Annotated in this window: 97 protein-coding genes and 1 CRISPR repeat array (1 of these 98 only partly in view); of the genes, 44 read left to right on the top strand and 53 right to left on the bottom strand. The window is 52.6% G+C overall.

Features of this window, described 5'->3' with window-relative positions; genetic code table 11:
- Together AC27K1_RS01940 and AC27K1_RS01935 are read left to right on the top strand one after the other, a co-directional pair.
- Nucleotides 1-671: the end of an RING finger protein gene (locus AC27K1_RS01940; RefSeq protein ID WP_487147890.1), read on the top strand. 757 nt of this gene lie to the left of the window's left edge; 671 of the gene's 1428 nt are visible here — the last part of the coding sequence; its start codon lies beyond the left edge, outside the window; the stop codon is at nt 669-671.
- A 254-nt stretch (nt 672-925) separates the two neighbouring features.
- Complete coding sequence (locus AC27K1_RS01935) at nt 926-2692, top strand: GGDEF domain-containing protein (RefSeq protein WP_487147889.1); 1767 nt, start codon at nt 926-928, stop codon at nt 2690-2692.
- Nucleotides 2693-2755: 63 nt separating this feature from the next.
- On the opposite strand, the gene AC27K1_RS01930 is transcribed toward AC27K1_RS01935, so the two are convergent.
- Together AC27K1_RS01930 and AC27K1_RS01925 are read right to left on the bottom strand one after the other, a co-directional pair.
- The gene (locus AC27K1_RS01930; RefSeq protein WP_487147887.1) at nt 2756-3352 is read right to left on the bottom strand and encodes a pyridoxamine 5'-phosphate oxidase family protein; all 597 of its coding nucleotides are present in this window, start codon (nt 3350-3352) and stop codon (nt 2756-2758) included.
- A gap of 99 nt (nt 3353-3451) precedes the next feature.
- Nucleotides 3452-4741, bottom strand: coding sequence for an amidohydrolase (locus AC27K1_RS01925; protein ID WP_487147885.1), 1290 nt, complete (start codon nt 4739-4741; stop codon nt 3452-3454).
- Between the two features lie 142 nt (nt 4742-4883).
- Between AC27K1_RS01925 and AC27K1_RS01920 the strand changes: the two genes are divergently transcribed.
- The 3 genes from AC27K1_RS01920 to AC27K1_RS01910 all read left to right on the top strand — a co-directional run bounded on the left by AC27K1_RS01920 (nt 4884) and on the right by AC27K1_RS01910 (nt 8581).
- Nucleotides 4884-5540: a pseudouridine synthase gene (locus AC27K1_RS01920; protein ID WP_487147883.1), complete on the top strand. Its 657-nt coding sequence runs from the start codon at nt 4884-4886 to the stop codon at nt 5538-5540.
- Nucleotides 5541-5896: 356 nt separating this feature from the next.
- Nucleotides 5897-7219: a branched-chain amino acid transport system II carrier protein gene (gene brnQ / locus AC27K1_RS01915; protein WP_487147882.1), complete on the top strand. Its 1323-nt coding sequence runs from the start codon at nt 5897-5899 to the stop codon at nt 7217-7219.
- A gap of 126 nt (nt 7220-7345) precedes the next feature.
- Nucleotides 7346-8581 (top strand): sterol desaturase family protein, encoded by a 1236-nt coding sequence (locus tag AC27K1_RS01910; RefSeq protein ID WP_487147881.1) that lies wholly within the window; start codon nt 7346-7348, stop codon nt 8579-8581.
- Nucleotides 8582-8650: 69 nt separating this feature from the next.
- On the opposite strand, the gene AC27K1_RS01905 is transcribed toward AC27K1_RS01910, so the two are convergent.
- On the bottom strand, nt 8651-9442 hold the full coding sequence (locus AC27K1_RS01905; protein ID WP_487147880.1) for a class I SAM-dependent methyltransferase: 792 nt from the start codon (nt 9440-9442) through the stop codon (nt 8651-8653).
- A gap of 339 nt (nt 9443-9781) precedes the next feature.
- On the opposite strand from AC27K1_RS01905, the gene AC27K1_RS01900 reads away from it, so the two are divergent.
- The 4 genes from AC27K1_RS01900 to AC27K1_RS01885 all read left to right on the top strand — a co-directional run bounded on the left by AC27K1_RS01900 (nt 9782) and on the right by AC27K1_RS01885 (nt 14690).
- Nucleotides 9782-10834 (top strand): saccharopine dehydrogenase family protein, encoded by a 1053-nt coding sequence (locus AC27K1_RS01900; protein WP_487147878.1) that lies wholly within the window; start codon nt 9782-9784, stop codon nt 10832-10834.
- Nucleotides 10835-11233: 399 nt separating this feature from the next.
- A complete protein-coding gene (locus AC27K1_RS01895; protein ID WP_487147876.1) occupies nt 11234-13009 on the top strand; it encodes an RING finger protein in 1776 nt (591 codons plus the stop codon).
- A 199-nt stretch (nt 13010-13208) separates the two neighbouring features.
- The gene (locus tag AC27K1_RS01890; RefSeq protein WP_487147874.1) at nt 13209-13721 is read left to right on the top strand and encodes a hypothetical protein; all 513 of its coding nucleotides are present in this window, start codon (nt 13209-13211) and stop codon (nt 13719-13721) included.
- A 138-nt stretch (nt 13722-13859) separates the two neighbouring features.
- The gene (locus AC27K1_RS01885; RefSeq protein WP_487147873.1) at nt 13860-14690 is read left to right on the top strand and encodes an adenylyltransferase/cytidyltransferase family protein; all 831 of its coding nucleotides are present in this window, start codon (nt 13860-13862) and stop codon (nt 14688-14690) included.
- Here the strand turns inward: AC27K1_RS01885 and pfkA are convergent.
- The 6 genes from pfkA to eno all read right to left on the bottom strand — a co-directional run bounded on the left by pfkA (nt 14683) and on the right by eno (nt 22016).
- The gene (gene pfkA / locus AC27K1_RS01880; protein WP_487147872.1) at nt 14683-15666 is read right to left on the bottom strand and encodes a 6-phosphofructokinase; all 984 of its coding nucleotides are present in this window, start codon (nt 15664-15666) and stop codon (nt 14683-14685) included. The two genes, AC27K1_RS01885 and pfkA, sit on opposite strands and share 8 nt — an antisense overlap.
- 39 nt (nt 15667-15705) lie before the next feature.
- Nucleotides 15706-17127, bottom strand: coding sequence for a pyruvate kinase (pyk, locus tag AC27K1_RS01875; protein ID WP_487147871.1), 1422 nt, complete (start codon nt 17125-17127; stop codon nt 15706-15708).
- Nucleotides 17128-17344: 217 nt separating this feature from the next.
- Nucleotides 17345-18349, bottom strand: coding sequence for a type I glyceraldehyde-3-phosphate dehydrogenase (gene gap, locus AC27K1_RS01870; protein ID WP_487147870.1), 1005 nt, complete (start codon nt 18347-18349; stop codon nt 17345-17347).
- Between the two features lie 599 nt (nt 18350-18948).
- Nucleotides 18949-19353, bottom strand: a complete 405-nt coding sequence (locus tag AC27K1_RS01865; RefSeq protein WP_487147869.1) for a hypothetical protein — start codon at nt 19351-19353, stop codon at nt 18949-18951.
- A complete protein-coding gene (locus AC27K1_RS01860; RefSeq protein ID WP_487147868.1) occupies nt 19328-20479 on the bottom strand; it encodes an inositol-3-phosphate synthase in 1152 nt (383 codons plus the stop codon). The genes AC27K1_RS01865 and AC27K1_RS01860 overlap by 26 nt, the downstream gene beginning before the upstream one ends.
- A 250-nt stretch (nt 20480-20729) precedes the next feature.
- Nucleotides 20730-22016, bottom strand: coding sequence for a phosphopyruvate hydratase (eno, locus tag AC27K1_RS01855; protein ID WP_487147989.1), 1287 nt, complete (start codon nt 22014-22016; stop codon nt 20730-20732).
- 421 nt (nt 22017-22437) lie between these two features.
- Here eno and AC27K1_RS01850 point away from each other — a divergent pair, with 421 nt between their 5' ends.
- The gene (locus AC27K1_RS01850) at nt 22438-23202 is read left to right on the top strand and encodes a GntR family transcriptional regulator (protein WP_487147866.1); all 765 of its coding nucleotides are present in this window, start codon (nt 22438-22440) and stop codon (nt 23200-23202) included.
- A 191-nt stretch (nt 23203-23393) separates the two neighbouring features.
- Entirely contained in the window at nt 23394-23519 is a 126-nt protein-coding gene (locus tag AC27K1_RS01845) for a hypothetical protein (protein ID WP_487147864.1), read from the top strand.
- 98 nt (nt 23520-23617) lie between these two features.
- Here AC27K1_RS01845 and AC27K1_RS01840 read toward each other — a convergent pair whose 3' ends face one another.
- From AC27K1_RS01840 to AC27K1_RS01800, 9 genes are all read right to left on the bottom strand, one after another.
- The gene (locus tag AC27K1_RS01840) at nt 23618-24079 is read right to left on the bottom strand and encodes a hypothetical protein (RefSeq protein ID WP_487147862.1); all 462 of its coding nucleotides are present in this window, start codon (nt 24077-24079) and stop codon (nt 23618-23620) included.
- Nucleotides 24080-24184: 105 nt separating this feature from the next.
- A CRISPR array of direct repeats spans nt 24185-26186; the repeat unit is 32 nt; unit sequence GTTTCAATTCACGCGCCTGCATGAGGCGCGAC.
- Nucleotides 26187-26377: 191 nt separating this feature from the next.
- Entirely contained in the window at nt 26378-26671 is a 294-nt protein-coding gene (gene cas2, locus AC27K1_RS01835; RefSeq protein ID WP_487147861.1) for a CRISPR-associated endonuclease Cas2, read from the bottom strand.
- A 13-nt stretch (nt 26672-26684) separates the two neighbouring features.
- The gene (gene cas1c, locus AC27K1_RS01830; protein WP_487147859.1) at nt 26685-27704 is read right to left on the bottom strand and encodes a type I-C CRISPR-associated endonuclease Cas1c; all 1020 of its coding nucleotides are present in this window, start codon (nt 27702-27704) and stop codon (nt 26685-26687) included.
- Nucleotides 27701-28339: a CRISPR-associated protein Cas4 gene (gene cas4 / locus AC27K1_RS01825; RefSeq protein ID WP_487147857.1), complete on the bottom strand. Its 639-nt coding sequence runs from the start codon at nt 28337-28339 to the stop codon at nt 27701-27703. The genes cas1c and cas4 overlap by 4 nt, the downstream gene beginning before the upstream one ends.
- 5 nt (nt 28340-28344) lie before the next feature.
- Nucleotides 28345-29205, bottom strand: a complete 861-nt coding sequence (cas7c, locus tag AC27K1_RS01820; RefSeq protein ID WP_487147856.1) for a type I-C CRISPR-associated protein Cas7/Csd2 — start codon at nt 29203-29205, stop codon at nt 28345-28347.
- A complete protein-coding gene (cas8c, locus tag AC27K1_RS01815; RefSeq protein WP_487147854.1) occupies nt 29202-31049 on the bottom strand; it encodes a type I-C CRISPR-associated protein Cas8c/Csd1 in 1848 nt (615 codons plus the stop codon). Before cas8c ends, cas7c begins: the two co-directional genes overlap by 4 nt.
- The gene (cas5c, locus tag AC27K1_RS01810; RefSeq protein WP_487147852.1) at nt 31046-31708 is read right to left on the bottom strand and encodes a type I-C CRISPR-associated protein Cas5c; all 663 of its coding nucleotides are present in this window, start codon (nt 31706-31708) and stop codon (nt 31046-31048) included. The genes cas8c and cas5c overlap by 4 nt, the downstream gene beginning before the upstream one ends.
- Before the next feature lie 411 nt (nt 31709-32119).
- Entirely contained in the window at nt 32120-34393 is a 2274-nt protein-coding gene (cas3, locus tag AC27K1_RS01805; RefSeq protein WP_487147851.1) for a CRISPR-associated helicase Cas3', read from the bottom strand.
- A gap of 245 nt (nt 34394-34638) precedes the next feature.
- A complete protein-coding gene (locus AC27K1_RS01800; RefSeq protein ID WP_487147849.1) occupies nt 34639-35565 on the bottom strand; it encodes a protein kinase family protein in 927 nt (308 codons plus the stop codon).
- A gap of 535 nt (nt 35566-36100) precedes the next feature.
- On the opposite strand from AC27K1_RS01800, the gene AC27K1_RS01795 reads away from it, so the two are divergent.
- The 9 genes from AC27K1_RS01795 (at nt 36101) to AC27K1_RS01755 (ending at nt 46349) form a co-directional block, all read left to right on the top strand.
- Nucleotides 36101-37465, top strand: coding sequence for a hypothetical protein (locus AC27K1_RS01795; RefSeq protein WP_487147848.1), 1365 nt, complete (start codon nt 36101-36103; stop codon nt 37463-37465).
- 541 nt (nt 37466-38006) lie between these two features.
- Nucleotides 38007-39008 (top strand): OmpA family protein, encoded by a 1002-nt coding sequence (locus AC27K1_RS01790; RefSeq protein ID WP_487147846.1) that lies wholly within the window; start codon nt 38007-38009, stop codon nt 39006-39008.
- 284 nt (nt 39009-39292) lie between these two features.
- The gene (locus AC27K1_RS01785) at nt 39293-40636 is read left to right on the top strand and encodes a sigma 54-interacting transcriptional regulator (RefSeq protein ID WP_487147844.1); all 1344 of its coding nucleotides are present in this window, start codon (nt 39293-39295) and stop codon (nt 40634-40636) included.
- A 16-nt stretch (nt 40637-40652) separates the two neighbouring features.
- On the top strand, nt 40653-40982 hold the full coding sequence (gene fliE, locus AC27K1_RS01780; RefSeq protein WP_487147843.1) for a flagellar hook-basal body complex protein FliE: 330 nt from the start codon (nt 40653-40655) through the stop codon (nt 40980-40982).
- Nucleotides 40983-41005: 23 nt separating this feature from the next.
- Nucleotides 41006-42628 (top strand): flagellar basal-body MS-ring/collar protein FliF, encoded by a 1623-nt coding sequence (fliF, locus tag AC27K1_RS01775; RefSeq protein WP_487147841.1) that lies wholly within the window; start codon nt 41006-41008, stop codon nt 42626-42628.
- Complete coding sequence (fliG, locus tag AC27K1_RS01770) at nt 42625-43641, top strand: flagellar motor switch protein FliG (protein WP_487147840.1); 1017 nt, start codon at nt 42625-42627, stop codon at nt 43639-43641. The genes fliF and fliG overlap by 4 nt, the downstream gene beginning before the upstream one ends.
- Nucleotides 43642-43666: 25 nt before the next feature.
- A complete protein-coding gene (locus tag AC27K1_RS01765) occupies nt 43667-44536 on the top strand; it encodes a FliH/SctL family protein (protein WP_487147839.1) in 870 nt (289 codons plus the stop codon).
- Nucleotides 44533-45912 carry a flagellar protein export ATPase FliI gene (gene fliI, locus AC27K1_RS01760; RefSeq protein ID WP_487147838.1) on the top strand — a complete coding sequence of 460 codons (1380 nt, stop codon included), beginning with the start codon at nt 44533-44535 and terminating at the stop codon, nt 45910-45912. Before AC27K1_RS01765 ends, fliI begins: the two co-directional genes overlap by 4 nt.
- Nucleotides 45909-46349, top strand: coding sequence for a flagellar export protein FliJ (locus AC27K1_RS01755; RefSeq protein ID WP_487147836.1), 441 nt, complete (start codon nt 45909-45911; stop codon nt 46347-46349). The genes fliI and AC27K1_RS01755 overlap by 4 nt, the downstream gene beginning before the upstream one ends.
- Here the strand turns inward: AC27K1_RS01755 and AC27K1_RS01750 are convergent, their stop codons facing one another.
- The 13 genes from AC27K1_RS01750 to flgB form a co-directional block, all read right to left on the bottom strand.
- On the bottom strand, nt 46350-46835 hold the full coding sequence (locus AC27K1_RS01750) for a flagella synthesis protein FlgN (RefSeq protein WP_487147834.1): 486 nt from the start codon (nt 46833-46835) through the stop codon (nt 46350-46352).
- Nucleotides 46832-47131 (bottom strand): flagellar biosynthesis anti-sigma factor FlgM, encoded by a 300-nt coding sequence (flgM, locus tag AC27K1_RS01745; RefSeq protein ID WP_487147832.1) that lies wholly within the window; start codon nt 47129-47131, stop codon nt 46832-46834. Before flgM ends, AC27K1_RS01750 begins: the two co-directional genes overlap by 4 nt.
- Before the next feature lie 131 nt (nt 47132-47262).
- Nucleotides 47263-48429, bottom strand: coding sequence for a flagellar hook-associated protein FlgL (gene flgL, locus AC27K1_RS01740; RefSeq protein WP_487147831.1), 1167 nt, complete (start codon nt 48427-48429; stop codon nt 47263-47265).
- Between the two features lie 35 nt (nt 48430-48464).
- Nucleotides 48465-50423, bottom strand: a complete 1959-nt coding sequence (flgK, locus tag AC27K1_RS01735; RefSeq protein ID WP_487147829.1) for a flagellar hook-associated protein FlgK — start codon at nt 50421-50423, stop codon at nt 48465-48467.
- A 27-nt stretch (nt 50424-50450) separates the two neighbouring features.
- Complete coding sequence (locus AC27K1_RS01730) at nt 50451-50783, bottom strand: rod-binding protein (RefSeq protein WP_487147828.1); 333 nt, start codon at nt 50781-50783, stop codon at nt 50451-50453.
- A gap of 14 nt (nt 50784-50797) precedes the next feature.
- Nucleotides 50798-51910, bottom strand: coding sequence for a flagellar basal body P-ring protein FlgI (locus tag AC27K1_RS01725; protein ID WP_487147827.1), 1113 nt, complete (start codon nt 51908-51910; stop codon nt 50798-50800).
- A gap of 14 nt (nt 51911-51924) precedes the next feature.
- Nucleotides 51925-52650 (bottom strand): flagellar basal body L-ring protein FlgH, encoded by a 726-nt coding sequence (locus AC27K1_RS01720; RefSeq protein ID WP_487147826.1) that lies wholly within the window; start codon nt 52648-52650, stop codon nt 51925-51927.
- Nucleotides 52647-53435 (bottom strand): flagellar basal-body rod protein FlgG, encoded by a 789-nt coding sequence (flgG, locus tag AC27K1_RS01715; protein WP_487147824.1) that lies wholly within the window; start codon nt 53433-53435, stop codon nt 52647-52649. Before flgG ends, AC27K1_RS01720 begins: the two co-directional genes overlap by 4 nt.
- 27 nt (nt 53436-53462) lie before the next feature.
- Nucleotides 53463-54203 (bottom strand): flagellar basal body rod protein FlgF, encoded by a 741-nt coding sequence (locus tag AC27K1_RS01710; RefSeq protein ID WP_487147822.1) that lies wholly within the window; start codon nt 54201-54203, stop codon nt 53463-53465.
- 27 nt (nt 54204-54230) lie between these two features.
- Nucleotides 54231-55457 (bottom strand): flagellar hook protein FlgE, encoded by a 1227-nt coding sequence (gene flgE, locus AC27K1_RS01705; protein ID WP_487147820.1) that lies wholly within the window; start codon nt 55455-55457, stop codon nt 54231-54233.
- A gap of 61 nt (nt 55458-55518) precedes the next feature.
- Complete coding sequence (locus tag AC27K1_RS01700; protein WP_487147819.1) at nt 55519-56178, bottom strand: flagellar hook assembly protein FlgD; 660 nt, start codon at nt 56176-56178, stop codon at nt 55519-55521.
- Between the two features lie 10 nt (nt 56179-56188).
- Nucleotides 56189-56620 carry a flagellar basal body rod protein FlgC gene (flgC, locus tag AC27K1_RS01695; RefSeq protein WP_395177069.1) on the bottom strand — a complete coding sequence of 144 codons (432 nt, stop codon included), beginning with the start codon at nt 56618-56620 and terminating at the stop codon, nt 56189-56191.
- A gap of 14 nt (nt 56621-56634) precedes the next feature.
- Nucleotides 56635-57021 (bottom strand): flagellar basal body rod protein FlgB, encoded by a 387-nt coding sequence (gene flgB, locus AC27K1_RS01690; RefSeq protein WP_487147817.1) that lies wholly within the window; start codon nt 57019-57021, stop codon nt 56635-56637.
- 279 nt (nt 57022-57300) lie between these two features.
- Here flgB and flgA point away from each other — a divergent pair, with 279 nt between their 5' ends.
- Nucleotides 57301-58035 carry a flagellar basal body P-ring formation chaperone FlgA gene (gene flgA / locus AC27K1_RS01685; protein ID WP_487147816.1) on the top strand — a complete coding sequence of 245 codons (735 nt, stop codon included), beginning with the start codon at nt 57301-57303 and terminating at the stop codon, nt 58033-58035.
- Here flgA and AC27K1_RS01680 read toward each other — a convergent pair whose 3' ends face one another.
- The 9 genes from AC27K1_RS01680 to AC27K1_RS01640 all read right to left on the bottom strand — a co-directional run bounded on the left by AC27K1_RS01680 (nt 58036) and on the right by AC27K1_RS01640 (nt 65901).
- Complete coding sequence (locus AC27K1_RS01680; protein WP_487147815.1) at nt 58036-59016, bottom strand: flagellar motor protein MotB; 981 nt, start codon at nt 59014-59016, stop codon at nt 58036-58038. It lies immediately after the preceding gene.
- A gap of 19 nt (nt 59017-59035) precedes the next feature.
- Nucleotides 59036-59890, bottom strand: coding sequence for a flagellar motor stator protein MotA (gene motA, locus AC27K1_RS01675; protein ID WP_487147813.1), 855 nt, complete (start codon nt 59888-59890; stop codon nt 59036-59038).
- 4 nt (nt 59891-59894) lie between these two features.
- A complete protein-coding gene (locus AC27K1_RS01670) occupies nt 59895-60653 on the bottom strand; it encodes a sigma-70 family RNA polymerase sigma factor (RefSeq protein WP_487147811.1) in 759 nt (252 codons plus the stop codon).
- A 19-nt stretch (nt 60654-60672) separates the two neighbouring features.
- Nucleotides 60673-61176, bottom strand: a complete 504-nt coding sequence (locus AC27K1_RS01665; protein ID WP_487147809.1) for a flagellar basal body-associated FliL family protein — start codon at nt 61174-61176, stop codon at nt 60673-60675.
- A gap of 46 nt (nt 61177-61222) precedes the next feature.
- Complete coding sequence (locus tag AC27K1_RS01660) at nt 61223-62500, bottom strand: flagellar hook-length control protein FliK (protein WP_487147808.1); 1278 nt, start codon at nt 62498-62500, stop codon at nt 61223-61225.
- 23 nt (nt 62501-62523) lie between these two features.
- Nucleotides 62524-62841 carry a hypothetical protein gene (locus AC27K1_RS01655; protein WP_487147806.1) on the bottom strand — a complete coding sequence of 106 codons (318 nt, stop codon included), beginning with the start codon at nt 62839-62841 and terminating at the stop codon, nt 62524-62526.
- Nucleotides 62822-63238 (bottom strand): flagellar export chaperone FliS, encoded by a 417-nt coding sequence (gene fliS / locus AC27K1_RS01650; RefSeq protein WP_487147805.1) that lies wholly within the window; start codon nt 63236-63238, stop codon nt 62822-62824. Before fliS ends, AC27K1_RS01655 begins: the two co-directional genes overlap by 20 nt.
- Before the next feature lie 40 nt (nt 63239-63278).
- Complete coding sequence (fliD, locus tag AC27K1_RS01645; protein ID WP_487147803.1) at nt 63279-64655, bottom strand: flagellar filament capping protein FliD; 1377 nt, start codon at nt 64653-64655, stop codon at nt 63279-63281.
- Between the two features lie 100 nt (nt 64656-64755).
- On the bottom strand, nt 64756-65901 hold the full coding sequence (locus tag AC27K1_RS01640; protein WP_487147802.1) for a flagellin: 1146 nt from the start codon (nt 65899-65901) through the stop codon (nt 64756-64758).
- Nucleotides 65902-66258: 357 nt separating this feature from the next.
- Between AC27K1_RS01640 and fliQ the strand changes: the two genes are divergently transcribed.
- From fliQ to AC27K1_RS01560, 16 genes are all read left to right on the top strand, one after another.
- On the top strand, nt 66259-66528 hold the full coding sequence (gene fliQ / locus AC27K1_RS01635) for a flagellar biosynthesis protein FliQ (RefSeq protein WP_487147801.1): 270 nt from the start codon (nt 66259-66261) through the stop codon (nt 66526-66528).
- A 1-nt stretch (nt 66529) separates the two neighbouring features.
- Nucleotides 66530-67306: a flagellar biosynthetic protein FliR gene (gene fliR, locus AC27K1_RS01630; RefSeq protein WP_487147800.1), complete on the top strand. Its 777-nt coding sequence runs from the start codon at nt 66530-66532 to the stop codon at nt 67304-67306.
- The gene (gene flhB, locus AC27K1_RS01625) at nt 67306-68478 is read left to right on the top strand and encodes a flagellar biosynthesis protein FlhB (RefSeq protein WP_487147798.1); all 1173 of its coding nucleotides are present in this window, start codon (nt 67306-67308) and stop codon (nt 68476-68478) included. Before fliR ends, flhB begins: the two co-directional genes overlap by 1 nt.
- 17 nt (nt 68479-68495) lie before the next feature.
- Nucleotides 68496-70610, top strand: coding sequence for a flagellar biosynthesis protein FlhA (flhA, locus tag AC27K1_RS01620; RefSeq protein WP_487147796.1), 2115 nt, complete (start codon nt 68496-68498; stop codon nt 70608-70610).
- A gap of 94 nt (nt 70611-70704) precedes the next feature.
- Nucleotides 70705-71673: a flagellar motor switch protein FliM gene (locus AC27K1_RS01615; protein ID WP_487147795.1), complete on the top strand. Its 969-nt coding sequence runs from the start codon at nt 70705-70707 to the stop codon at nt 71671-71673.
- A gap of 47 nt (nt 71674-71720) precedes the next feature.
- Complete coding sequence (fliN, locus tag AC27K1_RS01610) at nt 71721-72131, top strand: flagellar motor switch protein FliN (protein WP_487147794.1); 411 nt, start codon at nt 71721-71723, stop codon at nt 72129-72131.
- A gap of 5 nt (nt 72132-72136) precedes the next feature.
- Nucleotides 72137-72568 carry a FliO/MopB family protein gene (locus AC27K1_RS01605; protein WP_487147792.1) on the top strand — a complete coding sequence of 144 codons (432 nt, stop codon included), beginning with the start codon at nt 72137-72139 and terminating at the stop codon, nt 72566-72568.
- Between the two features lie 41 nt (nt 72569-72609).
- Nucleotides 72610-73317: a flagellar type III secretion system pore protein FliP gene (gene fliP / locus AC27K1_RS01600; protein WP_487147987.1), complete on the top strand. Its 708-nt coding sequence runs from the start codon at nt 72610-72612 to the stop codon at nt 73315-73317.
- Between the two features lie 669 nt (nt 73318-73986).
- Nucleotides 73987-75768: a type I restriction-modification system subunit M/S gene (locus AC27K1_RS01595; protein ID WP_487147790.1), complete on the top strand. Its 1782-nt coding sequence runs from the start codon at nt 73987-73989 to the stop codon at nt 75766-75768.
- A gap of 720 nt (nt 75769-76488) precedes the next feature.
- Nucleotides 76489-77010, top strand: a complete 522-nt coding sequence (locus AC27K1_RS01590; protein WP_487147788.1) for a GspH/FimT family pseudopilin — start codon at nt 76489-76491, stop codon at nt 77008-77010.
- Nucleotides 77011-77014: 4 nt separating this feature from the next.
- Nucleotides 77015-77584 (top strand): type IV pilus modification protein PilV, encoded by a 570-nt coding sequence (pilV, locus tag AC27K1_RS01585; RefSeq protein WP_487147787.1) that lies wholly within the window; start codon nt 77015-77017, stop codon nt 77582-77584.
- Nucleotides 77585-77586: 2 nt separating this feature from the next.
- Nucleotides 77587-78393, top strand: a complete 807-nt coding sequence (locus AC27K1_RS01580) for a PilW family protein (protein WP_487147786.1) — start codon at nt 77587-77589, stop codon at nt 78391-78393.
- 5 nt (nt 78394-78398) lie between these two features.
- Nucleotides 78399-78908, top strand: a complete 510-nt coding sequence (locus AC27K1_RS01575; RefSeq protein WP_487147785.1) for a pilus assembly PilX family protein — start codon at nt 78399-78401, stop codon at nt 78906-78908.
- 19 nt (nt 78909-78927) lie between these two features.
- Nucleotides 78928-79281 carry a hypothetical protein gene (locus tag AC27K1_RS01570; protein WP_487147784.1) on the top strand — a complete coding sequence of 118 codons (354 nt, stop codon included), beginning with the start codon at nt 78928-78930 and terminating at the stop codon, nt 79279-79281.
- 5 nt (nt 79282-79286) lie between these two features.
- Nucleotides 79287-85322 carry a hypothetical protein gene (locus AC27K1_RS01565; RefSeq protein WP_487147782.1) on the top strand — a complete coding sequence of 2012 codons (6036 nt, stop codon included), beginning with the start codon at nt 79287-79289 and terminating at the stop codon, nt 85320-85322.
- Entirely contained in the window at nt 85319-85702 is a 384-nt protein-coding gene (locus AC27K1_RS01560; RefSeq protein WP_487147781.1) for a type IV pilin protein, read from the top strand. The genes AC27K1_RS01565 and AC27K1_RS01560 overlap by 4 nt, the downstream gene beginning before the upstream one ends.
- Before the next feature lie 7 nt (nt 85703-85709).
- Here AC27K1_RS01560 and brnQ (AC27K1_RS01555) read toward each other — a convergent pair whose 3' ends face one another.
- The 7 genes from brnQ (AC27K1_RS01555) to AC27K1_RS01525 all read right to left on the bottom strand — a co-directional run bounded on the left by brnQ (AC27K1_RS01555) (nt 85710) and on the right by AC27K1_RS01525 (nt 94042).
- Nucleotides 85710-86981 (bottom strand): branched-chain amino acid transport system II carrier protein, encoded by a 1272-nt coding sequence (gene brnQ, locus AC27K1_RS01555; RefSeq protein ID WP_487147779.1) that lies wholly within the window; start codon nt 86979-86981, stop codon nt 85710-85712.
- 357 nt (nt 86982-87338) lie between these two features.
- Nucleotides 87339-88805: a succinylglutamate-semialdehyde dehydrogenase gene (astD, locus tag AC27K1_RS01550; protein ID WP_487147777.1), complete on the bottom strand. Its 1467-nt coding sequence runs from the start codon at nt 88803-88805 to the stop codon at nt 87339-87341.
- A gap of 25 nt (nt 88806-88830) precedes the next feature.
- Nucleotides 88831-89862 carry an arginine N-succinyltransferase gene (gene astA, locus AC27K1_RS01545; RefSeq protein WP_487147775.1) on the bottom strand — a complete coding sequence of 344 codons (1032 nt, stop codon included), beginning with the start codon at nt 89860-89862 and terminating at the stop codon, nt 88831-88833.
- Between the two features lie 225 nt (nt 89863-90087).
- Entirely contained in the window at nt 90088-90900 is an 813-nt protein-coding gene (locus AC27K1_RS01540) for a 2-oxoadipate dioxygenase/decarboxylase family protein (RefSeq protein WP_487147773.1), read from the bottom strand.
- A complete protein-coding gene (locus AC27K1_RS01535; RefSeq protein WP_487147771.1) occupies nt 90893-91954 on the bottom strand; it encodes an arginine N-succinyltransferase in 1062 nt (353 codons plus the stop codon). The genes AC27K1_RS01540 and AC27K1_RS01535 overlap by 8 nt, the downstream gene beginning before the upstream one ends.
- A gap of 5 nt (nt 91955-91959) precedes the next feature.
- Nucleotides 91960-93207 carry a hydrolase gene (locus tag AC27K1_RS01530; protein WP_487147769.1) on the bottom strand — a complete coding sequence of 416 codons (1248 nt, stop codon included), beginning with the start codon at nt 93205-93207 and terminating at the stop codon, nt 91960-91962.
- 244 nt (nt 93208-93451) lie between these two features.
- Nucleotides 93452-94042, bottom strand: coding sequence for a DUF502 domain-containing protein (locus tag AC27K1_RS01525; RefSeq protein ID WP_487147768.1), 591 nt, complete (start codon nt 94040-94042; stop codon nt 93452-93454).
- Nucleotides 94043-94305: 263 nt separating this feature from the next.
- Between AC27K1_RS01525 and AC27K1_RS01520 the strand changes: the two genes are divergently transcribed.
- Both AC27K1_RS01520 and AC27K1_RS01515 read left to right on the top strand, forming a co-directional pair.
- On the top strand, nt 94306-95997 hold the full coding sequence (locus tag AC27K1_RS01520) for a phytoene desaturase family protein (protein ID WP_487147766.1): 1692 nt from the start codon (nt 94306-94308) through the stop codon (nt 95995-95997).
- 157 nt (nt 95998-96154) lie between these two features.
- Complete coding sequence (locus AC27K1_RS01515) at nt 96155-98446, top strand: hypothetical protein (RefSeq protein ID WP_487147764.1); 2292 nt, start codon at nt 96155-96157, stop codon at nt 98444-98446.
- Nucleotides 98447-98673: 227 nt separating this feature from the next.
- On the opposite strand, the gene AC27K1_RS01510 is transcribed toward AC27K1_RS01515, so the two are convergent.
- On the bottom strand, nt 98674-100008 hold the full coding sequence (locus AC27K1_RS01510; protein ID WP_487147763.1) for a glutamine synthetase family protein: 1335 nt from the start codon (nt 100006-100008) through the stop codon (nt 98674-98676).
- Between the two features lie 349 nt (nt 100009-100357).
- Between AC27K1_RS01510 and AC27K1_RS01505 the strand changes: the two genes are divergently transcribed.
- Nucleotides 100358-100921 (top strand): hypothetical protein, encoded by a 564-nt coding sequence (locus AC27K1_RS01505; protein ID WP_487147761.1) that lies wholly within the window; start codon nt 100358-100360, stop codon nt 100919-100921.
- Nucleotides 100922-101020: 99 nt separating this feature from the next.
- Nucleotides 101021-101659: a LysE family translocator gene (locus tag AC27K1_RS01500; RefSeq protein ID WP_487147760.1), complete on the top strand. Its 639-nt coding sequence runs from the start codon at nt 101021-101023 to the stop codon at nt 101657-101659.
- An 85-nt stretch (nt 101660-101744) separates the two neighbouring features.
- On the opposite strand, the gene AC27K1_RS01495 is transcribed toward AC27K1_RS01500, so the two are convergent.
- Together AC27K1_RS01495 and AC27K1_RS01490 are read right to left on the bottom strand one after the other, a co-directional pair.
- Nucleotides 101745-102971, bottom strand: coding sequence for an aspartate aminotransferase family protein (locus AC27K1_RS01495; protein WP_487147758.1), 1227 nt, complete (start codon nt 102969-102971; stop codon nt 101745-101747).
- A gap of 119 nt (nt 102972-103090) precedes the next feature.
- Nucleotides 103091-107911, bottom strand: a complete 4821-nt coding sequence (locus AC27K1_RS01490; protein WP_487147756.1) for an NAD-glutamate dehydrogenase — start codon at nt 107909-107911, stop codon at nt 103091-103093.
- A gap of 404 nt (nt 107912-108315) precedes the next feature.
- Here AC27K1_RS01490 and AC27K1_RS01485 point away from each other — a divergent pair, with 404 nt between their 5' ends.
- Nucleotides 108316-109581 (top strand): hypothetical protein, encoded by a 1266-nt coding sequence (locus AC27K1_RS01485; RefSeq protein ID WP_487147755.1) that lies wholly within the window; start codon nt 108316-108318, stop codon nt 109579-109581.
- Nucleotides 109582-109699: 118 nt separating this feature from the next.
- On the opposite strand, the gene AC27K1_RS01480 is transcribed toward AC27K1_RS01485, so the two are convergent.
- Both AC27K1_RS01480 and AC27K1_RS01475 read right to left on the bottom strand, forming a co-directional pair.
- Nucleotides 109700-111436 carry a hypothetical protein gene (locus tag AC27K1_RS01480; RefSeq protein WP_487147754.1) on the bottom strand — a complete coding sequence of 579 codons (1737 nt, stop codon included), beginning with the start codon at nt 111434-111436 and terminating at the stop codon, nt 109700-109702.
- Nucleotides 111437-111450: 14 nt separating this feature from the next.
- The gene (locus AC27K1_RS01475) at nt 111451-111687 is read right to left on the bottom strand and encodes a hypothetical protein (RefSeq protein ID WP_487147752.1); all 237 of its coding nucleotides are present in this window, start codon (nt 111685-111687) and stop codon (nt 111451-111453) included.
- A gap of 656 nt (nt 111688-112343) precedes the next feature.
- Between AC27K1_RS01475 and AC27K1_RS01470 the strand changes: the two genes are divergently transcribed.
- Both AC27K1_RS01470 and AC27K1_RS01465 read left to right on the top strand, forming a co-directional pair.
- A complete protein-coding gene (locus tag AC27K1_RS01470; protein ID WP_487147751.1) occupies nt 112344-113387 on the top strand; it encodes a GlxA family transcriptional regulator in 1044 nt (347 codons plus the stop codon).
- 21 nt (nt 113388-113408) lie between these two features.
- Nucleotides 113409-114125: an SIMPL domain-containing protein gene (locus AC27K1_RS01465; protein WP_487147749.1), complete on the top strand. Its 717-nt coding sequence runs from the start codon at nt 113409-113411 to the stop codon at nt 114123-114125.
- An 81-nt stretch (nt 114126-114206) separates the two neighbouring features.
- On the opposite strand, the gene AC27K1_RS01460 is transcribed toward AC27K1_RS01465, so the two are convergent.
- Nucleotides 114207-115088, bottom strand: a complete 882-nt coding sequence (locus tag AC27K1_RS01460) for a LysR substrate-binding domain-containing protein (protein WP_487147748.1) — start codon at nt 115086-115088, stop codon at nt 114207-114209.
- Nucleotides 115089-115343: the final 255 nt, after the last annotated feature.

Below are 115343 nucleotides of genomic sequence, written 5' to 3'. Positions count from 1 at the left end.
TTGATACTATCGAAAATATTCTGAACTTCCTGAAGACAGGACTCAGTGCTCTCTCTACCGATGAAATGGCCCGCTTGAACCGTATATTGGCATCACAGACCTATAGCCACTTATCCACACTGTACACAGAAGCCTCAGATTTTATCTGCACAAACACTGACCAGTCGCAGACACTTAACGAATCCAGGGATATTCATGAAATGATCGATTGTGTGTACCAACTTCGCCAATGCATGGTGCTAAATCGCCTGACGACAGGTTTTCAGCCACCTCACCAAAAACGTGTAGCAAAGGATTTGCACAAAAGAGCTAACGTATTGTTCAAACAACTCAAAACACCGCTGCTCAACTATTGTCAAAACCATGACATTCAATGGGCAAAAATCCCCCTGGCGAAAGCAATTAATCAGACCTTGCCTCTCGAGACTGGACATACATTTACTCAACGACACCTGCAATGTCCGATTACCTGCGATGATATTGAAAATGTTCAAAATCCCGTCATTAATCTTGTTGACCAGTCTTTCTATGAGCGTGAAGCGCTTGAGGAATGGCTTTTAACACACTCAACCTCCCCAATAAGCCGAAAAACCTGCACACAAGCCGATCTTGTCGATCTGAAAGACCTGGTCAATCTAACCGGGTTTAAAATCAAAACAGTATTCAAATGATCAGTAATTAAGTCTTTAAAATAAAAAAACAATTTTTTATACAAGCGTCATATTTACTGAGAACGGCAGGATTCGTAACAATGCCTGAAAACGCAACAAAAACCAGCATTATTATAAAGAGATCATATTAGCCCCATAACCTTCATGTAAATCAACACACAGGTTTCTCTGCAATACTTAATAAATAGATTTCACCTGTCAGGGACGACATGATGTATAGGCGTCTAACTCTATTTTCCATGCCGGCGGTCGTAATGACCTTTGTGCTGCTGGGCAGCCTTACCCTGCTTTCCTTTTACTACGAAAAACTGCTGGTAGACTCCACCAATGACCGCCTCAAGCAGGTCGCCGATGTGGCCGCCATGATATTTCGAAAGGAAGTTCACCACGATAAAGGCACTCACGGGCATGAAGATGAATTGAGCAGCGATGACGCTTACCTGGACGCCCTGATAGCCGAGGAGGATGGGGCAACCTCGGACGACCTTGCCCATGAAGATGGGCAGCATTACCAGGATAACGTCAACTTCGATGCACTGATTGACCAGATCGCTATCACCACCGGCAGCCGGATAACCCTGATTGACCAGAACGGCGCCGTGCTGGGGGACTCGTCCATGGCAGAACTCGACCTGTTATCCATGCATAATCACGGGAACCGCCCGGAGGTCATCCAGGCCATGGACACCGGTCTTGGCCAACATGAACATTTCAGTGAAACCCTGGGCAAGGAAATGCTCTACGTGGCGGTCAAAGCCTATATCACCGACCACTACGGCATTACCCATCCCTATATCATCCGGGCCGCCCTGCCCCGCACCATGATCGCCAACCAGATGCTGCAAATCTGGATGTGGGTTGCGTTGATCAGTTTCATTGGCATTGCCTGTGTGATTGCCATCACGATCTTCTTCAACCACCTGATGGACAAGCAGTCAGCCCGGGAACAGGCCGGCCTGAAATCCGAGGTCAAAGAGAGAACCCGTGAACTGAGCCTGATGCAGCAGCTGGGCAGCCTGATGTCTGCCTGTACCACCATGGAGAGCGCTGCCAAGGTTGTGCATCCGGTAGCGGCCAAACTCCTGTCCGGCTGCAATGCGGGGGCGATATCCCTGATTAAATCATCCCGCAACCGACTGGATATGCTGACCACCTGGGGAGAAGAATGGCAGGGTGCGGACCGCTTCGAACCCAGCGAGTGCTGGGCATTGCTGAAAGGCCATGCGCATTGCAGCGACGATGACGGCCTGGAGATCCGTTGCGGCCACAGCCACGACGGCCATGATTTACAGGTCTGTATCCCCCTGGTCGCCCAGGGCGAAACCCTGGGCATCCTGCACCTGAGCTATTCCGACAAGTCGTACCTGGAAGCCAACAACGCCATGGCGGAGTCCATGGCCGAGCAGATCGGGCTGGCGCTGGCCAACATGCGCCTGCGTGAAGACCTGCGCCAGCAGGCCATCCGCGACCCGATGACCGGCCTGTTCAACCGCCGCCACATGATGGATTTCCTGGAACAGCAGGTCTACCAGGCCGAAAACCATTACAAGCCACTGTCGCTGATGATGATCGACCTCGACCACTTCAAGCGTTTCAATGACACCTTCGGCCATGACGCCGGTGACTACGTGATCAAGCAGGTAGCCATAGAGCTGCGCCAGACAGCCGGCAAAAGTGACCTGGTCTGCCGCTACGGGGGTGAGGAAATCTGCATTATCTGCCCCGGCAAAGACCTTGACGCCGCACGGGAACTGGCAACGAGCCTGGTGCAGCGGATTGCCGGTCAGGCGATGCAGTTCAATGGCCATTCGCTGGGCAATATCACGCTGTCTGTCGGTGTGACCACCCGCCGCGACTGCGAAACATCCGTTGAAACCATGATCAAGGAAGCCGATGACGCGCTCTACGAGGCCAAGGAAGAGGGCCGGAACCGTGCGGTAGTCAACAGCAACAACCTGCCACCGGTCAGCAACATCACATCCATCGATGATGTGAAGCCCTCAGATCAGGACGCCGGGTAACATTTCCCAGCCCAGCATTCTGTCATCCACCGTTACAATCTGAATCCTGCTGGAGCCCAATATCTAAGGCATCAGCAGGGTTTTCTGCCAAACCCCATCCATCAATTCATACAACTCACGGCGATGCAGCCGGTCGTCATCAGAGCCTGTCCAGATTTCGATCATCTTCGGTAATAACTGCAAAACCCAGACTGTCTTTGGAAAGGGCAGCGAACCATTTTCGCCATATTGATGCCGAAGCACTGCGGCCCCCTCTGCAACGACCTGGTGGGAGGGAATCACACTGCTCTGCGGCGCAACGGTTTCGTGGAGCACATCGGCAATCTGGCTGTAGACCGGCTTGCCCGCCCAACCATGCCGGAACGCTTCATCCTGTCGATAACAGTAACCGCCGCGTATCCGGAACTGGATAAAGTCCTGCGGCCAGAATATATGCAGTTCATACCGGCCGTTTTCCTGCAACTGCTGCGCCTTCGGGCTCTCCCGGTTCACGTAGATATCAATGCCCGCTTCAGAGACCTCTCTCAAGGTGATCATCCGGGTTCGGGGAAAACCCGCTTCATCGACGGTGACCAGGTTAGCAGAGCGTGCCAGCGGATCACGGCCCCGGATCGCGCGTTGAGCATAGTGAACCAGTTGGTCGATCGGGTTGTCTGACATAAGGATTCCACACCGGCTGCCGGTCAATAGTAACTACATTATCTGGAGTTTATCTCCATCCATGCAGGTTGTAGTCAGAAACGCACACCCGGTGAAGGGTTAACGCCCTGGCCTGTTATTTCCGAGGGACTCCACCATGGCCGCCACCAGGGCGACGGCTGAGCCCAGAACGGCCTCGTCAATATCAAAACCGCTTTTGTGGTGCCCTTCCGGCAAGTCACTGCCCATGATGAAATACACGCCCTGTCCGCCCTGTGCCTGAACAGCCCTGACCATCCAGGTGGCATCCTCACTGGCGCCAAAGGGGCGCTGTTCAATCACATCATGGATGCCTGGCAACTGCTCCGCCTGCTGCCGGAGACGGGCGACAAGTTCAGGACTGTTGGTGCAATCCGGTGCTTCCCCCTGAACCGACAGTTCGACTTCCACGCCATGCATAGCGCCAGTCGCCTGACTGATGCGTTGGACGGCCTCCATCATGTAGGCATCCAGCGCCAGGGTCTCTCCCCGGGTTTCACCACAAAGATGGGCGCTGGCCGGAATCACATTCCGCCCCCCTTCAGATACCAGATTGCCGATGTTGATGCGGGTCATGCCATCACGGTGGGAGGGGATCGCCAGCATCTGGTTGATGGCTGTACAGGCGCAGGCCAGCGCATTGGCGCCTGCATTGGGTTCAATGCCGGCATGGGCTGGTCGTCCGGTGAAGGTCATATCAAACTTGGTGGTTGCCAGAAAACCGGTAGGATTCACCACCACCGCCCCGCTGGGCACATTGATGCCCAGATGCATGGCCAGAAAATAATCCACGCCTGTGAGTACCGGCCCCTTTGCCACCGCCTTGCCGCCACAGCAGCCTTCTTCGCCGGGCTGGAAAATCAGGCGGATCTCACCGGCCAAGTGCTCACGATTCTCGACCACCCAGCGCGCGACCGATAAACCAATGGCAGTATGGCCATCATGACCACAGGCATGCATTTTTCCATCTATTTCAGACACAAACCCTCCACAGCAGGGAACATGTGCTGAAGACCGTGACTCGGTGACGGGCAATGCATCAATATCAAAACGGAGCGCAATAACAGGCCCTGGCCTGGACATGCTCATTGTTGCCGCCAGGCCGGTATAATCGCCCATACGCTCCAACCAGACGGGGTCCGCCCCTTGCTCAGCCGCCCGTTGTTTTTCTGCAGCAACATCGATATTGCGCCCCATGACCGAGGGAAGATCCAGGTAATCCTCGCCAAAATGCAGCTGATACCCCAAAGCATCAAGGGTGGCAGCCACTTTCGCGGTTGTTCGGAACTCCGTCCAACTCAGTTCAGGGTAACGGTGCAGGTCTCGGCGACAACAGACAGTGGCGTCGATCAGGTCCGGGGATAGGTTCATGCGGCAGGGTTCCATTACAACAACAAATGGCTGAAGCATAGCGGATCGATAGTACTGATAGTGTAACAAGCCCGTCCAGTGTTAATCCCGCGCACGTGAAATCACGACTTGCGTCCGACAGGTTATCCCTGACAATACCCGCATGACAGAATGCTACATCGCTCCCCCCTGCCTGGAAGTTCTCCGGGAACTGTACCGTGACAATGACATCGTGGTTGTCGACAAACCGGCTGGCCTGCTCAGCGTGCCCGGCCGCCACCCTGACAACTACGACAGTGCACTGACGCGCCTTCAGGCCATTGAACCGGAAACCCGCGTCGTCCACCGGCTCGATATGGCGACATCCGGCATCATGGTCTTTGGCCTGCATGCTGACAGTCACCGGGCGCTGAGCCGCCAGTTTCAGGATCGCCTGGTCAGCAAAGCGTATGTGGCCGACGTCTGGGGTGAAATGGAACAGGAAAGCGGTGAAGTTGACCTGCCATTGCGCTGCGACTGGCCGAACAGGCCCCGGCAAATGGTCGATCACGAACAGGGAAAAAGTGCATTCACCCGTTTTCAGAAGATGCCTGGTCTTAATCGTCACGGTCGGGTCTGGCTCGAACCGGTGACCGGACGATCCCATCAACTGCGGGTGCATATGGCAGCTATCGGGCATCCGATTCTCGGCTGCAGTTTCTATGCGCATGAAGCAGCTCGTTCTGCAGCAACGCGTCTGCATCTGCATGCGACCAGGTTGTCATTCAGTCACCCTGGCAACCTGTCGTCCATGACATTTGAAAGCCCACCGCCTTTTTAATGAAAACCGGGCACAACCACGCGACGCGTAGTTTTACCTATATACGCAATACGGCGAACTGCCATAGTCTCAACCGAGACGAATTTCACTAGACGAGCTTGGCTGATTACAGAACGCATGAACCCGGTTACTTCTCATTCAGACCTCAAAAATGCTGTAACCGGCATGCTGTCCTGTGCTGCCCTGCTACTATCTGCTGCCCTGCTACTGAGACGCGGGCTGGCAGTCTAGTATTTACGAAAACTGTCGGCCCTTACGGAAAGGGCCGATGGTTGTCGCACTGCCTTCATACACACAACCAGAATCCCCACCCGTAACGCTGACAGTCTCCATCCATCTGATGACACGAGGCTGCTGTGAAGACATCGAACATCGCCGCATTGGGACTCATGACCTTCTCCCTGTTTTTAGGAGCGGGCAATCTCATTTTCCCCCCCATTATCGGTTACCTGGCCGGAGACCAGACCTGGCAGGCCGGCGCCGGCTTTATCCTTGGCGATGTGGGACTGACCCTGCTGGCGTTGATCGCCGTTGCCTTGAGTGGCGGTCCTGACAAGGTGGTCAGGGATTTCTCTCCCGCTATCCAAAAGTTATTCTGGGTCGTCTTGTTCATTGTTATTGGTCCGGCGTTCGTTATCCCCCGTGCAGTGATGGTCGCCTATGAAACCGGCTTTATGCCCTTTTTCCCCAACACGGGCGATACGGTGTTTCATGGCTATGTTGTAGTTTATCTGGGGATCACCCTGGCACTGACTTTGAGACCGGGTCAGTTAGTCTCCACTATCGGCAAATGGATGACGCCGTTACTCGCGTTGATGTTGACCACCATCGCGGTGGGCACTTTGATCAACCCGCAAAGTGCCATTCAGCCTGCCCGTGGTGTTTATGAAAGCCAGCCTGTCGCTGAAGGTCTGATCCAGGGATATCTGACCATGGACGTATTGGGCGCACTTGGTTTTGGCTGGATCATCACCCATGCTATCAAAAGCCTTGGCGTCAGCAGTGGTCGCGATATTGCCCGTTTTACCACCATGGCCGGCCTTATTGCCGCTATCGGCATGATCCTCATTTACAGCGCCCTGTTCTATCTCGGTGCCACCAGTCACAGCCTGGTGCCTGATGCCAGTAACGGCGCCCGTATCCTGTCCACCTATGTCGCCGCCTTGTTTGGCCCTGCTGGCAATATGGTGTTGACCATTGTCATTACGCTTGCCTGTTTGACGACCTGTATTGGTGTAACGGGTGCCAGTGCAGAGTATTTCAGCAAAACCTTTACATCGTTCAGCTATCGTCAGTATGTGGCTGCAATCGCAATAGCCTCCGCTCTGGTTGCAACAGTCGGTCTTGACCAGTTGATCATGCTGACGGTGCCAGTGATTGTAACGATCTACCCGGTAGCCATCGCCGTCATCATCATGCCCTTTATCCGCCGGTTTCTGTTTTACCCGACCATGGTCACCCGTGTCGTCAGTGCAACCGCCTTACTGTTTGCCATTCCTGACGGCATCAAGGCCGCTGGATTTATGCCTGAATCGATGAATGCCTTTTTGGGCCAGCACCTCCCCCTGTTCGAACAGGGCATGGGATGGGTTGTTCCCGGCATGATCATGCTGATATTGAGCATCGCTGCCAGCCAGTGCTTTGGCTGGAACCGGCAGTCGGAAGAAGCGGCCTGCTAACAGGCCATGCCCCTCTGGACCATTGACGGTCTGGAGGGGCAGTCACAGGAAGGATTTGGCAGCAGGGATCAATAAGTGTTACAAGTGTCGGAATAACAAAAACAACAAACGACAGGGGCATGTGCCGTGAACTATATCCTTTACGCCATCCCGGTTTTCTTGCTGCTGATTGCGATTGAAATTCTCGCAACAGTGATTCGCAAAAAAGACTATTACCGCACGAATGATGCCATTAACAGCATCAGCACCGGCATGATCAGTACGGCCTCCAACCTGACGACCAAGGTTGTCACTTTCACGATTTATGTCGCAGTCTTCGAATACCTTGCCCCGGTTCATCTCGACGCCAGTCACCTGTGGGTTTGGGTGGTGGGCTTTTTCCTGAAAGATTTTTTCTATTACTGGTATCACCGCGCCGGTCACGAGATCAATATCCTCTGGGCGTCACACGCCGTGCATCACCAGAGTGAAGAATACAACTTGACCACGGCCCTGCGACAAACGTCTACCGGCTTCCTCTTTAACTGGATTTTTTATGTGCCGGTCGCATTAGCGGGCATACCGCCAGTGGTCTTTTTTGCTGTCAGCTCCATCAACCTGCTCTACCAGTATTGGGTGCATACCCGGCATATACCGAAGCTTGGCTGGTTCGAATGGTTCTTTATCACACCCTCCAATCATCGGGTTCATCATGCCAAGAATCGCCGTTATCTGGATAAGAACTACGGTGGGGTATTTATTATCTGGGATCGGTTATTCGGTACCTATGCCGAAGAAGACGACAACTATGAGCCGATTCGTTACGGCACCCTGAAACCCCTGCGCAGCTGGAATCCCTTATGGGCCAACCTGCAACTCTATGTGCATCTGTGGCAGGATGCAGTCAGAACCCGTCGCTGGAAAGACAAGTTAACGCTATGGTTCCGCCGAACCGGTTATCGGCCAGCAGATGTATCCACACCAATGAAAATGCCGGATATCCATGCGTATGAGAATTACAATCCCACGATTTATCCCGGCTTAACACGCTATGCCAGTGTTCAGTTTGTGTTCATGATTGCTGCCACCGTCCTGCTGATTGCCATGAGCAATACATTACCCGTCTGGATCACCATCCTGTGTACAGCAGTACTAGGCTATAACCTGCTTATTATTGGCTGGTTAATGGAAAAGCAGTCCAGCCTGATGCTAATGGAGCTATCACGTGTGGTGGTTACCCTTGTAGCGATGGCCAGTGTCCAGCCCGTGATGTCACTGAACGAAACGGTATGGCTATGTGTAATGGCATGGTCACTGCTCTCCATCACGGCATTTTCTGTTATCAACAGTAAAAGATGGGTATCAGGCAAGACACCCGCCTGACCCTCGCGGGTTACGATTTGCACATAAAAAGACAATGAGCCGATTAAGAGAACCGCCAGATGATGTTGGTTAGCCGTTCTCTTGATCGCAGTCTTGAATCGCCGAAACCTGACCACAGGCCCAATACAACCCCGGCCAAAACCAGGATGCAGGCAGAATGCCTGCCAGCGTATTCCAGCAACGGGATACCAGGGAGTACAACCGATAGCGCTCAGGCCCATCCATATCGGGTGACGGTAACAGCGGGCCAATGGCATAACCGGTTTCAATCTTGTCAAACCCGGCGTCACGAAACGCCTGTTGTAACGCCTGCTCACTCATTATGCCCAGGTTATGGGTTTCCAGATCCTTCGGCCTGTAACGCTGCAAAGCCCGGTGAACCAGTCGGTGTGAAAAATTGGGAACCGTCACAGCAACCCATCCACCGGGCCGGGCAAATTTACGGTGTTGACGAAGCATGTCTGCCGGGTCAGAAAAATGTTCAATCAAACCAAAGGAAACGACAAGATCGCTTTTTTGCTCGGGGTTTAACGTGTAGATATCCCCTTCCAACAACTCCGCGGCAATCCCTGAATGTTGCAGGCGCTGTTTTGTCTGCAGCAATCCTTCCGGTGAATAATCAACGCCCCTCAGAACGGCCTGGGGCAAGGCGCGATTCACCAGGTTCAACATGACGCCTGGTGCACAACCCAGCTCTATCACCCCGGGCTGGCTGGATTCACACTTTAGCGCCCATCCCTGCAGCAACGACAAAAAATCACGCAGCACCCAGTTTTTTACCCGGTCCTTTACCGCGCCACCCAGTGCCCTTGCCTTCCACACAGCACTCCATTGATCGGATGACATCAAGTCGTCGGCCATTCCCTTTCGCTCCTTTCTGGTGGATGCTGGCGGCTAATCAGAAACCAGAACCATCCATGGCATCTATTCCGAAAGCATAGACAGGAAGTCTGCGATTAGAAAAACAGGGGCTTTTTGGACAGGCAGAAATAAAGCAATGTCCCGTCACAGGGCACTTAATGATCAGCCTTTAGATGCCATCAGAAATGTTTTACAAACAGCGTGCACCAAATGGCACAGCAATAATCTTTTGCGTAAGATATTCAGCCATTCAACAGGGTGAGAGAATAACAACCCGTTATCCATTGCCAGAAAACACTCACCTTTGCTTCGGCTATTGAAAAAAGGAAATCACGCATAATGTCTACAAAATGGATGATATACGGCGCCAACGGTTATAGCGCCAGGCTCGCCGTTCAGGCGGCAAAAGAACGGGGTTTTCAGCCGGTTGTGGCGGGACGCAACCGAGAAAAAGTCGAGGCCATCGCCCGGCAGACAGGGCTTGAAGCCCGTGTGTTTAGCCTGGACAACACCGCAGATATCATCACCAACCTGCGCGATATCAAGGCGGTCATTCACTGTGCTGGCCCATTTTCCGCAACTGCCGCCCCTATGATGGAAGCCTGCCTGCAAACTGGCACCCACTACGCGGATATCACCGGTGAGGTTCCCGTCTTTGAACATGGACAGACCTTGCATGAGCGTGCCCGTGAAAACAATGTGGTGCTCTGCCCCGGTGTCGGCTTTGATGTCATACCGACTGACTGTATCGCTGCCTGTCTGAAAGAAGCCCTGCCGGATGCCACGGAACTGAACCTGGCGTTTAATGCCGGTGGCAATCTCAGCCCCGGTACTGCCAAAACCTCCGTTGAAATTCTGGCTGGCGGTATCAAGGTCCGTCGCAATGGCGAGCTGGTGACTGTGCCGCGCACCTGGAATATACGGGACATTGATTATGGGCGTGGACCGCGCACCTCCGCCGTGATTCCCTGGGGCGATGTTTCTACCGCGGCATGGACGACAGGTATCAAAAACATTGCGGTGTATATTCCCGCACCGGGCAGTCGGTTGGCATTGAAGGCCACCAGCCTGGCGACTCCACTGCTGAAGCTGAAGCCGGTGCAGCAATTCCTGAAAAAGCGCATCGAGAAATCCATCCCCGGCCCAACGGCCGAGCAACGATCCGCACGGAAAACCCTGCTATGGGGCGAAGTCATCAACGCCAGCGGTAAGCGGGTAGAAGCTCGTCTGCAGACTGCGAATGGCTATGATGTCACTGTCGCCGGTATCCTCGCCGCCGGTGAGATGCTGGCAACTTACCAGGGCGAAGGCGGCTACTATACCCCTTCACAGTTGTTTGGTCCGAAGATCATTGAATCACTGCCCGGTTCGGGCAAAATCGAAATCCGCTAGGACCAGAATCGGCATATCAGTCAACTCTGCTGGTATGCCCTGGCATCTTCAGGCTTCTTCCATGCGTCAGCGCCGACGACCGGCGTATAAACCCTGTCGTCAATGGTCAGACAAGTACCGAAGGAATCACGCGCCGTATTGACGCTATTGGACACAACCTGAAGCAGGCAAGGTTGCCAGTGACATACGGAAAACTGCAGTTTTTAACAGTATTACCAACCCTATTGCCTGTCTGGATAACAATCAGAAAACTATTCATATACTTGTGAATCCTAATAGGGAAGCAAGTAATAGCGGCGTCGCCAGGTCTCAGTGACAAACTTGTCTTATACATTCTGTTAAAACGGCAAATGAATACACGCTGCACAGTCTGATAGTAATGAACGCCAGGAGAAAACCATGAGCCTACAAGCAGTAACGAGTAAAGTCGCATCAGTAGCATTCGATAATCAAGGTAGCGAAGCTAGCGCCAGGCTCTCCGTTCCCCAGTCGTGCTTCGGCCACAAGATAACGGCGGCTGATGACAGCATCTCAAATATCATCCAGGATTGCTGCGCTATATGTTTTACTGACTTTCATATACCTGACTACGATCATAAAGAAATACTAAAAAGAGAGAGAGAAGTATTTGAACAAGAGAAAGAACTAATCTGCAATAAACAACATATCATCACAGAAGAATACTTGAGCGAAAAAGAAACATATCTTTCTGAAAAAAGTCGAACCTTACAAAACATAGAAGAATGTATTTATAGGATAAGAGAAGCAGAGCCAGTCGCTAACATCAGAGAAGAAAAAGAAATAGAAAGAGAAAAACACTTTTCCCATACAAAAGAAATTCTTGAACAGAAAGAAAAATACATAGAAAAAAAAGGAGACAAACCAACCCAAAAAGAAGACTCACCTGAAAAAAAAGTCCTCTTGGAAAAAGCAAAAACATTATTTGAAAGAGAAGAAAAACTATTAAAAGAGGAAGACGAAATCCTCATAGAAGATTGCTTGCAAGTACTTACAGGAACTTTAAATTGCGGTCATTTTTTTTGCGGCGTATGCTTTGAAACATTAATGGATAAAGGAAGAAAAATCCGTGACAAAATAAGGATCAACTGCCCTAAATGCAGAAAAAATGACTTGGTGAAAAAATCAGAGCAAGCAACTTCCATTTTAAACATTTTAATGACTAAACATTGCCGATGCGAGACTGATTACTGCAGCATCATAAGTTCACCGATTCCCCACATTTTTGAAATCCAACAAACAGGTACAGAACTGACGTTTGTCGGCATTATCAGTGACATTATAGTTTGTTATAATAAAAATCTCGCAGAGGCAATGAGAACAAATCCAGACCAAGTAATAACCACACACAAAAAAACACCTCAAGAAATAATAGAAGGCCTAAAACAAGGGACGCCTTTCTTAGCACCTGAAGAAGTATTAGGCAACATTCAATTATCAGGTAACGATAGAGCAGATATAGAACTCATCGGCAAACTTCTTTCACCATGCCCTTATCCATCAAAATTATTCGTAACACAACAAGTCAGGGACTTCATAAAAAACAACCAGACTTTCATATGCAAATGGTTAGAGAAAATTTATCAAAACGCATTATTTTCAATAACAGAAAGAGCGATCTACTCCCCCGAAAAAGGAGAAGCATCAGCATCAAATAGAAAAATAGCAGCTGACGCAATAGGACTCACGGTTGCATTTCCAGCCCGTCCAGACGCAAAAATGGAAGATTACAGAAAACAGGTTCTTGAATACCGACAGTGTGATATTAGTCATGCACAGAATGGAGAGGAATGTTTTAACCTTCTATTAAAAGATATAAGAAGCGACCTTGCCATGCTTAAACTACGCAAAGACAAACCTGCAATGTTTGATAATAAAACCAAAGTTTACATAGCAGGATGGAATGTTAGTCAAGATCAGTGCTTTATAGTCTCTTTTAACAGCCACGGAAAGAAGATCAGGCATACCTTGCTATTTACAGCATTCTGGAAACCTGAAGCCAACGACCTGAGTCTGGCTCGGCTGCAGGTAGCGGTGGATAGCTATGAAAAGGAAAACCCTCAATCTGGCATCACTTTCGCATCATTAAAAGATCATACGCCACGTACAACACCGGACTTACAAAGACCTCCGCAAGTAAAAGCCAGGCCCAGATAAAAACAACAACACGCAAAGCTGTTATAGCGTGAGACATTTTTTCAATGCCATAACCGTAACCCATGCGGCAGCAGGCGTCTGAACCATAAAATCCTGCTGTCCGATAACAAATGTGCGTTGTACTTGTCGTCAATTAACACCATGTAACAGGCATTCAGATGATTCAATAGGGCAATACGGTCATGAATGACACCTGGCAATGAAACCTGGATTGTGGCGATTGAAATGGCATATTCCATTAAAAGCGATTGTCGAAACATCAAACCGGTTTGTCATAAACAACCGATGTGGAGAAAGAATAAACTACCCTGACCACTGGATTGTTCAGGAACCAACAACAATCACTCCGGCAAAACGTCTCCCCGGTAACGGATCCCAACAAGCATCATCGTCTTCCTCAGCCCCAAACCCGGCAGCGCGATTTTCTGCATCAACCGTGGGTCAGATCGATGACCGTGCAAGCACAACGGGGCTTCGGCCTCCCATACAATCGAACGAAACATCCTCTGCCAAACGCAAAATAGCTGTTGATGATTTAGCGGACAACTCAGCCTCCAAAAGGCCTGCTATTGCTCAAGGTGACAACCCTCTCGCGGTATTCAACATAATCACAACGGGCTCTATTAAGGATTTGCAAGCCTTAATGGCCACGAAGACCTGGATTGATACCCGAAATAATGTTGGCGACACACCACGGATATACGCAACGTAACGTGAAGTGGTTATCGTTTTCAGGACACAGACCCGGGTAGTCAAACCTGTTTGTTAGGTAATCCGTCCTGTTGAGTGACGTAAATTCGGCTTAACCAGAGTCCAACATCTGGCAATTAATCGTTTGCGAGGTATATCAATGGCATCTGCAAGTACACCTGTTAGTAGCAGCAACAGCAATGTTTCAAATGTAAAAGATGAAAAATCAACATTCTCTGTAGGTCATCGTAGTATCAGTCCACATGCTTCTACGCCAACAATAGCCTCCTCTACAGATACCACACCGACATCAGGTTCATTATCAGATAAAAGCATCCAGGTTTTATATGACTCCATCATTTATATAGGCCGCTTTCAGCCTTTCCATTCCGGCCATTGCCATGTTGCTGAGCATGCTTTCGAGAACACAAACTTCCTGATTATGGTTATTGGTTCAAAAAACAAGTCAAGAACAAGAAAAAACCCATTCAATTACGAAGAACGAAGAAAAATTGTGTCACTGACTTTAGATCAGCGTTTCCCGGGAACGTCTGGTAAACAATATGCAATTATTGGTCAGGATGACTGTGACAATAATCAACAATGGATCAGTGAAATACGTGAGCAGGTTGAAACGCAACAGCGAAGTTTTGGTCTTGATCCTGAATCAGGAAAGCACAGACTCATAGGTTATAGTAAAGATGATTCGAGCTATTACCTGGAAGCATTTCCTTACTGGAAATGCATTCATGTTGAAGGGTATCGCCACCAAAACACAATAATTAATGCAACTGACATTAGAAATATTTTGTTTAGATCTACAAAGAAAACACTTTCCGGGGAAGAACAACAGCAACTTGAAATATTACTATCCGAGCCCGCAATGCAATGGATTGATGCGCATAAAGCAATTCTTCGTGAAAGTTGTGAAGGTTCTGCAGCTCAACCAGACACAGCAGAACCTGAACAGCTTTCATCTGCCGTTAAATAGAAACGATGTCGGCGACTTCTAAAAGTTCTTCGTCAATTGCGTTGTGCTTGCTGATAGCTTCAGCAAAAGGCGTCAGTGCCACTGCATTGTTACGCACACCCACCATCACACTGCTGTTTCCTTCCAACAGTGTTTTGACAGCAGCAACGCCCAGACGGCTTGCCAGCACCCGGTCAAAACATGACGGACGACCACCGCGCTGTATATGACCCAGTACTGTCACTCTGGCCTCGTAATCAGGCAGGCGGGCTTCCAGGGTTTTCGCGAGTTCAAATGCACCACCGCCCTTGCCGCCTTCCGCCACCAGAACAATGCTGGAGGTTTTACCGGCACGGTCACTGCGCTCCAGCGATTTGATCAAGTGGTCAATGCCCCGGTCAGCTTCAGGAATCAGGATTTCTTCCGCACCACAACCGATACCGGAGTTCAGCGCAATAAAGCCGGCATCACGACCCATGACTTCAACGAAGAACAACCGGTTATGGGAGGTTGCCGTATCACGGATCTTGTCCACCGCTTCAACCACGGTATTCAGCGCGGTGTCATAGCCAATGGTGTAATCCGTACCGAAGATATCATTATCAATGGTGCCGGGAACGCCAACGACAGGTATTCCGAACTCCTTTTCAAAGAGCGTTGCCCCCGTAAAGGAGCCATCGCCGCCAATCACTACCAAGGCATCCAGATCAGCACTGCGGAAATTCTCAAACGCTGTCTGTCGTCCTTCCGGCGTACGGAATGCCTGGGAACGGGCAGACTTAAGCAACGTCCCACCCTGGTTGACGATATTCGCCACCGAACGGGCATTCATGGGTTCAATCTGGCCGTCAATCAGCCCCTTGTACCCTTCACGAATCCCGTAAGGCTTGATGCCATGGTGGACACAGGCCCTGACAACGGCCCGGATAGCAGCATTCATGCCCGGCGCATCACCACCGGATGTCAGTACGCCTAACCTGCGAATCTCTCTGGTCATGTTGTAACACCCTGTTAAACGTTCATCACCGGAAATGGTTCAAACCGTAATAATTTTCACGGTATTGGTAGACCCGCTGCTTTCACCCCGGGTCAGGATTACCCTGTCGCCTTTTTCAACATGCCCGCCCTTGACTAGTTCTTCAATGGCATGGGCTTCAACTTCCGGGTTATCACTGCGCATGGAGAACGGCAAACAGTGTACGCCCCGGTACAGCGCCAGACGACGGCGGGTTTCTTCCAGACGGCTGAGTGCAAAAATCGGCAGGCCTGAGTTAATCCGTGACATCCACAAGGCTGTTCTGCCACTGCGGGTCAGGCAGACAATCGCACGTACGCCATCCATATGATTGGCCGCGTACATCGCGGCCATCGCGATGGCTTCATCATTTTCCTGGAAGGAAAATTCCATACGATGCTGAGATACAGTCGCTGCCGGTTGCTTCTCCGCACCACAACAGATACGGGCCATGGCTTCAACAACACCGTGCGGGCATTTACCCGTAGCGGTTTCTGCAGACAACATCACGGCGTCAGTGCCATCCAGTACGGCATTGGCTACATCAAACACTTCCGCGCGGGTCGGCAGAGAATTTTGAATCATCGACTCCATCATCTGGGTCGCCGTAATCACCGGACGGTTCAGCAGACGAGCCGTGGCAATCATGTTTTTCTGCACACCGACCAGTTCAGCGTCGCCAATTTCAACCCCCAGGTCACCACGGGCGACCATGACAGCATCCGACGCACGGATAACTTCTTCCAGCCGTTCCTGACTGCGAACAACCTCAGCCCGCTCGATTTTAGAGAGAATCGCGGCATTGCCACCAGCGGCCTTCATCAGACGACGGGCTTCTTCCAGATCTTCACCATTACGGACAAAAGAAACCGCCAGGTAGTCAACACCGATATCTGCCGCCACCTGGATATCATGCTTATCCTTGTCAGTCAGGGCGGGTGCTGAAAGTCCGCCGCCCTGAAGGTTAATGCCTTTGTTATTGGACAGTACGCCACCGTTGATCACACGGCAGTGGATTTTCATCCCCTCAATACCCGTCACTTCAAGGCTGATACGACCATCATCCAGCAGCAGAACATCGCCTGTCTTACAGTCATTGGGCAATTGTTTGTAGGCAATACCGACAGCCTCACGGGTTCCCTGGTCAGTCGCTAGTTCACCGTCCAGCGTAAAGCTGTCACCGTCAGCCAGGGTAACCTGTCCGTCACGAAAACGGGCGATCCGGATTTTTGGGCCCTGCAAATCACCAAGAATCGCCACCGTACGTCCCTGCCTTGCCGCAATGGAGCGTACCCGCTCTGCCCGCAACCGGTGTTCTTCCGGCTCCCCGTGGGAGAAGTTCAGGCGTACCACATCCACACCGGCGATAATCAATTTCTCCAGCGCATCTTCGCTTTCTGTGGCAGGTCCCAGGGTGGCAACTATCTTGGTTCTTCTCAGCATATTCATTTCTGACCGAAAATTAGCAGGGCTATAGCAGGCAGCATAGGGCAGGAAAAACATTGTCGTTAGTCAGACCAACAATTTCTTCCCTGCCATCAACAGCCCGCAGCATACATAGACGGCTTTTCGCCACCAGAGTGAGGAAAAGCCGTCTATGTATGACTCAAAAAACGAGAGACCGTTCAATGAACGGTCTCTTTTTTCTATCGTGCAATCATTACGCGTTGATAAACGCTTTGGCGGTATCCAACATGCGGTTGGAGAAGCCCCACTCGTTGTCGTACCAGCTCATGACTTTCACCAGACGACCCTGAACGCGGGTCTGGGTGGCATCAAAGTTGGAGGAGAACGGGCTGTGGTTGAAGTCGATAGACACCAGCGGCTGGGTGTTGATATCCAACACAGTGTTCATCGGCGCCTTGACCGCTGCAGCGGCAACAATCTCATTCACCTCTTCCACGCTGGTATCGCGAGCAGCGATGAAGTTCAGGTCAACCACGGATACGTTGGCTGTGGGAACCCGTACCGCCATGCCCGAGAAACGGCCCTGCAGCTCAGGCACAACCAGGCCAACCGCTTCAGCCGCACCGGTCTTGGTGGGAATCATGTTCAGCGCCGCTGCACGGGCACGGTACAGGTCAGTGTGATAGACGTCACTCAGACGCTGGTCATTGGTGTAGGCATGGATGGTGGTCATCATGCCGCTTTCGATACCAATGGCGTCGTTCAGGGGCTTGGCCACCGGCGCCAGGCAGTTGGTGGTGCAGGAGGCGTTGGAGATAACGGTCATGTCTGCCGTCAGAATGTCGTGGTTTACGCCATAAACGACGGTCGCATCCACGTCCTTACCGGGGGCGGAAATAATGACTTTCTTCGCGCCGGCATCAATGTGCGCCTGGCACTCAGACTTGGAACGGAAAATACCGGTGCATTCGAACACCACATCCACACCCAGGTCAGCCCAGGGCAGGTTTGCCGGGTTACGCTCGGCGAATGTGCGAATTTCATCGCCATTGACGTACAGGGCATTCTCGCCGGCTTCAACCAGGGCGTTGAAGCGACCGTGAACGGTGTCGTACTTGGTCAGGTGTGCGTTGGTCTTGGCGTCGCCCAGATCATTGATCGCAACAATGCGGAATTCATCGGTACGGCCTGCTTCGTACAACGCGCGCAGTACGTTGCGTCCGATACGTCCGTAACCATTGATGGCGATGTTGATCATGCCTGTTCTCCCGGTTGCAACCGCACTCGCGGTCGACATTGTTATGCTGAAAAAAAGATGACTGTTCCGGATACATCGGCAGAGGGCATCAAGTGATAACCCTGTCACTCACGGACGGCAATGCACTATCAGATCGACATCATCTGGCAATATCGAAATGGTATTTCAAAGGTATTTAATATCGCAATAGATCTTTGCCGAAACAAAACCATTTTTTGACACACAACAATACCTTACAGAAAAACAAACACTTTCAACCAGCAACACCAAAAAAGTAAAAGAATACGAACATGCCGCAAAGAAAGTCCTTTACGAGCATTAAAAAACAGTCCTACTCACTTTCTTCGAGCGGTCGGTACCGCCACAGGCATTAATACCAATTGATTCTGGTTGTTAAAGATTGTTTCTGGCAAAAGACAGTCTCAGGGAAAGGCAAGAGAAACCAACCGCGCAGAAGGGAAGGAGGTGAGAAATCAAAAATACCGGATCGGGGGCCTTGAGAGGCCCCGTACCAGCAAGGCGAGTCCTTTAGTAGTGAATCCTGAGAAATGAAAAGGCATTAGCTATCAAAAGAAGTTGGGGGAGGGGGAGTGACAAAATCAACTCAGCATATTCGACACAAAACAACGCCGGACATTTTCCTTGTCTGACAAGTCATGCCGGAAATGGACGACCTTTAATGGCAATTCGGCCTGCTCAATGATCTGTTTCTGAATTTCATCATCCTCAAAATGCACCCCCACCTGAAAACCGCTTGCGATCAGCATGCTTAACACCTGCACCTTGTGATAGCCGGAACTTTCCCGGGTTTTTTCCGCAAAAGGCCGGTTATTAAAGAAAACCGGGTTGGTGATCCGCCGGGAGGCCAGCATCGCCAAGGTGTCACGGGCTTCCTCAATACTGCGACCGGTCACAATCAGATCATCAGGTCCGGGATAAACACCCTCGTATCCGTCCAGAAAAATGACACCATCAATATCATACGAATTGACGTTTTTTCTCACTGGCAAATACCTGCTGACTGGTGATATCGGTATATTCCCGTTTGGCCAGAGCCTCGCATTCCCGCTTGGCATCGGCATTCATCATTTGTTCTGGAGGTGTTTTCTGGGTCCAGGCACTGGGGCCACGAAGCGCACCAACGATATCCATTTCACGGGCAACCTGCAGATAGCGAATGGCATCAATGACGACACCTGCCGAATTTTCACTGTCCTGAACGCTCAGTTTTGCGTCAATAGTCAATTTGGCACCACCAAACCCAAGCGCTTCAACCCGGAGGTTAGCCACCTTATTGTCCTTCAGGTATGGGATAAAGCTGCTGGGACCGGCATAAATACCATCTTTGGGCACAGGAATTCCGCGAATATCGTTCTGGGCACGAATCACATTTTCTTTGCTGATCTTTTTACTCGCCAGGCGACTTTGATCCACCATGTTGGCAAAATCGGTATTACCGCCCACATTGGTCTGGCAGTGGAACTCCACCCTGTGACCACGATCAAACAACCCTTCCTGAATCAGCTGGGAAAAATAGCTGGCACCGAACTGGGAGCGCATGTCATCACCAATCAGGGGGAGACCCGCCTCAATAAACCGGTTTTCCCAGTCAGGATCAGAGGCGATAAATACCGGTATGCAATTCAGAAAGGCAACATCTGCATTAAGCGCCGCTTCCGCATAAAACGCTGTCGCCTGTTCAGAACCCACAGGCATGTAATTGATCAGGATATCAACGTCACGATCAATCAACGTTTGCGTGACATCAACCGGCAAACCGGCACAGGGCTTGAAATTGATGGTCTCGTGACAGGTCTCCATATGCGGCGCTACGCCGTCAAGCAATGGACCAAGCTGCACCTGACAGGCTTCCCGGATGTCTCGATGAAAGATACGGGCACAGTTAGGCGGCGCAAAAACAGCTTCGGATAACGGCTTACCAACCTTCCGCTCATCCACATCAAAGGCAGCCACAAACGTGATATCTGCCGGACGATAGCCGCCTATGTCAGTAAACATAATACCGGGGATAGCATCATCATGATTGTCCCGATAGAAATTGATACCTTGAACAAGAGCACTGGCACAATTCCCAACACCGGCGATCGCTATCTTGATTTCTTTACTCATGGGATAAAACACTGCTACAGATAATAGAAAACACCTACACAAATAGCGTAGACACCTATATATCTAGCTGATCCCCAGAAGTTCAGAACATATTTTTAAGACCGTTTTTATATTGCGGTATAGCCAGTGACGTACTTCAGGAATAAATGCCTTGAAATGGTAAATGACAAACAAAAAAACCTCCGGCGAATAACCGGAGGTTTTTTGTTCAAACTTAAGGATTGGCTAGTGCCAGCCCTGTTAGCAGCAATTACTTGAATTCTGCACGACCACGATAAGTCGCCTTGCTACCCAGCTCTTCTTCAATACGCAGCAGCTGGTTGTACTTGGCCACACGGTCAGAGCGGCACAGGGAACCGGTCTTGATCTGGCCGGCAGCGGTACCTACCGCCAAGTCTGCGATGGTCGCATCTTCAGTCTCACCAGAACGGTGAGAAATCACCGCGGTGTAACCGGCTTCACGGGCCATCCGGATAGCATCCAGCGTTTCACTGAGACTGCCGATCTGGTTGAACTTGATCAGGATGGAGTTGGCAATGCTCTTGTCGATGCCTTCCTTCAGGATGCGGGTATTGGTCACGAACAGGTCATCACCCACCAGCTGCAGCTTGTTGCCGAGCTTTTCAGTGAGCACTTTCCAACCGTCCCAGTCAGACTCATCCAGTCCGTCTTCAATGGAAATAATCGGATACTGGTTTGCCAGATCGGCCAGGTAATCCGCGAAGCCTTCGGAATCGAAGGCCTTGCCTTCACCCTTGAGGTCATACTTGCCATCGCGGTAGAACTCGGACGCTGCGCAGTCCAGGGCCAGAGTGACATCGTCACCCAGCTTGTAACCGGCATTCTCAACCGCTTCCTTGATAACGGCCAGTGCATCCGCATTGGACGCCAGGTTCGGAGCAAAGCCACCTTCATCACCGACAGACGTGCTCAGTCCCTTGGCAGACAGGACTTTCTTCAGGTTGTGGAAGATTTCCGCGCCCATGCGCAACGCTTCAGCAAACGAGCTGGCGCCGACCGGCTGCACCATGAATTCCTGGATATCCACATTGTTGTCGGCGTGCTCGCCGCCGTTGAGGATATTCATCATCGGCACCGGCATGGAGTACTGGCCGGAGGTGCCGTTCAGATCCGCAATATGCTGGTACAGGGGGATACCCTTTTCCGCGGCAGCAGCCTTGGCGGCAGCCAGGGAAACCGCCAGGATCGCGTTGGCGCCGAGCTTGTTCTTGTTCTCGGTGCCGTCCAGCTCAATCATCAGGTTGTCGATGCCGCGCTGGTTCGCCGCATCCCTGCCCAGCAGGGCCTCACGGATCGGGCCGTTGACATTGCCGACCGCGGTCAGAACGCCCTTGCCCAGGTAGCGGCTCTTGTCGCCATCGCGCAGCTCCAGGGCTTCGCGGGAACCGGTGGACGCACCGGACGGCGCACAGGCCCGCCCCATCGCGCCAGACTCGAGGATAACGTCTGCCTCAATGGTGGGATTGCCGCGGGAATCCATGATCTCCCGGGCTTTGATCTCTTTGATGATGGCCATTACGTTCAACTCCACACAGAAGAAACCTGTCGGCTGGCTGGCTGAGCTAACTGACAAGCGGGCTGAAAAAGTGCGCCAATGGTATACGACAAGGATCGCTCTTTAAATACCACTGTTTGATTCAAATCACGAAAGAGCAATACCTCTGACAACAAAAAGGCAAAAAATGGTATTGATAGCTCAGAAAAACCGGATACACTGACACGCAATCACGCATGATGCCGATCCATCAGTAACGACACACTATAGCCCTCGCCCTGTGAATAGCGACGGGATTTTTCACACAGGGAAATGAATAATGAGGCAGTCGCCGTACATGTTACTGGCTGATTCCCAGTGGATTGGACACATAACCATCAAAAAAATGGTATGGCATTACGCGTTGTCATATACCGTGTGCCAAAGCTGACGTTGCCCGACGATGACTGATACCCAACTGACAAGCCGCCTGGTCGAACAGATTTTTGGCCAACCCGAAGCACTCAGAAACAGCGCGACGCCGCTCTACATCCAGCTGCAGAGCCTGATTCAGGAGGCCATCAGCCAGGGTATCCTGCAGTGCAATGACGCCCTGCCGGCAGAGCGGGAGATCGCCAGCACCATGAAAGTCTCGCGGGTAACGGTCAAACGCGCTATCGATGATCTGGTCAATGACGGCATCCTGACCCAGCGCCAGGGCGCCGGCACCTTTGTCAACGAACGTGTCGTCCATGAACTGAACCGGTTGAACAGTTTCTCGGAAGTGATCCTGGCGGTGGACAAGCATCCGGATTCCCGCTGGATTGAGCGCGGGGTCGGCCTGGCCACATCCGATGAAATTCAGAAACTGCGTCTTCAGCCCGGTGACGAGGTTGTGCGGATGTTCCGGGTCAGGATGGCGGACGACAAACCGGTCGCCCTGGAACACGCCACTGTCCCCCGTAAATTCCTGGACAACCCTTTTGGCATCACCGGCTCACTCTATGAAGCGCTGGACGATGCAGGCATCAGACCCGTCAAGGCCATTCAGCGTCTGCGCGCCGTTGCCGTCGATGCCACCTACGCGGATTACCTGGAGATTCCCGCGGGCAGCCCTGTCATATTCCTTGAACGCCACGGCTTGCTGGAAGACGATACGCCGGTGGAGCACACCCGCTCCCATTTCCTGGGGGATACCTTTGATTTTGTGACAGAGATCAAGGTATAGCATTTAATGCCGTTAAACCTTGATGGTCCATGCTCACCCGCGTAATGCACAGGATCATGCAGCCCAATGTTAGCGATTGACATACAGATTATACCCATCGTTTTTTTCTAACTACGGTATAAATCCCGGATACAATTTGCCCGTTCGTTAAAAGCATGCAGCCGATTTTGAAAATTCAGAGGGGATGATGGATGGCGAATCACTGCACGAAATTTTCCATCGGCGACCGGTTACGCTGGACGGAGCAGTGGTATGGTCCGCGTGGTGAAACTGAAGGGAAGGTAGCGGATTATCAACCGACCTTTTTTGTTGAATAAGTGCGGTGTCGCTGATATCCGGTGAAGAACTGGTAGCGGTAAAGCAGTGTGCACTGGCGTTATTTGAGGATGATGCCTAGCATCCCTGCTTGAATCCGTTAGGATTTGGCGGCCACCAGCAATTCCAGCATCCCTTTGATCGTTGCAATATCTTCTTTCACAACAACCATGTCGGTTTCCATCTTCACCATACGGCTATCCAGATTATCCATACGGTTATCCAGATTACCCATACGGCTATCCAGATTACCCATACAGCTATCCAGATTATCCATACGGTTATCCAGCTTATCCATACGGCTATCCAGATTATCCATACGGCTATCCAGATTATCCATACGGCTATCCAGCTTATCCATCCTGTTAACCACTTGGCTGACATCAAACTTCAGGTCAGTCATGGACACATCCAGTGCATGCATCCGCACATTAATCTGGTGATCCAGCCGGTTCAGGTAATTCCGTTGATCTTCAAGCAGGGTGTTCAATGATTCAGCCTCCAGAATGGGTTTCAGTTTTTCCAGTTGTGTGACACGTTGTTCCAGCGTGACTTCAGCCATCAGTGCTCCGTAGCATGTTGTAGGTGAATTGTTTCGCGCCGGTGAGTATAGACCGTCCATGCTGGTTGTGGTCGTATTCGACCAGCAGTGTGAGCAGTATGTCGGGGTTCAATTCATGCGCCTGCATGAGGCGCGACGTCGCTGCTTATCACCCTCGAATACTTCATAAGGATTCAATTCATGCGCCTGCATGAGGCGCGACAAGGTAGTGAGATACCAACTACTGGAGGCCAGAGTTTCAATTCACGCGCCTGCATGAGGCGCGACTTGAAATGCGGCGAGGGATGAACCTATGAACTTGGTTTCAATTCACGCGCCTGCATGAGGCGCGACATCATAGATGTTTTAAAAGATCAGGGCATGGATGTTTCAATTCACGCGCCTGCATGAGGCGCGACCCTGTGGTGTCCACGGAATTACCTTTTTATTTTTGTTTCAATTCACGCGCCTGCATGAGGCGCGACGTGTTTGCATCGTTTCGACCGGCAGGTAACGTAGTTTCAATTCACGCGCCTGCATGAGGCGCGACATTCGCGTTTATCTGGGTTGTAATGCGGACCAGGTTTCAATTCACGCGCCTGCATGAGGCGCGACTCCATTGATTCGCAAAGATGCCAATCATTACCCCGTTTCAATTCACGCGCCTGCATGAGGCGCGACCTATGCGGTATGGTCGTGCATTAAAGATGGCTGGTTTCAATTCACGCGCCTGCATGAGGCGCGACTAAATCAACTGCCATACATCACCTGTCTTTATATGTTTCAATTCACGCGCCTGCATGAGGCGCGACTGGTGACGGTGACTGTCTCGCAATGGATACAACCGTTTCAATTCACGCGCCTGCATGAGGCGCGACGTTACGCTTTTCCAGATCAGCCAGGATTGTGTGGTTTCAATTCACGCGCCTGCATGAGGCGCGACACGGCATCAAGCCCAACGATAAACCACCATCAATAGTTTCAATTCACGCGCCTGCATGAGGCGCAACTTTCATGGAGTAAACGACAATGTTCTATTATGTTGTTTCAATTCACGCGCCTGCATGAGGCGCGACGAAACCACCACTGCACCTCAAAACACACCGAATGTTTCAATTCACGCGCCTGCATGAGGCGCGACCTTGTAGCGGTCGTTATTTGCACCATCATTAACAGTTTCAATTCACGCGCCTGCATGAGGCGCGACTCAGACAAGATATAAACATCTTCCCATTCTTGCGTTTCAATTCACGCGCCTGCATGAGGCGCGACGATGCGTTTTAATGATCTTGTCACGTTTGCAAAGGTTTCAATTCACGCGCCTGCATGAGGCGCGACGAAGCTACGTTGAAGATTATTCGTCTTGCTTATAGTTTCAATTCACGCGCCTGCATGAGGCGCGACTTTCATCCCAACACTAAGAAGCCGTCCTAATGGCTGTTTCAATTCACGCGCCTGCATGAGGCGCGACCGTTTTTGTTAATGATGCTTTTATTGATGAATTGTTTCAATTCACGCGCCTGCATGAGGCGCGACGTCAGTGCCGAGCGCCCATCATTCAACAATCACCGTTTCAATTCACGCGCCTGCATGAGGCGCGACCAGCAGGGAGGCTGCATGGGATTCAAACTTTTCAGGTTTCAATTCACGCGCCTGCATGAGGCGCGACAAAAAAACCGGGCCAGCGCCCGGTTAGTGAATTGTTTCAATTCACGCGCCTGCATGAGGCGCGACGCAACAGAAAGTCTGTATAACAATGATATAACCGTTTCAATTCACGCGCCTGCATGAGGCGCGACATAAGGCAGCTTCCAAGTGGTTTGGTTCTTTTTGGTTTCAATTCACGCGCCTGCATGAGGCGCGACTGGAAGTCGATGATCCATTGTTTACAGAAAATGGTTTCAATTCACGCGCCTGCATGAGGCGCGACTTCCCTGGCGTTTGTGACTGACCAGGTTAAAACCGTTTCAATTCACGCGCCTGCATGAGGCGCGACCACCGAGCTCGCCGGCACTGCAGAGCGCGGTGTCGTTTCAATTCACGCGCCTGCATGAGGCGCGACGTGCAGTAGCGGCTGCCAAGGCGAAGGGTAACGCGTTTCAATTCACGCGCCTGCATGAGGCGCGACGCCCTGTCCTGAAAGCCAGTGATCATGCCTGTTGCCACAAGCATTTTCGCTAACCTCCCAGAACTGGCTGGCATCATCTTATCCCAAAATGACGTCAAGGTTTAATCTATTGTTTTACAAGGAAAAAAAGAGTTGCTAATAATCCACGTTTTTAAAGAGCACTCGGGGTTAGCCAATCGCATTGGAACCCGTTAAATGATTAAAGTATCACCAAAAATATCTATGCCGGCTTTGGCTCCATGGTGTTCAACCCGGTTTTGCCAATGCCTGCCCAGTTTATAAAAACGGAGACTGTCTACATCCGGGTTGTACACCTCAAGAAGCTTATTCTTGAGCACAACCCACTGGGCAGGCGTAATGTCACACTCAAACACAGAGTATTGAACCCGTACACCATAATCGAGACAGATGCCGGCCAGCTTTCTTAAACGGCTGACGCCTTCTTCATCCTGAAGGCTGACATCGTAGGTAATCAATACCATCATGGTTTTTCCCCAGCTATCGCATAATAAAAGGCGGATAAGCTTCCAGGTCACCCCGGATGTGCCTTGCCAGCAGCTGCGCCTGCACATAGGGCAGTAGTCCAATAGCCACCGTTTCATTCAGATAGGGGTGGTTCACTGTCTCCTGCTTCTTGCCCTGGTAGGCCTGCAGCAACGTCTTCCGCCCATCGTCACTCAGAACCACCGCGCCAGATGCCTCTGTCTTGAAGTCTTTAGCCGTTATTTGCCGGCGGTTTATCAGGCTCAGGACCAACCGGTCAATCCACCAGCCCCTGAACTCTTCGAGAATATCCTGGGCAAGCGAGTCCCGGCCTGGCCTGTCGGCATGGAGAAAACCTGCCTGTGGATCCAGCCCAACCCCCTGCAGGGCACCGGCAATTTCCTTGCCGAGAATGCTGTACATCAGTGACAGCATTGCATTCACCGCATCCCTGGGCGGTCTCCTGTTGCGACCATTGAAAGGAAATTCCTCCCTTCTGCCCTGCTGAATCAATTGACCGAATACCCCAAAGTAATAAGCGGCGGCTTCTCCTTCCAAACCACGGAGAGTCTCCAGATTTTTACACACCCGAATGCGTTCCAGGGACTGGGCCAGTTGCCCAATGGCCTGCTCAACTGCGGGATTGTTACCATGGTTGCGTACGCAGCGCTGCAGCACCGCACGGCTGTTGATGACTTTGGCGGCTATGATATGTCTGGCAATGTCAGTCGGGTTTTCTGTCACGACACGGTAATGCTGTTTCCTCAGCAAAATGTTCCCGCTCTGCCGACCCTGCAGGCGTCCCAGGTATTTCCCGAATTCACTGTAAAAAGCAATGCCAACGCCTTTCTCACCGCAAAATCCCAGCAGGAAAGGGGAAACCAGCACATTCCCGAAACAGAAGATGGCCTGTACTGAGTGGATGGGAATCTTGAGTAGTTTTTTCCGGTCGGCCTCGACAACCAGTGTCTCCCGTTCTTTGTGCAGGTAACTGCCTTGCCGGGTAATAAACAGGGTATTCTGCAGTTTGATCACTCACTCTCTCCGGAATCAGCCGGATCAAAAATCTGGCGAATGTAACTGGCCGAATGGTCACGCCTGAGCCACTCCGGCTGGCAAATTCCCGCCAGGGAGCAGGCGCGGCAGCGCTTTTGGGGGGCGGGCGTTCCGGGTGTCATTCCACTGGCAAACATTGCTTTTACGGCAGCAATCACGGCCATGGTTTTTTCACGCAGGTTATCGTCCAGGGAAACGGGCTGCCGATGCCGGGTCTGCCAGTACCAGAGCGCCCCTTCATCAATAGTGACCTTCAGCATATCTTCCAGGCAGAGCGCCTGGGCGCAGAGTTGAATGCGGTCCCAGTCCTCGGTCTTGGGCTTGCCTTTCTTGTATTCAACCGGGCAATACCTGCCTGTTGCCGTATCTATTTCCAAAAGATCCAACTTGCCGGTCAGGCCGAGGGTCTCCGAGTTCACCAGAACCCCTCTTTCATAGCGAATTCCCCGACGGGTTTCGGGTTGACCGGAATCCACCCGCTGGTGCAACTGCTGCCCCAGTGCGGTAAACCAGTTTTCCGCCCAGGCCTGCTCCAGGTGGATCAAGGCGCATTGGCGCGGACAATAGGCATAGTGCTGCAGGGCTGCCAGTGGTACCAGTCGGGTATCATCCATGGCCGTTACCAGATGACGCGCTTGATCAGCGTCACACCGGCAGGCAGTTCAGCATCAATGTTCAGACGATAATCCCTGATGCTGCGGGCCGGTTCATCAGAGACGTTCTCAATGGTTATCCGGTCAAACAGGGTGTGCGCCGGTGCATTGCCAAGAGCGCTGTCGTGCTTGAACACCAGCAGGGCGCGGGTCGCCATCTCGCCCCGGCTGGCGGAACGGTCATGGTCAAACATCTGCTCCAGGGCCGCGAGGAACAGCTCCAGGTCGTCTTCGCCAAAACCGGTTTGCTGGGCAAGGTGAGCAGAAATAAAACCGTGGCAGCGGTAGAGGCCATAAGGCACGGTGAACTTGCGACCCATGGTGCGTTCTTTTTCCAGGTCTTTCTCGTTGGTCACCGCCATGCGGGTGATGCTGTGCTCTGTGCTGATCACGGGCTCAACGGAGCGGGAGAAGGTCATCTGCACAGGGCCGCGCACCTGGCCGGTATTGACTTTTGTCGTCATCACCGCGCCAAAGGCCCGGATATCGTAGAAGTTGTCACACATCCACCGGGTCACATTCTTTGCGTCCTCAACCTTTTCGGGGAGTTTCTTCGCTTCAGGCTTGAGATCCAGGGCAAGGTACGCTTTTTCATTATTACGGTTCAGCACGGCCTTCTCTTTGACGTAAATGTCAAAGGATGGCTCTTCACTTTTAACCAGGCTAATAAAATTGCGAACCTTGCGCTTAAGGCAGACATCCGTCACTAGCCCCTGTCCGGTTTCGGCATCAATTCGCGGCAGGTTGCCAGCATCCGGGTCACCATTGGGATTGCCGTCTTTGACATCAAACAAAAGAACAAAATCGTATCGGTTTTGCAGGCTCATGTTTCACTCTCCATTGTCAGATTTCTGGTGTTATCAAGATTCAGTCCGGGATTCAGACTGAGATTCAGACCGGGTTTCGCCTTGTGGTACAGCGCCTGCTTCTGGTGATAATAACCAATGGCAAACAGCCCCTGCCCGTCCAGGTTGAGATGCGCCGGGAAGCCCTTGTCACTTTCTATCAGCCCGATGATTTCCTGTATCTGCTTCTCCGCGCTGGTGCGGTAAGCTGGCTTATCCAGCTTTTTCAGATGATGGGTGGACAGTCTCAGAAGCGTGCCAAACACTGTCTTGGGCGTGCAGCTGGCGCTGCTGTAGTAGCGGTCACGTATGGTGCTGTTCAGGCTCCCTCCGGAGGCATCTTTCTGCAGTTTTTCCAACACGGCAAACAGGCGGCCAAGCAGGTAACCTGGGCGTATTTCATTCTTGTTCAGGGGCACGGTGATATCCTCCCGGGATGATGGGTGAGCGTAACGTTTTTTTCTGTTCAGGCAGGCTTTGAGCAGGCTGGCGCGTTCGTGGGTGACATGTCCCTGTTCTGCCCGGATACGGCGAATGGCGCCTGAAAACAGGGTGGCCGGAAGCGGCAGCCCCTGCAAAATGGCGAGATAGACTTCGGCCGTCAGGTTGGGTGGCAGGTTGGGTGGCAGGTTGTCTGCATTGTGGAGCAGCGCGGTGCTCAGGAGCAGCTGGTAAAGACTGGCAGGCTTGTCACTATGCCCACCGTCGAGTTCAATATCACGGAACCACTGGCCGATGCGCTGGCTGAATTCCGCGACCGTTCCGGTCAGCCAGAACCGGATGGCAATACGTGCCGGCGGGTTGGGAGTCAGGCCAAGGATGAAAAAGGGCTGCTGGTCGTCAACGGGTATTTCCAGGCCAGAGGCAATACTCCGGTAATAGTGAATCACCCTTTCCGTTCCGCCATCGGGGTTATCATCGTTGCCCAGGCTGAACAGCAGTGGCATCTCCTGCTCCAGACGGTGGCTTTTCTGCGCCCAGCACACCATGGTTGTGCCCGCCAGGAACAGCTTCTGTGCTGAGCCGGTACGCAATAAATGATTAAGGGCAGTCGTGTATTCAAAAGCGGCTTTTTCACCTACCGGAAAATTGTAACCCTGCACTTTTCCATAGGACTGTGCGGAATCAATATTGATTGAAGCCAGGGGGGCGGGTTTCCCGACAATCTGCCCAATACCACCATGCAGGCGGGCCACCGGTTCCTGCTCGCCAGTGACAAGACAAATGCCGGGGGTGGCATTGGTAGCATTTATGGTCTCCAGTACATAGCGCTGTACATCCTCAGACTGGCAACAAAGCGCGTTTTCACCCGCCAGCTGGAACGCCAGGTTACAGCCTTTTTGCTTGAGACATTCCTGATACAGGGGATCTAACTTCGCGGCTTCAACCTGACCAGGCTGCGCGAGGAATTGTTTTACGGCCTGAACGCCCGGGTCATCAGGCAGCGTCTCTGCAAGCGTATTAATCACACGCCGGAAGCTGTCATGCTGATTGACCGCCAGTGTTATATCTTTGGCAGACGGCGTGGAATCCGGCTTATCAAGCTTTGGCTGATTCAGAACATAGCCGTAGTGATCCCAAAGCAGATAAGCGGTTTCGTAGGACTTTGCCCCTGATCGGTATTTCCCCTGTGGCACCAAAAAACTGCGGGCTACCGCTTTATTGCCCTGCATCTCCCGGGTGTCGCGCAGTTGCAGGCAACGACCATCCCGGTCAATCACGATAATGAAAGGAATCGGCTTCTGTTCAAACCCTCTTGGCGCCAGGGCGGTATCCGGGTCGTCTTGTTTTCGCTGGTAATATTCAGCCAGTGCCTGAAGAATCATCCCCGCACCTCCTCACTGAAACGATCCGGTACCGTGATAACCCCCTGTGACATGACAGCATTGAAAAACAGCGGAGACGGGTTGGCAGGCTGGGTGAAATCAAGGTCATAAAGCATCCAGCCCAGCGCCTTGTCCACAGGAACAGGCGCTGGCTCATGTTCCGGGTTTTCGACCAGCCGGAAAGAACAGGCAAATTCCCGGGTTCCAAGGTAGGGTTGATTGATGCATTGCCCTTTTTCTGCGCGACGACGAAACATTCCGGCAAACTTGGCGGCGCTGTCACCAGGGCCTGCCTTATCCGTCATCACAAAATCGGCATGCAGGCGGTAGGCAACATCCCGTAGCAGGAGGCCTGCCCGCTGCTGCCGTTCTTCCTCGATGAACGCGCCCAAAGCGCCGACGCCTTTTTTCATGGCTGCGGTTGCGGAACCGGCAGGAATGACACTACCAAGCTCATTGCGGCGCAGGTTGAACCAGCGTACAGGCTTGAGAACTTCTATCTTGTGGATACGCCATTCAATGGCCGGTTTCCATAGAATGGCCTGAAAGATATTACGGGCCGCCGATGGGGTTATGACATCATAACTGACGCGCTCCACTTTCATTTCCGGCCGGGTAAAGCAGGCAAAGTCACCCGCTACCTCTAGGCAGAATCCCATAATCTATCCTTTGGTTTGTCAGCTGTATTTGGGGGCTATCTTGATTTACTTGAATCCAGCGCTTTCCACTGTACTGGGGTCATAATTACTGACCAATCTTTGCGCAATGAGTTCCCAATCTACTTGCAGAAATGTCTGTAACAGTTATTCACGGTGAAAATCCTTCCAGCTATTCGTACATAGGCCGAAAATCAGTCAACACCGACAATCTGGTTGCCTATGGAACCCTTGTTATTGGAAGGTAAAGGCAGACTCGGGCTCAGTGCTTTCCTGCTCCCCTCGCGAGCTTTGATCTAGCGCTCATGGCAGCAAACTGACCTGTAAGCGACTTCACGCAGCCTTCCATCTACTTTGCTCTTTCAGCTGTCGGGGTAAGAGCCTGGCGCGTGAATCGGGCGCCAGGCAGGATTTTCAGCAAATAACGGAGGCCTCTGCGCTTAACAGTTCATCCGGCGGCACGGCACCCAGAACCGGGTCGTAACAGGCTGAATCAAGCAACATCTGGCCCGCCCTGGCTATCAGAATGCCAGCCTGCTGATACTGGATGGCCAGGCGTTTCGGTATGGAAATGGTGTATCGCTGCAGCTTGCGATAAATCCATCGTTCCCCCGGGTCGTTATCCAGCATCCCCAGCCAGCGCTCCACGGGGGATTCTTCTTTGCCTGCCGGGGAATAAGGCACAATCACGGCGATACCGTTGTTATCAATCATACGAAACGCTTTTGCAGCGCTGCGAAACCGGAAAGCGACCGCGCCGGTCTGTCGATCCTGCTCAGGGGTGAGCATGGCGTTAATGCCGTGTTTATCCCGATCCCCCAGGTGGTTTAACTGCTTGAAAAAGGACTGGAACGCAGCCGGGGAAAGGGGTTCTTTCAGTGCGCCGGTTTTCAGCATCAATTCCGTAACCTGGCGGGCTTCGCGCAGGTACCCGGGCGGCGCATTGTCCGGCGGGTTGAACACCACAACCCGGCCCCTTGCCAACCGTCCCTCACGGTTACAGCGACCGGCGCTCTGGGCAATGGAGTCCAGCCCCGCCAGCGCCCGGTAGACCACGGGGAAGTCAACATCGACACCGGCTTCGATCAACTGGGTGCTGATGACCCTGAGTGGTCGCGTATCGCCCTGTCTTCTCGCCGCAAGACGCGCCCTGATCTCCGCCAGTACGGTTGTACGATGTTCTGCACACATCAGGGCGGACAGATGAAAGGTATGACCGTCACCAGGCATGAGCCCGTATAGTTCCCGTGCCTGTCGGCGGGTATTCACAATGGCGAGCACACACTCTTCGGCACTGATACGGTCAGCGATATCCTCCCAGCTCTCCGTTGTATCTGGCCCAGGCATCTCGACATCAACCCGCTTTAGCTGAAGCTCCAGCTCAGCAGGATTGGCAATGATTTCGTGGGTATCCTCGAAACCCTCCAGCAGTGTTTTGCCAAACGAGTCTTTCTGGGGAGAAAAGTCTGGCTGGGTGGCGGTACACAGCACCCAGGTGACGCCGAAATATCGGCTGAGGTTGTTCATGCACCGGACGATGGGCGCGTGAAAATCCCGGGGCAGTTGCTGCGCTTCATCGAGAATAATGACGGCATTGCAGATATTGTGCAGTTTGCGACAACGGCTGGTACGGCTGGCGTGCAGGGATTCAAACAGCTGGACATTGGTGGTCACGATCAGGGGCGAGTCCCAGTTCTCTGTCGCCAGGCGGCTTCGGGACTGCTCATCTTTCGGAGACACATCCAGGTTGGAGTGGTGCTCAAGAACCGCTTCATCCCCCAGGCACGCCCTGAAGACATCCGCATTCTGTTCAATAATGCTGGTGAAGGGAATGCCGTAAATAATACGGCGCTTGTTGTGAATCCGGGCGTGCTCAAGGGCAAAGCCCAGGCTGGCCAGGGTTTTGCCACCGCCGGTGGGGACGGTCAGGCTGAATACGCCGGGCTTGCGCCTTGCCGCCTCCAGGCAGGATTGGAACACCTGTTGCCGAATTCGGTTAACCCGGGTATCCCCGGCCGTCTTCTGCAGCCGGGTCATAAATTCAAAAAAACGATCATGGATTTCTGAAAGGTCAGGCGGACTTTGACGCCTGGCAGAGCGCTGTGCATCCATATACTGCTCGGTATCGAGAAAGTCAGCATCCACCAGGGCGGAAAACATCATCCTGATCCACAGGGCGCAGCATTCCCGGTCCTGCAGGGCTGTGGGCAGTTTCAGAGGGAGCGTTTCAAGAATATCAGCGGGGATCTCGCTGCCCAGGCTGTTTTGGTATTCAGCTTCACTTTCCTTCAGGCGGACATCAAGGCTTGCCTTGCCGCCGAAGTAATCGGGAAGTCCGGCATGGTGGCCGGCGATCAGGTAAGCCATGATATGGCCTGCACCAGGGCCAAGTGTTTTCAGGGCGTGCATCGCGCCTGCCGTCGAGTGGGTAACCCTGCCCGCCGCGCCTGATTCTATATGTGCATTCTCGCGCTCAAAGCCACTCTTGTTGCGAATATAGTCCTGAAATGCAGGCTGGTATTTTCCCAGGTCGTGCCATCTGCCAGCCAGTGTGGCCCACTGCGCCGAATCAGGGTCAGCACATTTCCCGAAGGCCAGTTGAGCGACACTGTGAAGATGATCGTGAAGACTGTGCGGTGGATACCAGCCACCGTCTTCCTTCTGATGTACGTGGGCCACAAAATCCATCTAACGTCCCTTTTTCCTCATTACCAGACCGTTTTGACCAGATGCATCTGCGCGGTTTTATTCAGATTCGAGCGGGGGCTGTTCGCAGGTCGATTTTGTTGAATTTCGTGTTATTGGATTGTGACTTACATCAAGTCAGTCTGACTGCCATTCAGTGAGACGTGAAATAAAACCATTCCCGGTACAGCCATGAAGACTCACTCCCCACAACCTTAACGAATCTGGCAGGACTGTCAGCGGTTATACTAATCCAGTTCCGAATGCTCTGTTTCCAAGGCCGCTATGGTATTCAGCCGGTCAAGCACGGCATCGATTGTCAGTCTTTGCGCAGGAGGGACTACCATCATTTTCTGGGCCGCTAACATCAAGTGCCTTGACAGTGGCTCATCAGCAATCCGACAAAAGGGAATATCCAGCACCGCGGCTCCCTCCGCCATTAACAAGGACTCTTGCGTTGTCCATGAGAGCTGTTCCCGGATCTTCTGGCTGATAAAACCGTTCGGGTCAGAAATAGTGTCATTCAATAATGCTTCAACGAAGTCCTTTACTTTGGTTTCTTCGGTAGCCATACCAAACAGCTGAACAATGAGCATGCCCAGCTGCCATATATCACTGGGGCAATCCAGTTTCAGATTTATGGCAATTTTTACACCTGCCAATGTGGCAACGGAGCCATCGTCACGCCTGTGCCAGAATTCAGAAATTTCCGGCGCACTGTGGAAGTCATTATTGGAGCACCGTTCCTCTCCCACACGACCAGACAGGCCAAAGTCTGTTAATGCTATTCGCTGCTGTTCACCCATTGCCCCACTGACAACAATGTTTTCCAGCTTGATGTCTGCATGCACAATCGCCTTCTTATGAAGATACTGAACCGCTCCGCAGAGTTGATGCAACCAATCCAGAACATGAACATCCTGATATCTATGTGCTTTTGTATGAGTATCGAGGTCAGCCTCAAAACCCTGGAAAACCTGTATCAGCCCCTCTGTATCGCTGGAAAATGCGCCTAACAAGCCAGCAATGTTTTCATGGTCCAGCTCCCGATATAACTGGTTTTCTTTTTCCTGTTCCTCTCTTATAGCCTTATTCCCGGGCTCACGGGCTATACGCAGAGCGACAGGGGGAACGGTCTCAAGGAAACGGATGACACCAAAAGTACCTCCTGTCATTCCTCTACTCCCCCAGGAACCTGACTCGGGCATTGCATTTTGATTTTTGTATTGATGAACCAGTTTTAATAAAAATTTTCTGCTGTCAGCATCGGCAACCTGCAATTTGCGATCAAAACAAAGTACTTTTCCCTGGCAGGGGTTAACAACTTGCATATAAGGAGTACCCGACTGCCTTAGTCTGGCAATCAGATTTGCCCTGGCCTGGCAGCCAGCTCCTTTTGTCATCTGCATTTTATACCCCATTCTCTAAATACCCAATACACAATCAGACAGCACTCAGCGTTGTTGGTTCAGAACATTAACCTGTTGCACTTATTGCTTGAATCCAGCCTTACTTCAGTCCTCGCAACCCCTGGAATGTGTTTATCAGGCACCCCGGATCGGCTAACTAAATTGTAGTCTGTAAGCACCATTGGCATAGGGAGCATTAATTAACAATAAATACCCGGACTATTAACAACTTTTTAAAATCATTGAACCTGCTTTTGAAAAAAGTATCGTAAGGGTATATCTCACATAAGGTCGATATTTCATGGAATCAGTTAGACAACCTCTTAGCACATCAAGCAAGTTACCGGATCAGTATGACAAAAAAGGCAAAGATATAAAACTCAAAGTCAATCCTAATTTGCCACCAACATTCATCCGTGAGGAATGCCTTGAAGAAGCAAAAATGTATAGGCTTTGTGAATCAAGGAAGTTTTCAGATTGCACGTTATCCGTATTTGAACGCAGAGTATTCCAAGTTGCATCAGTCGCTACTGCTTACGCTTTCAACAGAATTATAAGATCATCGAATATATGCGAAGATTTCCCATTCAGAACACTTCCATTTGATTTTGATTGCAAGGGCTGGCAATCGCTAATCGTAGATAATGAGCTTTATGCATCAATAACATTTTTTTTACCCAGTATTTTTATTTTTAACAAAATATTCTCACTTACATTTAGGCTTATACATTATTTAACCTTTAATCGGGGATGGGATAAATACAACTTTAAAAAACACGAAGACAAATTACTTATTACCACGGCATCTACAACAATTAAATTGCCAGCAAAAATCCATGCATATAACCATGTTATAAATGAAGTAATAAAAAGCATAGACGTTCTCTTTTTTAGATATGAATTTGAACATCGATATAATGAAATCCTTAAAGAAAAACCTGACAAATCGAAGGAAGAAATACATGAATTAGTTAATAAACATAAATCCAAATTAAAAAATTTAAATATAGAATTAAGTACTCTTGGTAAATTTAGAGATAATGAAAAGGATATCATCAAGTCTCACGCCATGAATAAAATAGCGAACATTAGCAAGATGGAACTTGATGCGTTTGCATCAAAATTTGATTTAATCACATTGTTTTTTTTTATGAATATTGCTAAAAGAAATAAACTTGATTATTATATTGCAGCCTTTTTCTATTCCATTTTGCTAGATGAATTAGACAATGAATTCGATAATATTTTGAATGATAAAAAAATCATGTCAGAATCAGGAAAAATTCGATCGGAACATATAGACAAAACATTCAAAAATTTAATAACTGATGAAGAAGAGGGCTGGGTTAATACAATAAGTGCAACAGAAAAAACCAAAGATTTACCCACGCCTACTCCCTCAGCCAATCCTGAAACCTCAACACGACAAACTGCTCCTCTTCTCGCCGAACCCGCCGGGGCTAAAGGTACAGTTGGTTCAGGTGATTCTGATGAGCAAGCATTACGAAATTTAATCACCGAGTTGAATGAAAATTTAAATCCACGAGAGAGACGTTCGACAAAATTAAAAATCAGAAAAAAACTATTAATTTTTGATCATCCTACCAAGCTTAAAATCGTGGGCGGCAAAAAGAAATTAGATAAACTATTAAAAGAAATCGAATAATCCATTAACGATTTCAAATGAATAAAGATCCGATATACCATTAAAAAGATCTCGCAACTCCAATCTGCCATGACAGCATAAAAGTCGCCACAGCAAGACTTGCCAGTCAATTTAACAATTATCAACTTGCGCATGAACGAAAAGGCAATAAAAAACTTTGAAATGTTGATGTCGATCTTTCTTGAATGCTCAGATTTGATTATTCCGACCGTGATGCCGTTTGTTCAGACGGGGTATGAATTCTGGCAAATTCTGCTAATTGCGTTGAGGCGGCCATACTGATATCGATACCGCTTGCTTGCATTGCTTCAGACAACAAATCATCACTATGCGGAGTATGGATGTCGGTGCTTAAACCTACAAAATTCCCCGCTGACAAGCTATTGAGGTCTATACAGGGAGGGTCTCTGTTGCACTTATTGCTTGAATCCAGCAGGAGCCCTGAAACAAGCCTTTTATCAGCACCGCATTCACAGAGCAGGCTGTATATCCACTAAACTAAAAGACAGGTGCAGTAGCAGTACGCTGGATTCATAAGGATATGAAGTGCAGTAACGTAGTTTTCCTGACGTTGATCAGTGGTATGGTGGCCATGGGCGCCAAAGCCGGCAATTATTCGACACCAATGGATAACACCATCTGGCAGGTGGAGTCGTCCATATTTGCCTGTAAGCTGATCCAGCCCATCCCGCACTTCGGCTCCGCGACCTTCATTGACGAAGCCGGTCTCCCCCTGATGTTGCAGATTGAATCGCCGGTATTGAAAAAGCAGGCTGACACCATCACGGTGTTTTCTGCCCCTGCCCCCTGGCATCCGTTTGGGGCTAATGTTGAGCACGCCAGCAATCCGGTTCAGGATCAGGCCTATCGCCATGAACCGGGCGCCACTGAATTACTGGACAAAATGAGCAATGGCCTTTGGGCACAGCTGGATATTCTGGCCAATACCCAGCTCAAACACCGGATCACCCTGTCCTCTGTAGGTATTGCCGATGTCATTGAACCGTTCAGTGAATGTCGAAAAACCCTGCTTCCGGTGAATTTTGAGCAGATTAAACACACGATTGTTTATTACGATTCAGGACAGCAGGGTTACCGGAAGGATCAGCACCTGTTCCTGCAGGACATGATCACCTATATCCTGGCCGATCCACGCGTCAACCGCATTGAAATTGACGGCCATACCGACGGGATTGGCGACTCGCTGGCCAACCGGACGCTGTCGATGGAGCGTTCGGATTCCATCCGTGACCTGATGCTCAAGCGCGGTATTGCGGCATCCATGATCACGACCCGCTACCATGGTGATCGCTACCCGGTTCTTTCCAACAACACGACCGAGGGTCGCGCCAGGAACCGGCGGGTTGAAATCCGTCTTTATCGCGATGAAAAGCCCAGGCTGGCGCCTAATGCCACAGACAATACCAACAAAGAGCAGCCCACACTTTCAATGACAAAAGAAGAAAACACGCTTGCCCAAAAAACCGATTATTCAGAAACGCTGGAAGACGCCCCTGCCGCCACATCGTCGGAAGAAGAATAAATATTTGACGTTTTCTTCTTAAAAAAACGCCAAAGAATTTCTCACACCCTCGATTCATAAACTTGTCCAAAAACTTTAATGTTTTTTAGAAATAACCAACCGGACCGGCATCGTGAATTTGTCTATTTGCGCCGATATATCTGAACAGGGGATGTTCTATATTTCAATTGTTCATAATTAAAAACATTTCATATCTCATTGTTTTATTGAAGTTTTCATGGATATGAAAAGCCGTAAAAACCAATATCAATACTGAAGCGCATTCTTGTCTGTTGCATACGGAAATGACTAAACACAGCGTTCTCATGGTGGGAGAAACAGGCTTTGACTCGCCTGTCAGCCAACGGCTGACAACGCTGCCGTTTACCCTCGAAAAAGTGGTTGATTGCCTGTCAGCCATGCAAGTAATCCAGAAGAAGAAAATCGACCTGATCATAGCCAGCGACCAGCTGCCGGATGCCACTACCCTCGAATTCATCCGGCAGGTTGGCCGTCAGAATCCAATGCCTGCGCTCGTCATCGCCTCACCGGACGCCTGCGTTGAAGATGCCGTTGCCGCTATTCATGCCGGCGCCAGTGACTTTATTGCCGGCAATATCACCCTGGAGCGACTGACCACCCTGCTGGAACAACAGCCTGTCGAAACCCCGGAAGGCCCCATCGCGGCCTCTGATGCCAGTCGCTCCCTGTTAGCCATGGCACGGCAAGTAGCCTGTACAGACACGACTGTTCTGATTACCGGTAACAGCGGTACCGGGAAAGAAGTTCTGGCACAGTTCATCCATCAACACTCTCCCCGCAAGGCACAGACCTTTATTGCCATCAATTGTGCCGCCATACCCGAGAACCTGCTCGAAGCAGAACTGTTCGGCTACGTGAAAGGCGCCTTCACCGGCGCCTATACCAGCCGGCCAGGCAAGTTCGAGCTCGCCAATGAAGGCACGCTCTTTCTGGATGAAATCGGGGAAATTGCCGGCTCCCTGCAGGCCAAGCTGCTCAGGGTTCTGCAGGAACGGGAAGTGGAGAGAATAGGCAGCCATCAAAGTATTCGGCTCAATATCCGGATCATTGCCGCCACGAATCAGGATCTGGCCCGGCAGGTGAATGAAGGCACCTTTCGTGAAGACCTGTTTTATCGCCTGAATGTTTTCCCGCTTCACTGCCTGCCCCTTCGGGAGCGTCGGGAAGACATTCTGCCACTGGCCCGACACTTTCTTGCCCGGACAGGCCGTAGCCTGCAATTCAGCCCCGCAGCAGAACAGACGCTGTTGAACCATGACTGGCAAGGTAATGCCAGGGAACTGGAAAATGTCATACAGCGCGCACTGGTGCTGACCACCGGAAATACCATTCAACCCGAAGCACTGATGTTGCCAGCAATCGGCGCCCAGCCAACCACGACTGCTCCCCGCCTCCGCTCCAACAAACTGCACAAACGCAACAGAACCCTGGAGCAGGAACACATTATCGACACCCTGCTGCAACACAAGGGGCACCGAACCCGCACAGCGGAAACGCTGGGCATTACGACCCGGACACTCCGAAACAAACTGGCCGATATTCGTCGTCAGGGCATCGATATTGAAGCCCTGATCGCCCAGTCCAGGACATCTGACGAACCCCGATAACAGGGAGGACAAGGGAATGATCAAACCTGTCGGCGATGACGTACCAATGCTCAACCTGGGACAACCGGTCAACCTCGGCCAGCGTATGCCCATCGACCTGAGCCAGTTTGGCAACACGAATGATCAGCCATCCTTCAGTTCGGTGCTCAAGCAGGCGCTGGATCACGTCAACAGCCTGCAACAGGACTCCACCAGCCGGATGCGCGCCATTGAAACCGGTGCCAGTACCGACCTGGTGGGCGCCATGATTGCCGCCCAGAAATCCAGCCTGTCGTTCCAGGCACTGATGCAGGTTCGAAACAAGGTGGTTTCCGCCTACGAAGAAGTCATGCGGATGCAGATTTAACCGGATAGTGCAGGCAGGACGCCATGGCAGACGAGCAGACAACGCCAGCAGTAAGAAAAGAGTACCAGAGCCGCTGGCAACAGGTACTCACCCGGGTCAGCACCATGATTCGGGAAAACCCGAAATACCAGGGTCTGATGTTGATCAGCCTGGCGGGGTCGCTGGCGCTGGCCATCGTGCTGGTGATCTGGTCCAACAGCACCGATTACCAACCCCTCTATGGTAGTCAGGAAATCTATGATGTTGGTGGCGTCACGGATGCCCTGGAGCAGGCGGGCATCGCCTACCGTGTGCATCCTGGCAGTGGCCAGATACTGGTTGACGCCGCCCGCCTGCCGGAAGCCCGGATGCAACTGGCGACGGCCGGCATCAAGCCGGAAAAACCAGAGGGGCTGGAAGTCCTCGACAAGGAACAACCGCTCGGCACCAGCCAGTTCCTGGAAAATGTGCGTTATCGACGGGGGCTCGAAGGTGAGCTTGCCCGCACCATTATCAGCCTCCGACAGGTCAGAAATGCCCGGGTTCACCTGGCGCTGCCCCGTAAGAGCGCCTTTGTCAGGAAGGCGGAAAAGCCGTCTGCCTCCGTCTTTGTTGACCTGCTTCCCGGACAGACGCTCGACAAAACCCAGGTCGAAGCCATCGTCAACCTGATTGCCGGTAGTGTGCCCGGGATGGCGCGTGAATCCATTTCCATTGTTGACCAGCACGGCACGCTCCTCTCACGGGAACTGGCCATGAGTAACAATGGCCTGGACCTGGCCGAACGCCAGCTGGACTACATCGACAAGCTGGAACAAACCTACGAAAACCGCGTGAGCGCCCTGCTGGAACCGATCGTTGGCTATGGCAATTTCCGGGTTGAGGTCTCTGCCGATGTCGACCTGAACCGGATTGAGCAGACATCCGAAGAGTACGATCCACAGGCCCAGGCTGTACGCAGTGAACACTCCAGCGAGCGACGGGAAACCGGTGGCAAGACCGGGGTTCCGGGCACGCTGAGCAATGAGCCGCCCTTAACCGGCGAAGAGCATGCCGCCACCAAGGAAGTCGGTCAGAAAGAATTTACCCGTAACTACGAAGTGGATCGGGTGGTCAAGCATGTCACCCGGCAACAGGGCACGATTAATCGCCTGAGTGTTGCCATCGTCCTCAATGAAAGCGCCATGGCGGGCGGCAGTGTACAGATGGAAGATTTACAGGAGCTGGTCCGCGATGCCATCGGGTTCACCGAAGCCCGTAATGACCAGATCAGTATCCATACCGCCAACTTTGTTGTGAACGAAGCCATGAACGAGGGTGGGATTGCCTGGTGGGAATCCCCCCAGATCCTCTACTACTTTCGTTATCTGATCGGCGGCATTCTGAGCCTTGCCGTCATCATGTTCCTGCTGCGCCCACTGGTGCTGCGGATTGTCAGCCCACCAGAGCCGCTGACACCGCCGGTGGATGAAGCCGCCGAAGCCGCTGCGGCCTTCAAGGCTGCACACCCGGACCTGGGTCTGTTCAGCGACGAGTCCCTTTCCCTGCTGCCACCGGAGGTGGCGGACTTTGAAACCCAGCTGGTAAGCGCACGAAAACTGGCCCACAAGGAGCCGGAGCGGGTGGCCCAGGTCGTTAAAATGTGGATGAACACGGAATCATCATGAATACGGAAGACAACAAGATCAGCCAGACAGCCCGGAATGTCGCTGTCCTGCTGCTGAGCCTGGGCGAGAAAGGCGCCGCCCATGTATTCAAGCACCTCAGTAAACAGGAAGTGCGCCAGATCACCATGGCCATGGCCACCATGCCGCCCTTGCGTCGGGACGAGGTGCAGACCATCCTGAGCCAGTTTTTCCATGAATACCGCTACGAAGCCGGTTTCATTGGCGGTACCCAGCAATACCTCGAAAAAAGCCTGCAGCTGGCCATGGGTGAAAAAGACGCCACCAAAATGCTCGAATCCATCTTCGGGCATGAGGAAACCGGCAACGGCCTTGAGATGATCAAGTGGATGGGCGCGTCCACCATCGCCGAACTGATTGCCCATGAGCACCCGCAGCTGCAGGCCGTGCTGCTGGCCAACCTGGACTCCAAGCAGGCCTCGGATGTGCTCAAGCGGCTGCCCCTGCACACCCATAACGACCTGCTGTCACGGGTTGCCAAGCTGGAAGAACTGCATCCGGCCATCATCCAGGAACTCAACGCCATGTTTGATGACAACATGGTCGAGCTGAACTCCGGCCACAACACGACCATCAGCGGCATGCGCCAGGTGGCCGACATCATGAACCGCCTCAGCGAGGATGAAACCAAGAGCCTGCTGGCACACTTCAAGGAAAAGGATGAGAGCCTGGCGGTTGAGCTTGAGAACCACATGTTCGTCTTTGACAACCTGGCGAAGGTGAATGACGAAGCCATCAACCGGATCGTCGCTGAAGTTCCCCAGGATGTCCTGGTCATGGCGCTGAAGGGCGCGGCGGACGAACTGATGGACATGATCCTGAACAACATGGCCAAGAGTTCCGCCAAGTACCTGCTGGATGATATCGAGAACCTGGGCAGTGTCCGGGCCAGCCAGGTGCAGGCCGCCCGCAAGGAAATGCTCGATACCGCTCGCCGACTGGCCGATGAAGGCGAGATCGAGCTGAACTTCAGAGATGAAGAAATGATTGAATAACACGCAAAAACGCAGGGATCGCGCCATGAAACAATCAGGTCGTGTTATTCGCGGATCTGAGGAACAATGCCAGCGGGTCAGTTTTCCGGCCTTTCGCCGACCGCCCCGCCAGGATGCCCCTGATATTCCGTCGGGCGGGCCGGAAACGACACCGTCAAGAGTTGTTCAGGAGCCACTGGCAGCCGATTCGGATTACCCCGACATCAATGGCCTCATTGACCAGAACAGCGCCTATTTCCAGGCCAACGGCGCACAGGGCTTTGCTGATGGTTACCGCCAGGGCATGGCGCTGGCGCGTAAGGATGGCTATGAGCAGGGCCATCAGCAGGGGCTGGAAGAAGGTCGTAATGAAGGGCTGGCCGAAGGCCGCCAGGAAGGCTTTGAGCAGGGGCTTAAGGAAGGTATCACCAGCGGTCGCGAACAGGCTTACAAGGAAGCATTATCAAACAGTGAGCAGGAAATCACGGCCCTTATCACCCAGCTGAACAGTATTCTGAGCAATGTTCGCAGCCTCTATGAGAACCGACGGGATGAGATGAGTGAATGGCTCTCTACACTGGTGGAAACGATTGTCCGGCAGATCATCCGCAGTGAGCCCAAGAGCCGTCCGGAACAAATTTACCGGGTTATCCGCAATACCCTGCAAAGCCTGCCAGGCAACGATGGCACTTTCCAGATTTACCTGAATCCCGTGGACTCCGAACGCCTGCTGCAGTTCAAACCGGAACTCCGCGAACAGTGGGAGATTTTTGCCGCCCCCGAGATTGAACCCGGTAACTGCCGGATTGAAAACGGCGAACTGGAAGCGGAAGCGAATATCGAACAACGCATCCAGGACTGTCTCGACATGGTTCGTCTCTACATGCCGGATGAAGTCGAGGAGCGGCTGACATGACCACATCCGGTGATGAAGGGCACGGCCTGACACTGGCAGACCGGATTCAGTCCCTGCCGGTCGCCCGCATCTACGGACGGTTGACCAAAATGACCGGTCTGGTGCTGGAAGCATCAGGCTGCCAGCTGGCGGTAGGTGACCGTTGCCGGATCGAATCCCGCCGGGACAAGCGTTGTCTGGAAGCTGAGGTCGTGGGCTTTAATGATTCAGTCCATTTCCTGATGTCGCTGGGCAATGCCAGTGGGCTGCAGCCCGGTGATCGGGTGCTGCCCCTCGGTCACGATATGGCGATTCCTGTCGGCAACCGTTTCCTCGGTCGCGTTATTAATGGGCTGGCCGAACCACTGGATAACCAGGGCAGCATTCGGCCCGACGTCACCATTCCGCTGAGCAGCCCTCCAATCAACCCGCTGCATCGTAAACCCATTACTGACCCGCTGGATGTCGGTGTCAGGGCCATCAATGGCCTGCTGAGCGTGGGTAAAGGACAACGACTTGGACTGATGGCTGGCAGTGGGGTCGGCAAGAGCGTGCTTCTGAGCATGATGACCCGAAATACTACGGCGGATATTACCGTTGTCGGCATGATCGGTGAGCGGGGGCGTGAGGTGAAGGAATTCATCGAACACACCCTCGGGCCTGAAGGGTTGGCTCGAACCGTGGTTATTGCGGCTCCCGCCGATGAGTCGCCGGTCATGCGCCTGCGCGCCGCCTTACTCTGTCACCGGATGGCTGAATACTACCGTGACCAGGGACAGGATGTTCTGCTACTGATGGATTCCCTGACCCGCTATGCCCAGGCTCAGCGGGAAATCGCCCTGTCGGTCGGGGAGCCTCCAGCCACAAGGGGATATACCCCTTCCGTGTTCAGCCAGATTCCCAAGTTGGTGGAGCGGGCCGGAAACGGGATTGAAGGAAGCGGTTCCATTACCGCGTTTTACACCGTGCTGTCCGAAGGGGATGACCTGCAGGATCCGGTGGCGGACTCAGCAAGATCCATCCTGGATGGGCATATTGTTCTCAGCCGAGAGCTGGCTGACAGTGGTCACTACCCCGCCATTGATATCGAATCCTCCATCAGCCGGGCCATGCCACAGATCACTGATGAAACGCAGCAGAAAGCGGCCCAGGTCTTCCGACACTATTACTCCCGCTACCACCAGTTCCGGGACATGATGGCGATCGGCGCCTATCAACGTGGCGCCGATCCGGAGCTGGATCGCGCCATTCAGCTTTACCCGCTGATGCAGGGCTATCTCAAGCAGGGCATGTATGAACGGATTGATCATGCCAGCTGTATCCAGCAACTCTACTCACTGTGGCAGGGTGGCGCCGCGCCCGCGCCAACCCCTGGTAACAATACGGAGGTCGCATGAGCACATCAGTCCAGCTCCTGGAGAAATGCCTGGAAATTCAACAGCAGCGCTACCGGGAAGCGATGAAAAAAGCGCTCCAGTCAGAGCAGAGCCTCAATCAACAGCGTGACCAGCTGACTTACCTGAAGCAGGCCATCAGTGACTACCGGACAGACACCGATACCCAGGTGACGCCCATGTCCGTGGTCAACCTGATCCGCTTTCGAAACCTTCTCCAGCAGGTGGCCGATTTGCAGCACCAGCGGGTCGACCGCGGTCAACAGGAATACAATGATCTCAGCCTGCAGGCCGCGGGTGAGCACCGCAAGCTCAAGGCAATGGAAAAATTACTGGAAAAAATGCAGCAGAAAAGCCGCCTGAAACTCATTAAGAGCGAGCAGAAGATGCTGGATGATCATGCCATCCGGCAATATATCGATCATCGTCAGGATGCCTGATCAGGCCTGGTCAATGTTTCTCGGGCGACTGGCGCGCTCCAGTTGCCCCCCCTGGTTGTAGCCAGGCTGAGCCACTGTATTTCCCCAGAACAACTCCACCAGCCTGGCCGTGGCTGAACGCAACCGTCCCTGCAGGCGGCCATTCATCAGGTTCATCTCGCGGCAGCGCACCATCTGCTTTCGGATGGTTGTCCAAAGCTCACGTCCGTCACCCTGAACATCCGCAGGCAACCCGTCAATCAACTGGTTCATGCCCGCCATATCGGCTGTCAGCCCCCGGGATGCCAGATGCTGGTTTCTGTGTGCGGTATCGACTTCCAGCTCTTCAATCAACCCCGACAGCCGACTGCTCTCCTGCTCCAGGGAGACCATATCCCGGGACAGCAGATACCGGTATTGCTGCTCCAGCAATTGCTCCATTTGTGTCAGAAGCCGGTTGGTTTGACGCAGGGCTGAGAGTGTCGCGTCGGGGGCTGTAGTGGTCATGAGTCGATATCCTGAAGAAAACGCTCAAATTGCTGGATTTTTTTAGCCAGCAACTCCCGGTCTATGGGCATTTTTCCGGACTGAATGGCTTCCCGTAACGTCTCTACTTTGGCCATATCAATCACCGGCAATTGCTCGGCATCCTCTTCCAGAATACCCAGCAACTGTGCCTGGTCACTCAGTTCCAACCGGTCCGTACCGGTAATGGCAGAGGGAGCCGGCACCTTTCGGGTCGCCGTCATCCCCGATAACCGGGCGCCGGAACCCGCTTTGTTGACTCCACTTATCCTGGACATGGCAGACTCTTTTTTCCTGATCGTCCTGAATCAAACAATCGGTAATTTTCTGTAAATCTTGAATCTGCGAGAGCCAAAACCGGCAATATTTCGTTGCTTTTCTGACAGCCCACAGGGGCTGGCGCGGCCGTTTACCGCATGTAATCAAACAGGGACATCCCCTGGATCTTGACGAACGTCTGCTGTGACGCGCTCAGGGCGGTCTGCTGCAGGTTGAGCCGGGAGATGGCCTCGGCATAATCCAGGTCTTCCAGTCCGGAACGCAGGGTGCTGTTCATCAGGATGACATCCTCATGGCTGCTGCCGATGGAGGCCATGGTATTGAGGCTGCCGCCAATACGGGTCTGAACCTGCCCGATCTTGTCAATGGTGTTGTCGATGGTTTTCAGCATGTCGCCAAGCATCTCGCCCGGTACGAAAGTCCGGCTGTCAGAAATGTTCGTGGCAAAGGCTGACAACGCGGTAAACGTGTCAACGGCGGTCAGGGTAAAACGATCGCCGGGCGCCGTGGCGCCATTGATCCTGGCAGAAACCAGCCCGGTAATGGTCAGCTCATCGCCGGTAACGGTGGTTGGCAGCAGGACCGCCGGGCCGCCATCATTCGGCGTCGCCGTGGTGGTCCAGGTACCGGCGACATTCTCCACCGAAATGCTGTCATACTGGCTGAAGGTCGCCAGGTCAAGCACCGTGACCTCCTCAAGCAGCGCACTGCCCACGGCCGTGACCGCCTGGATACCGCTGTTGAAGAACAGGTCCGTGGCCGGATCATTGGCGGCAATATCCGTGGTGCCGTTGACCGCAACCAGCCGCTGCCCTTCCGTGCCCTGGTATTCGTACTCTCCGGGGGTCGCGGTCTCCACTACCGGCACCGTCTGGGATGTTGTGCCTGAGAAGAAGTACTGCCCGTCCGCACGCTGGTAATTGACCAGGCCCAGCAGCTCATCCATCTGCTCATCAATGACCCCGGCCATGGACTTCAGGCCATCCGAACCCAGTGCTACGTTACCGGTCAGCACCACAGTCTCGCGGATACCCTGCAGGACGTTCACCATATTGGTAAGCAGGGTTTCTTCCTGACGCAGTTTCGAATCCAGGCCATCGATGTTGCTCAGATATTGCTCCAGGAACGCCACTTCCTTGTCCAGGTGCAGCACCTGCACCGCTGCCAGCGCATCATCGGACGGCTGCTGGAGTTGCTTGCCCGAGGTAATGCCATCATAGGTTTTGGCCAGTTCCGCCCCCTGTTTCTGCATGGAAGCGATCATCATGTTGTTGTACTGCACCGTGCTGACACGCATGGCATAACCTCCTTGTTACTTCGGATTACTACGAGTTACAACAGGCTGATCAGGGAATCAAACACCCGCTGCGCCGCGGCGATCACCTGGGCGCTCGCGGCATAGGCCTGCTCGGCCTGGATCAGGTTCATGGCTTCTTCATCCAGGTTGACGCCGCTGAAGTTGTTGCGCTCCTCCTGGGCCCTGAGCAGGGACGACTGACCGGTCTCCATGGCCGTGCTGGTCTGGAAGGTCATGACAGCGATCCGTCCCACCAGCTGGGTGTAGCCCTCGGAAAGATTGAACTCGCCGCCAATCACATCACTGGTCTGCAGCGCCGCCAGTTGCCTGGCCACGGTATTGTCCCCGGGGGCGGAAATCTCGCCCCCCAGCGCCAGCTGGGTAATATTGTCATTCGCTACGGCAATTTCATCACTGCCCTGGCGGGTGGGCTGCAGGCGATAGATCTCGTCTACGTTGAGCGTTCCCCCGTTGATGGTGAGCTGCATACCGTCAAAATCGGCCAGAATGGCCCCCGGCGGGGCGGTGGCCGGCACGGCCCCGGAGCCTACCTGAAGGCCGTCAGACAGGCGGGTAATGCGGTATTCCGGCGTGCCGCCGTTGTCATGGATACGCAATTCATAGTCGCTGCCGGTCAGCTGGGTTGAATCCTGTACGGCCAACAGCATGAACGCGTCGTTACCCGGCACGCTGGTCGCGATCCGGATCCGCTTGGACGCCGGAATGCCACTGAGCGGAAACTCCACGGTATAGACATCCCCGTTCTGGATATTGGCCGGATCGGTGAACAGCTCCAGTTCAAGCCCGTCAAAGACAGGGTTCGTCGTGGCCAGTGACGCCACCGTCCCGGTAGCCACGCTGACACCGTCGATGGTGCGGACGATGTCATAGTTACCACCCGCAATACTCATTTCATACTCGCCACCGGCAATAATCCCGGCCTGGTTCACCACGTTAACGCCAAACTCCGCCGAGCCGGTATTAATGTCCGAGGCCACCACCCGGTCCGGCGCGGGTTGCCAGTTGATATCCGCCATCAGCTGGCTGGACGGCCAGCCCTGCCGGTCACCGAGGTCAAACCCGGTGGCGAGGGTCTGGTTCACCTGGTCGGAAAACACCACGGCCATCCGGCCCAGCTCGTTCAGCGCGCTGCTCAGCACCCCGCTCTGGAACTGTTGCAGGCCACCGATAGTTCCCCCCAGGTTGCTGGACAGGGGCACCACCGCAAAAGAGTTGTTGAGTCCCAGCCCCACGATATTGGGATCCAGTGGATCATCGATCACCTCCAGGGTGGAGTAACGGTTGTCCAGCACCAGCGGATGGCCGGAACCGATGTAGACAGCGACCATCCCCTGCTCCACTTCCAGCACGCTGATGCCGACCATTCCGGACAGTTCTTCCAGCGCGCGCTCACGCTGGTCCAGCAGGTCATTCGGTGGATTGATGCCATTCCAGGCTGCCTGTATCTTTTCGTTGTAATCGGCAATACTGGCGGCCAGGGCATTGACCTGTTCAGAGACCGCCACCATCTGGTTATTCAGCAGGCTGGCCTGGCCTTCCAGCTGTTCATACACCCCGTGGAACTGCTGTGCCAGTGAAGCGGCCTCACTGACAATGTTCTGCCGCGCAACAGACGACAGTGGATCGACGGTTGACGCATTCACCGCCGCAAAGAACTGCTCCAGGCCGGCAGACAGCACCGCGCCTTCATTGCCCAGGTAGTCGTCCAGGGTGGACATATAACCTGCCGCCGTGTTCGCCTGGTTGTACACGGTCATGCTTTCACGGATCTGCCCCGTCAGGAACTGGTTGTGAATCCGGCGGACATCGCCAATCGTAACCCCCCCGCCGGATCGCTGGCCTGACATGCTATAAAGCTCTACAGACTGACGGCTGAAACCCGGCGTATTGACATTGGCGACATTGTGACTGCTGGTCTCCATTATTCTCTGGGAGGAGAAAATGCCGCTTTTTCCAATTTCCAGCAAACTCATGGGTGTACTCCTTTACCGCTTCCCGGCTCAGATGGTCTGATCGAGCAGGGCGCCTTTCTGCTTATCGGCTTCCATGCCCTGCCCATAACCGAACTGGCGCATCATGACCTCCGCCAGGCCAAACGCGCCGGTCTTGCTCATTTCCGTTGCGATCCGGCTGTCCATCAACGAGTAATACAGCGACATCTCGTTGCCGCCGAGCAGGTCATCACCGCCGAGGGTTTCATTGGCGGCCCTGGCGCTCTTTAGCATCATGTTGATAAACAGCGACTCAAACGCCTTCGTCGCCTCCTCCATTCCTTTGGGCCGGTTCTGGTGCGTCAGTAAATCCGCGCCGGAAACCATCCCGGAATAGTCCATGTTCATCCCTGGCATCATATGACGATCAGCTCCGCTCTGAGTGCGCCGGCCTGCTTCAGGGCCTGCAATATGGACATAAGGTCCGTCGGGGAAGCGCCCACGCTGTTGATGGCTGAAATAATATCCTGCAGGGAGGCTTCTTCCGGCAGCATGAACAGTGCACCGCGCTGCTGCTCTATCGCGACTTCACTTTCAGGGGTCAACACCGCAGGCCCCTGCCCTTCAGGGTTCGGCTGGGTAACATTTGTGCCTTCGTTGATAGTGACAATCAAACTTCCATGACTGACTGCCGCCGGTAGCACTTTGACATTCTGCCCTATCACCACGGTGCCGGTGCGTGAATTGAAAATCACGCGCGCTGGCGGCGCGGCAGCCTCGATATCAAGATTTTCCAGTACCGACATGAACGTCACCCGCTGACTGCTATCCGGTGGCGCCGCGATGACAATCGAGGCGCTGTCGCGGGCCCGCGCCACATCCGGACCAAATTTGTTATTCACAGCCTGAACAATCCGGCGGGCTGTACTGAAACCCGGGTCTCTCAGGTTCAGCACAATCTCACGATTGGAAGCAAAACTGCTGGGCACGCCGCGTTCCACGATAGCGCCATTAGGTATACGTCCCACCGTCAGCGTATTGATGGTGACACTGGAACCACTGGCGCCACTGGCGCCGGCTCCACCGACCACCAGGTCGCCCTGTGCAACGGCATAAATTTCCCCATCAATCCCCTTGAGTGGTGTCATTAATAACGTGCCGCCACTGAGACTCTTGGCATCCCCCAAAGAGGAGACGCTGATATCAATACGCTGACCTGGTCGTACAAAAGGCGTCAGGGTCGCATGCACCGAAACGGCCGCGACATTCTTGGATTTAAGGTCAGTTCCCGCCTGGGTGACGCCAAACTCCCGCAACAGGTTTTTCAGTGACTGGTCAGTGAATTCTGTTGACTTGTCCCCCGTACCGTTCAGCCCGACAATCAGGCCATAGCCAATCAAGGGGTTATTACGAATCCCCTGGATATCCACCAGATCCAGCAGACGTTCCGCACGAGTCGGCACTGCAATCAAAAACAGCAGCAACCCCATGCACATCGCAATCTGTCGTTTGCAGGCTTCCTTGCCCATAGCGACTCCTTTGCCTAAAACGGGAAAAACGGACTGTTGATAAGTCTCTGCAACCAGCCTGGCTCGTGAACATCCTCCTGGTATCCCACGCCGGAATAGGTAATTTTGGCTTCCGCCAGCCGTCTTGAGGAGACTTCGTTATTCGTATCAATATCCTCAGGCCGGACCAGGCCGCTCAAGCGGACAAACTCAGCTTCATTATTCAGCTTGAGCCACTTTTCCCCTTTGACCCGCAGCGCACCGTTGTTCATCACTTCCGTCACCTGAACCGTGACATAGCCACTTTGAATGCTATAGCCCCGTGACAGCGCCGTGTTCCCGGTAAAGTTCCGGTTGGGCGCGACATTGAACGCCAGTGAATTTGCCCCGCCAAGAATATCAGCGCCGGTCTTACCAAAAATGATGGGGTCCGCCATACTGATCGAGCCACGCTTGTCCATTGTCGTATTTGAATCTTTCGTAATACGGGTGCCATCTTCCAGTTTCACGGTCAGGATGTCGCCAGACCGATAAGCCCTTCGATCGGAAAACAGCTGCATGGAATAGGCTTTGCTGAAGAGACTGCCATGATGTTCAGCCAGTTGAATAACCGCAGGTTTTGGTTGTGCAGGCGCCTGCAAAACGGCTTCTTCTGCAACGGGAATATCCCGCAATATTTTTTGCTGGGGCGCCGTTGAACAACCACCGGTTACCAGTAGCCCAATACACGTCAGAACAAGAATATTAAGCCTCATGATCATCCCAGCGCCTGATTCGCAAATTGCATCATCTGATCCGCCGCAGAGATCACCTTGGAATTCATCTCGTAGGCACGTTGTACCGAGATCATGTTCACCAGTTCCTCTACCGCACTGACATTGGACATCTCTAATGTGAACTGCTTGATCTTCCCGACACCATTAGCACCGGCGAGGTTTTCTACAGGTGCACCACTGGCGGCCGTTTCAACAAACAGGTTGCCCCCCTTGGCCTGCAAGCCCGCCGAGTTCACAAAGGTAATGAGAGGAATCTGGCCAAGGTCCACGGGTTCAACAACACCCGGCAATGCCGCAATCACACTGCCATTTTCACTGACAGTGACAGAAACGGCATCACTCGGTATCTGAATACCGGGCTCCAGCGGCAAACCATTGGCCGTCACGATGGTGCCCTCGGCATTCATATGGAACTGACCGTTACGGGTATAAGCCTGTGAACCATCCGGCATGGCGATCTGGAAAAAACCATTACCGACAACGGCCATATCCAGTGCCTGTTCCGTAGTCTGATAGTTACCGGTTGTGAATATTTTCTGTGTACCGGTGACCCGGACACCGGTTCCGACCTGCATGCCTGATGGAAGGATATTCTGCTGATCCGCCAGTGCGCCCGGTTGCTTTTCGATATGGTAAAAAAGATCTTCAAAGCTGACCCGGTCACGCTTGAAGCCCACGGTATTGACGTTGGCGAGATTATTGGAAATCGTCGCCATGTGGCGATCCTGCGCCGCCAGGCCTGTCTTACTGATCCATAAAGCCGGGTTCATCGTCCCTGTACCCCTCTGTACTTCCTTTTATTCGGCGCGTATCAACTGGTCGCCACTGGCGGCCAGCGTCTCCGCGGTTTTCATCACCTTGAACTGAAACTCAAACTGCCGCGCCAGGTTCATGAACTGAACCATTTCTTCCACGGCATTCACATTACTGGCTTCCAGGTATCCGGCCTTGACCTGTACCCCGGCATCCTGATCCGCTTCCTGTCCATCGATTCGCCGGAACAGGCCATCCGGTCCCTTGATGATGTCCCGGGGATCCGGATTTACCAGTTTTATCTGCCCGATAGCGACAGGCTGTACGGTAACGCCCCCCACCGGAACAATATTGATAGTGCCATCACCACCAATTTCGATATGGCGGTATTGCGGTACATCGATTGCCCCCCCCAGGCTGGCCACCGGACGACCACTGCCTGTAACCAGCTGCCCTTCAGCATCCAGACGCAGGTGTCCTGCCCGGGTATAGGCTTCCTGACCATTGTCATCAATCACCGAAATCCAGCCTTCATCAGAGATCGCGATATCCAGGTTACGACCGGTATGAATGGCAGGCCCAACCCCCATGGCGCTGCTGGTTCCGGTTGCCATGGTCATGACCCGGCTGGTATGCCCATCCCCCGTTAACGGAATGGCCATGGAATGGACAAAGTCCTTGCGAAATCCACGGGTGTTCAGGTTGGCCAGGTTATTGGCATGCACCTGCTGAGCCTGCATCGCACGGGTCACTCCGGAGAAACCGATATAAAGGGACTTATCCATGTCGCCCTGCTCCTGTCTGCCCCATCATCAGATGATATTCATCAGTGTCTGGGTCAGGCTGTTGGATGTTTCAATCGTCTTCGCGTTGGCCTGGTAATTCCGCTGCGCTTCGATCAGCCGCACCAGCTCTATCGATAAATCCACATTCGAGAGTTCCAGGGCGCCAGCTTCCAGGGATCCCAGGGTGCCGGTACCCGCAAGACCATAAGCGGGATCACCTGAATCATAACTGCTTCGCCACAGGCTATCGCCGATGGGCTGCAGCCCCTGTTCATTGGTGAAACCTGCAAGGATGATTTGCCCCTGGGTGAGGGTCTGGCCATTGGAGTAAAGAGCCTCCAGCTGCCCCGCCTCACTGACCTGGATACCGGATAACTTACCCGGTGGGAAACCATTCTGAATGGCTCCGTTGACCGATGAGCTGATCCCCAGCTGAGTCATTTCGCTCAGGTCAAGATTGAGGTTAAGCGCATCAGCACCATTACCCAGCGTGGCCGCGGGAATAGTCTGCACATAGTTGCCACTGCCCGCTGCAACCTGCCCGTTCGTATCAAAGTTCAACGTATCGGTGGTGCCGACATCAACACCATCGAGCTGGTAATGAATACTCCACTCGTTGGGATTGGCTTGGTCTTTGGCAAAATAAAGGCCCAGTGTATGGGGATTACCCAGACTGTCATACACGTTAAAGGCCATGGTTGTGTTGTAACTGTTCGGGTCAGATGAATTGAATGTCGCAACGCTCGGGATCGAACTACGGGAATCCAGGTTGATTAAACCCGTCAGTTCCGATGTTGCCCGGGCCGGCATATCCGATGAATCGACCTGGAGATCGGTAATACTCCCTGACAGGATGTTACCCGCAGAATCAGAAGCAAATCCCTGTAAACGATGCCCCAGGTTATTCACTACGTAGTTTTCCCGATCCAGCTCGAAAAAACCGGCCCGGCTATAAAGGTATGAGCCATTGTCATTGACAACAAAAAAACCGTTGCCCGTGATCGCCATATCAAGCACCCCGTTGGTATAACTGAAGTTACCCTGCTGGAAGCTCTGGGTAACGGCCGCCACCTTGACACCGGCGCCGGCGACAACCCTGGCATTACTGCCATCCAGCGTTGAGGCATACACATCGGCGAATTCTGCCCGTGATGACTTGAAACCCACGGTATTGGAGTTGGCAATGTTGTTACTGACCACTTCCAGATCCCGCTTTGCGGCCTTCATACCGCTCAAACCAATGCCGAATGACATGGCGTACCTCCTCTGTACTGACGTTACCGATAATTACTGCAACTGCAGCGTTACTGATCGTTTATTGACCTATGCGGCTGACCTGCGAAACCGGCATGGCGCCAATGCCTGCCAGGTTCAATTCAATTTCCTTACCGCCCCCCGGAATGACGACGCTGTCCACTTTCGTGCTCAGCGCCACCGGCACGGTTTCAGTATCCGCGCCGTAGGTGGCAACAGCTGAAATGGAGTAAATACCTTTCTCCAGGTCATCCGTGGTAAACGGCAGGGTGCCGGAATACTGAGGTCCGAAATCCATGCTGGAAACAATCTGGCCTGTGGCGTCCTGGACAAAGACCTGTAGCCTGTCAGCATTCACTGGCACCTGGACTTCCCCGCTCATGGTGCCCGTGTTTTCCAGTTCCATGATGTTCATGGGTACCGTCACCGTCTTGCCCACAAGATCGGTCGCCTGCATGGCCTGGGAATACTGCAGCGAACTGACCAGTCCGGTAATCTGGCTGTTAAGGCTGTTCAGGTTCTCTACGCTGGTGATCTGGGCCAGCTGCCCCACAAACTCACTGCTACTCTGGGGATTGAGCGGATCCTGGTTATTAATTTCCGCCAGCAGCATCTCCAGGAACTCTTCCTGCCCCATTTGATTGGTGCCGGCCACAGCACTGGCACCTGTCGTGCCTGAAGTGGATGAGCTACCCGACAGCCCGGGAATATCCAATGCCATGACAACCTCCTTATTGTCCCAGCGACAGCAGACGCTGCTGCATTTTCTTGGCAGTCGACATCAATTCAATACTGCTCTGGTAACTGCGCGAAGCCGACATCATGTCAGCCATTTCGCCAATGACGTTGATCTTGGGGAAATAAACGTAACCTTCAGCATCTGCCCCCGGATGATCGGGCATATAGCGCCGGTCCTCATCAGTCGCCTCGATTTCCATGATTTCGCTGACCGTCACCTTTGCCACCGGGCGGCTCGGACCGTCCATCGACCTGAACTGATCATCAAATACCAGGGAAAAAACCGGCTTACGCACCTTGTAGGCTTCTTCCGGTGTAGCCCCGGCGCTCTCTGCATTGGCCATGTTACTGGCTATGGTGTTAAGGCGGATGGTCTGCGCCGTGGCAGCCGATCCGGCTATGGTGAATACATCACTCAGCGACATACCTGACCTCCCTGTCAGCGCCCGTTAACTGCCCTGTCGAGGCCTTTGAATTTCATGTTGAGAAACGTGAAGCTGGTCTGGAAATCCAGCGTATTGCGGGCAAAAGCCGCCTGCTCAACCCCAAGTTCAACGGTATTACCGTCCGCTGTTTGTTGGTTGGGAATGCGATACATGGCCATACCTTCAGCCGACTGTGACGGCAGACCCATGTGTTGTTTGTCTGATGAAGACAGTCCGACGGTGTTTTCCAACACCGGATCAAAGGCAAAAACCGCATCCTTTGCCTTGAACCCGGGTGTATCCACATTCGCCAGGTTGCTGGCAAGCACCGTGCTGCGTTGTATTCTGAATTGCAGTGCCTGCGGATGAACCCCAAGCCCTTTGTCAAAGCTGATTCCCATGAAGACGTCCTGTCTTTTATTGTTATGGCATCAAGTATCTATTGGTTTGCCAGAAGCGTGCCAACCTGACAATCGAACACAGAAATCGCGTTGCGTTCGTTTACGATTTCCCCACCAGGTCGGAGATAAAGCCCTTCCCGTTATTTGAGGAACGAACTTGCAGATACCGCGCTGTCAGATATCTTGAAAAGATGGGCCGGATTTTCCGGAATGCATTTTCCGCCTGATCCGGTAAAGCGGAATCGCCTTTCCGGTCAGTGCCGGTACGAGGGACAGTGTATGAAAACATCGGTTAAGGCTCTGCCATTAATGACCGCCCTTATCCTGATGGATCCCTCCGCACTCCACGCAGAAACGAATCCCTCTGAAACGGATACGGCCTCACAGATTGTGGATGCCGCAACAACCGCCCTCATGGAAAAAACAGCCGCCTACATCCGTGACCCTGCCACCAGTCTGCAGCAGGTGACTGTCACACCGCCGAATGTGGAAACGCTGGGAGCCTGCCTGCATAGCCCTGACATTATTATTCCCGGCCAGAATCGCCTGCTGGTTGGCAATATCACGGTCAAGGCCGTGTGCCGGGAACCCCGCTGGTCCATCCATGCCAAGGCCAATATCCGCATAGAACTGCCAGTGGTAAAAAGCGCCCGCACTATCGACCGCGACCAGATCATCCGAACCGATGACCTGACCATTCAGCCGGTCAGCTTAAACCAGATAAGAGGACGCTATTTTGCTCATAAACAGGAACTTACCGGGCAAATGGCCAGCCGACGCATCACACCGGCACAGATCGTGCGACCGGATATGGTCGAACCGCCCAGGGTCATCCGGAAAAATGATGGTGTGGTGATTGAAGCCCGCATCAACGGTGTCACGGTCTCCATGAAAGGCATGGCACTCGAAGGCGGCGCCATTGATGACACCATTCAGGTGAGAAACAGCTCTTCGGGCAAGGTGGTCAACGCGAGAGTCATCGCTTCAGGGAAAGTCGCCACGGTCATTCCCTGACTATTCTTCTGTTGTCTCCTCACTGAGAGGGGGAGGCCGCAGTTCTTCCGGCAAGTTGTTGGCGTCAGTCTCCTCCTTGATATCCTCCATCGTTTCTTCTGATATCGGAGACTCTTTTTCCTGGCCATCCTTGTCGATCGGCGAGAATAGCCTGCCCAGCTTCTTTTCTGCCTCAGGGTTCAGCAATAGCAACTCAATGCGCCGGTTGGAGCCCGACTCGGGATTGCCGGGCTGGATTGGCCTGTGATCCGACATTGCCGACACCATCATGAACCGCTCGTCGGGAATGCCACCATAGGCCAGGGTTCGCTGAGCCGCCTGTGCCCGGGCGCCAGACAGTTTCCAGTTACCGTAATAATGGTTTTCGGAAAAAGACGCCGCATCCGTATGACCGCTCACCAGAATCTTGTTCTCAGTCTTGCCTAATACCTGGGCCATCATCAGCAGGAGATCTTCATAGTACGGTGTCAGCCGGCTGCTGCCCCGGCGAAACATATTTTTGTCCTCAAAATCGAGGATCACCAGTCTCAAGCCTTCCGGCAGAACTTCCATATAGACCGGATCCTCCTGCTGGTACTGGGTTTTCTCACTGCCCAACAGCATCCGGAGATCACCCATAACATCATCAAAACTCAGTTTTTCCCCCCGGGGGGATGGCTGGGTGTCACCAATAACATCAGGCCCGGCACGTCCCTGCAGGCTGGGACCCTTGCTAGTGATATCCTTCACCGTGCTGGGAGAACCACTGAGCTTGATCGGGTGAGGTGAACCGGAATGCCGGAAGGCGCCGGGGTCCTTGAAGTAAGCCGTGATGTTCTCTAGCTGTTCCTCGTCAGTCACGCTGAGCAGCCAGAGCACCATGAACAGCGCCATCATGGCCAGGGCCAGGTCGGCCATCGCCACTTTCCAGGAACCGCCATGAGCGCCACCACCTCCCTTGATGACCTTCTTGACGATGACCACTTTTCCCTTGGATGACACGGCAATAATTCCCTTTCACTCAGCCTTCGTTAACCACTTTTTCCATCTCGAAAAACGTGGGCTTAACGTCATGGAACAGGGTGCCGCGACCGGCGTCCACCGCCAGGACCGGCGGCATGCCGTTACGGTAACTGCTCAGGCAGACCTTGACGCACTCAAGCGCCTTGATTTCATAACTGACGGAATAGCCAATCGCTTTGGAGATGGGTCCGACAAACCCATAGCCGCACAGTACCCCCAGGAAGGTTCCCACCAGGGCCGCCGCGATGTGGTTGCCGATTTCCGCGGCGGGACCGTCCAGCGATCCCATGGTGATAACGATCCCCAGTATCGCCGCCACGATCCCGAAACCGGGCAACGATTCAGCCACTTCGTGCAGGGCATGCCCCGGATGCTCGGCTTCATCGGCAAAGGTTTTGAGCCCTTCATCCATCAGGGCGTCAAAGTCATGGGGTTCCAGGTTATCGGCCAGCGAAAGGCGGATATAGTCACAGATGTAATGCACAATGGCATGCTTGCTCTGGATGGTGGGAAACTTGGAAAACAGCGCGCTTTTTTCCGGATCTTCAATATGTTCTTCCAGCGCTTTTTTGCCGCCGGGTTTACGGGCGGTTTTGAACAGGTCGTGCATGAGGTGCAGCAGGCTCATAAAAAGCTCGGGGTTATACCCTGACCCGGTGAATACATACTTGGCATGACGACCGGTATCCTTGACCACATGCATGGGGTTTGCCAGCACAAAGGCGCCGAACGCCGCTCCCCCGATGATCAACACCTCGAAAGGCTGCCAGAGTGTTCTCAAGTTGCCGTGGGACAGCACATAACCGAGACACACCGAAATGATAACCGTCAACATCCCTATAATCTTGGACATAGTTTCAGTGACTCCGCCACGATTCCATATAGCTTCTGAGTTTCAACACGCCCTGTCGGTGCAGCTGACAGACCCTCGATTCCGTGATCTCCAGGATCAGGGCAATCTCTTTCATGTTCATTTCGTGTACGTAATAAAGGTTCAGCAGTTGCTGTTCCCGTTCGGGCATCTGCCCGATGGCGTCGGCCAGCGCCTTGCCGCAGCTGGCCTTGAGAAAATCGGAGTCAACCGGTGCATCTTCCCTGCCGGGCTCACTGCTTTCTTCCAGCGCATCCAGGCTGAGCAGACGAGCACCATGGGTGTTCATCAACATGTGCTGGTAATCCTGTAATGCCATCCCCAGCTCTTCGGCAATATCCCGGTCCGTCGCTGGACGCCCCAGCCTGGCTTCCACTGCCGTAATAGCCCGGGTGATCTTCTGGCTCTCCTCACGAATGCGCCGGGGTCGCCAGTCGCCCTCCCGCACCAGGTCCACCATTGCACCCCGTATTCGTGGACGGGCAAAGTACTCAAACGCCACATTGGTGCTCTGGTCATAACGCCCCGCCGCTTCAAGGAGCCCGACCACTCCGGACTGGATCAGATCCTCCACCGGCGTGCTGTTACCGAGAGAACCCGCCAGATGATAGGCAATCTTCCTGACCAGCCCCATATGCCTGCGCACCAGTTCATTGACACCGGATTCCTGAATATTCCGGTATTTGTTGACGGCCTCGGACTGATCCTCTGCTTTCATCGGCGGTTCACCGTCATCGCTGCTCACCGTGGCGTCCTTACTCCCGTTACTGGATCACCAGGTTGGTTATGATAATGTCGTCAATACCCGGGTCTTCGATGCCCTGCTCCTCGAACAGCTTGTTCAGACTGCTCAGCGCATGTTCTCCGATCTTGTCCGGCGCCTCGGGCTGAATCACATCGGTGTACGGCAATCCACTGAGCACCTCGATCAGCCGGTGACGAACCATCGGGCTGTAATCCACCAGAATTTCGCGGTATTTTTCATCAATGATTTTTATCGACAACTCAATCTGCATATACCGTGCGCGACGGTCGCCGGTCAGAGAGAGAACAAACGGACTCAGGGGATAAAAAATCGGTTTGGCCGGAGGCTGTTTTTCGGCCGCCACGGGTTCTGCCGACGCAGAGGCATTCTTCTGCATCATGAAAAACGCTGCCGCTCCGCCACCAATGCCCACCAGCATCAGCACAATCAGGATGATCAGTAATAAATTGGTCGATTTACCGGAAGAACTCTCCTGTTCCTTGCCGGCTTCTTCTTCACTCATGAAGTGTCCCCTAACCCACTTGTTCTATTAGTGATTTTTCCGGCTCTCAGGCAAACACATCCAGGAGTCCGGAGGAGTACTGCTGCACGGTCACAGGCAATACCCCCTCATCACCGGAAACATCGGCGGAAAACAAGGGAACTGAAGCGGCAGGCCCATACTCATGGGCAGGATGACGGGGGTCTCGACCCTGGTCGGTGGAAACATCCACACTGACCAGGTTCAATTGCTGACTTTCCAGATGCTGGCGCAGCCGGTCAGTCTGCTGAATGATCAGCTCTCGCAGCCCGGGCTGGCTGGCTGTGAACTGCACGGATACCTGATCGCCATCCACAGCCAGCGCAATTTTCAGGTGACCGAGCTCCGGGGGGTCCATGCGAATCTGGGCCTGTTGCAGATCACGGTTAATCATCACAATGATACGGTCACCCAACTGTCCGGGGCCGGCTGGTTCCAGCTGAGCCCTGGCGGTAACAGGCTTTTCAACAACGGTTGGCGAGGCTGGCGCCTCCGGGGCGGTCACTGCCCGCTCTGTGACCGATCCTGCTGCGGTGACCGCTGTTTCTACAGGACGCACCTGTATGGATGTCTCTGGCAACGTTGCCGATGTTGCCCTCCCCAGTCCCTGTTCAAGCTCTACTATTCCTTCGGGAAGCTGGACCGAGGGTGCTGTACGTGAGGGGTCTGGCATCAAGGGTAAGGTGTCAGCCTCTGGCGCCCCTTGAGACACAGTGGCAACCTGTTGCTCACCTTGCAATAGCGGCTTGTGTAACTTCGCCGCCGTTATTGCGTTGGTACCGGGCAACATCACGTCATCAGCGACTTCACCCGCGACCAGAGCAGGATCAGCCTGAACCAGAGGCTTATTTGCTGTCGCCTGCTGTTGGGAAAGGATTTCAGATATCAACGCCGGGAGACGTTCTGGTGACCCAGGAAGTTCAGTAACAGGCGTCTGGCCCGACTCTCCCGGGTTTACTGCTGCCATGACATCAGGTAATGCCTGTGCCAGCTGCGCCTGCCCGCTCTCAGGCTGCAGTAATGCCGGAAGCATTGACAACTCACCCGGCGCAGCTTGCCGCTGTGTCAGAACTGGCGTCGTTTCAGGCAAAACTGTGGCCTGTGGCGATAAATCCGTCGCGAGCTGGAACTCACCGGATGCCAGACTGGCTTCAGCGGACATCATCCGGCTGAACAGGTCTGCAAACGTCAGCGTTTGTGTAGAGGATTCAGTACCATTGACTGCCACCGGTGGCGTCTGCGGCTGCAGTGGCACCGGCATACTGATCGGCAGAAGGCTACTGTCCGTTACTGTCGAACCTTCCATGACAACTTAGCGCCCGATTTTCCCTAATTCATGGCCCGGGTGGCCTGGTAAGACGAAATCGCCACCTTGTTATCCCGGACATTGCACAATTCGTCCCTGATCCGCCGCTTCCCGACAGCGCTTTCAGACACAATCCTGCGGTATAACTGTTCCAGCGCACGCAGCGCTTCCAGCACAGTGCCTGCGGGCGTTCCGCAAAAGCCCTGCTCCGCCAGCGCCCTGGCGCGGGGTTCTATTGTTTTCAGCGCGATCCAGTCCGATGCCTGCCAGGCGGTCGCCAACTCATCCCTTACGGCGTCCAGCGCCCGCGCCAGTTCAGCATCACTGCGCGGCTGTTGCATCACTGTCACCGGTCTTGCCTTCAATGGAGTCCCAGGCCACCTTGATCTCCAGCATGAGGCGCTGCACTTCTTCCACCTTCTCCATGGAGCATTCCTGGTTGGCGGCGATCAACTGCCGGACGCAGTAGTTGTACAGCGCCCGGAGATTGCCAGCCAGCTCACCGCCTTTCTCCTCGTCGATGGCCTCATCCAGCGCCAGCAGGATTTCAATGGCATGGGTAATGGCCTGGCCTTTTTCGTTGAGCTGCTTCCTTTCGAGAAACCCCCGGGCTTTCTGCAGCGACATCATCAGGTTGGCAAACAGCAGCTGGATCAGCCGATGTGGATCAGCGGTCAGAGCCTGGGCCTGGTTCTGCGCGGCGCGGTACGCGTTCAGTCCTGCCGTATCATTCGGCATGGAGGTCTCCTCCTTGTGGCAACAGTTTTACAGCATTGTCCTAGTTATTATTGTTGTTATTTATGTTATTCAGATTGTTCAGTGCGGTTGTCAGGTAACTGGCTGTACTGTTGAACTGGCCCATGGCCTCTTCCATGGCCAGGAACTGCGCCTGCCAGTAACTTTCTACCTTTTCCATCTGGGCATCGAGATCAAGGAAGGCGGTATCAATATCCACAAGCCCTTCCTCAAGCCTATCCATACGCTGCTTGATCAGACCGGTTGAGCTGTCATAGTTGTCCAGGGTTTCGGATAAGGCGGCGGTCAATCCGGTCTCACCGGTAAAAAAGTCATGCAGCTTGTCAAAATTGCTGGAAACGGCACTGGTAAACTTGCTTTCGTCAATTTCCAGGGTTCCCTGCTGGGTAGTGATAATGCCCAGTTGCCCGAGGCTGAAATCATCGTTGCCAACGGTATAGGTTTCGCCCATTGAACTGCGCAGAATACCCGAGAGAATGCGCACCTGGGCATCGCCATTGAGTGCGGCGGCGCCCTCTTCTTCCGAATAACTGGTCAGATTGTTGGAGGTGATAACCAGCCCATTGTAGGCCGCGACAAAATTCCGGATGGCATTCCCGGCGGCGGACTCATCCTGGCTGATCGTGACCGACACAGGATTCGCATTCACTTCCCTGAGCGTCAGGGTAACGCCATCAATCAGGTCTTCCAGGGTATTGTCGCTGCTGGTGACCTGGATGCTGTCTGGATTGGCAGGGTCCCCGATCGTCACTTGTGCATCTGCCGCGGCCTGGAGGTCATTCAGCCCTGTGGTCAGGGTTTGATCCCCGCCGCCAATCGTCAAGCCGGAAATATCCACTGTCACCGTATTGGCGACGCCGGTGTCATCACCGGTAATCAGCAGACGCTGATCGCTGCCTGAATTGATGAGAGAGGCGGTAATACCGGGATTGTCATCGGCATTGTTAATGGCGTCGCGAATGCCCGACAGCGTGTTATTGCTGCTGTCCAGGGTCAGGTCCAGATCCTGGCCTGCCATGGAAAGGGTCAGCGTTCCGGTACCAAACGTATCCGCGGCGTCAAACCCGGCAGTCGCCATCTGGTGATTGGTCGCCAGGGCCGTGACCGTGAAGGAGTAATGGCCGGTGGCGGCCGAGTCGGAAGCGGTCGCGGTCAGAACATCGGCATTACTGACAGACGTCTGGCGCTGCATCAGCGTGGTGGTGTCTGAAAGGTTATTGACGACGCTGTCAAACGCATTCAGGGAACCCTGCAGCTGTCCCAGCGCTGACAGTTCAAAGGTATCGACATTTCTCTGGCGTATCAGCTGGGCCTCTTTCGGCGCACGCTGAACCTGTACCAGGTTATTGATCAGGGACTGGGTATCCAGCCCTGAATTGATGCCATTAAGGGTAAACATGGCCTTCCCTGACCTCTGACGTCAAAATACCGCACTCATAAAAAAACTATAGGCAAGAGAATATTTCCCCTGCCTATAGAGTTGTCGACCGGATCGAATTTTACTGAAGCAGTGACAGTACACTCTGTGTCTGGGCGTTAGCCTGGGACAACATGGCTGTACCGGCCTGCTGCATCACCTGGTATTTCGCCAGGTTCGCTGTTTCCACCGCAAAGTCCGTATCCATGATCCGGCTCCTGGAAGCCGAAACGTTTTCACGGATGTTGCTCAGGTTGGAGATCGTGGTGCTCAGACGGTTCTGGACCGCACCCAGATCCGCACGCTGGTTATCCACATCCGCCAGGGCGCCGTCGATGAGCGCCACGGCTTTCTGGGCGCCTTCAGCGGTTGAGATATCCAGGTCTGCCACGTTTTCCGCAGCACTGGCGGCGAACGTCTGGGCAGAACCGGCCGCCGTACCAATATCAGAACCCCCGTCAGCGATGGTGCCGACGGAGTCTGCAGCGACAACATGAATGCTATCGCCATCCGTAAAGATGGTCAGACCACTGGTGGCAGCATTACCCGACGCACTGGCTCTCAGGCCGGTAACGATATCATCCAGCGTATCGCCCGCTGCCACAGTGTGGCTTACCGCGACCGCAGCCCCGGCTCCGCCGGCATCCGCGTCATAGTCCAGGTCTACCACCTCGGTCGCTGCAAAGTTGGTTGCATCAATCTTGGTTGTGTGACGAATACCAAGATCTTCAGCACCGGAAGCCTCCAGCGTGATACCCAGGATTTCGCCGGCATTCGCGCCGATCTGGAATTGCTGGGTGCCATAAGAGCCATCCAGAAGTACCTGTCCACCGAAGGTGGTTGTGTCAGAAATCCGGGTCAATTCATCCTGAAGGGCTGTGACCTCTTTCTGCAGGGCAGCGCGGTCAGCGGCGGAGTTGGAACCGTTGGCTGACTGCAGGGAGAGTTCCCGAACCCGCTGGAGGATGTTGGTGGATTCCTGAAGCGCACCTTCTGCAGTCTGCGCCAGGGAGATCCCGTTGTTGGCGTTGCTGATGGCGACGGTCAGTCCCCGGGCCTGTGAATTCAAACGGTTGGATATCTGCAGACCCGCTGCATCGTCCGCCGCACTGTTGATTTTCAGACCGGAGGACAGGCGCTGCATCGCCGTCTTCAGGCCATCCGATGTCGCCATCAGGTTTCGCTGGGCGTTCATCGAATACACGTTGGTATTTACTGTAAAGCTCATGTGTCTATGTCTCCATCTAATGGACTTACTTCCGATGGACTGCTCCCACAAGAAAGCAGCTTTGTCCCCCAGACCGCTTTTCACGGCCCGTCACTTATCTACTCGGAAAAAAAATCCGGAAACTTAAATGGCTCGAAGATATTTTTTTATTTTTAAAATCAGTCAGTTAAAACGTCAGACAAATGACTTTTCCTGCCATTTTTCCGATAAACATTTGTTCACTGTCATTTAATGGTGGTCTTTTCTACATTGAATAAATGGGAATGCGATAAAAAGGCGGCCTTATGTCAGCAATCGAAATAAACAACATTTACCGCCTATATAAAGGAAGCAACAAGAGATCAGGAAGGTCTTCACATGACACCGGAAATGGTTGTTGACCTGTTCAGGGATGCGCTTTACCAGATCGTGATTTTCGTTTCGGTCATTATTCTGCCCAGCCTGCTGGTCGGATTGCTGGTGAGTATTTTCCAGGCCGCGACACAGATTAATGAACAAACCCTGAGCTTTCTTCCCCGTCTGCTGGTGACCCTGATCACCGTCGCCCTGGGCGGCCACTGGCTGCTGCGGGAGTTCATGGAATTGTTTCGACGGTTTTATGACATTATTCCGGAGATGATCTTCTGACATGGAACTGACCACGGCACAGATTACCGCCTGGCTCGGCCAGTTTCTCTGGCCGCTGTTCCGTATTGGCGCGCTGCTCATGGTCATGCCGCTGATTGGCTCAGCCATGGTGCCGATGCGTATTCGGTTGGTTCTGGCACTGTCCATTACGTTTCTGATTGCACCACTTCTACCTTCAATGCCCATGGTAGAACCCTTGTCGGGCGACAGTCTTCGTATTCTGCTGCAACAACTATTAATTGGCTTCATGGGCGGAATGTTGTTACACATCTATTACGCTATTTTTGCCATGACCGGCCAAATGGTGTCGCTGCAGATGGGTCTTGGTATGGCCATGATGTACGACCCCATCAATGGCGTCAGCATCCCGATTATCGGCCAGGTCTTCCAGATACTCACCAGCCTGATGTTCCTTGCCATGAATGGCCACCTGGTGGTTATCAATGTACTGGTTCACAGCTTTGAAACCCTGCCGGTTGCCCCGATCGGCGCAGGCATGCTGGATCTCAACACCCTGACCTACCAGATGGGCTGGGCCACGGGCGCCGCCCTGATCATTGCCCTGCCCGCCATCACTGCGATGCTGTTGGTGAATATTGCTTTTGGTGTCATGAACCGGGCAGCACCTCAGCTCAATGTTTTCTCTCTCGGTTTTCCCATGAGCATGATGGCCGGTGTACTGGTCCTCATGATCACGATTTCAGGCATCGCCGGACTCTATCTTGAGCTCACCGGTGAGGCGCTCGAAGCGCTCGACATTCTTCTGCGAGGTGGCTGATGGCAGAGAATGAAGACAACGGTCAGGAACGTACCGAAGAGCCCTCGGAGAAACGCCTCAAAGACGCGCGCGACAAAGGCGAAGCGCCCCGCTCACGAGAACTGGTCACCGTCGGATTATTCCTGGGGAGCTGTGTCGGGCTGCTGGTTTTCAGTGAACTGATCAGTGAGCGCTTTCTGGCAGTATTTTCCGAGAACTTGTCTGTTGACCGCGCCAGTCTGCTGGATACCGGCGCCATGTCTTCCCGGTTGAAAGACAGCTTCATCACGATATTCGGCACCCTGCTGCCGGTTTTTGGTCTGATGCTGCTGGCCATCATTGCCAGTTCACTCGGACTGGGTGGGTGGTTATTCTCCGCCAAACCCTTACAGCCACAACTCTCAAGACTGAGCATCCTCAAGGGATTGAAACGGATGTTCTCGCGCCGTTCACTGGTTGAACTCATTAAATCCATTCTCAAGGTGGTGCTGGTGACCGGGGCACTCTGGCTGATCATCTCGAATGTCATGAAAGATGTTTTGACGTTGAGTATGAAACCGGTCGCCATGGCAATCCGGGAAAGTTTGGGTATCGTGACCTGGAGCCTGCTGGGCTTTGCCGCCGCACTGGCGGTTATTGCCATCATTGACGTCCCCTTCCAGGTCAGCGAACACCGCCGCAAGCTGAAAATGACCCGGCAGGAACTGAAAGATGAAAGCAAGGAAACGGAAGGACGACCAGAAGTCAAAAGTCGTGTACGCGACCTGCAACAGGAAGTGGCCACTCGCCGTATGATGCAGGAAGTACCTGAAGCCGATGTCATCATCACCAACCCGACCCATTTTGCCGTCGCGTTGAAATACGACAAGAAACGTTCAGATGCCCCCTTCGTCGTGGCCAAGGGGGTTGATGATATCGCCCAGACTATTATTGAGGCGGCTCAGCTTCACAAACGCCCCATTGTCCGCACGCCGGCTCTGACCCGTGCCATTTATTTCACAACAAAGATTAATCAGGAAGTAGCTTCGGATCTTTACCAGGCTGTCGCCCAGATTCTTGCGTATGTCTATCGCCTGCGGGAATTCAAGGCGGGTCGGGGACAGGAGCCGACACCATTACCGGACAACTTTGACTTACCTGAACATTTCCAGCAATACGCCAACCGGGGAGTGTCCGGTGGAGAAAACGACTAAAGGACTGACGCATTACCATGGACAAGGGATTAGGTAATCTTCTGACGCCACAGGAGCTGCTGAAGCTTGGCAAGGCACAAATCGCCATCCCGTTAGCGGTGCTGGTGCTGATGGCAATGGTCACACTACCAGTGCCGCCTATTCTGCTGGATATGCTGTTTACGTTTAACATTGCGTTATCATTGCTGGTATTGCTGGTCAGTATTTATGCCTTAAGGCCACTGGACTTTGCTGTTTTTCCCACCATTCTGCTCGTCGCCACACTCATGCGACTGGCGCTCAACGTGGCATCCACACGGGTCGTTTTGCTGAAAGGGCACCAGGGCGGTGATGCTGCCGGGAAAGTGATCCAGTCATTTGGTGAAGTGGTTGTTGGCAACAATTACGTGGTCGGTATGGTGGTGTTTGCCATTCTGGTCATTATTAACTTTGTGGTTGTCACAAAAGGCGCCGGACGTATATCGGAAGTATCCGCCCGTTTCACGTTGGATGCATTGCCCGGTAAACAGATGGCGATTGACGCTGACCTCAACGCCGGCCTCATTGATCAGAAGCAGGCACTGGAACGCCGCAGCCAGGTGACCCGGGAAGCTGACTTCTACGGTTCCATGGACGGTGCCAGTAAGTTCGTTCGTGGTGACGCCATGGCAGGTTTGCTGATTCTTGCCATCAACATTATCGGTGGAATATTAATCGGTACCCTGAAACACGATCTCAGTTTCGGGGATGCATTTACCATCTTTGCCTTGCTGACCATTGGTGATGGTCTGGTGGCACAAATTCCTTCCCTGTTACTCTCAACGGCTGCGGCAATTATTGTTACCCGTGTCTCTGAATCTGCCGATGTCGGAGAGCAGATCAGTGAACAGCTTTTTTCATCCCCTCGCGCGTTGTCTGTAACCGCGATAATCCTGATAACCATTGGACTGGTGCCCGGCATGCCACACCTGGCCTTTGTCGGACTGGGACTGGCTGTCGGCGGTATTGCTTACTGGTTATACCGACAACACCTGTCGGATGATGACGATGAGAAAAAACCGGAGATTGAACCTGCCGAACAGCCTGATACCAGTGACCAGCCGCTGTCCTGGGATGACGTACCCGCTGTAGACCCGCTCGGTCTTGAAGTTGGCTATCGACTGATTCCCATGGTTGATAAACAACAAGGCGGGCAAATGCTCAACCAGATTAAAGGGATTCGAAAAACGCTTTCCGCCAAGCTTGGCTTTCTTGTACCCAGCGTGCATATCCGGGATAACCTGTCGCTCAAGGCCAATACATACAACATCACCCTGATGGGTGTCAGTGTGGCGGAAGGTGAAGTGGAGGCTGATAAGTTTCTGGCAATCAATCCCGGCCAGGTCTACGGCGATTTGGAAGGAAGAGTCGTCAAAGATCCTGCTTACGGGTTGGATGCCGTCTGGATCACCAGTGAAATGCAGGATCAGGGGGTCAGCCTTGGGTACACCGTCGTCGATGCCTCAACGGTGGTTGCTACACATATCAGCAAGGTGGTTGAAGAACATGCCTATGAATTGCTCGGGCATGATGAAACAGAACAGTTGATTGAAAAGCTGACCCAGCTTTCTCCGAAACTTTCAGAAGAACTCACACCCAAAAAATTATCAGTCAGTCAGCTGCAGCGCGTACTCAAAGAACTGTTGATGGACAAAGTCCAGATCTCTGACTTACGCACCATCGCCAACACATTGGTTGAAAATGCCGATCAGACGACAGATGCACTGTTACTGGCCAGCAAAGTGCGTGAAGCCTTGAAACGCAGCATCGTTCAGAATCTGCTTGGAACAGGGACTGAACTTCCCGTGGTCACCCTGGATGAAAAACTGGAACAGCTCTTATTGAATGCTCACCAACAGGCACAGCAATCAGGGCAATACGCACCGGATGCCATTCCCCTGGAACCTAATTTGAACACCCAGTTACAAAGCAACCTTCCGGAAATAACACGACAATTACAGTCTGAAGGACGTCAACCTATCATGATTGTTTCACCCGTTTTGCGCCCCATGCTGGCCAAATATGCGCGCGTCTGTACCAATGGTTTAAACGTGTTGTCGTTTAATGAAATACCGGATAACAGAGAAATCCTCATTGTCGGGAAGGTAGGCTAATATTGTTAGATACTGGTGATCGATTTATAGTCAGTTTATTCAGGTAGTCAGACTGCATAAAACAAAGACGGTTCATCGCGTCGCAGGAGGCACCGTGAAAACCTCGAAGTCCAGGGAAGCACTTGAACAGCTCAGGAATATTGATTGGGACAGCAAACGGATTCAGACAGACTCCGACTTTGCTGATATCAAACATTTCGATCTCACTAATCCTGATTACAAAATTCTGGACATGCAGCCGACACTGGAAGTGTTGTATCGGCGCTTTGCCCAGCAGCTTCGTTTCAGCCTTTACAATCTGTTTCGTCATAAAGCGGAAGTGACTTTTGGTTCCGTCGTTTCCATGAAATTCGGCACTTATTCGCTTGATACCAAAGAAGCAGCCAGCCTTCATGCCTTCAAGGTAACCACGTTGAAATTTAATGGATTCGTCAAAATTGACCGATCCATGATCACAGCACTGATTGATCTGTTCTTTGGTGGTAGTGGTGACATCCTGAGTTCAGAGGATGAACGGGAAATGTCACCTACTGAAAAAAGGATGCTCCACCGTTTTCTGGATGCCGCCCTGGAAAACCTCCAGGAAGTCTGGGAAACCATTCTCCCGTTCAAGATTCGGGAACTGGACACCAGTTCAACACCGGTGTCGCATTTTTTCTACAACGATTCAGAGCTGATTATCATCAGCCGCTTTACCGTCAAGATTGCCGATATTGAAGGGCAGATGGAAGTGGTGCTCCCCTATCGCGCACTGGAACCGATTCGGGAAAAAATCCATTCTTACAACAACACCTCGCAGGACCCCAAGTGGAAGACCACTTTACAGGAAAACATCATGCAGGCGCCTGTCGACATGAGTGCCACACTCTGCCAGGTACCCCTGTCATTAAAGGAAGTGCTTGATCTTCAGGCGGGTGATGTCATCAAGGCAGAAATGCCCCGCCAGGTCACGGTCAAGGTAGCAGGCGTTCCCTGCCTGAAAGCATCAGTCTGTACCATAGACAGCAACATGGCCTTAAAAATCATGCAACGAATCCGGCAGCAAAAAGAAAAAAGCGAATAAACCTCAGGCAAAGCAATTCGCCCTCAGCGACATGAGTGAGACCAAGGATGAGCGACGAAGAAAACAAGGATGAAACCACCAGCACCGAACCGGAAGGTGGCGCCAGTGATAACCCTGAGGCGAAGTCCGATACCGTCAGCGTGGAGGACATCGTCGGTGATAATGGCAGCGATGAAGGTGGCAGTGGTGATGATGCCAGACCCGACCTGGGTCTTATCCTGGATATCCCTGTCACCCTGTCACTGGAACTGGGCAGTACAACCATTAACCTGGGGGATCTGCTCAAGCTGAACAAAGGTTCCGTGGTGGCTTTGGAAAAGGAAGCATCAGAACCACTGGACGTAAAAGTCAACGGCACCCTGATTGCGTTTGCTGAAGTCGTGGTAATCAATGATCGCTATGGCATCCGGCTGATTGATGTTGTCAGCGAATCCGAACGGCTTAAGAAACTGTCCTGATAACCATGAATAATGCACGTTATCTGCTGATGCCGTTGCTTCCGTTGTTAACAGGCATGGCACAGGCAGCACAGGAAACTTCAAAAAGTGCAACCGGTTACCTGGTTCAGATTGGATTGCCGTTACTGCTGATCGTCGGAATGATTATTGGTTTCGGCTTGCTGGCTAAACGCTTCAATCTACACAGTGTAAACAACAAAGGTCCGGTAAAAGTCCTCTCATCAACACCGGTCTCCGGACAGGTTCGGCTTTGTCTCGTTGAGGCTGGGGATAAACAGCTACTGATCAGTGTGTCAAACCAACAGGCTAACTGCCTGCATGTGTTTGATTCGCCTGTTGTGAATAACACGGAAAAAGATACCAGGGATTTTGCCACCCTCTTTTCTCTCGCCATAAAACCTTCACAGCAACAAGCCAGAACAGGAGATGATCCGTGAACCGGACACTGTCCCGGCTTTATGCCTGCGTCGTATGCTTTATGGCGCTCACCCCTTTGACCGGATGGGCTGATCCCCAGGGAATGTCCGTTCTTACCGTGACAGAAAGCGGCGACAACAGGGAATACAGCGTCAGCCTGCAAGTTCTCCTGTTGATGACAGCGATCAGCTTCCTGCCGGCTGCTCTGCTGATGTTGACCAGTTTTACGCGCATCATTGTGGTTCTGGCGATTCTCCGACAAGCGTTGGGATTACAGCAAACACCACCTAACCGCGTTTTGATCGGTATGGCGCTGGCGCTGACCCTGCTGATTATGATGCCACTGTTTCAGGACATCTACGCTTCGGCGATCACACCTTATCTCGGTGAAAAGGTGACACTGCAGGAAGCAGTCAAACTGGCATCAGTACCGATTCAGAGTTTTATGCTCAATAACACACGTGAAACGGATCTGGAACAATTTCTGGCCATTGCCCGCGTGGAAAACCTGGCCAGCCCAACGGATGTCCCTTTTTCAGTACTGATTCCTTCTTTTATAACCAGTGAACTGAAAACAGCCTTTCAAATCGGCTTTATCCTGTTTATTCCCTTTCTGGTGATTGACCTGGTGGTTGCCAGCGTACTCATGGCCATGGGGATGATCATGCTGTCTCCCCAGATGATTTCTCTGCCGTTTAAGTTGATGCTGTTTGTTCTTGTGGATGGCTGGGCATTAACGATGGGAACGCTTGCCAACAGTTTTAACTGATTATTAACGCTGATTATGCCTTGTCTACACTTCAATCATTCCATGAAATTACGAATATAACCTATTCAATCTTATCGTTTTAATCACGAGCCACCACCGGTTAAAGGCTCTCAGTGAAAAACCCTCTCACCAGTCATTAAGGACCAGGCTTATTAAGAGTACACAGTAATGTCTCTGGATTCGTCAGATGATTGACTGCGAACACACTCCGCTAACAGTCGATTTCACAGCAAAAGATGCATTCAACACACGCCGTACAACTGTGAACATCCCCTTTTTCACCGTCAAATATCACTGTTGATGCTCTTCGAATTGTGGGCAGTTTTATTTGACTCTCCACAGGGTCACGAATATCCATCAGGCAGTATTCGTCAAAATAGTTTCCACTGTACGACGATCAAACACCTATTATATTAATCAGCGATTTACTATTATTTTTTATCCTTGAGTTTTAAATCAGGTTGTTATTAAAGTTATAGTAAGCTGATAACTTTTCCTTGTTGGTGATTACGAAAAAACGCTCAAAAAACCCCAGAAGGGAAAATCAGTAAAATACGGAAATAAGCAAAAACAGGCAATCTGGGAGCCCTGAGAGGAAAAAGCCCATCCAGGGGTAAAAACAGGGCAAAGAAAATCGGGGCGTTCAAGGAAAATGGCAGGAGGCCATCCATGAGCACAGACGTTATCTTGCGAATGATCGATGATAACGACAGGGATGAAATCTGGTATTGCGACCAGCTGTTGCTACTGGGTCAACTCATCGCCTGGGCCTGGCTTGAGAAAAAGCACCAGTTGCCATCCTCTCTCTCAATACTTGACTTACAACCCGCAACCGTCAGAGACAAGCTGGCTCGCCTGTCAGCCTTGGATGATCCCGCCTGCCATCCGGAGATATTCAGCTTTTCCTGCCTGCAGAGTATTCCCAAAAACAAGATTGATACGCTGATCAGCAATCTGAATAAAGCACTGCAGGCGGAACTCATTATTTACCCGGAAATACCGCACACGCTGCAACAATTGATTAACCGCGCAGGCACACAGACCCCGTTCTGGACACTCCCCGACGATATTGCCGAATTAATGACGCTTTTGCTGGCACCTGAAAAAAACTCAGCCTGCTACTGTCCATTTAATGGCACTTTGTCGCTGGCACAGCGGCTCGCAGCCGAGCAGCAGAATGTGTATACCGAATTGCCCCTGGCAAGCCCTTTGCCTTATATCACCAACCTCCTGTCTGACCAGGCTATTGAACACCGTGTTAGCCATCCCGTTTTCAGCCCTTCCTGGTTGAAACCCGGCGCTTTAGTACAATTTGATTACTGTTTTGCCTGTCCACCGTCAAAGCAACGTTACAATATCAAGCGCATTAACGATCTCTACGGTCGCTTTCCTGAGCAACCTCTGTACGGTGATGTTATCCATATCCGCCATTTACTTGCCCAGTGCCGTAAGCAAACCGTCGCAGTTGTGACTGAATCAATCCTGCAACGAACAGCGGGTAAAGAGTGGCGTTTTAAAAAGCAATTAGTGGAAGAAGGTCTGATCAAGGCGGTTATCCGCCTCCCTTCATCGTCCCTTGCACCTTATCGGGACACGCCTTGCCTGATGATTCTTGATAAACAACAGCAGCATCAGGACATCATGATTTTCGACGCATCGACAGCCTATTTCCGCGCACACACCAAACGAAACCAGATTTATCCCCAGCCCACGACCCTTCGTAATCTGGATGTCATTCACCAACAGATAGAAGAACAAGAAATCACCGCTCATTCACGTCTGGTTTCGTATGAAGAGCTGGTTGAAAACGACTACAACATGCAAGTTGATCGCTATCTTACCAAAGCGCCACCAAAACGATTAAAAGCAGCATCCAGTGAAACCGTACCTTTGTCAGAACTAGCTGATTTAATTCGCGGCCAGTCCGTTAAATCTGACAATATGCTCAATGGCGATCAGTTTCTGGAAGTCATGGTTTCAGATATCAGTGCAGAAGGAGTCGTTGAACAGGCGGGTAAACCTGTCATCGTGAATGAATACCGGGAACGCGCGATTCAGCAGCGCCTCAAGCCAGGCGATATTCTGCTGGTTATCAAGGGACATACCGGCAAAGTTGGCCTGGTGCCAACCATATGTGGCAACAACTGGATTGCCAGCCAGTCCTTCCAGATTATACGACTAAAGAGAGGTACCTGGATTAAAGACCCAGTGGTCCTGTTCCAATACCTCAGTTCCTCCGCCGGCCAGACAATCCTTCAGCAACTACGCTCAGGGGCTTCCGTCCCCTTGCTGCAAACCCGGGATATCAAGAAATTGCCCATTCCCAAAATGTCCGATGAAGAGCAGGAGATGGCGCGACAGAACTGGGAAGAAATTCGCAGCATTCATGCGGAAATACGCTTTTTGCAAGACAAGGCGTTAACCTTTAAAAGAAAAATATGGAAGAACTAACCGAAGACGTATAGTGAAAATTAAAGTATTCATGCACAGCTGTTTACGTGCCTGTTAAACAGTGATTGCCTATGAAGAAATGAAGAGAAATCTCTGACTGGGTGACAAATAAAAAGATAAAAAGAAAAAGGACCGTGCTTCCCTGCATGCCCCTTGTCTCCGCACATCCTGTGCTGTATTCATTCCATGAATACTTCCAGCTACTTCCGTGTGGCACGTCCTGCGCCAGCACTTCCCTGCGCGATACTCCATGTCCCTGATGAGCTTCCTTACTCCACACATCCTGTGCGCCTCATCCATGGCTTCATACTAACCCCGTCAAATAAACGACAGTAAGACGCAAAATGCCCAACATGCTGTAGGAGATATCTCACACCTTCAGGGATATCAGACCATAGTCCTGGTAGCGGTAAGCGCATCGTGGCATACCCGCTGAACCTGAACTGGTTTTGATGTATGGCTTTGACGCCTACAAGGACAACACTTTTACCCTGATGGCGCATTGACAGTTCTTCGTGACGCAATAGACATAAACCTGACAAAAACTACCATTTATTCTCAAAAAAATGCCAGTTATCTACCTACCCGTCGACGTACACCGTCAGTTCGGAAAAATAGGCATTACAAACACAGTAAACAGGTCAGCTGGAAAGGAACATCCTCAGGTAAGCTGCCGGGTTCATGGAAAACCCGATAATACTAACAAACCGTGACTAACCCGTGCGCGATAACAAGAACACAAGACACCACAAGGCCAGGGGTTTCACCCTCGTTGAGCTCATGATCACATTGGCGGTATTGAGCATCCTGCTGGGTATCGCGGCGCCGTCGTTTAATGATTTCCTTTTGAATGAACAGGTCTCAAGTACCGGTATGGAGCTCGCCGGTACGGTTCAGTATGCCCGCAGTGAAGCCGTAAAACGTAATACCGCCATTATTGTCAGGCCGCTCGGTGGTTTGCCCGGAAACTGGCGTACGGGCTGGGAAGTTGCAGTCGTTAGCGGAGACACACTGAAGCAGTTTCCGGCCCCCGACGACGATGTCACTATCACGACCACTTATGACGCAAGAACAACCTCAGCCCTGGTTTACGAAGGCAATGGTACAACCCGTAACGCGACCAGCTCATTCCTTGTATCAGCCAATGACCTCTCCGCCACAGGCGATCGCGCCCGTTGCCTGACCCTCTCGGCAACAGGTCGCCTTACCACACAAAGAATCAATCCAGCGGAAGGATGCTGAAGCCATGTCGATACCCTTGCGCCAAACCAGCATCAACAGGCACCGTGGCGTCGGCATGGTTGAAGTGCTGATCACCATTGTGATCATGACCATCGGCCTGCTCGGCATGGCGGCATTACAGATTACGGCGGTGCGCGGCAACCAGGATGGGGTTCAGCGCTCCCATGCCACCTGGCTGGTACAGGATCTGGCAGAACGAATCCGGGGCAACATCACCGCTTACCAGGACGACATGGCCGGGAATGCCCGTTATGTCACTGCCGGGAATGCGCCCGACTGCAGCAACCGTCCCGCAGCCGTCTGTTCTGACTACTTCAGTCCCCTTCCCGCGCCCGGTGCAAAAATCAACGCTGCTGCCTGCACACCAACACAGATGGCGGCCTGGGATCTGTGGGAAACCAGCTGCCCACGCCCCTTCAATGGCTTTTCATCCGGCAGCCCCGACTACCTGAACAGTGGACAAGTGACCTCTGCATTGGCCAACGGCAGTTACACATTAACCGTCGACTGGTTGTGTCGTAACTGCGAGAACAATGGTCAACGTCTCAGTACCTCCTTACTGATAAGGCCCTAATCATGCAGACAACAGCCGCCACGCAAAAACAATCATTTCATCACCAGCAGGGACTGTCTGTTGTTGAGCTGTTGATTGCCAGTACGCTCAGTCTGCTGCTGTTATTGGGTGTCAGCCAGATTATGATATCGAATAAGGAAACCTTCGGGGTTAACGAATCCCTGGGCTATATCATGGAAAACGGCCGATTCAGCCTGGGCTTCATCGCCAACAGTATTCGCATGGCCGGTCATACGGAGAGTGACGTTAACGCGCCACGCCATTTCCCTGAACCAGACTGCAATATCCCAACAACGACAGATGCCGCCTGTAACGCGGTTGGCGCAGGCAATAATGCAGATCGTCTGGCGGTACAGTACTGGCCGGTTGCCGGTACCTCTGGCACGGCCACGGACTGTACCGGTAACGATGTTACCAACCAGCAAATCACCGAAGTCTTTACGATTGAACCGGCCGATGCGGCGAATGGTAACCCTTATCCTTCCCTGGCCTGCCGTGCATACAGCCATACAAACAGTGCATGGACTGGCACCGCACAACGGTTGGTGGACGGCATTGATAATCTTCAGCTGCTCTACGGTGTGGATACGGACAATGACGGTAGCGTCAACCAGTACGTTTCTGCCGACCGGGTGAATGCCAATGCCTGGGATAACGTGCGTGCTGTGCGTATCGCATTACTGGCCAGCGCCATGACCAGCACGGATAACCCGCAGCAACAATTCCTGCTGCTGGACGCACCAACAATCACCACCAACGACGGAATTACACGACAATTATTTACCACCACCGTAACGGTCAAGAACTGAACATCATGATGCACAAAAAAGACCGGAACAGGTTCAGAACATCACGGAGCAGCGACCAACACGGCATGGCCATGCTGAGTGCGCTGATCTTCCTCACCATCCTGACAATAGCCGGCATCACGGCAGCACGGATGGCAACACTGGAAGAACGCATGGCCAGCAATGCCCAGTTCCAGGGTCAGGCCTTTCAGGTGACCCTCAGTGAGCTGGAAACCCAGGTTGATGAAGTCAACGGCGGCAACCGTGAACTGGAAATGAACAGCGCCCGGGCAACCTGCAATGCGGTTATGCCGACAGCCGTCGCCTTTGCTGGCGCAAATCCCACGTCATCCATGCGCTACACGGGAGAAAGGCCGGTTGAAAACGCCAGCCTGAAAGATTTTTCCTATTACCTGTTTGAACTGAATGCCAATACGACCATGAACAGCGGCGCAACTTCAAACCAGTCCATGGGAACCCGGTTCATGGCCGGCAATTTTTTCTTTGATGTGGTGAATGCACCGGATTGCACCTGACCGGGAATGAGGCATAAGAATGATAAAACATTATATGAACCGGTTACTGGGGATTTGGCTGCTAGCTACTGGAGCGATTGTAAACAGTGTAATGGCGGAAACAGTGGATCTGTCGCCTTACGACACCTATGAAGAAGTGACGATTTACCTTTCCTGGTATGACCTGAAGCGTGACAGTGGCAGCCTGCTGGTCATTCCCTGCAAAGGCTGCGCGTCAAAGCGGTTTGCCGTGGATGACAGCATTGATCTTTTCCAGGGTAACCGTCTGATTCATTTCAACACGTTGACATCAAACCGCGCCTATTCCGCCAGCCTGGTGGTTGACAGCAAGTCTCAGGCCCTGATGCATATCCGTCTTTCGGCGCAGGATTAAACGTCATGACACTGAAATGCTTCCACCGGAAACTGGCCTGCATGCTGGGCGCCATGCTTTATATGACGGCTTCAATGCAGTTCGTACTGGCAGACGACACCGAAGTCTATGTGGGAGAGAAACTGGCGGCCGGTTCTGTCATTCGTCCGAATGTGCTGTTCATTATTGACACCTCCGGTTCCATGGTGGCGCCGGTCAGCGGCAATTATTGCTCCAAAGCGGCTTACAAAGCCAACCCCAATGCCTGCGCCCGGGTAAAAACGAGAGTAAGGTGCCTCGAGTGGGATGACGGCGAATGCGAGGAGTACCTTTACCGCTATGACTACATCAAGACGCGGATCCAGGTTGTCCGGGAAGTCACCGGCAATTTGCTTGATGAACTGCGTGCGGCCAACAAGGCAGTCAATGTTGGCCTGATGCGTTTTGATTCAGAGCCTTCCCAAAAAACCTATGAATACAAATCCTCTGGTGGCGTCATTGATATCGCCATTGGCAACATAGAAGACACCACCCCCCGGATAAAGGCGAAAATGGCCACTTATTATGCCAACGGGGGAACCCCGCTTTCTGAAACACTGTTTGAGGCGGCACGCTATTTCCGGGGAGATGCCCCCCTGTTTGGCCAGTCCGCCAAAGGTTTCAGCACGGCCAAACCATCGACCAATGTCCGCTGGCCAACCGACAAAAACGCACTGCAGGCCTCAGGTGCTTACCAGTCGCCTATTTCCCACAGCTGCCAGGGCAACAATATCATCCTGCTGACCGACGGGGAGCCCAGTGTTGATACCGAGGCCAGCACAAAAATCGCGAATTGGATCAAGCAAAATGGCGATAAGAAAAGCTGCGACACCGGCAAAAACGGCGACTGCCTGGATGAACTGGCTGAATTCCTGTTCACCAAAGACCAGCGCAGTGCCATCAACAAGGACCAGGTTGTCAAAACCTATACCGTCGGATTTGCCACTGACCAGGCACTGCTCCGGGAAACCGCACTAAGCGGCACGGGCGATGCCAGGAATTACTTTACCACCAATAACACCTCTGGCCTGGTATCCGCCCTTCAGGAAATTATCCAGGATATCTTTTCCCAGGATGCCAACTTCGCGGCTCCCGGTGTCGCCGTCAACGCCTATAACAAACTGACCCACAAGAACGAACTCTATTACTCCATGTTCAAGCCGGAAACCGGTGCAGCCTGGGCCGGTAACCTCAAGCGTTACGCGCTTCAGGAAATTTGCCATAACAGCAATGGCGCCACGGTCGACTGTGCCAGCGACACCGTCAGCGGCAGTGAGACCTTGATTGTGGACAGTGCCGGCGAGCCCGCTACGGATATGGATCCTTCCAGTGAAACAGCCGGATTCTTCAAAAAAGATGCACGCAGTTGGTGGTCAACGGTGGATGATGGCGGCAATGTCGCACTCGGCGGCGCTGCCGAACAAATCACTCCAGCCAACAGAAAACTGCTGACGTATACCGCCACACCACCAGGCCCTCGCGCCAATGCACTCAACGACAAGAAAAGCCTGGGCCCACTCAGTACCGCTACCGTGAACAACACCCTGCTCGGTATTGGTATAGAACCCAGCGACAGTAGCTATACGCTTAACGAAACGACGCTGGTTGAGTTTGCTGAAGGCAAACAAGTGACCGTAAGCAAAAGTGGTGAAGCCGGGAAATCCGTGCAGATGATTATGGCTGATGTTCTGCACAGCCAGCCACTCGTCATTCCCTACCGGGTGCAGGAAACTCAGGACGGTGACATCCTGAAAGACAGCGAAGGTAACACGATTACCGATAGCGACGGACTGGCTATCCGGGATGTTAATGTCACCCAGACCGATTACCTGTTTTACGGTGACAACATGGGTTTCCTGCGTGCCGTCAACACTCAGACGGGCGCGGAGAAGTTTGCCTTCATGCCCGGCGAACTGCTGCCCAATATCAAGCATTACCTCAAGAACCTGCAGGGCAGCGAGGAAAAGCGCTACGGTATCGATGGCCCCATTAACGCCTGGGTGCAATATACGTATCAGGAAGATGCAACGGGTGACCTGATTGATACTGTCGGTATCCGTCGCAGCAGCGTGGGTACGATTGAAGCTGGCAGCAACGGGATTCCCGATCTGCAGACAGCAACCCGTGTGATCCTCTACTTCGGTATGCGTCGCGGTGGCCATAACTACTACGCCATGGACGTGACGGACATCGACCAGCCAAAACTGCTGTGGGCAATTCGCGGCCTGGCTGTGGACAAAAAGGGTAACCGTCTGGATCGTTACGGACGGTCACTGGATGCCAGCAACCGCGTGCTCAATTATGCGAACGGAGACCTCGCCGCCAGCACCCTCTCGTCAACGCCTCTTGTACCCGACAGTGGTTTTGAAAAACTCGGTCAAAGCTGGTCTCGGCCTGTACTGGCCAAGGTGCCTGTCGGTAAGGATGCTGATGGCAAACCGGTCAACAGGCAGGCGCTGATCTTCACTGCCGGTTACGATCCGAACCAGGATAACGACGATAACAATCTGCCCGTCAGCGATCATCTCGGCAATGCCATCTATGTGGTGGATGCACAAACCGGTCAGCTGATCTGGTCTGCCGGCGGCCCCAACACATCACACTACACCAGCCGTTTTAATGATCTCGACGGCGACAACAGCAATGACCTGGATACCAATGGGGACAACTACAACGACAGCCTGAGCCTGAAGATTGCCGACATGACCAACGGTATGCCTGGTGATGTGGTTGCGGTGGATGTGGATGGTGACGGCGTCATCAATACACTCTTTGCCGCTGATACCCGCGCACAGGTGTTCCGGATTGATTTTGACCGCAACAAAGACACCACCGCAGAAAACTGCGTCACCGACTGTCTGGCCAGTTATGCCAGCGGCGGTCGAATTGCCAGCCTTGGTGGTAGTGATGCAGCAAGTAACCGCCGTTTCTATGGCACGCCGGATGTGAGTATTTACAGTGAACGGGGCGAAGATCCTTTTTATGCCATCGCCCTCGGGAGTGGCTGGCGCGCCCATCCGCTGAACAGCGATACCCGTGACCGCTTCTACGTGTTCAAGGATTACAACGTACTGACGACACCCGCCAACTACACCTACGCCAACAGTGGCGCCAGTGTGATCACTGAATCACACCTGGCCGATATCACCGGCACAACGCTGTCCGATGCCCAGTGGACAGAACTGAACCGGGAACTGGAGTGCATCCAGCACGGAGAAACGGCAGGGCGTAACTGCAGCGGTTTCAAAAACGCGGATGGCAGCGTCGCCGATTATGCCAGTGACAATATTGATGCGCTCGTCAACGCCTCCCAAAAGGCACAGGCAACACTCGACGCTTACCGTGAAGCCTGGGGGATAAGCACCTTGATGGATCAGCGCCAGGTGCTTTTGGAACAGCTCAATACACTTCAGGAAACCCTGGATACGCGGGCAGAACAGCTGGATGATAACCAGGCCGTGTTTGACGATATCGCCAGCCAGGCACAACTGCAGGAACAGGTTGTCGCCGTTCAGGATTTTTTTGAAGATTATGATGCACTCTCCACAGACATAGAGGCTGTCATCGCGCCAGCTTACCGGGCGGCTCAAGCTGACCATAACGAAGCCTTGCAGGCAAAGGACGACTACTACCCGACGCTGGCACAAAAATATCAGCAGCTGAGCGATGCGGAAACAGCGCTTGCAGCAAAACAGGAAATCGAGCGACTGGCGCCGGACATTGCCGACATTGAAACCGATCTCGCCATTGTGGAACCCTACCTTCAACCTTCTGAAGAGGACTATTTTGAAACCCGGCTTCAGGCGTTATTTTACGAAGTCTACAGCCAGCAGCATGATTATTACTGGCAACACACCGGAAACCCCAATGTAACCGGTGAAATGCTGGAGCAGTATAAGAACGAATACCATGCGTATCTCGATAGTACGGGTTATCGTGCCCTGGAACCCGTGCTTAACAAAAACACTCCGGAGAACAAGCCGTTATTCACGTTCTCTCTTGTGTCATTCGGGGCGTGGGATAACCTTTATAATTTAGCCACCACGCATACATCCCCTAACTATGGTGATATCAGGGTTCAAACTGACCGGTTGGTTTCTGATAAAGCCTCCTACGACCAGGCCCAGCAAACACTGATTGACCTCAACATCGCCTATGACGATGCACAGACCGTGTATGCAACAGCGTCACGGGAATACGCAGAGGCATCCAACCACTATTCAGTTCTTGAAAACACCGAAACCGTGAAGCGCGCCATCAGCGACAATGCACGACGAGATTACGACAACGCATTGCAGGAAAAAGCTGGCTATGAAAAGGCCATCAATGATCCCGACGGTCTACTCATTCAATACACCCGCCTGCAAGCCTATCAGGCTGAACTCGCGCAACGCTGGACAGCAATCACAGAAAAGCAGGCAGCTATTAATGAAGCCCGCTTAAATGGCGACGATACCTCGGCGCTCGAAGCCGAACTGGCCACACTGGAAGCTGCCTACTATGGCATCCCCGACAATCCGGATACATCGGATGTGGATGAAAGTACCATCGGACAGATTGCTCAACGCGATGCGCTGAATGATCTGACCAGTGAGATACAAACACTGGAACAGGAAATAGCTGGGCTTAAGGCAGCGGGTCAAGACAGCAGTGCCAAAGAGACTGCGCTAAAACAGAAACAGACAGAGTGGCAAACCAGCGTATTGGCACTCAATACAGCGATTGCCGGCACTTTAGCTGATGCGCTTGCCGCTGATGATGATGGCCAGTTCCAGAGTCTCAATGATTCTGTTGCTGATCTGGAAAACACCATTAACAACCTGAAGACTGAGATTGATGCCATGCAGCAGCAAAAGCTGGCCATTCAGTCAGAACAGTCGGCACTTGAACAGGCAATTACCTGGCAGGCAGATGAAACCAGTCCGGAATCCATCCTGGAGGGTTATCTGGAAGACAGTAATCTCACCCAGCTTAAATCGGCCGATCCAGACAATAGCCTGACGATGGCGGAAGCTCTCGCTTTTCTGGATGCCCTGAATGGCGGTAGCAGCAGCGATCCAGACCTGGACTGGGTCTACAGCGCCGACACCAGCCAGCAGACCGATATGTTGACTGATCTGATGGGCAGCACGCTGCTCAATGAGGCCACCAACAATGGTGATGCCGATGGCAATGGCAAACTCTCACTGGCAGAAGCCCTGTCTTATATCAGCAATAAACTGGTACTGGATCCTGATAACAGCAGTCTGCAGTCTATCTATGATTCCTTATACGATGTCGATCAGGGACGTCTGGCGCTGACTGCACTGAATGACGCTGCCCAAACATCTGCAGCCCTGCAAGCCGCCTTTTTACTGGAACATGATCCCGGTGATAACGGCGTACTCGAAGCTTCGGATATTCTGTCAACCGAACAGCTGACGGCCGCTCTGACAGCTGATGATAACGGTGTACTCACTGTCGAAGAAGCATTTTCCTGGTTGGTCGATGATGCAGAACAGACGGCAGCCACGCAAACTGCAGTCCTGCAACAGCGTCTCGACGAACTGATCCTGGCACTGGCACCCGGCGATACCTACACCCTGACGTCGGATTACTTCAACAACAAGGATGGCTGGTATCTCTCACTGGGTGCGACTGAGAAGGTATTGTCTAACTCAGTGACCATTAATGGCGCGGTCTTTTTCAATACCTACAAGACCACGACAAACAGCACGGTGATGAGCTGCGGTCCGGATGTGGGTCAGGCCAGTGCCTACGCACTGAACCTGCTGGACGGCACCGCCGTTTATCAGGATGAAGATGGCGCCCCGATCCGATCCGTCGCACTGCTGCGCGGCGGCATCGCACCCGCACCGGTTATCACCATCAATAACAACGGCGTTAACCTCACGATCGGTACCGAAGGCAACCCCTTCACCGGTAACCGTCGTGGGGATCAGGGTAATATCACTCCCATCAATGGTGATCCGTTGAGCCAGCTGGAAGTGATGGAGTCTACCTACTGGAGAGAAAATAAATGATAAAACCGTCGTCAGGTTTTTCGCTGATAGAGTTGATGATTGTGGTAGCGATAGTCGGCATTCTTGCCGCTATTGCCTATCCGGCCTACACCGAACAGACCATAAGAGGACGTCAAAGTGATGGCCAGGTCATGTTGATGGAAGTCATGCAGGCCCAGGAGCGTTTCTACTCACAGAATCAGACCTATACCACTGATCTGACAGCACTTGGCTACGCGGTCGCTAACCCGGAGTCACAGGGCGACTTTTACTCGATTGCGGCTGCCGCCTGCCCCGGCAGCACCGTAGCACAATGCGTTCTGTTAACGGCTACAGCACAGGGCGCACAGGCAGGGCAACCCAATTTGACGTATAACAGCGTTAACGGCCCATCCTGGTAAACAGGACTTACCGCCCCAGCCGTCTGGAATCACGCTGAAATTGACAAAGAGCCCAGGCCACCAAAAAGGTGGCTATTCCAGGCACCAGCCAGCCGACACCACTTTCAAACAATGGCAGTCGTCTGAATGTCATCAGCAACCAGTCAGGCAAGAGTCCGACAGTGCTGATACTGTCAAACGTACTGATGATAAAGATAACAGCTACTGTCACAACCACCGTCGTTTGCGGAATATCGATGAAACTACGGGCAATTGAAAAGAGCACCAGCGCAATAGAGACCGGATACAGGGCAACCACAACCGGTAGCGACAGTGATATCAGCGTTTCCAGACCCACATTGGCGACTACAGCGGACAACGAAGCAAATAACACAATCCAGAACGGGTAAGACGTCCGCTGGAATTGATGGTGGAAATAGTCGCCACAAGCTGTTGTCACACCAATTGCTGTCGTCAGACACGCCAATAGAATCACGGCTGTCAGCGCCAGTAATCCCCCTGAACCCAACAAGTGGTAGACATAGGCACTGAGGATCTGTGCCCCATTAGTCGCACCGGGCACAATGGATCGGCTGATTGCCCCGAGGTAAAACAGTCCGAAATACACCAGGCAGAGAAACACGCCGGCAATCACCGAGGCTATGACGGTGTATTTGACCACATCATCATGACGTTCAACGCCAAGCCCCCGCACTGACGACGCAATAACAATACCAAAGGCCAGTGCCCCCAACGTATCCATGGTGAGGTAACCCTGGATCATGCCCTCTGTCACCGGATGACTGGCATAATCATTCAAAGGCACGCCGGGCGCGTCATGGGGTGTCAATATCATGCAGAGATAGATCGCCAGCAACAGTCCTGCCAGCAGCGGCGTAAGAATACGCCCGACAATCGTCACCAGCTTGCCCGGGAAGATGGATAGCCAGATCACAATAGAAAAGAAGATGATGGAAAATAGCGTCAGATACCAGGGCTCTATCTGGCCAAACCAGGGAGAAATACCGATTTCAAAGGCAACCACCGCCGTTCTTGGCACGGCAAAGGCGGGTCCGATGATCACATAAACAGCCACCCAGAACAGCATCCCGATACGGGGAGGCAGATCACTGGTCAAGGCGCCGGGGCTGCCCTGAAGGGCAATGGCAATAATCGCAAGAAGAGATAATCCGACATCAATGGCAAGAAAACCGATCAGCGCCCACCAGAAGTTTTCCCCGGCCTGCTGGCCGGCCATGGGGGGAAACACCAGGTTACCTGGCCCCCAGGAAAAACGCAAACGTCATCAAAGCCACGGCAAGAATATCATTCTTCTGCATAGTGTCTCCCTGTCTGGGGGAAATACGCTGGTTTCAGACGATTGGACTGAATATGGCAGCCTCAACCGTGATTAACGCAAGCTATTGCAATATAGACAGCTATAGCGGTATTTCCTGAAAAAATTCCTCTCCACTCTATTTTTTCGACGCGTTGGCGTGTAAAAAGTTGCAAAAAAAACTGTTTCAAGTCACTGACTGTCGTTAATGAACCCTCATAATTACACTTGTGGCAGCAGGAAAAATCACCGAAAAACAGCTAATAAAAAGCCCCCATCTACGCAGGATGGAGGCTGTGGTTTATTCCTTGGTCGTACTGTTTAAAGGCGCAGGCCGGGTGCCAGATTAGCCGGCATAACAACCTGCTCTGTCTCAAGGCTCGCAACCGGATAAGAACAGTAATCAGCCGCATAATAGGCACTGGCCCTGTGATTACCACTGGCGCCAATGCCGCCAAAAGGCGCCGCACTGCTGGCGCCTGTCAGCTGCTTGTTCCAGTTCACAATACCGGCCCGGATGCGGCTGTAAAAACGATCAAACTTGTCACGATTATCGCTTAACAAGCCTGCTGAAAGTCCGAAACGGGTTCGATTGGCCATGGCGATAGCATCATCAAACGTGTCGTAACGAATCAGCTGCAACAGAGGGCCGAAGTATTCTTCATCCGGCAGCTCTTTGATGGATGTCACATCAATCAAACCCGGTGATAACAGCCCCGTACCTTCTTCGAGCTTACGGACTTCCGTCAGCACCAGACCACCGAGAGCCACCAGGCTCGCCTGTGCAGCCAGAATACCCTCTGCAGCCTGCTCTGAAATCAAAGAACCCATAAACGGCTGGGGATCATCATGCTGGCGGCCTACCTGAATGTTGCCAATCGCAGCCACCAGCGCATCAACGAATTGGTCACCCTCTTCACCTTTGGGAACATAAAGACGACGGGCACAGGTACAACGCTGGCCTGCTGTAATGTAGGCAGACTGAATCGTGTCGTGCACTGCAGCACGCAGGTCGGCGACTTCGTCCACAATCAACGGATTGTTGCCGCCCATTTCCAGCGCCAGGATCTTGCCGGGATGACCGCCAAACTGCTGATGGATCAGCTCGCCGGTTCGGGAGCTGCCGGTGAAGAACAATCCATCAATATCCGGATGCTGGGCCAGCGCCATGCCGGTCTCTTTTTCGCCCTGCACCAGGTTGAGAACGCCTGTGGGCAGTCCTGCCTCTTCCCATAATGCGACCATTTTTTCGGCAACAGCCGGTGTCAGTTCACTGGGCTTAAATACAATGGTATTCCCTGCCAGCAGAGCGGGAACTATATGTCCGTTCGGCAGATGGCCGGGGAAATTGTAAGGACCAAATACCGCCACCACACCGTGAGGCTTGTGTCGCACAAACGCCCTGGCACCGGGGGCTTCGTTTTCACGGATACCGGTCCGGTCATGATAAGCAGTCACCGAAATACCGATCTTCCCCTTCATGGCGCCCACTTCCGTCCGGCTTTCCCAGATCGGTTTACCGGTTTCATTGGCGATGGTCTGCGCCAGCAATTCACCCTCACGGTCCAGCAATTCGCCATAGCGCTTCACAATCGCTTCACGACCGGCAAAGCCCAGGTCGGCCCATGACAGACTCGCTGCACGCGCCGCCTCAACGGCATCAGCCACCTGGCCTGCATCTGCCGCATACCCTTCCCAGACCGCACTGCCTTCAGCCGGGTTCAGTGACGCAAATGCCTGCCCATTGCCTTCCAGCCAGCAGCCGTTGATAAAGAGAGAAGCTGTCATAAATACTCCCTGAAATGCGTAAAAATTATACCGCCCGGTGTGGCAACAGGTGGACAACACGCAAGGTGTCGCCTTCATCAACCCGTAATGCGTCGGCCTGTTCACCGGTCACGCATACGATATTATTGCCGCAGAAAGCCACCTTGCTCATGGCGCAGCGGTAGTCGTGGAAGTTGGTATTAGCCAGCAGCCAGGGCTCGCCGTGAGGTTCGCGCTCATCATCGATATGGACTTTGAAGTAGCGGCTTTCACGCACCAGCCGGATATCCTGGATACGCGCTTCCATCAACGGACCGGCATCAAAGATCGCCACACAGCCGCTGTAACGCATACCTTCACTTTCCAGCAACTTGCGTGCTGGGGTGGTCGCGTCATGGGTCAGGCCAACCGCTCTCTGGGCTTCATCCGGCAGCAGGTTCAGATAAATGGGATGGCGGGGCATCAGCTCGGCAACAAACACCTTGCTGCGCGCCGTCGCCTGGTCAGCATCGGCAAAATCCACGGAGAAGAAATGACGACCCAATGCTTCCCAGAACGGAGCAACCCCATTTTCATCGCTGTATCCCCGCATCTCAGCAATCACGCCTTCAGAGAAGCGGCGCGGAAACTCCGCCATGAACAGGAACCGTGATTTAGACAACAGGTGCCCGTTACGGCTGTGGCGATACTCAGGCAACAGGAACAGGGTACACAGTTCCGAATAACCGGTATGGTCGTTACACAGGGTCAGCGTTTCGACCTTGTTGTACACACCCAGCTCACGGGATGCATGCACCTGGGTATTGACCCGGTAGTTATACCAGGGATCACTCAACCCGACGGCCGATTCAATGGCGCAGATACCCGCCACCTTGCCATTCGCCGTATCTTCAAGGACAAACAGGTACAGCGCCTCTTCCAGCGCCACGGGAGAATCAAAACTCTCCAGCGCCCACTGCAATTTTGCCAGCACACGCTCTTCGTCCGGCTGCAGTGAGGTAAACCCAACCCCTGTCTTGTGAGCCATATCCCAGAGGGCATCCCAGTCACTTGCCTTGATCGGCCGAATTACCATCATAGAGATTACCTCACTCCTGACTTTTGTTATCCGGGAACCTGACCGGTTCCTCTATCTGTCGTTGTCGTTACGCTAATACCACCATCAAAAACATACGGCACAAGCTGTTCAGTGTTCCGGTGTCACGGTAAAAACGCGGTTCACACAGTGGCTGCAGGTCGCAACCGGAAAAACGAAACCTTCCTGGCAGGATCGGAGGCCCCGGGGAAGGGGCCCGCCGCCGGGCTAACGTCCAGTGACGTTAGTACTCTCAAAGATCTTGTCTGCTGATGCCGCCACAAAGCCCTGGTACAGGGTGCCGTCAGGCAAGGGGTAACGCAGGGCGAACTCATAGAAACAGCTGGGGATCTCGACGGTACGATCGCTGAAATCAACCGCAATACGGTTCGCCATGGTCGACGACTGCTCCAGGTAGACATCGGGTGACCCCTTAATCAGGCCACCACTGTCATTCAGGGCAAAGCCTTCATCCAGCAACAGCTGGTTCAACGCTTCCAGACTGTCATGTGATTGCAGGTGATTGACCGATACAGTGAAGTGATTGGCACGGTAACCGAAGGCTGACATCCAGGCCGCATACTCGCTTTCCGCCAGCAGCTGGCTGTAAATCGCAAAGGGAATGTCCCAGTGACGACCGGAATAACAGAAAATGTCCTTGTCCAGATCCCGGGCATCCACCTGGTCAACCAGGTTGTGGATAATCGCCCGGGCATCGTCTGACAATGCTTCCACCAGCAATTCGCTGATAAAGACCTTCGGCAAGTCCAGGTCTTCATGCTCAAAATGTTTGGCGACCAGTTTCTTGGCCTCAAACCGGTAATCGCCTTTTGGCTGGTAGCCGGCTTCAAGGAAAGGACGCGCGATCTTGTCGAGGCAAACCTTGTCGATGTTAAACGTGCGCAAGGCAATGTGGTCGTTGATCACTACACCATTATTCAATCCGGCAAACAGATCATGAATCCTGCGGGCATCCGGATTCAGGGTCAGGTAATCCTCCCACATGGCGTTCAGTAACTTATCAATCTTGCGCTCAGTCATGACTATGGTCTCCTGTTCTTTTGAGGCTGCCAGCACATTTCTTATTGTTATCGGCCGCCACCCGCAACACCGGATCACCGGCTGACACCCGCAGGGCATCCGCCTGCGTGGCATTCAGCATTACCTTGCCAGCGCTGCTTCTGGCCTGCAGGCAACGAAAATCCAGTAACCCGGCATTACAGACAAGATGTGTCGTTTCATTGCTGTCCGCTTTATCAATGGCCGCAACCGCCATATCCGATTCACGCAATGTGCGCAATTGCCCAAGCCTTGCCTCCAGCTGCGGACCGGCATCGAAGATATCCACATGATCGGCAAACTCGAACCCTTCATCCTCCAACAAACGCAAAACATCGCGACGTTCGGGGTGGACACAGCCTATCGCAGCACGTGCCTCTTCGGATAACAAGGGCATGTAAACCGGGTACTTCGGCATCATGTCCGCAATAAAACTGCGTGCCTTGATGCCAGCCAGATAAACGGCACGGTCCAGCGCCATGGTGAAAAAGTGTCGTCCCAGGCATTCCCAGAACGGAGACTGCCCCTGCTGATCACGCACGCCTTGCAGTTCCACCATGATCCGGGAACCAAACCAGGCGCGGTGAACCGCAATAAACAGCAAACGGGCGCGACTCAACAGCTCCAGTTTTTCGGACGTACGGTGCTCAGGCGTCAGGAACAGTGAACACAGGTTCGCTGACCCGGTATATTCGTGACAAAGCCTGAGCGCTTCCACCCGACTGTGCATCTGCAATTCATCCGAGGCATGAACGATGTCGTCTATGCGGTAACTGTAGAACGGATACCGGAGACCGACCGCCGCATTGATACCTGCAACACCACAGATTTCGCCCGTTTTCGTATCCTCAAGGACGAAATGGCAGCTTTCTGTCGACAACTGCCGGGTATCCGAGAGGGTTCGCCGGGTAATGGCAATAATTTCCGCCAGGTGGTCCCGGTTAGCCGGCAGGGTCGACATGGAACCACCAGCCATGACTGCCAGCCGTTCCAGGTTGTGCAAATCACCAAAGACTACAGGACGCACCAACAGCATAGGATTTACTCCTGCCGGTTGACGGCTTTCAGCCAGCGAATATCCTCGCTGGCTGCCAGTTTCATCAGCATCAGCGCACTCAGCCTGGCACGGGGCACCAGGCTGTCGACCAGCAGGTATTCATCCGCACTGTGGATCTTGCCGCCCTGAACGCCCAGGGTATCAATATTCGGAATACCTGCTGCGGCCAGGTTGTTGCCGTCACAGCAGCCACCGGTTGGCAGCCACTCAATGTGCATATTCAGTTCAGCCCCGCACTCACGCGCCAGCGCCAGTAAACGTTCATTCGCTGGTGTCAGAATCTTGGGTTTACGACCAAAACCACCATGCAGTTCAAGGCTGATACCATCCCGCGCATTGATCGCTGACACAATGGGCTCAATCTGACTGAAACACCAGGCTTCATCTTCCGGTTTCTCAATACGGATATTGAACCGGAAAACACAGGTATCAGGCACGACATTAACGGCACCGCCCCCGTGGATATAACCCGGGTTAATGGTGACGCCTTCACGCTGCCCGTTGAGATCATCCAGTGCGCTGACGAAGTCACTCATGGCACGAATCGCGTTACGACCAAGATGGTGTTCACGACCGGCATGAGCGGCTCGTCCCTGGCAGACCACCGCAAAATTACCGCTGCCTTTACGCTGCCCCGCCAGGTTGCCATCCGGAAAACTGGGTTCGTAAATCATGCCCAGATCGCAACGGGAGGCAGCTTCGCGGATCAATGCGGCAGAACCGGGTGAACCGATTTCTTCGTCCGGATTAAAAAGCATTTCCCAGCCTATCTTCCCAGCCCAGGGGCTGCGCTCAAGGGTTTCCAGCGCGCGGATCATCACCAGCAGCCCGCCCTTGAGATCAGTCACACCGGGACCATTCAAGGTATTGTCATCCAGCCAGCGGACAGACTGGAACGGATGATCAACCGCAAAGACCGTATCCATATGGCCACAGAAAAACACCCGTAGCGGCGCATCCGGATGTTTGCTGATTCTCAGCGCCTTGCCCAGCTCATGATGAATCACCTCACCAGCGTCGTTGACCTGTTCCCAGGGTGCAACGTCGATGACTTCCCGGGTTCCACCTAACGCCAGGGTCAGACCTTCAAGTGCATTACGTACACGATTGACGCCCGCTACATTGAGGGTGCCGGAATTGATTTCTGCCAGCCGGATGGTTTCCGCCAGCATGCTCTCCTGCTGGCCATCAAGCCACTCCAGCCAGGGGGTAAACTGCGATTGACTGCTCATGGGATTCACTGTCGGCTGTTGATTATGATTGTGACCGGACCGTGGATTTCTGGTTCTTGTGACAGGTGTTGCCTGTGTCCGGGTCGGTTGGTGCAGCGCGATTTTCTCTTTCTTGTCTGCATTCTACGGAGGGGGGAGCAACGGGTTCTGTTGTTATTGCGACAACATATTTCGCCAATAAGACATTTTGTAAGTAAAAACCGTTGCGCCTCTATTTACAGGATCTTCTCGATGTCGCCAATTTCTACTTTTTCTGCCCGGAGGTTACCCCTCCCGAAACAAGAAACGACATCACTTCAGCACTGCTGTTATCAAGCGGCCTGACCTTATCCGCAGGTACCAGTACCACACGGCCGGCAATACTGAATGCCATTGGGAAGTAAACGGCCACATGATTGTCCAGCCCAAAATGCTCCGTTGAATTACGGGTAATGAAACCGGGTACCTGCATCTCACCGATGGAAACCAATACGGGTTTATCAAATTCACGACGATCGCCAATTATCGCATTCACACCATCCTTGATAGCGGCATACACCAGTTTCACTAATGGAATGTGGGTCAACACCTGATCCACCAGCCGAACGATGTGTTTACCCAGCCAGATATGCGTCACGGCCCCAATAAGAATGGTCACACCCACCACCAGGACCAAACTGATAACCACCAGTTGCCAGCGACCATGAATAGGCAATTCGCGGCTAAGATAGGGGCCGATGGTTTGCGTCAGCACATCTGCGACCAGATTAATGCCTGCTGAAAACAAGTAGACTGTAATCAGGATGGGTACCAGAACCACCAATCCCTCTAAAAACCAGCGCATGATGCGCGACATAAAGCGATCTCCCGATAGATTTAACAGCCACTTTTCCCAGTATACATGGACGATTCAAACGATAAGCCTGACTAGCATTATAAATTTTTATCTTGACGGAACTTTGCAAAAACAAAAATGTACTAACGTACCTCATGCTTTCACATCTGGCATTGAAGGCATACACTGTCGCCTGACCGGCTACTGATCGCTCATACCTGATAACAAGTGAGCAGTCTCATCCAGCCGCAGAATAATCATAAAAAGCAACAGGGTGATCTCATATGAAACCCAGCACGATCCGCATCGGGCGTCGATATCGCAGTAACCGGCTGGAAGGCCCCTACGACACTATCGTGATCGGCTCCGGCCCCGGCGGCATGGCCGCAGCCGTCTGCCTTTCGAAAGCCGGGCAGAAAGTGCTGGTGCTGGAACAGCACTACACCGCGGGCGGCTTCACCCACAGTTATAGCCGTAATGGTTACGAGTGGGATGTCGGTGTGCATTATGTCGGCGATGTCGGTAATCCTGACACCATGGCCGGCGCCCTGTTCGGTTACCTGACCGACGGTGAACTCCAGTGGGCGCCCATGGTCGATAACTATGACCGTTTTTATGTGGGCGATGAACAGTACGACCTGCTCCGTGGCAAAGATGCTTTCCGGAAACAGATGGTTCATTACTTCCCGGACGAAGCACAGGCCATTGACCAATACCTGGACCTGCTCAAGCAAGTCTCCAATGCCATGCCCGCCTTCATCGGACGCAAACTGCTACCCGGCTGGATCAACAAGGCCATGCAACTGGTTGGCAAGGGCAAACTGCCGTCGTTTTTCAATGAGCGGACCGTGGATGTCCTCCGTCGTCTGACCAGTAACAAAAAACTGATCGCCGTACTCACCGGGCAATGGGGGGATAACGGCCTGCCCCCGGAACAGTCCAGTTTCATGGTGCACGCCCTGATTGCCCGCCATTACATGCACGGTGGTTACTACCCGATCGGTGGCTCCTCCCGCATCGCAGAAACCATGATTCCCCAGATCCAGGCTACCGGTGGGGAACTGTTCACTTACGCTGAAGTCACGGAGATCCTGGTTGAGAAGGGTCAGGCTACCGGGGTGCGGATGAAAGATGGCGCCGAGATACGGGCACAACGGGTCATCAGCAATGCGGGTGTCTACAACACGTTCGAGCGATTGCTGCCGGAACCCACAGCAAAAGCAACGGGTTATCTCGACAAGCTGCGCCAGGTCAGACCTTCCATGACGCACCTTGGCATGTATATCGGGATTGCGGATACGGCGGCTAACCTCAACCTGCCACAGACCAATTTCTGGATTTACCAGGACGAAAACCACGAGCAGAACGTGAATAACTTCCTGGCAGACAGCAGTAAACCGTTCCCCGTCGTTTATGTCTCATTCCCGTCCGCCAAAGACCCCAGCTGGGATGCCCGCTACCCCAACCGCGCCACTGTCGAAATTGTAGCGCCGGCAAAATTCGAGTGGTTTGAGCAATGGAAAGACGAAACCTGGGGTAAGCGGGGTGAAGACTATGATGCGCTGAAAGAAGACTATTCCGAACGCTTGCTGGAAATCCTGTATAACAAAATGCCACAACTGCGTGGCAAGATTGATTACTATGAGCTGTCTACACCGCTGTCCACCGACTTCTTCTGCTTTTACAAAAAGGGAGAAATCTACGGACTGGATCACGATCCGCAGCGCTTTAACCAGGATTGGCTGAAACCCAGGACCGAGATTCCCGGCCTGTACCTGACCGGACAGGATGTCATGACCGCCGGTGTCGTTGGTGCAGCCATGTCCGGATTTATGACGGCCTGTTCAGTACTGGGTCTTTCTGGCAGCTGGAAATTGCAAAAGCAGATGCGCAGCTGGAAGCCGGCTGAACATACAACACAAAAACAAATGGCCCAGAAAACCAACGAACAGGAAGAAGCAGAAGTTTCTGCCTGAATAATCTGTGACAGAGACAGGTAATACTGTCTCTGTCCTCCTGTCCAGACACCACGTTGTTCCAGCACGACGTAGCATTGTGTACTTTCTGTATTAATCCAGCTTGTTATCCATACCAACCACACTTAATTGAACTCTTGCTTTCAGCAAGGCTCAAATGTTTGCTAATTACACAAAGCCTCCCAGCTTTTTTAAAGAAAAATCAGTGCTTGTATTATTTCACAGGGATAACATTATGAAGCGGACATCAGGTGCGTCAGCAATTCCTAACCCTCCCCAGCCGGTAAGAGAGGGTCAAAGACGGATAGATGACGAAAGCACGCCTTCACAAATCTCAGAAGGCGCAGTAGGCGGCCATCCCGCTTCAATTCCAGCGCAAATGCGGGCAATCGCAATCGCCTCTGCAGAAGAGGACATTAACATTGAAGAGATAACTGGACTCGCTCTATTAAGCTTGGCAACAGAACAGGGACAATCGCAAGAAGTTGTTGCAACACTCCCTGTTACAAGAAACTTTAGCGAACGGATGCAATTCGCACGTGAACTAGAAATGGTGAAGACCATAAGAAAAAGCATAAAGAGTACTGAAAAAATAAAAGCAAAAGAACGAGAAAGACAAAAAACACTGAAAATGATTAATAAAGCCAACAAACAAAGAGACAAGCACCAGTTTAAAGCTGCTCATGAGACGCTTAAACCTGTTTTTAAATATATCTCCGGACAATCTGACACCTACATAATAAGTAGCGCATACCGAAGCAAAGCTTACATACTATGTTTAGAATGTGATGTCGCAAAAGGACTGCATTTTTTTGAACTAGCTGAAGAGTATTCAGAACAGATAAACTTTGCCGACAGATTATTTTACTTATATTTCAGACTAGGCATCAACATCAGTGATCAACACGGCGATCAAACAAATCATCCCTTACCCTACTTCGAGCCTGATATTTTTTATAAAGAGATAAAAACATGGAATTCCACTGATCCTAAAATTGTTACAGGATTAGAAAACCTTCTAGAAGCCGCCCAAAATATACGCCCTTTCTATGATGCACTTAAAACGTTATTTCCAATAAAAGAGGTGACTACCGATGTTAGTCAAGCAGTCTTAGCCGAAGATCTCCCCCAAGAATCAGACACCAGTAAAAGATCTGGCAATCGGTTAGATACTGGACAATTTAATATTGATCATCGTATTCAAGAACTTCGTCAATTCGGTATGCTTCAAGAAACAGCAATAGAGTTTCAATACTTGGGAGAAATACTTGTATTTATTGAAAATCTCAGACTAATAGAACAACAACGCTTTAATGAAGCAATTCAAAATGCATATATAAAAAGAAGCAATAAACTTATGCACTTACAAGCCTATATATATGCTGTATGCTCTACAAAACTCAATCATGTTGATAGTGCGATAAATATGTATGAACAATGTATCCAACATGACTATCCATTTCATGACTATCTTGCCGAACTCTATTTAACCAAAAAATACTACTCTGCCGCAGCTGATACCTACAGAGATGCAGCAGATTATTATTTGAGGCATAACTGCGCATATAAAGCGTTTGATTATGAACTACTGGTAGAAAAATATAGCAAGATCGACGAGTCTTTACGAAAACCACTCAATGTATCCAAGGAAGAAGCACCTCCAGCACATTCCGAAACTGTTAAAAAAGTAGAAACAACTGAAACAACATTTGCAGAATCAAAAGCAGCAGAAACAGAAGTAGAAGCAGAAGCAGAAGCAGAAGCAGAACCAGAAGCAGCAGCAGCAGCAGCAGCAGCCATTGTTGATGTACCGCCTGATAAAAACAAGCAACAGGTACAACCGGGTACACAACGCATACAATCCTCAAAACAGCGTGGTATTTTGACTAAAGATGAGTGCAAACGTTATATCAACCAATGGATAGATGATAATAAAGGCGTTGCATGCAACCAATTAACACCAAAAGAACAGGAAATGACTTTGGTAGAACGATCACTACTGCAGTACCAGGATGACCTGTGGCTTATGCGGCAGGCCGGATTCTGTTTCTTTGTTCTATACGAGAACAAAAAATCTCAACACTTATTAATGAAAACGCTTGAAAAAGCTTTAGGCATTCAACTGAGCAGAAGCCGAAATGAACCACATCAGGATAATGTGAATGTCCGTCATATTACTACCTACATTAATGCCAATTTCGAAAAACTCATGGAGACACAGCAAAGCAAGCAACTTGCACAAAAGCATTTATCGCAGCTGCTCAGAGCGCTGGCTTTTCCACTGACAGAAAAAGGCCGTTATGATCTTGCCGGAGACTGTATCCTCTGTGCTAACCGACTCAAGCCAAAGGAGCAGCAAAGGAAAAAATATCGCGCTGAAGATGAAGGAAAAGTCAAAATAGTAACACAAGAAAAATTTGAATCATTGAAATTATCATCGACTGACTGAGAATGCTTTTAAGTTTTTATTTACGCCCACATAAAATTTTAAAACATTAAAACTTTTTAACAAACCTCCCAACCAAAAAATTGGCTGTAAGAAACCAAACAACCCCGACAGCAAGTATATTACTCGATGCATCGTTATCTTTGCAGATAACGATTTACAACTATGCATACAAATTAACACCTGATAAAGGAGACACTGTATTGAATGCCTCCCTCCATAACCATTTATCAGTAACGAGTTAATAACATTTTGACTTCTTCTTCCAAAGATTTATCAACAAAAACAGCATTTTCAAAACGTTTAACACCCTGATAAGCCTTCGCAAGCGCTTCACCCATGGCATCAATCAGTACTCGATTTTGCTGAAAAAGCGACAACGCCGTTTCAAGATCTTTTGGTAGTGCCCTGATGTCAGATTGTTTCTTTTCATCATCGGATAAGTTATCCGGGTCTGTATAACACTCACGCTTTAATGTCAGTCCATTACGTAAACCATCCAGCCCGGCAGCGATCACCCCGCCCAGCGCTAAATAGGGGTTTGCAGTAGCATCCAGTGATTTCAATTCAACATGGGCCGGTGTCACCTGACCAGGCTGGCTGGGAATCCGTATGGCGGCTTCCCGGTTGTCCCAGCCCCAGGCTGTGTAGGCGCCACTCCAGCAATGGGGCGCTATGCGTCGAAATGAGTTACAGCTTGGCGTCGTTAAGGCCGTCAATGATGGCAAGTGATGCAGAATACCCGCAACAAAATGTTCAGCCTGTGGTGAAAGCGCATGTTTTCCCTCTTCGCCGGTTATGTTGCAGCCGTCTTCCCACAGACTGAAATGGAGGTGCATCCCGGAACCGCACTGATCCGCCAAAGGCTTGGGAAGAAACGAGGCCACATAACCGTGTTGCCTGGCAATGGCATGCACGGTTTTTCGAAAGAACAATTGATCATCGGCGGTTTTCAGGGCATCGCCATAATCCAGCGCCATTTCCAGCTGGCCCGGTCCACTTTCTGAATGGACGGTGCGCACTGACATATTCTGTTTATTCAGGCTCTTGAGAATATCACCAATGGTGTGCTGCAAGATGGTCAGGGCGTAATCGGAACAATAGGTAAACGGATCAGCGGGCATCCATTGACAGTCTATTTCCTGCATTAAATAAAACTCATATTCAAAGCCGGTTTTAATGGTCAACTGACATTCATTCTTCAAAGTAGCCAGCATACGTTTCAAAAAGTACCGTGAACATAGCGGCCAGGGTTCCCCATCCTGCTGAACAATGTCCGCAATGACCATTGCATGCTCCGGTGAATAATCCGTTATTTTGAGGGTATCCCAATCCGGTTTCAGCCAGTTTTCACCGGTGCCGGACAGGCCCGTATCAGGACACAGGGCATCACTCAGAACAGACAACGCCTGACTGGCAGCGATCAGGCCAATGCCGGTGGACTGAAATGTTTCCATCGCATCCCTGTGAAAGGCCTTGGCGCGAATCAGGTTCGCGTTATCACACCAGATCAACCGCACTAACACACTGGACTGTTCTGCTAACCGCTCAGCGATAACGGACATGGAGGGTTCCTTAAACAGAATAAAAGAGACATACCGTAATCAACCTCACAGAGCGTAGACTATACTTCTTCTCCTCATTGAGTGATTCAATAGAGTGGCAGGTCTGTCATGGCGTTTGACACCATAAGAAGTTTTCCCGTCAAAAGCCAATTGAGCAAATCTTTGGATAATGTCATCAATGAAACAAAGTTCCCCTGCTTTAATGCAAAATTGTGCTAAAACAAGAAGGTCTATTGCACTTATTGTTTAAATCCAGCGTCACGCTCTATCAGACCGTTTTTTCTTTACGGGAATCTGTTTCCCCGAGAGTATTGCACTGTGCAATCCAGAGAAATTCGAGAACATTAAGATGAAAACTAAAACAGTACTGCCCTCGCTTATTGCAAATTTACCAAACCAGTATTGGGCCCGAAGAATTCCCTCAGAGAGCAAGCGAAATCCAGCCATGCTTTATAAAGGCGTTGCATTTCGGGCAGACGGTGGTTTTTACGAAGAAGTAGAAGGGTGCAAAATCTTTCGGGGAATGGAATACTTCTTCCAGCATGGCTTTACTCAGCAGCATATTGATGAAAAGAGTTATAAGTTGGATTTTAATACTGTCTCGGGAAGAAATATGTCTGGAAAAACGTTAAACGCTGGCATATCAACGACCTATGACTTCTATTATGCCCTTAACTTCATTGGGGGAAATGGGCTGAAAAATACCTATATTGTTGATCTTTACGAGCATCCTTTCTCCATTGACATTAATTATTCATCTTTGGCATATGATTATCACGTCAGACTGACAAAGCAATGTGAAGTGAATGTGACCAATAGCATTGATGCCTCCTTTATTTTTGGTCACTACAACAGACAAACACAACTATTAACCTTTAATCCCAATTATGACGGCGTTATTGAGTTGGACTAGACAAGGAGTGATGCTCTTCGAGTTAATTATTAATCACGCCCTACAGAGCGTAGCCTACAATTCCGCTACTGATTGATGGATTCATATTCCAGGCCGGTCATGACGCTTGATGCATGGTGCCTTTTCATCACCGTTCTATTGCTGGCGTTGCTGGTGCCAGGGCCGGATATGCTGGTGGTCATCTACTGGAGCCTGATGAAAGGACGTTGGCCAGGCATCAAGGCAGCGCTGGGCGTGAGTTTCGGAGCCAGCCTCCAGGCGACAGTAACCGCGCTCGGGTTATCCGCACTGTTGAACACCTACCCTTTTCTGTTCACAACGATTCAATGTGCTGGCGCCATGTACCTGATGTACATCGGCTTGGGCATTATTAAAAGCGCCCGATTACCGCCAACTTTCACTCAAAATAGCGACAGAACACCCTTTATTCAGGCATTTTGTACAAATGCATTAAACCCAAAAGCATTGCTTTTCTTTCAGGCCCTGCTGCCTCAATTCATTGACTTCAACGCCAGCGAAACCGTAACCAAACAATTTATCGTCTTAGGCTACACAGCCAGCATTCTGTCACTGGTTTATTACCTGGTACTGATTGAAATCGTGGTCTTGCTCGGAAAACAGCGATTCATCAACAGCGACAACGCGCCCTGGATTCATTGGCTTACAGGCTTGCTGCTTATAGCGCTGGGCATTGGTTTGCTGTTCTATGCACAGCAAACCAATGTCTCTGATGCTTGAATGAAGTAAGACGTCAGCGGCAGGGCAACTTTGGAGAGTAGAGTCGCCATAAGCCAGAAAGCCCTGCTTATGGCGACAATAACGATTAGGCTTCCGGACCTTCAGCCACTACCTTGGCAACCGCACGGGCAAACCGCTGCATACCCTCACGGATTTCGTCGTCGGAAATATTCAGCGCCGGCGCCATCCTCAGTACCTGGGGACCGGCCACCAGCAGCATCAGGCCTTCCGCACGGGCTGCCGCCAGGAAACGGGGTCCCTGGCCATGCCATTCCGGCTTCAACGCACAGCCAATCAGCAGGCCTTTGCCACGGACTTCTTCGAAGATACCGTGTTCACGGTTGATACGATCCAGCTCATCAACGAACAAACCATGCTTGCGCTGTACATCCGCCAGCATCTGTTCGTCACTGATGATGTTCACAACTTCCAGCGCCACCGCACAACCCAGTGGGTTACCGCCATAGGTGCTGCCGTGGGTGCCAAAACCAAGACTTTCTGCGCACTTGTCCGTGGTCAGCATGGCGCCAATCGGGAAGCCGCCACCCAGCGCCTTGGCCGTGGTCAGCACATCAGGCTCAACACCCAGTTCCATGTAGGCATAGAAGTGGCCGGTACGGCCAACACCGGTCTGGATTTCATCGAATACCAGCAGGGCATTGTGCTGGTCACACAGTTCACGAACACCGCGCACAAACTCGGGATCCGCAGGAATAATCCCGCCTTCTCCCTGGATGGGTTCCATGACCACCGCACAGGTACGGTCAGAAATCGCCGCTTTCAATGCCTCAAGGTTGTTGAATTCAACATGGGTGATACCGGCAGGCACCGGTTCAAAACCCTTGCGGTACTTTTCCTGGCCGCCGACGGACACGGTAAACAGCGTACGACCGTGGAACGACTGCCGGAAAGAGATGATTTCATGCTTTTCCGGGCCAACGTTGTCATAGGCATACTTACGCACCAGTTTGAACGCCGCCTCGTTGGCCTCACCGCCGGAATTACAGAAAAAGACCTTGTCGGCAAACGTCAGTTCGGTCAGGCGCTTTGCCAGCTTCAGGGCTGGCTCATTAGTGTAGACGTTGCTCAGGTGCCACAGTTGTTCGCTTTGTTCCTGCAGCGCCTTAACCAGGCGGGGATGGGCATGGCCAAGGGCATTAACAGCAATACCACCGGTAAAATCCAGGTATTCGTTTCCGCTCTGATCCCAGACCCGGGAACCTTCACCACGTACCGGCACCATATCCTGCGGCTTGTAGTTCGGTACCATGACTTCGTCAAAGGTCGCCCGCGTCACATTCTGTTCTGTCATCGCTTACTCCTGGAATCTTTATCCTGTAACTGTCGTTCTTTCGTTGTTGTCCGTTTTGTCCGGAAGCCCCCGGTCAATCACTGGCGAGGGACTTCCGGTATCACGTACGCTTCGTCGACTTAACCATTGGCCAGCAGGGCAAGATCCTGCATGGCGACCGAGAGCATGGCCAGGTCGGGCTTGCCGGCATTTTCAATGTCCGACATGGTACGCTGCCAGCGGTTCACCGGTATCGCACTTAACTCCAGCCAGGCATTCAGTTTCACCAGCGGATCCCCGCTTTCTCCACTGACAATGCTGCCGGTGTTCTCACCGAGACTGCGATCCAGCTGATCACGCAGGGAGGCCTTGGCCTTACGCTGCCAGAGGTCGCCCTCGGGCAGGCCACGAACCTGGTTACGCAACCAGTTCAGGGTCAGGCGATCCTCCAGGCCGAAGTAAACGGTGGCTGTCGCCTTAACCGACTGGTCATTGCGCGCTGCGATGCTGACGATATCCAGCACGTAATACAGGTAGCGGAAGCTCGCGCAGGTCAGCGCCAGGTCTTCCGGCATTCCCGCGTCAACCAGCGCCTGCTGACGCTCTGCCAGCAGCGCCCGGTCACTCTCGCCCAGGAATCCGGCCAGGTCTGCAGCCACAACTTCCACACCGGGACGATAGGTGTTGACCAGTGTTTCGATATCCAGTCCTGCGCCATGATTCCGCAGCATCCAGATACAGGCTTTTTCCACGTGACGCTGTACCCGGGTCAGCTCGTCTCGCTGGACACTGTCGTCCACACCCAGGCCCAGTTGTTCAAACTGTTCCCAGATTGAACGTACATCAAAGATGTCACGCACCGCCGCGAACGCACGCACGGCATCAATCGGCTGACACCGGGTTTCATTCTGCAGGTAGTCCACAAAGGTGGCGCCCATCCGGTTGCCGACCATATTGGCAATATGGGTTGCCAGGATTTCAGTCTTCAACGGATGCTGGTCAAGGCGATCAACAAACTGCGTCCGCAGCGCCGTCGGGAAGTAGCGTGGCAGCTCTTTGGCCAGGCTGGCGTCCTGATCAACCTGCGCTTGCACCAGGTTATCGAACAACTTGAGTTTGGCGTACGAGAGCAGTACCGATATTTCCGGCCGTACCAGCCCTTCCCCGGCTTTTGCACGCTCCTTGATGTCCTTGTCAGACGGCAGGCATTCCAACTGGCGATTCAGGCGACCTTCTTCTTCCAGCGTGCGGATCAGGTAACGGTGGTCGTTAAACAGCATCGCAGACTGGTGCGTGCTGAGACTCAACCGCTGACTCTGCAGGACGTTATGCCGTAACACCAGCCCGGCCACTTCATCGGTCATGCTGGCCAGCAGGGTGTTACGCTGCTTGACGGTCATATCGCCGTCGGCCACCACCTGGTTGAGCAGGATCTTGATATTCACTTCGTGGTCGGAGCTGTCGACACCGCCGGAGTTATCCACCGCATCCGTAGTGATAAGGCCGCCATTGCGGGCGATCTCAATCCGGGCGCGCTGGGTAATGCCCAGGTTACCGCCTTCACCAACAACGGCCGCCCGCAATTCCGGCGCATCAATACGAACACTGTCGTTAGCCCGGTCGCCCACCTGGAGATGGGTTTCCGCAGACGCTTTGACATAGGTGCCAATACCGCCATTCCAGAGCAGATCGACCGGCGCCATCAAAATAGCGCGGATCAGGTCAGACGGGGTCATGGAACGCACTTTGCCTTCAATGCCCAGTGCCTTGCGTATTTCAGGTGTCAGACTGATGGACTTGGCCTGACGACTGAAAATACCACCACCTTTGGAGATCAACGCCTTGTCATAATCCTCCCAGCTGGAGCGGGGCAGATTGAACAACCGCTGACGTTCGACAAACGACGTTTTGGCATCCGGCTGCGGATCAATAAAGATGTGCATGTGGTTGAACGCCGCCACCAGGCGGATATGTTCGGACAGCAACATGCCGTTACCGAAAACATCCCCGGCCATATCGCCGATACCCACCACGGTGAAGTCTTCCTGCTGGGTATCCACACCACGCTCACGGAACAGCCGCTTGACGGATTCCCAGGCGCCGCGGGCAGTGATACCCATTTTCTTATGGTCATAACCCTGGCTGCCACCGGACGCAAAGGCATCACCGAGCCAGAAGCCGTATTGGGCGGACATATCGTTGGCGATATCGGAGAAGGTGGCGGTCCCCTTGTCTGCCGCAACGACCAGGTAGGGATCGTCTTCATCATGACGCACCACATCCTGCGGCGGCACCACGTCACCCTGAACCAGGTTATCGGTGATATCCAGCAGGCCGCTGATAAAGACGCGGTAACTGGCAATACCTTCCGCCATCAGCGCTTCACGACCACCGTCAGACGGCAGTTGCTTGGGAATAAAGCCGCCCTTGGCGCCCACCGGCACAATCACGGCATTCTTCACCAGCTGTGCCTTGACCAGCCCCAACACCTCGGTGCGGAAATCTTCCCGACGATCGGACCAGCGCAAGCCGCCACGGGCGACCTTGCCGCCACGCATATGGACACCTTCCACCCGCGGGGAATAGACAAAGATTTCAAACTTCGGACGGGGCAGCGGGGCTGCAGGAATCTGTTCCGGACTGACTTTGAAAGAAAGGCAGGGCTTGTAGTCACCCTCAGTCGTGCGCTGGTAATAGTTGGTGCGCAGCATCGCCTGAATGACACTGAGATAGTGACGCAGGATACGATCCTCATCCAGGTTGCTGACTTCGTCCAATGCCACATCCAGTTTGGCCAGCAGCATATCAAGGGCTTTCACGTTGTCCTTGACGTACGCCGGATCAAACCGAGCTTCAAACAGCTGCACCAGGATACGGGTAATCGCCGGGTTGCCATTCAACGCCTGTTCCATGGATTGCTGACTGAACGGCACCTGCAGCTGCAGCAGGTACTTGGCCAGCGCCCGCAGCAGCACAATCTGCCGCCAGCTCAGACCGGCACTGACCACCAACGCATTGAAACCGTCGTTTTCCACGTCCCCTTTCCAGGTGTGGACAAAGGTCTGCTGGAACTGGTCCCTTACACCGTTGTCATCCATATCCAGGCCACTGCAGGCGGCAATGGCAAAGTCCAGCACCCAGGCCATCTCCCCGTCCCGGGGACGGACACTGTAAGGGCGTGCACTCAGGGTGCGAACCCCCATATGCTCCAGGATGGGCAGAACATCTGACAGCGCCAGCATGTCCCCCTGCCCCAGCACGCGGAAATGCAGACGATCAAAGTCGTTCACCGGATGGTACAGCAGGGTGTGCAGGGAGAGGCCGTCATCCAGCCCTTCCAGCCGTTCGATATCGACCACGGCCTGGCGGGGATGGTTATCTTCCCGGTACGCCGCCGGGAACGCATTCACATAACGGCGAGCCAGACGACTGCCCCGGGCTTCACCGGCACTGTCGACCAGCGCCTTCTGCAGGTGATCCTGCCAGCACATCATGGCGTCGGTCATGAGGGTTTCCAGCTGCCGGACATCCACCGCCTTTTCATTGGCATTCTGACAGTGAACCGTAAACTGCACCTGCGCCAGCGGGTTCTCGGAAAGCTGGACACTGAAATCAATGCTGTGGCCATCCAGTTCCTGCAACAGGATTTGCTGCAGTTTCAACCGGAACTCGGTATTGAAACGATCCCGGGGCACGTACACCATGGCGTTGATGAAACGGCCATAACTGTCTGGCCGGATAAAGACCCGGAGTTCCCGACGCTCCTGGCACTCCAGCACCCCCATGATGATCTCGTGCAGGTTATCAAAGCCCGCCTGCAACAGCTCATCGCGCGGATACTGGTTCACAATATGGCGAAGCGCCCGACCCGCATGGCTGTTCACGGGCACATCGGCGCTATCCAGCAGTTTTTGGACTTTAACCCGCAGCAATGGCACCTGCTTCAGCGGCGCGCTATACGCCTTGGAAGAGAACAAGCCGAAGAAGCGCCATTCGCCAACGACCTTGCCGCCGTCGTCAAAATGCTTGATGCCAAGGTAGTCCAGATGCGCCGGACGCTGGATGGTGGAACGGGTAGTGGACTTGGTGATCACCAGCAGTTCCGGTTCCTGCATTTTTTGCAGCAGGGATTCTGACAACGGGATTTCCAGCGGACTGTCGCTCACTTCCTCCCGGAAGGTCCCCAGGCCGGAATCATTCCGAATACACAACCTGGCCTGGCACCCGTCCTGCTCCAGCTCATAGTAGCGGTAGCCAATGAACAGGAAGTTATCGTTCTTGAGCCAGCGCAGGAACGCCAGGGTTTCTTCCAGCTCATCCGCCGGGATGGGCAGGGTATGGGTGGCGCAGTAATCAATGGCCTCGTCGAGGGTAGCCTGCATCCGTGGCCAGTCCTCAATGACCCGGTTAACATCCGCCAGCACCTGACGGATGATCTTGATCACCTGCTGCAGGGAAGCTTCATCGGGCTGGCGTTCAATCTCAATCCGGATCAGGGCTTCGGGACGACTACCCTCGACATGCTCATCATGGTCATGGACAGATTGCAATTGACCCTGTTTGTCACGTACGACATTGATCACCGGATGGGTCAGGCCATGAATATGCAGCTCCTGGCGATCCAGCTCCATGATGATGGACGACACCAGGAATGGCATGTCGTCGGACAGGATCTCGATCACGCTGTGCGTGGAATGCCACTGGTGCTCTTCCGGCGTCGGGTTATAGGCGCGCACCAGGGACTGGCCCCCGGCACGCTGCTGAATAAACTGCCACAGGCAGAGAAACGCGCCATACATCTCATCAGCGCCCCCCTCCAGCGGCTCCGTGCTCCGGGCATGGCGGTAGTAAATTTCCGCCAGGCGCAGCGCCTGCTCAATGTCATCGGAGGGCATGCGCTCGCGAACCCAGAGTTTGGCCTGGTCGGTGCTTAACTTGCGAAGGTCTAAAAAGGTATTCATAGCGAAACATCAGTTCGTTTGAGGGAATCCCGCCTGACTGGCCAGCACGGGGATACCCGCACCCGACCATTCCCAGACGCTATCAAAACCGTGCTTTCGTAGGTATTTGCCCTAGATTATCAAGGAAACCCACCCCGTCAAATTGCATGAATGCGACATTGACTTGCATCAACCTGACATCCCGTCATGTGCTACGGGTCATCCTGGCGCGGCTTCCCGGTGACATCGTCCATCCCGCCTCCGGATTCCTGTTGAGGCCATGGAACTAACGCCATCGGTAAGAGTCATAAGCCTGTCGGAGTATAAGGGCATTGCGGTAGCAAGGCGCTTGCAGGTCAGGCCGGAGCCCGGGAAACGCCCTGCCGATGACATGAGGAAAACAGAACGGAAATCAGGAGCCGTACATGGACACACCCGTCCCCCATACCGGGGTAAAAGCAACGCCCCATCCTCACCCGCAGTGCGAACCGGGGAAAGAGGCCAGCTCATCGCGTAAAAACCTGCTGCAGTCTGACGCCGGGAAAACCCGCGATGCCGCCGCCAGGCTGGATAACGTTTCCCTCCCTGTTCAGGCCGGCGCCTGCGATGTCAGCCCTTTCCTGTCACTTTCGCCCGGGCAGCGGATGGCCGTGATGTTTGACCAGGCGACACTGTCTGATATGGATGCCTATCAAGGTCAGTACCAAGTTAAAGCACAAAATGTTATTAAAGGGTGGCAGTGTCTTCTTGACGGGGTCAGAAAGAAGGTTTTCATCGCTTCAAAAACCAGGTTGAAAGCGTTTTTGATACAACTGCGAGGCACTCATTATCCTTGTTATGATGGGCCGGTGATTCCAAAGTCAGGCACGTGTGTCAATTCGTTCAAAAAAACAGCGAATGCACTGGTATCATTCGATGGCATCAGGTTCAAATACAGATTTCTCCAGAACTTTTACAAGGAGCAGGCACTTCCTGCTCTTCCCGTTTATGCCCTGCAGGATCCCGCTACCGGAGCTGATTCACTGCTGGCTATCAGTGAAGATTTTTGCATTTCACTTCTGAGTAAGGAATCAGAATACTCACCAGAAAAGCTGAGAGAATGGCTTTATGAGCTTTGGCAAGAGCCATCTTTCAACGAGTCAATCACGGGGCAGTTAGAGGCAGTGGCGAAAAAAACAAGGTGGGATACGCACGATTATGCTATCGGTAACTGGAAAACCATTATTAATGATAACCTCATGACAAAGGGTGAGGATGCAGAGCAATGGGAAAAAAAATTTTTTGGCATGCTTTTTAACGAATACCCGCTGACCAATATTATTTCCTATTTGCATCCCCCGAACAAATACAACGAAATACTGTTTGATGCGTGGTGCCAACGGGCAATAGACACCCTTCCCAAGCAAAAGACCAGAAAAGAACAAGTCGATACCATCGCGAAACTGTACTGTGAATGGATGACCTTTCGTCCCTTTGCCGGTAACGGCAGCTGCAGAAATAGCCTGTACGTGCTTCAGGGGATGCTGATGACGGTGGGACTGCCGCCCCTCTCCCTGGAAACCCGTTATCTCTTCGGCATCGCCCCCCATGAGCTTGCCGGGTTGATTGAAAAGTCCATAAACGCCATTATTCCGGGACCTGAAAAGGCGTTACCACGAGAGCTTATGACAATGGCCCGCCAGCTTGGCTGAGCGGTTTGAGCAGGTTGCCGGTACATTGGAAGGCCGGTCATACCCAGACGATGGATGGCAGGAAGTCGGACAGACGCATAAGTCACCGGGCAAAAGTCATCCCGATATTTTATGGGCTTCAGGCTGAGAAAATTGATTGCTGTGCACTTTGCAGGGACTGTTTCAGGATGTAATCAACAAGGTCACGCCAGTTTTTTTCCTCATGCTTTTCTTTCTTCTCTTTCACCCACGTATTGTATGCTGCTAACGAAATCTCCAAAAAAACATGATCAACATCAGGGTACTTTTTATCCAAAAATTTGGTGTAGAACTTATAAATAAAAGTCTTCAGGAGAGTATTGCCATCAGCAATCTTCTCATCACCTATTAAGGTGTAATGATACGCCCTCCGGACTTCAACAAAAAACTCCCTGATTTTTCCTTCTTCTTCATGCCTTCGCCAGATATCAACCGGTTGCAGTGACCGCCCATTGTATCTAAAGGCGTATTCACTCTTGAATTCCTCCATCTTCGCATCACAGGAGAACAGTTTTTTTATTTCTTCTTGAATCAATGATGTTGGGGCTTTAGGAAAGTCAATTTTCAGGTTCGATACCACGAATCTTTGCAGTGGGCATATACTCAAATCCTGACAAAGCGTTACTACACAGCCAGCCAGAACGAACTGGCATTTCTCTGTGTTATTCCCCCAACGTCTAATGCCGTTTAATTGTTGAGCAAGAACTGGAATCGCCCGAAAAGCGCCTTCAACCTCCTGGGTAGTGGGCGCCTTGTCTTCGGCCATGAACCTGGTAAAAGGTTTACACACCGAAACAGCCATGGCCCAGATAAAATTAGCCTGCGCGTGAGTTGGCCATTGGCTTATGTCCAAATCAGAGAAATCCATCAACTCAAAGTCACGACAATATTCTATATATCCTGTTGAGGCCAGCCCCCAAACGAGACTGCTGATCTGGTCCGGCCTGAGTGGGATGCCTTTGCGCACGGCTAAGGACTCAAGCAGTTTTTCGAGGGCGGGCTTGTAGTCGTTTTTTTTACTCCACGCTCGCAGTTTGGCCAGCCCGCAGATGATAGTGATGATGTTCGATCTTGTGAACCTTGCAGATTTTCTGACCAGGACCTTAAGCAGATTTTCAATGGCGCCATAATCATAAACTTCACCGGTCTCGCTCAGTTCCCCCAACCCCCATACGGTCATGCTGATCTCAACCGAATAGAATTTGCGGATGGTCTTGGCCATGGCCTTAAGCAGTTGTTCGAGGGCAAGCTGGTTGTTGAGGGTTTCACCGGCCTTATGCAGTTTCGCCAGTCCGCAGACCGTATTCCTGATATTCGTTGGACTTGAGAACTCACCGGCCTTTTGGGCCACGGCCACAAGTATTTGATCCAAAGCGCCTCGACTGAGGGGTTCACCGGCCTCGCGCAGTCTCCCAACGGAGATGACGAACCTGGCAATGCGGTACTTTTGATAGTCTTTTTCTGCCTTAAGTTTACTATGAAAGTCAGACTGTATGATGCTATGGTCCAGTAATCGCATCAGTGGCCCGTATAGTTTCGGTATTTGGCGACAACCATTGCCAGTGATCGTAAAGCTGGCCGCCATGTTTGAGACGTTTCTTATGGTTAAATGAATAGCCTTTTCCCGTGATTGCTCAAACAGCCATTCCATTTCATTAAAAAGTAGATCGAGTGCTGTTTCTTTATCTTTTATAGCAATTTCAAGTTTTTGAATGCGTTCGCTTAATAAACAATAGTATTTACCGCATGTTTCTTGCTCGTAGGGATGGCTAACAGATTCACGCAGATTGCTTTTGTTATCTTCGATGAAGTGAAGCAAGGAACCGGCATCTTGCACATTTTTGATGCTTATTAACAATGTTTTATCAACAGCTTGCGCATGGGCCTTCTTCTTTTGTCGGTCTTGATAAGATCCAGACGCTGAAGTTCTGCCTGTTTGAACGCTTTGCGCAGGAGAGGATGCCGTTCCGTATACGTCCCTGTACCTGCCCCTTTTCCTGCCTCGGTAGTCCCTACTTCTTTCTCTACTGTCCCTACGTCTTTCTCTGCTGTCCCTGCTTCTATCTCTGTCGCTCCTTTTCCCGTCACTGTGCATTGGCGGTGTTGACCGACGAGATAAAGGATTAACTGATCCTTCCATAATGCAAATACCGATTATGAATGTTGATTCATTTATTGATACTGATCCTCTTCGTTAAGAATATGAATAACCATAATGTTGAAATCGCCAGCAAAGTGATCGCAGGTGCCAGTCCGCGATCCTGCAACCGGAACCTGGCCGTTGACATTGTCAGCCAACATCATCTGGCAGTAAGGACAAATGACAGGCTTCGTTGCAGGCTCACGCTACCGTTAGTGCTTGGTTGTCGCTTGCATCGCTTATGAGCAACACGTCATTACAGCCTCTTTTAACCAGCGCTCAACGTTGAGTATCATGAATCAAAAAAGACGGCGCCAGGAATCGGTTAAAGTTCCTGCTCCGCCGCCGGGATCGCCCCAGATCGTCAGTGGCCGGTACCCCCCGGTTGCCTGGATACGATATTGACCGGAATCAGCCTGGCATTTCGGTAACGTATCCCATATCCATGACGACGGGAAAAAGCGTTTATCATTTACCAGCCATCCTTTAGGATAGGCGCGAGCAGAAACCGGCCTGGCGCCATGATGCCACCCGGCTGCATCCGGTTCGACCACATCCAGCGAAGCCGTACTGTTTTATCCGCACAGATTTCAGGGGTGAGTCATTGTCGTACGAAGTCAGTCCACGTCCCGCCGAACCGGCTGGCAGCCCGCTGTTGCAGCCAACGGGACGCCGCCCCCACCGTACCGGCTTTCTGCTGCTGCCTAATTTTTCCCTGATCGCGTTTTCCTCCGCGATCGAGCCGCTGCGCATGGCCAACCTGATTACCGGTGAAAACCTGTATGAACATAGCCTGATCAGCCACGATGGCAAGGCTGTCGCCAGTTCCGCCGGCGTTATCACGCAAGTTGACTGCGGGATTCGTGATGCAATCCACATTGATACCCTGTTCGTGGTCGGCGCCAGTCCCGTGGCGCGCACCGGGAACGAGAATATTATTGCCTGGTTGCGACAACAAAAGCAGAACAAGGCAGCGCTGGGCGGTATCGGTACCGGCTCTTACCTGCTGGCCTGTGCCGGGCTGCTGGACGGCTGCCGCGCCACGATCCACTGGTGGGATTACGAAAACCTGCGTGATGAGTTTCCGCTGATACGGGTGACCAACAACCTCTTTGAAGTGGATGGCCAGCGCTACACCTGCAGCGGCGGTACTGCCGCCATGGACATGATGCTGTTCCTGATCGGCCAGCGCCACGGCATGGAGCTGGCGGCCTCCATCTCGGAACAGTTTGTCTGCGAGCGTATCCGTACCGCCAAAGACCCCCAAAGGGTACCCCTGCAGCACCGGATTGGCGCCCGCCAGCCCAAGCTCGTGGAAGCGGTCACCTTGATGGAAAGCAACATCGAGGAACCATTATCAACCGACGATATCGCCTTCCATGTCGGGCTCTCCCGTCGCCACCTTGAGCGGTTATTCAAAAAACACCTGCAGGCGGTACCGTCCCGGTTCTACTTTAATATCCGTATGGAAAAGGCGCGTCGTCTGCTTCGGGAATCCGACAAATCCATTCTCCAGGTCGGACTGGCCTGCGGGTTTACCAGCGCCTCCCATTTCAGCACCGCCTACAAGAATCACTACGGCCAGACGCCCCGGGAAGAACGTAAAGCCCTGGAAGCGCCTGACAGCATTCATGTCTCGTTAGAGTGAATTACCAGAGAGGAAAGCGACATGCGATCATCAGCACGGTTTCCGGCCATCATCCTGGGTGGCTGTCTTATCGTCGCCTTCGGATTGCTGGGTTACCAGCTCGCCGACGGACTGATCACCTTCAAGCAAATGAGCCGAACCGTCGTCGCGAAGGGACTGGCGGAAATGGAAGTCCCGGCGGATATCGCCATCTGGCCGATCCGGTTCCGGGAAGCGGCCAACGACCTGGGCACACTGGTCAAGGATATCCAGACCAAGAATGACAGGATTGTCGCCTTCCTCCATGACCGGGGTTTTACCAAGCAGGAAATTTCCATCAACCCACCGGCCATCACCGACAACGAGACCCTGAACTACAACACCGGCAAGAACAAGTTCCGTTACACGGCTGAGTCTGATGTCACCGTCTACACCGATAATGTGGACCGGGTACGCAAGGCACGGCAGGAGATTCTGGAACTGGCGGCCGCCGGCATTGCCATCACCAGCAATGACTACGAGGCCCGCACCGAATACCTGTTCACCGGCCTCAACATCCTGAAACCCGCCATGATTGAAGAAGCCACCCGGAATGCCCGGGAGGTAGGAGAGAAATTCGCGCAGGATTCCGACAGCCAACTGGGCAAAATCAAATCCGCACGACAAGGGGTTTTCCAGATCACCGATCGGGATAAAAACACGCCTTACATAAAGAAAGTGCGGGTGATTTCCACCATCGAGTACTACCTGACCGATTGAGCACTGAGGCTGCAGTGACCTGGAACTGCAGCCTGTCCATCAAACCTGGAAGACGATACTTCTTGAATAAACACCGTTCAATTACTCAACCACCTGTTCCAACAGTATTTCGATTAAGGCACGGGTCACAGGTCGTTGACTGATGTGGCTGGGGCATATCAGGTAATAGGCGGAATCGCCTTTAATCTCCAGCGGTGACAATCGCTGTAAACGTCCATTATTGATTTCATCAGCATAGAGATCCAGGTCTGCCATAGCGACGCCATACCCACTGCAGGCTGCAGAAACAGCCAGCTCCATGGATTCAAACCGGGTGCCTCCTGCCAGGTCCACCTGATCCTGTAGCCCGGCTGCCTCTAACCAGCCACACCAGGCATTGCGGTCAGGATTGGTATGTAACAGTGTGTGCTGGTTCAAATCAGCAAGGTCAAAGCGATCTGAATCAGGAATCAGCGCCGGTGAACAGACAGGGCTGAGGCGCTCCTCACGCAACAGTGTGACATCAAATTCAGGCCAGTCACCGTCACCAAAGACCAGCGCCACATCAAAGCGGCGGCTGTCGAGATCATGGTGCATAAAGACAGTTTCCACCTGCAACTGCACTTCCGGAAACTGCTGCTGGAAGGCAATCAACCGGTGCAGTAACCAGCGCACTGCCAACGTGGGCGAAACCCAGAGCCGCAACCGCTGAGGCTCACCCATCAATTGGCCACATGCCTCCCGGATACTGCTAAACGCATCCGCCACAACCGGGTGCAGGGCCTGGGCCGCTGACGTGGGGCGCAATCCCCCCGGAATACGTTCAAATAACCGCAGGTTAAACCAGGCTTCCAGTTGCCGAACCTGCTGGCTAACCGCGCCTGCGGTGACACACAACTCATCTGCGGCATGGGTAAAACTGCTATGGCGAAACGAAGCCTCAAAGGCCCGCAAGGCATTCAGTGGCGGCAGGGGACGGGGCATGGCTGATCACACATCCTGACGGTGACAGAAATTCTCAGGTGGGCAGGAGATTTTTTCGCTTTCCCTCCACGAAAGGCAGTAATACCGTGTATCCACTTCCCGGGAAATAGCATCCGTCGTGTAATCCGCACTGCCTGCAGGCGAAATGGCTCCCATTCCGGTAAGACAATGACCTGTGGCAACAAAGCGCCTGCATTCGACAGCGGTTTAAACACGCCTTAACCAAAAGCCGCGCAGAGGAAAAACAATGTCCGA

It is taken from the genome of Kistimonas ophiarachnellae (assembly GCF_057552235.1).
The sequence above is the reverse complement of the archived record's forward strand: the minus strand, read 5'-3'. Positions and strand labels throughout refer to the sequence as shown.

Coding starts and splice junctions, on each gene's coding strand:
- AC27K1_RS01935 (WP_487147889.1), top strand. CDS start 926: ATGACCTTTGTGCTGCTGGGCAGCCTTACCCTGCTTTCCTTTTACTAC.
- AC27K1_RS01930 (WP_487147887.1), bottom strand. CDS start 3,352: ATGTCAGACAACCCGATCGACCAACTGGTTCACTATGCTCAACGCGCG.
- AC27K1_RS01925 (WP_487147885.1), bottom strand. CDS start 4,741: ATGAACCTATCCCCGGACCTGATCGACGCCACTGTCTGTTGTCGCCGA.
- AC27K1_RS01920 (WP_487147883.1), top strand. CDS start 4,884: ATGACAGAATGCTACATCGCTCCCCCCTGCCTGGAAGTTCTCCGGGAA.
- AC27K1_RS01905 (WP_487147880.1), bottom strand. CDS start 9,442: ATGGCCGACGACTTGATGTCATCCGATCAATGGAGTGCTGTGTGGAAG.
- AC27K1_RS01900 (WP_487147878.1), top strand. CDS start 9,782: ATGTCTACAAAATGGATGATATACGGCGCCAACGGTTATAGCGCCAGG.
- AC27K1_RS01895 (WP_487147876.1), top strand. CDS start 11,234: ATGAGCCTACAAGCAGTAACGAGTAAAGTCGCATCAGTAGCATTCGAT.
- AC27K1_RS01890 (WP_487147874.1), top strand. CDS start 13,209: ATGAAACCTGGATTGTGGCGATTGAAATGGCATATTCCATTAAAAGCG.
- AC27K1_RS01885 (WP_487147873.1), top strand. CDS start 13,860: ATGGCATCTGCAAGTACACCTGTTAGTAGCAGCAACAGCAATGTTTCA.
- pfkA (WP_487147872.1), bottom strand. CDS start 15,666: ATGACCAGAGAGATTCGCAGGTTAGGCGTACTGACATCCGGTGGTGAT.
- pyk (WP_487147871.1), bottom strand. CDS start 17,127: ATGCTGAGAAGAACCAAGATAGTTGCCACCCTGGGACCTGCCACAGAA.
- gap (WP_487147870.1), bottom strand. CDS start 18,349: ATGATCAACATCGCCATCAATGGTTACGGACGTATCGGACGCAACGTA.
- AC27K1_RS01860 (WP_487147868.1), bottom strand. CDS start 20,479: ATGAGTAAAGAAATCAAGATAGCGATCGCCGGTGTTGGGAATTGTGCC.
- eno (WP_487147989.1), bottom strand. CDS start 22,016: ATGGCCATCATCAAAGAGATCAAAGCCCGGGAGATCATGGATTCCCGC.
- AC27K1_RS01850 (WP_487147866.1), top strand. CDS start 22,438: ATGACTGATACCCAACTGACAAGCCGCCTGGTCGAACAGATTTTTGGC.
- AC27K1_RS01845 (WP_487147864.1), top strand. CDS start 23,394: ATGGCGAATCACTGCACGAAATTTTCCATCGGCGACCGGTTACGCTGG.
- AC27K1_RS01840 (WP_487147862.1), bottom strand. CDS start 24,079: ATGGCTGAAGTCACGCTGGAACAACGTGTCACACAACTGGAAAAACTG.
- cas2 (WP_487147861.1), bottom strand. CDS start 26,671: ATGATGGTATTGATTACCTACGATGTCAGCCTTCAGGATGAAGAAGGC.
- cas4 (WP_487147857.1), bottom strand. CDS start 28,339: ATGGATGATACCCGACTGGTACCACTGGCAGCCCTGCAGCACTATGCC.
- cas7c (WP_487147856.1), bottom strand. CDS start 29,205: ATGAGCCTGCAAAACCGATACGATTTTGTTCTTTTGTTTGATGTCAAA.
- cas8c (WP_487147854.1), bottom strand. CDS start 31,049: ATGATTCTTCAGGCACTGGCTGAATATTACCAGCGAAAACAAGACGAC.
- cas5c (WP_487147852.1), bottom strand. CDS start 31,708: ATGGGATTCTGCCTAGAGGTAGCGGGTGACTTTGCCTGCTTTACCCGG.
- cas3 (WP_487147851.1), bottom strand. CDS start 34,393: ATGGATTTTGTGGCCCACGTACATCAGAAGGAAGACGGTGGCTGGTAT.
- AC27K1_RS01800 (WP_487147849.1), bottom strand. CDS start 35,565: ATGACAGGAGGTACTTTTGGTGTCATCCGTTTCCTTGAGACCGTTCCC.
- AC27K1_RS01795 (WP_487147848.1), top strand. CDS start 36,101: ATGGAATCAGTTAGACAACCTCTTAGCACATCAAGCAAGTTACCGGAT.
- AC27K1_RS01790 (WP_487147846.1), top strand. CDS start 38,007: ATGAAGTGCAGTAACGTAGTTTTCCTGACGTTGATCAGTGGTATGGTG.
- AC27K1_RS01785 (WP_487147844.1), top strand. CDS start 39,293: ATGACTAAACACAGCGTTCTCATGGTGGGAGAAACAGGCTTTGACTCG.
- fliE (WP_487147843.1), top strand. CDS start 40,653: ATGATCAAACCTGTCGGCGATGACGTACCAATGCTCAACCTGGGACAA.
- fliF (WP_487147841.1), top strand. CDS start 41,006: ATGGCAGACGAGCAGACAACGCCAGCAGTAAGAAAAGAGTACCAGAGC.
- fliG (WP_487147840.1), top strand. CDS start 42,625: ATGAATACGGAAGACAACAAGATCAGCCAGACAGCCCGGAATGTCGCT.
- AC27K1_RS01765 (WP_487147839.1), top strand. CDS start 43,667: ATGAAACAATCAGGTCGTGTTATTCGCGGATCTGAGGAACAATGCCAG.
- fliI (WP_487147838.1), top strand. CDS start 44,533: ATGACCACATCCGGTGATGAAGGGCACGGCCTGACACTGGCAGACCGG.
- AC27K1_RS01755 (WP_487147836.1), top strand. CDS start 45,909: ATGAGCACATCAGTCCAGCTCCTGGAGAAATGCCTGGAAATTCAACAG.
- AC27K1_RS01750 (WP_487147834.1), bottom strand. CDS start 46,835: ATGACCACTACAGCCCCCGACGCGACACTCTCAGCCCTGCGTCAAACC.
- flgM (WP_487147832.1), bottom strand. CDS start 47,131: ATGTCCAGGATAAGTGGAGTCAACAAAGCGGGTTCCGGCGCCCGGTTA.
- flgL (WP_487147831.1), bottom strand. CDS start 48,429: ATGCGTGTCAGCACGGTGCAGTACAACAACATGATGATCGCTTCCATG.
- flgK (WP_487147829.1), bottom strand. CDS start 50,423: ATGAGTTTGCTGGAAATTGGAAAAAGCGGCATTTTCTCCTCCCAGAGA.
- AC27K1_RS01730 (WP_487147828.1), bottom strand. CDS start 50,783: ATGGACTATTCCGGGATGGTTTCCGGCGCGGATTTACTGACGCACCAG.
- AC27K1_RS01725 (WP_487147827.1), bottom strand. CDS start 51,910: ATGGGCAAGGAAGCCTGCAAACGACAGATTGCGATGTGCATGGGGTTG.
- AC27K1_RS01720 (WP_487147826.1), bottom strand. CDS start 52,650: ATGATCATGAGGCTTAATATTCTTGTTCTGACGTGTATTGGGCTACTG.
- flgG (WP_487147824.1), bottom strand. CDS start 53,435: ATGAACCCGGCTTTATGGATCAGTAAGACAGGCCTGGCGGCGCAGGAT.
- AC27K1_RS01710 (WP_487147822.1), bottom strand. CDS start 54,203: ATGGATAAGTCCCTTTATATCGGTTTCTCCGGAGTGACCCGTGCGATG.
- flgE (WP_487147820.1), bottom strand. CDS start 55,457: ATGTCATTCGGCATTGGTTTGAGCGGTATGAAGGCCGCAAAGCGGGAT.
- AC27K1_RS01700 (WP_487147819.1), bottom strand. CDS start 56,178: ATGGCATTGGATATTCCCGGGCTGTCGGGTAGCTCATCCACTTCAGGC.
- flgC (WP_395177069.1), bottom strand. CDS start 56,620: ATGTCGCTGAGTGATGTATTCACCATAGCCGGATCGGCTGCCACGGCG.
- flgB (WP_487147817.1), bottom strand. CDS start 57,021: ATGGGAATCAGCTTTGACAAAGGGCTTGGGGTTCATCCGCAGGCACTG.
- flgA (WP_487147816.1), top strand. CDS start 57,301: ATGAAAACATCGGTTAAGGCTCTGCCATTAATGACCGCCCTTATCCTG.
- motA (WP_487147813.1), bottom strand. CDS start 59,890: ATGTCCAAGATTATAGGGATGTTGACGGTTATCATTTCGGTGTGTCTC.
- AC27K1_RS01665 (WP_487147809.1), bottom strand. CDS start 61,176: ATGAGTGAAGAAGAAGCCGGCAAGGAACAGGAGAGTTCTTCCGGTAAA.
- AC27K1_RS01660 (WP_487147808.1), bottom strand. CDS start 62,500: ATGGAAGGTTCGACAGTAACGGACAGTAGCCTTCTGCCGATCAGTATG.
- AC27K1_RS01655 (WP_487147806.1), bottom strand. CDS start 62,841: ATGCAACAGCCGCGCAGTGATGCTGAACTGGCGCGGGCGCTGGACGCC.
- fliS (WP_487147805.1), bottom strand. CDS start 63,238: ATGCCGAATGATACGGCAGGACTGAACGCGTACCGCGCCGCGCAGAAC.
- fliD (WP_487147803.1), bottom strand. CDS start 64,655: ATGTTTACCCTTAATGGCATCAATTCAGGGCTGGATACCCAGTCCCTG.
- AC27K1_RS01640 (WP_487147802.1), bottom strand. CDS start 65,901: ATGAGCTTTACAGTAAATACCAACGTGTATTCGATGAACGCCCAGCGA.
- fliQ (WP_487147801.1), top strand. CDS start 66,259: ATGACACCGGAAATGGTTGTTGACCTGTTCAGGGATGCGCTTTACCAG.
- fliR (WP_487147800.1), top strand. CDS start 66,530: ATGGAACTGACCACGGCACAGATTACCGCCTGGCTCGGCCAGTTTCTC.
- flhB (WP_487147798.1), top strand. CDS start 67,306: ATGGCAGAGAATGAAGACAACGGTCAGGAACGTACCGAAGAGCCCTCG.
- flhA (WP_487147796.1), top strand. CDS start 68,496: ATGGACAAGGGATTAGGTAATCTTCTGACGCCACAGGAGCTGCTGAAG.
- fliN (WP_487147794.1), top strand. CDS start 71,721: ATGAGCGACGAAGAAAACAAGGATGAAACCACCAGCACCGAACCGGAA.
- AC27K1_RS01605 (WP_487147792.1), top strand. CDS start 72,137: ATGAATAATGCACGTTATCTGCTGATGCCGTTGCTTCCGTTGTTAACA.
- fliP (WP_487147987.1), top strand. CDS start 72,610: ATGGCGCTCACCCCTTTGACCGGATGGGCTGATCCCCAGGGAATGTCC.
- AC27K1_RS01595 (WP_487147790.1), top strand. CDS start 73,987: ATGAGCACAGACGTTATCTTGCGAATGATCGATGATAACGACAGGGAT.
- pilV (WP_487147787.1), top strand. CDS start 77,015: ATGTCGATACCCTTGCGCCAAACCAGCATCAACAGGCACCGTGGCGTC.
- AC27K1_RS01580 (WP_487147786.1), top strand. CDS start 77,587: ATGCAGACAACAGCCGCCACGCAAAAACAATCATTTCATCACCAGCAG.
- AC27K1_RS01575 (WP_487147785.1), top strand. CDS start 78,399: ATGATGCACAAAAAAGACCGGAACAGGTTCAGAACATCACGGAGCAGC.
- AC27K1_RS01570 (WP_487147784.1), top strand. CDS start 78,928: ATGATAAAACATTATATGAACCGGTTACTGGGGATTTGGCTGCTAGCT.
- AC27K1_RS01565 (WP_487147782.1), top strand. CDS start 79,287: ATGACACTGAAATGCTTCCACCGGAAACTGGCCTGCATGCTGGGCGCC.
- AC27K1_RS01560 (WP_487147781.1), top strand. CDS start 85,319: ATGATAAAACCGTCGTCAGGTTTTTCGCTGATAGAGTTGATGATTGTG.
- astD (WP_487147777.1), bottom strand. CDS start 88,805: ATGACAGCTTCTCTCTTTATCAACGGCTGCTGGCTGGAAGGCAATGGG.
- astA (WP_487147775.1), bottom strand. CDS start 89,862: ATGATGGTAATTCGGCCGATCAAGGCAAGTGACTGGGATGCCCTCTGG.
- AC27K1_RS01540 (WP_487147773.1), bottom strand. CDS start 90,900: ATGACTGAGCGCAAGATTGATAAGTTACTGAACGCCATGTGGGAGGAT.
- AC27K1_RS01535 (WP_487147771.1), bottom strand. CDS start 91,954: ATGCTGTTGGTGCGTCCTGTAGTCTTTGGTGATTTGCACAACCTGGAA.
- AC27K1_RS01530 (WP_487147769.1), bottom strand. CDS start 93,207: ATGAGCAGTCAATCGCAGTTTACCCCCTGGCTGGAGTGGCTTGATGGC.
- AC27K1_RS01525 (WP_487147768.1), bottom strand. CDS start 94,042: ATGTCGCGCATCATGCGCTGGTTTTTAGAGGGATTGGTGGTTCTGGTA.
- AC27K1_RS01520 (WP_487147766.1), top strand. CDS start 94,306: ATGAAACCCAGCACGATCCGCATCGGGCGTCGATATCGCAGTAACCGG.
- AC27K1_RS01515 (WP_487147764.1), top strand. CDS start 96,155: ATGTTTGCTAATTACACAAAGCCTCCCAGCTTTTTTAAAGAAAAATCA.
- AC27K1_RS01510 (WP_487147763.1), bottom strand. CDS start 100,008: ATGTCCGTTATCGCTGAGCGGTTAGCAGAACAGTCCAGTGTGTTAGTG.
- AC27K1_RS01505 (WP_487147761.1), top strand. CDS start 100,358: ATGAAAACTAAAACAGTACTGCCCTCGCTTATTGCAAATTTACCAAAC.
- AC27K1_RS01500 (WP_487147760.1), top strand. CDS start 101,021: ATGACGCTTGATGCATGGTGCCTTTTCATCACCGTTCTATTGCTGGCG.
- AC27K1_RS01495 (WP_487147758.1), bottom strand. CDS start 102,971: ATGACAGAACAGAATGTGACGCGGGCGACCTTTGACGAAGTCATGGTA.
- AC27K1_RS01490 (WP_487147756.1), bottom strand. CDS start 107,911: ATGAATACCTTTTTAGACCTTCGCAAGTTAAGCACCGACCAGGCCAAA.
- AC27K1_RS01485 (WP_487147755.1), top strand. CDS start 108,316: ATGGACACACCCGTCCCCCATACCGGGGTAAAAGCAACGCCCCATCCT.
- AC27K1_RS01465 (WP_487147749.1), top strand. CDS start 113,409: ATGCGATCATCAGCACGGTTTCCGGCCATCATCCTGGGTGGCTGTCTT.
- AC27K1_RS01460 (WP_487147748.1), bottom strand. CDS start 115,088: ATGCCCCGTCCCCTGCCGCCACTGAATGCCTTGCGGGCCTTTGAGGCT.